This window comes from Janthinobacterium sp. B9-8 (assembly GCF_000969645.2).
Classification (GTDB): Bacteria; Pseudomonadota; Gammaproteobacteria; order Burkholderiales; family Chitinibacteraceae; genus Iodobacter.
The window spans coordinates 634,387-749,729 of sequence record NZ_CP014222.1; the positions used below are offsets into that span (position 1 = coordinate 634,387).

Genomic DNA, 115,343 nt, shown 5'->3' on the forward strand with positions numbered 1-115,343 from the left:
CCACATTCAGCCCTAGCCCGCTGCCGCCGCTACCCCGTTTGGTGGTAAAAAAAGGATCGAAAATCTTTTTAAGATGCTCGGGAGGTATCCCCGCTCCGTTATCTTCAAAGCGCATAGTTACGCTATTGTCGATTCTTGAAGCATGCAGCGAAATTAGTCCTTCTTGCCCTTCGCTAAAGGCGTGCGCCAAAGCGTTCGTTAGAAAATTAGTAATAATCTGGGAGATCGCACCCGGATAGCCGTCCAGATCGATTTTTTCTGTGCAGCTGGTTTCAATGCGAACCGAGGTTCGTTTGAGTGTGGGCTTTAAACTCATAATCACTTCATCAATATATTCTCCCAGCTCAAAAGTTCGTCTGGCTTCTGATGTTTGATCGACGGCCACTTGTTTAAAACTCTGGATCAGTTGGGCGGCACGTTCGGCATTGGCAAGGATCAGGCGGCTGGATTCAACGGCCATTTCGGAATAACGCATGACTTCTGATTTTTTGATGGCACCTGCGTCTAAGCTGGCTTTAAATGCCTGCGTGTCTTCAAATAAGACCGAGGCACTGGTGAGGATGACGCCAACAGGCGTATTGACTTCATGGGCAACGCCTGCCACCAGTCCGCCTAAAGACGCCATTTTTTCTGCTTGAACCAGATTGTTTTTAGTTTCGCTTAATTGCTTAAATGCGTTTTCGGTTAAATCCCGGGTAAGGCGCATTGCGAGCTCTGCCGCCTTGCGGTTTTCCAGATCATTACATAGCCTGCGGGTAATGCTGTGGACGGCATCGGCTACATCGGCAAATTCGTCCTTGCTGGTATGGGCGAGTTTGATATCGTTTAAATTAAAGTCTTTGGCATCTGCCGCATGAATCAGTGCCTCTCTAAGTTGCCCCAAGGGACGGATGACAACCAGCAGCAGGCTGTGAGAAAGCGCCATAAAAAGCAGTAAGTCGAGCAGTACCACTTCAATAATCTTAGCTATGACCATTTGCTTTAAACGGGCGGCTATTTTTTCGCGGGAAAAAACATACACCACCTTGCCCATGGGTTTGGAGACTTCGTTGGCCGGATAATAAATCGGGAAAGATTGGGCATTGGGTGGCACGGTACTTTGGCGTACCTCGCTCATTTCTCCCTGATTATTAATACGGCCATCGACTTGTTCTTCGTTGTTATAGACCAGCAGCAGGGCCAGATCGGCCGATTGCATTTCAGCCTCAACGACCAAGCCTAATTGGGTGCTGTCAAAATTCCAGAGAATGCCAGGCAGTACGGTTTGCAGGCGTTTTTGCAGTGCCATGGCCGACAGCTGCATATTGTTTTCTAGCTCTCGCTGTGTTTGCCAATAGGAAATCACGCCAGATGTCGCTAGAAACAGCGTCACGATGGCCAGAAAAATAATATTTAGTCGGGAGCGTATGCTGTGCATGCGTTTTCAGGGGATAAGTGTTTGCTTAACAATAGCTCGCAATGTAATTAAAGGGCAAGTTAAGTCATACGCCGATTGAGCTTCAGTAAAGAGGAGTGTAAGTGCTTGAGCAAAGGCTTTACAGCAGGCTATGGCTTTTCTCTTTGTGCCATGTGTATGGTGAGGAAATCTGGATGCTGTGGCTGGATTGCTTTGGCTAGGCTGAGCCGCTTGCTAGTTTTTGCGTGTCAGATAAAACGCATCATCAAAAGTGCTCACCCACTGTGGCCGCCAGATCACCAGTAAAGACATATAAATACCGCTGCTAAAGCCCTCGGGCCAGCCCATTAGAAAGTAATAGGGAAGCTGCTCGCCCATTAAAAAATCCAGCGGATAAGCGCCGCTTGCAGCCAGCAGGCCACAAGTAAGCAAGCCTACCGACCACATGGTGAGCGTGCTGGCGGCAAAGCAATTTACAAAAATATAAATAAAGTAATTTGCGGGTAAAGCGCGCTGTGCCCAAGTAAATAAATAATGGGTGAGCGTCACCGGTATAAAAGCCACAATCAGCCACGCCAGCCCAAAGCTGCGCCATTCGGCATGGCCGTAAGCCGTATCGGCGGCGAGTACGGCAGCAAGGCCCAGCAAGGCTTTATCTCGCCCGGCAATCATGGTGAGTGCACTTGCACCAAGTAGGTGAAACGATAGGCCAGGCTGAATACTGGCTTTCATTTGCCAGAAGCCCAAAACAAAGACACTCGCGCCAAACCAGCCGGTGATGCGTTCCTGGCTAAGGGCAAACCAGGGAATGCGCACGGCGGCATGCAAGATGAGCAAGCTACTGAGTAAAGCAGAACTCAGCAGCAGCTCGTTTGCAAACGGCGCGGCAATTAGATTCATCTATGACGCCATTCTTTATTTACCCAATCGCCAAGCTGGGTGAGCTTGCCGTGGAAGTAATGGCCAACGCCGGGGAAGACAACGACCGGCAACGATTGTGGTCTGGCCCAGTTCAGTACGGTGTCGAGGCTAATGACTTCGTCTTCTTCGCCGTGAATCAGTAGCGTTTTGCCGACAGGCACCTCAGGGAAGTTATGGCGGCTGACTGCGGGGCCAATCAGAATCAGGCCTTCTACTTCATCACTGCCAATGCGCTGGCAGAGCTGGCTTTGAACGAACGTGCCGAAGGAAAACCCCGCCAGCGTCAGGCGGCTCAGCGCAGGATGCTCGCTTTTGGCAAAGGCCAGTACGGCGGCCATATCATCGACTTCGCCGACGCCATTTTCAAACGCACCTGCCGAATGACCCACGCCACGTAAATTGGGGCAGTAGGCCACATAGCCCAAGCGGCTGAGTGTTTTAGCGAGGGTATGCACAATTTTATTGCTGAATGTGCCGCCTTCGGTGGGGTTGGGGTGGGCGACCAACACAATGCCCACGGTGGTTTCAAGAGCGGAAGACAGCCTGAGGCATTCTAGTGTGCCGACCGGGCCGTTGATTTCAATCAGTTCAAAAGAAGGGGCTTTGCGGGGAGTACTCATGGGCGGAGGTGGGCCAGATGAATGAGTTTAAAAAGCGTGGGCAGCAGATTGCCCTTGGAGGGTTGAAAGTGCGGCTTAAATTTTTAAACGCTCAACGATGCGGCCATTAACGATATGCTCGTCGATAATCTCGTCGATATCGCTTTTGTCGATATAGGTATACCAAACCGCTTCGGGATAAACGACAAGTACAGGGCCTTCTTCACAGCGCTCTAGACAGCCTGCTTTATTAATCCGTACTTTACCCGGCTGGCTTAGCCCTAGCTTTTTGATGCGGCCTTTGGCGTGTTCCCACATCTCAACTGCGCCGCAGCTGGCGCAGCTCTGGCGCTCACCCGGCTCGCGCTGGTTCAGGCAAAAAAATACGTGGTGCTGATAGTGGCTCATAGTGGCCTCGGTATGGGTGGTCATGATCGTAGGGTGGGTGCACCCGTGTACTTTTAAACATTGCTCGCGGGCTGCTCCCGCCCTACGACAATTAATTAATGCTGCACAACCGGCTTGATATGCGCCGTTACAAAGAACGGTAACTGATCACTATCCATATCAGGCTGTACGTTTTCGATAATGCGAATATCGGTCACCATACATTCACGGAAGAGTTCTACTGCGTATTGGTGGATCTTTTCGACATGATCCCAGGCCGAGAGTGGCCAGACAAAGCCTTCCCAGCGTTCGGCGTCTTCAATGGTTGAAAAGGTAATGCGCACTTCGGCGTTTTCGTGCGCGGCAATACAGATGACCGGCGTGCGGCCTTTGCTGCGGATGCTGCGCAGCGCATTGCTGGTCATGAGTTGCAAACGTGTTTCCAGCTGGGTTTCGCGCCCCGCTTCACCGGCGGTAAGCCATGGCATCGGTGTACGCGGGATCGGGAATAAAGTCACGCCGTTGGCTTTAAGTTGCTCGCCAATTAGATTAGCCAGCTGCATGCCCCAGGCGCCTAGGTTGCCACCCAGCTTAATGGCGGGTGCAGCGTCTTTCTTTTGCATCGCCACGCCTACCAGATAACGCAGGAAAACGGCTTCGTCTTTCAGCGGCATCGGGGAGGTGTTCAAATCAATCGGCAATCCACCTGAGGCGTATTGCAATTGATCGCGCCACTGGCTGAGTTGCGATGGATTTACACTGGCCAGTGTTTCAGCATGGACGAGCTTTGCAGATAGCCAGACATCGGCCTCTGGTGCGATGACTTCGTGTTGCTTTAATAGGGCAAGCACCGCGTCTACATCTTTGAGCTGGCCAGCAAGCTCGGTCGTGCCTTTAAAACCCGCCACCAAAATGACAGGAATCGCAAAAGGAATGGCATATTGTTCTGTATTTTTTGGCGCGGTTTCTACGGCGGCACGAAGCAGGCTCCAAAGCTCCAGATAGGCGTCTAAAGATGGTGCTTGAGTCATGGCCGCGTTTAAGCCAGCGTGGTCATTGATTGCAAGGGTGTCGGCGAGCAGGGCAATCAGTTCTTCGCGTTTTTGACTGACGAGGGCGCTGGACGATTCAGTCAGTAGCGACATCAGTAGCCGGATAATTGGGTTTTGTGCGTTAACTCTAGCGTAGAGGCGAGGATCTGGAAGGTACATGGCTGGCCTGTACTGAGGTGGCAAAAAGGGGATTATACCGAGAGTCTGGCTGTTTGAATTATTTGGCTCATCCACAACTTGAATAGGGGCTTATTTCACTCCAATTGATCCATTATTTGGCTTGATTTGTGAATTAAAGCCTCTTTCAGCCATTGTCCTGCCAGCCCTAAGGGGTGTGCAGGATGCCAGACCAGCTGCACGCCGACTTGTAAACGGCTCTCTGAAAATTGTAGTGGAAGTTGCACAATATCCTGTAGGGCGGCATCGGCAAAATGATTGGGCAGGCAAGCCCAGCCTAAGCCACGACGCACCAGCTCCAGCACGGGCCAATCGCCTTCTACCCACCAGACTGAGGGTGAGTAACGAAAACGCTCTTTTTCTGCACCGCTGTGGCGGCCAGTAACCATTAACTGCCGATGGTTTTGTAGCATTTCCAAGCTTACCGTTTTCTGTAGGGCTAAGGGGTGTTGGCGCGATACCACAAACTGCATTTCGCACTGCCTAAGGGCATGAAAAGCCAGCTCTTTAGGATGCTCGGCGGCCTCATAGCTGATGCCTAAGTCAACCCGGCCAGAGAGCAGTAGTCCGTGCAGATCTTCCATGATGGGGAATAACAGCTCTAATTCTAAGTATGGGAATTTTACCGCGAGCTGTTCAAGTAAATCCCCTAGCCAAGGCATTTGGGCTGAATCATCTACCGCTAAACGCAGCTTGGCTTCTTGCCCCGCAGCCAGCCCATGAGCAATGCCGCTAAGTTGATCGCAGCGCTGCAAAATAGCGATTGCTTCAGGCAAAAGTCGCGCGCCTTCTGCGCTGAGCTGGGGGTAGCGGCCTTCACGATGAAATAAGCTGACGCCTAAATCGATCTCTAAATTGGCAATGGCTGTGCTAATTAGCGATTGCGCCTTGCCTAAGCGGCGGGCTGCCGCAGAGAAAGATCCGCATTCTGCCGCAGCTTTAAAGGCGCTGAGTTGATCTAATGAATATTTCATCTATCTGCTTTTGTGATGGTTTCCAACTAACAACCATCATAGAAGCAGTTTACTATGGTGGCTATCTTTACAATGAGTGAGCAGTATGAAAGTACAGATGAGAAATCGGGGTGATCGTATCCGCCAGACCATTGGTTTTGAGGTGATTGGCTTTTTGCTATTTGTACCATTGGCCCACTGGGCATTTGGCTTTTCGGTACACCAATTGGGCGTATTGGCGGTAACGATGTCGCTGATTGCGGCGGTCTGGAATTATGTTTACAACCTAAGCTTTGATCATTTATTAGCACGCTGGAAGCAGCGGGTGAAGAAAAATACTTTAGAGCGCATCCTGCATGCCTTTGGCTTTGAAGGCGGTCTCTTATTTGTCAGTCTGCCGCTGGTGGCATGGTGGTTGAATATTGGTCTTTGGGAAGCCTTTATTATGGATTTGGGCTTTGCCACTTTTTATCTGGTTTATGCCTTTGTATATAATTGGGCTTACGATAAAGTGTTCCCCCTGCCGGGTTGGAAAACCGCATAGTGCCGGGCTCCAAAGCATTCCAAATTGAGATAAATAATATGATTAGTTTAATTAATAACGAGACCTTGCTTGATTTATCCGCTGAGGCCAAAACCAGCCCAAGGCTGCGTAAAAATCTGAATTTTCATGCTAGCAATGAATCGGCCTGTCATCGCCTTTTGAATGCTCTGGAGCCGGGCACTTATGTGCAGCCGCATCGCCATTCTGATGTGGAAAAAGACGAAACCATGATTGCGCTGAGCGGGCGTTTTGGGGTGCTGATTTTTGATGAAGCAGGCGAGATAACCGAGCAAGTCGTGCTTTCGGCCGATGGCAATCTGGGAATCAATATTCCTGCTGGCGCGTTTCATAGCATGGTGGCGCTGGAAAGTGGCTCGGTCTTTTTTGAAAGCAAGGCCGGCCCTTATGTGCCACTCAAGGACAGCGAAAAAGCCAGTTGGGCACCTAGCGAGGGCGAGCCGGGCTGTGAGGCGTATTTAGCTAGGATGGTGGCTTGTTTTAGCTAGAAAACCCAGATCCTGAACCACGGAGTTCACAGAGAACACGGAGTTTCACGGAGAAACCCTTTTGTGTTTTTCTCCGCGGCCCTCCGTGTTCTCCTTGTCTCCGTGGTTCAAGACTTGGGTTATGCAGTGACTGGCTTTTAGCGTCGTGGCAGCCCAAAGCGGTAGCCGATCGATAAATCAAGCACGGGGCTGTTTAGCTCGCCTTTGAATGATTTCACCACGCCTGCACCGGCTTTTAGTCGCCAGTTATTGCTGATGGGGTAGCTGGCATAGGCCATAGGCTGCATGATGGCGCCGCCGTCTGAATCGACCCCGCCGCCGCCTGCTGCGCCGACTAGCATTTCTGCACTAAGGCGTAATTTGCCAATGATTTCCGGGCTTTCCCAGCCTGCGCCGATTAAGCCAACCGAATAGCCACCTGCGCCGCCATCCAAGGCACTATGCGCTTGGCCGCTGAGATAAAAGCCATTATCCATTTCGCGGTTTAATTTAAAGCCGATATTTTGCATGCTGCGTTTACTGCCATCACGGCGGGCTGCGCTGGTGTAGTGCTGCGCGCTGGCATCCCATTCCCAGCCTTCAATCCGGTTCAGGATATCGGCACTTGCATGCGGGTGATCCAGCGCCATGCCGAGTTGCAAGCTGGCGTAGCGGGCATTAAAGCTGCCGTCAAAGGCTTTGGATAGGCCTGTTTCTAAAGTTAAATCAAGATCATGACTGATTTGATACGTGCCAAAAATCGCCGCTTTTCCTAAAGCGCCGCCACCTGTATCGACTGCTCCGCCACCGCCCATTCCCAGCGCCACGCGCGTGCCTGCTCGTAATGATGAGTTAAATGCGTATTCCCAGCCGAATGTACCCAAGACTTCGGCATAGCCATCGGAAGATCCTTTCACTGCTCCGGCCGCTTCTACGCCCCATAACCAGCCATTATTCAGCGATTGCGTCATTAAAAAGCCCGCGTAGGACGTGCTGTCTGGTGCTGCTGCGCCGGTGGTGGTTTTAACGCTATTACCCTGTGGCTTGGATTGCGCTGCAATTACGGCGATACGATCAAAGCCCACGCCGCCCCTGCGAGTGGCACTCAGGTATTGGCCGATACGATTGGCATCGCTATAGCTAAATGTATCGTCGACAGAAATCATCACGCCCAGCTGGCGACTGCTGAAGTTGCCACTTGGAAAACGCACTTCCGAGGCAGAAATCCCTGCACGAATGCCACCAAAATCCCAAAGTAAATCAATATGCGGGCGCAGCATCAGCCCGCCACCCACACCTGCTGCACCGCCGCCGCCACCGCCCAGATAAAAGCCGGTATCTACGCTGATTTGTTCGGTTACAGGGAGGCGGTAAGTGATTTCACCGCCGCCTGTAAAGAAACCACCGCGCTCGCCCGTGATCGCACCATAGGCCGCTGGACCAAGATAGAGGCCGGGCAGCGTTTCAATTAAATAGCTACCGCCCACCATGCCCATGCTTTCGTCGTTAGGCAGGGTAATGGTTTCAAAACCCAGCTTAAATGCGGCTGGTTTTTTTTGTAAGACATCACTTGTCTCGGCGTATGCTTGGCTGCTGAGCAAGAGGCTGATGGAGAGGAGGCGTTTTAGCATAGGGCTCTTTTTAAAAGGGAAGGTCAGACACAAGTCGTACTGCTTTAGCGTTAATGCCGCTAAGAATTGGGTGGAAATAAATCCTGAAATAAAACAGTTTGTACTTGTAGGGCGGGTGAAGCCCGCGGGTTGCACCCGCTCTACAATTTAAATCAGGTAAGTTAATACGAGCAAAGTCCCAAGGTATCGGCAGCGCTTATGGCCTGATCCTTCACAACAAGTCAGAAAAAAGTCAGCAAAAAAAACCGCCACGAATGGCGGCGTACTCGCGTTTTATTTCACGCGCATACCAGGCTTGGCTCCGGTATCCGGGCTCAGGATATACAAGCCACCGTCACCACCGGCGGCTAGCACCATGCCTTCGGATATGCCGAATTTCATTTTGCGCGGCGCAAGATTAGCCACCATCACGGTCATGCGGCCTTGCAAGTCTTCCGGCTTATACGCGGCCTTGATACCGGCAAATACATGGCGGGTTTCGTTGCCGATATCCAGCGTTAAGGAAACCAATTTATCCGCGCCTTCTACGGCTTTAGCTTCGGTAATCATGGCCACGCGCAGATCGATTTTCATAAAATCATCGATGCTGATGGTTTCTTCAATCGGCGGGATTTCATAATCTGGCTTGGCGACAGGAGCAGTGGCTTCCAGATTTTGCTTATTTTCTTCAACCATGGCGGCAATGTCTTTTGGATCGATTCGGGTCATTAAGTGCTGGTAAGTCTCTATGGTGTGATCTAGCAGCAAGACCTGCGCATCGTCCCATGTAAACGGGGCAACATTCAAAAATTGCTCTACATCGGCAGCCAGCTTAGGCAGCACCGGTTTAAGGTAAATAGTCAGAATACGGAAAGCATTGATCAAGAAGCTGCAAACCACATGCAGATGCAGGCTCTGCTCAGGGTCTTTTGCCATCGCCCAAGGCTTTACGCTATCGACGTACTGATTGACTTCATCGGTCAGCGCCATAATTTCACGAATCGCTCGGCCATATTCGCGTGCTTCAAAAAGCACGGCTAGCTTTTCGCCAGCGCCTTGCAATTGGCCTTGCAGCGCCACAATGCGATCCATCAGTGGGTAATCGGTGGCGGTGAAAATGCCATCGTGCAAGCGGCCTTCAAAGCGCTTGCTGATAAAGCCTGCTGCGCGGCTGGCGATATTGACGTATTTACCGATCAGATCCGAATTAACACGGGCGCTGAAGTCTTCCAGATTTAAATCCAGATCATCCACGCCGCTGCCTAATTTTGCCGCAAAGTAATAACGTAGCCATTCAGGGTTTAGATGCTTAAGGTAGGATTCGGCGGTAATAAAGGTGCCGCGCGATTTGCTCATTTTTGCGCCGTCTACGGTCAAAAAGCCGTGGGCGTGAATGGCAGTCGGCGTGCGGTAGCCTGCGTATTCCAGCATGGCTGGCCAAAATAGTGCGTGGAAATACAGAATATCTTTGCCGATAAAGTGATACAGCTCGGCATCAGAATCTTTACTCCAATAGCTATCAAAATCTAAGCCAAGGCGATCGCACAGATTTTTGTGGCTGGCCATATAGCCAACCGGCGCATCGAGCCAAACATAGAAATACTTGCCTGGCGCATCCGGGATCTCAAAGCCAAAATAAGGCGCATCGCGGCTGATATCCCAGTCTGAAAGACCCGCTTCAAACCATTCCTGCATCTTGTTAGATGCTTCTTTTTGCAGCTTGCCGGGCGTGGTGGTCCATTCTTTCAGGAAGTCTTCGCATTCGCCTAGTTTAAAGAAATAGTGTTCCGATTCGCGCAGCTCTGGTGTTGCACCTGAAACAGCCGAGTACGGGTTTTTGAGTTCGGTTGGGCTATATGTTGCGCCACAGACTTCACAATTATCCCCGTATTGATCTTTAGCCGCGCACTTTGGGCATTCGCCTTTAACAAAGCGGTCTGGCAAAAACATGTTTTTAACAGGATCGTATAACTGATTAATTGTGCGGCTGGCGATCTTGTCGTTTTCTTTTAATTTGCCGTAAATACGATAAGCCAGCTCGCGGTTTTCTGGTGAATTGGTCGAGTAAAAATTATCAAAATCAACATGAAAGCCTGCGAAATCACGGGTGTGTTCGCCGTGTACGCGTGCAATCAGCGCTTCTGGTGTCAGGCCTTCTTTTTCGGCGCGCAGCATAACTGGCGTGCCGTGTGTGTCATCTGCACAGACGTAATGGCATTGATTTCCACGTTGCTTTTGAAAACGCACCCAGATATCCGTTTGGATATATTCAACAAGGTGGCCAAGGTGAATCGCACCATTGGCGTAGGGAAGGGCTGAGGTAACGAGAATCTTGCGCGGCATCGTGGCGAAAACCAAGGAATAAAGAGAATAGGGAATTATCCCCAATATTTGGTTCGACCGCGAGGTGAATACATAGATATTTGTGGCATTACCGAAAAAAGCCTGTGTAAAGGCGACGAAATAGCATCGTTTTTTATATTAATCAGGGTCGTATTTTTTAGGTTACATAGAGCGAAATGTATTTGTCATGAGTTTCAGTCTTTATCTGGCAAGCAGTCACGACGGTCACTATATTGATAGGCAATGTAGATATGTAGGTGACAAGTAAGCAATGGAGCCATTTTTTCGCCGTTTTCCTAAGGAGAATACGCTGTGGCGAGGTCCCTTCCTGCTCGGCTTACTTAGCATGGCTACCAGCGGTATCTTTGCCTCTTTGATTGATCGAATGGAAAACGAGCGGGCGGAAGCGGCCTTTTTGCAAACGAGCAGCCGTTTAGTGAGTGCAGTGCAAAACCGGATGAGCAGCTACGGTGATGGCTTGCGCCGGGCGCATGCTTTTTCGGGCGTCAGTGCCAATCAGCCGGTGGATTTTCAACGCTATATGCAATTTTTAGATTTAGCTTCTTCGCAGCCGGGGGCTTTATCTATTGGTTTAGTCAGGCAGGTACGTGATGCGGATCGAACGGCTTACCAGGCAAAATGGACCAGTGATTTTCCAAATATTTCCTTAAAAATGGCGAGCGTCTCTAGCTTGAATACAGATTCTTATATTATTGAAGCACTAGAGCCGGGCATTTTTAAAGTGGATGTACGTGGCTATGATTTTTCTACAGATCATGCCGTGGTCAGTGATTTAATATGGGCGATTCGTAAAGATAAAGAAGTGATTGTTTACTCCAGCTTGTTTTCTTCTTTGCATCATGCAGATTTTTTTATTTTTTCTCCTTGGTATCGGTTTGAATCAAGAATGAATAAATTGTTTGATCGGCAAGGTACATTACAGGGATTTATTTACGCGCCTGTAAGTGCGGCAAAAATGATGGAAAGTATTAATTTAGAGTATGGTGATTTTTTGGATTATAAAATACTGCCGGCAGAGTTGTCTGATAAGCAGAAATATAAAATATATGAAAGCCGTTTTGTGAATGACAATAAAAATGAACTTGAAAAAATAGACTCATTTTTTAACAGGGAGGTGGTATTTGACTATGGCGGTAAAAAAATAAAAATAATAATGAAGAGTCGGCCTGAATTTGAAGTTATTTATAAAAGTAATAATGGTTTGTGGATTTTTATATTTGGCCTTATTATTAGCATGGCAGGGTGTTATGTTTTTTATATTATAATAAATGCCAGAAATAGTTCTTTGAAGCTGCACGATCAGCTGGAAAAAAACAAAGAAAATGAAATATTTTTAGCACTCAGCGAAGTTGGGTCCTTAGTGATTAAAATTAATCAGCAGGGATGCATTTTAAATATTAATGAAGCAGCACAGAATTTTTTTAAATTAACGGCTGCAGGTGTGTGTGGTAAAAATATTTGTTGTTTATTTCTTGATTTATCATCCGAATTGCTGGAAAAAAACATTCAAAACTGCATGTCTCGTTCAAAAAATAAAGCTGAATACCCTCCCTTAGTGTTAAATGGGGTTGATTATGATGGTGATTCTTTTAGTGCAAGTTTATCTTTTTATTTTCTTGCACAAGATAAAATAATAGTTGGGGTGTTGGCAAAACCTGTTTTTAGTGAAGATAAAGAAAAAATAGCCATTACAGAGCGGCTTAATTTGGCAATCAATGCTGCCCATCTGGGGATATGGGATTGGTGGCTGGAAGAAAATGAAATTCACTGGGATGAAACAATGTATTCATTCTACGGCTTAGATGCTATTTCTTTTAAGGTAAATTATGCAAACTGGTCTGGCCGGATTGTTCGGGAGGATATTGTTAAATTTGATGGCGCAGTCCATGCCATGTTGCATGGTGGCGAGTCTTTGTGTGAAGTAGTCAGAATTACCCGCGCAGACGGTAGTATTCGTTATATATCCATGCATGGAAAATTGATATTAAATGAAAAAGAGCACGCCGAACGTGTGATTGGCGTTAATTTTGATATTACTTCATTGAAAGAAGCTGAACACTCCTTGCGGGAATCAGGAGAGCGTTTTTCTCTGGCAGCACAAGCAGCAAAAGAGGGAATTTGGGATTGGAATATGCAAACCGGCGAAGTTTGGTTTTCATCCCAGTGGAAAGAAAATTTTGGCTATCAGGATGATGAGTTAGAAAACAATTTGGCAACGTGGGATTATTTAATTGATCCGGAAGATAGAAAACGATTTTTACGCTTAACGCATGAATTTAATCAGGGCATGTCAGATCGTTTTGAAGTGACTTTACGCTTTAAGCATAAAGCGGGTCATTGGGTGAGTGTGCGTAGCCGGGCTGTTCATTTAAAAAATGAATCTGGTGATGTAGTTAGAATGGTTGGATCGCATGAAGATATCACTGAGCTTCTAAAGCATGAAGAGGCGTTGAATGAGAGCAAAAAAAGAATGGATTTAACCATTCAGTGCGCAGGTTTAGGGATTTGGGATTGGAATATCGTTACAAATGAAGTGCTGTTTGGTGGGCAATGGGCTGCAATGCTGGGTTATGAATTATCTGAAATAAAACACAACATTGATAGTTGGTCTGGTCTAACGCATCCGGATGATTTAGTGATTGCCGGGCAAGTATTGCAGGCTCACTTTGATGGCAAAACACCGACGTATTCTGCTGAATTCAGAATGCGTGCCAAAGATGGCAGCTGGCGCTGGATTCTGGGAGTGGGCAGGGTGAATGCCTTTGGCTCAAGAGGTGAGCCGTTGCGTATTCTGGGGGTGAATATTGATATTCATGCCAGAAAAATGAATGAAGATGCATTGCAAGCCGCCATTTTACTGGCCGAGGCGGCAAGCCGGGCTAAGAGCGAATTTTTAGCCAATATGAGCCATGAAATTCGTACTCCACTTAATGCGGTGCTTGGTTTTTCTGCTTTGCTGCAGGAAAGCAAGCTTAATCCTCAGCAACGTGACTTGATTGATTCAATTCATACTGCGGGCAATTCATTACTAGCAATCGTGAATGATTTATTAGATTTTTCTAAAATTGAAGCCGGTCGTTTAGAGCTGGAGTGCGTTGAGCTTGATTTACGGCAGCTATGCGAGGAAGCCTTATTTATTGGTATGCCTAAGGCCTATTTAAATAATTTAGAAATGGCTTGTGTGGTTGCCCCATCGGTTCCTGAGCGTGTTTGGGGGGATCCTGTAAGGGTAAAACAGATTTTATTAAATTTAATGAATAATGCGATTAAGTTTACGGTGAGCGGGCATGTTGTGATTCGGGTATCGAGCGAGGCGCTTGATAGCCAGCAGGCCTTGATCCGGGTGCAGGTAAAAGATACGGGGCTGGGGATTTCTGAGCAGCTTAAAAGTGAATTATTTAGCCCTTTTACTCAGGCTGATAATTCGATGACGCGAAAGTTTGGCGGTACTGGTTTAGGTTTATCTATTTGCAAGCGATTAATTGAGGCGATGGAGGGGCGTATCGGAGTGAACAGCGTGCTTGGTGAAGGGGCTGAATTCTGGTTTGAAATCCCTTTTAAAGTGGCTGACGCGGAGCCACCCGCACCCGTGCAGAATGAGCATCCCTCAAACAGAGTGTTGGTGCTTGATCTATTCGCCGCACATGCGGAATCACTGCAAATAGTGCTGGGGCGTTTGGGGTTAGCTGCTGATTGTTATACAGATTTAGAGCAGGGTTTAGCTGCGCTGAATCAGCTTACCGAGGCGTACATTTTAGTGATTATTGATGCACGTTATGAGCAGATAGCCGGGGAAAACCATCGCATTCGTGCCATTGCGCCTCAGGTACCGCTGATTTATCTAGGGCATCCAACGATTGATGATGACCATTGTGCGGCTCACCCGCTGGCGTTTTTCTTAGCTAGGCCAGCTTCAGAAAGACAATTGCGGCATTGTATTGAGGGAGCTTTGCATATTATTGAAAGCGCGCCAATAAAAGTAAAGCAACTGTTGGCACAGGATATCGAGCGCCTGAATTTACATATTTTGGTGGCAGAGGATAATCCGATTAATCAGAAAGTAGTCATGATGATGCTGCAGAAATTAGCCTGTAAAGTGGATGTGGCATGCAATGGTTTAGAGGCATTGAATGCAGTACAAAAAGGTCATTATGATTTGGTTTTTATGGATTGCCAGATGCCAGAAATGGATGGCTATACCTCGGTGGCATTGATTCGTTCATTATCAGGAAAGCAAAGTCAGGTGCCTATTGTGGCTTTAACCGCCAATGCATTTAAAGTGGATGAAGAGCGGTGTTATGCAGTTGGGATGAATGATTTTATTGCCAAACCAATTACTCCCGAACATTTGATTCGTGTGTTGTCTCGGTTTTTCTCAAATCAGTTAAATGAGCAAGTTGTCATTGCTCAGAGTGGAGATCCTATGATTTCGTCAATTAGCCCTGAAGAAATTGATAAAGAAATGGCCAGCATTAATCATACCTTTGAAGATTTGAAAACCATGCTGGGTATGGATATGACTGATGAATTAATTCAGCTGTTTTTGCCTACTCTGGACGAGTGCCTCGCTAATTTAGGCACAGTAATCGAATCAGGTGATGGCGATGCGGTAGTGAGCTGTGCGCATAAACTAAAGGGGGCTGCCGCTCAGCTGGGCGCACAATCATTGGCTGATTTATGTAAAAAAGTAGAGCAAACAGGCCGTGAAAAAGAGCTGAATGATGCTTGGCCTTTTCATGCAAAAATTATCTCTTTAGGGAGTGCCGTGGGCCAGCGATTACGTGAACGGCAGAATTAGCGGGGATCGTGCATGAGCACTGAGTTTTTATAAAAATGGATCGTAAAAATAATAGGTATCGTCGTGATCTTGCCAAGCTCGAATCAAATAACTCCTTGGTTGCAAGTGAAGTTAAATGCAGCAAAAAAAACAGTATCGGGCGATTTGGCCGGAGGGGCTTTAGCAAATAGCCGTGCGGCCGCTGTGCTCATTCCTTTAGTCTTGCACCCTGCTGGTGCGACGGTTTTGTTTACAGAGCGCGCCGCTCATCTTTCTACCCATGCGGGCCAAGTGAGCTTCCCCGGTGGCGCTTATGAAGTACAGGATGTGGATCTGATCGCCACTGCTTTGCGTGAAACGCAAGAAGAAACCGGCATTTCTCCTGATCGGGTAGAGGTGATTGCTTGCCTTGCAGAGTATTTTACCATCAGCCGCTTTAGGGTCACGCCGGTAGTAGGCGTTTTGCAGCCGGGCTTTGAACTGGCACCGGATCCGAATGAAGTGGCCGAGGTGTTTGAGCTACCGTTGTCGGTCTTGCTGGATGTGCGCCGCTTTGAACGCAGAATGGTTGAGCGTAATGGTCAGCGGGGCTTTACTCATTTTCTGGAGCATGATGGGCGAGTGGTTTGGGGGGCAACAGCGGGAATATTGCTGATGTTAGCCAAAAGCTTAGAGTAGGAATAGAGAATGAGTGTGTTGCTTTATTGTTAGTTTTATATGCTTTTTTTATGTGCTTGCTTGACATGCCTTTGTCATTTATCTGATGATCTATTGCTGGAAGTAATTGATTATTAATCATTAATTGCTTTCAAAATAAAACGTGAGCAATAAGAAACCAGCAAACTAAGGAGATGACAATGATAAAGCAAACTCATTTGGCACTTGTGTTGGTCATGGGATTAGCCAGCATATCGCAATCAGTAAATGCGGTTACGGTGAATCAAGCTTACATTAATAAGACTGGCTTAGAGATCAGTCAGGAAAAAGGCCAGTATGCACGGCCAACTATTTATACTAACCAGCGTGCATGCGGCGAATCCACTCCAAGGGCAATGGCTTGCGGCCCTTACACGATCAGCGTTGGCACACAGTTTTTGCAGTCTCAGGAAAATCAGCATGGCAGTTATGCCGCAAAAATGGTGCTGGCTCATGAATGGGGCCATTCAATTCAGTTTACCAAGGGGATTAATTTACAAGCCCCTTATATGGAGCTGCAAGCTGATTGCAATGGCGGATCATTTATTCGTTTTGCAGTAAATAAGCTGGGGTATCAACCGTTTCTGGAGGCCGCTGTCAGTAGCGCACGGGCTGCCGCTGATTATGGCACGCACGGTACACCTGCTCAGCGAGATGCCTTTACCCGCTGGGGCTACGCTCAGGGCGATCTAAGAAAATGCCTGAATAATTTGCCAAGATAATTATTTAAAAATTGCCCCTGATTCTTGCTTTTAAGCAGGGATTGGGGCTCCGTGTGAGGCAGAATATGAAAAAACGAGTTCTGGCTGTTGTGCTTGTATTAACTGTTGCCACAGGTGTTTTAATATCACAAGCATCACCGGTTTTATCTGATTTTATGACGGGTGTTCAGCCACAGGATAAAGCTTTACCGCATTCCTTGGCGGCAGATTCTTCTGGAAAAAATCAAAGTTTCAATCAGTCGGCCATGCTGCAGGCATCTCCTTTTGCTAAAAACAAAAATATTGATTTAAGTAGTGATGAGCTAAAAACAGACCCTCATTTAAATACCGCAATGGATGTACCAGATAAAGAAGTGATTAGCCCTGAAGAAGCGGCCCGCCGTAAAAAAATGGAAGCTTTGGGTTATATGGTGCCAGCGGATTATTTAACACGTGATTTGCAAAGCTTAAAGAAAATGGCTAAGGCAGGGGATGCCTATGCGATGGTACATTTGGGTGAAAAGTATTATTTTGAGTTAAATAAAAACCCGGAAAATCCTGATTATAATCCTCAAACAGATTACGCCAATCAAGCTAAATCTACTTTCAAAGATGCTTTAGTGGCAGGCAATATTCGCTCCGCAGGGATTATTTCTGAACTTTATTTGCAGGAAAACAATCTGGTCGATGCTTATGCCTGGCATTTGATCTCTGATCGTTTAGGGGATAGCATCAGCGCCGATTGGTTTCGTTCAACTAAAGTCTATACCGAGGCTAGCGAGCAGCTAAAGCTAAATTACCCGTCTTGATCGCTGAATTAGATGGCCGCAGCAAAGCGGCGAATCGTACGCCCATATTTAAGTCTTGATTGGGGTTGGTGAAGCTCACGCATTTATTTAACAATACCCGTGGGTTTCACCCTGTTCTCGTCAGCGTAAGCTTAAAACCTGCCCTAAGCGATATCCGTGTTGCTTATCTAGCATAGAGCTTTAGAAATGGATCTGTTTTTGACCTGACTTCTGGATTATTCATATTTTTAAGCGTAATCAAAAGGGCAGGGGTTTCTAAATAAGCTGGAATTGGCTTATTTTCGAGTAGCTCAAATAGTGTCTGCATCGCTTTTTTCCCCATTAAATAGGGGTCTTGAATCACAACGCCATTCAGGCTGCCGTCCTTGATGGCCTCATTAATTTTGTGATTAAAATCAAAACCGTAATGCCTTATTTTTCCGGAAAGATTTTTTGCTTTAAGTGCGCGTACCGCCCCTTCGGTGCTTGATTCATTGGGGGTAAAAATAAGCTCTATATCGGGTATTCGGGCCAGAATAGTATGCAAACTTGATTCAGCGTTCTGCACCGTAATACCAGTGTATTGATTGTCAATAATTTCAGCCTGGGGCAGCAGCTTACGTATGTGTTCTAAAAACCCCTGCTCACGCTGTGATGTTGAGCCATGCTGGGGCGAGTAACGAAGAAGCAGTATTTTTTTTACTTGCGGAAAATCTTTTGCTGCTTGAGCTGCAGCAAGCGCACCTGCTTCCTTATTATTTGTTCCTACATAGGGCAGCTTATTTTGCACTGTGAGTGGGGAATCTACGACTACAACCTTGATTCCTTTTCTGATGGCCTCCTGAATCGTTTTATCGAGCTTCTCCGGAGAATTAGGCGCTAAAATAATTCCGGAATATTTTTGCTGGATATAAAAATCGATAATACGAGCCTGCGCATCAACGCCATCCTCAAGACTTGGCCCTCGCCAAACCATCTCAATATTTAAATTCTTTGCTGTATCCTCAGCCCCACGTGCTATTTCTTTCCAGAAAATATGGGTCGCACCCTTAGGGATAAAAACCACCTTAAAAGGAGCTGCCATCACATTGCATGCAGATTGAAGAAAAACCATGCACAACAGAAAATGTATTAACCGCATTTCTTACTCCGTCAGTCCATTTTAGCCCCAAAACTGCAGCCAACACAGCAGTGAATCAAACGTCAACAGACGCTAGCAATATAGTTAATTAATCTTACAAATAAGATTTAGTTTGCAGTTTGGGCTGGTGTTCTATCCGCTAATCATTCAGACATATACTTGTGTTGCTCTGATCAAACATTGATCCCCATCTTTTTATAGCGACCCAATGTCAGCTATTCTAATGACGTGGATTAATCTTTTATTCCTTGACGACTTTTTTTCCCCTATCTGAATTTGGCGATAAATTCTGGATGCACGTATTTGCGTATTTGTTTTTTAAATAAATGTGGGTTCTTATTCGGGACTTCCCGTACTTCCTACCTCTGTGATTTTATTAGCAAGCATTGACTTGACATGCAGAATAAAAAATTAAACCTTTATATTTCAGTGCTAATGGCGTTTTAAACAAAAATATTTAAATCTATTTTCTTGACAATTATATGCCAATGGGCTACTGTCTTGTTTCTGTCATATTGCTGTCAAAATTCTTTAGTATTAATTATTTTTTTATGTGTGTTTTGTAATTTTTACGAATTTTTCTGTTGGTAATAAAAAATGAAAAATATTAATTTTATTAATGCAACGCATGGTATTTTATTTGACTTTTTTCTTAAAATTTACGATCAAACAAATTAAAAAAATAAAGTTATTTATTTTTTTATTGATAAAATATAAATGTAATTTCTATGTGTAAATAAAATTAGTATTTTTTAAATTGTTGTTTGAATAATAAAGTAATTAAATGTTTGATTTTTTACGATAAATAATAAGGAGCTTGTAATGATCCAACAAGAGAAAGAAAGAAGTACTTATGCTTTTCAAGTTCCAAGAACACCATTTTCATTCGATATTGAACCTTCTTTAGCAAACAAGGGTTTTGTCCTGTTTTGTGCTGATCATTATGAATCTACAGATATAGATTTATATTCAAAAGAATTTCAGGAGCTCAGAGAGTCTTATTCCCGTCTTCCAATTGATCGATTTATGATGGATAAAGGAAACTATCGTCAGCGGCGTTTTGCACGTTGGAAAATAAGTAAAGAAAACATGGCATTAGAATGTTTGCCTAAGGGGGAGTTTTTTCAGTCTAAGGATGTCAATCATCTGAATGGAGGGCTTGCTCGCAGTTTCGAACCAATAGAAGAAAAAATTGCGAATTCAAAGTTAATCAGAGGGCTGATTCGTTTTCATTATGATAAATTGCAAAACGATCATGCCGAGTGTTTGGTATATGCGCATCAAATACGAATTATTGGCAATGTCTCATTAAAGGGAAATCCAACGCCAGAAGGAATTCACCGCGACGGGCATGCATATGTTGCTCAAATTATGATTGGGCGTAAAAATGTACTGCTGGCTCAAAGCCATATTTATGATGATCACCAAGAGTTAATTACAAGTTGTGAGTTAAAAAAACCGCTTGATTCTATTTTGATTGATGACCAGCGCTTACTGCACTCGGTTGATCCAATGATTTGTGAAGGAAATGGAAAATGGGCGACGCGAGATATGCTGTTGCTCGATTTTAACCCAATTTGCTCATCATCTTTTTCGTAATAGCCTATTTAAATGACACACTTAAATAGAAATAATTTAAAAATAAGTAACACTGTTTGGCTTTTATTGTTTGGCACAGCAACAATAAAAGCTGCAAATTTTATGAGCATTCCATTTATCGCTATTTTTCTGATAAAGAATAGTGGGCTAAATGCGGTAGAAATTGGCTTGATTGTTGCACTTTCGCCTTTTGCTTCTTTAATGGGAGGTTTTTTAGGAGGGCAATTATCTGATATTTTTGGAAGAAAGAATTTATTATTCATATCACTTTCTTTTCTGCCCTTCGTGTTTTTAGGCTTTTATTTTTCAGCAGAGCTGAAGGATGCCCATACAAGAATTATTATCTTCGCCGTGCTTAATACGCTTTGCGGGTTTTTCTCCAGCTTATTTCACCCTGTAAGTGCCGCTCTAATGGGGGATCTTAGCCCTGTGGAGCTTAGAGGGAAAATCTATCAGCTACGGTATTTTTTTACCAATATTGGCGCTGCACTTGGCCCTGCGCTTGGCGGCTGGTTAGGGATAAATGCTTCCCGTGATAATTTCCTTTATACGTGTTATTTCTATATTTTTTATTTTTTAATTTTATCATTTGTTTTTTTCTACAACAGAAATAACGCTTTAACCTTAACAACGGTCAAGAGGCAAAAATTTAAAGAGTCATATACGGCCTTATTAGGAGATAAAAAACTACAAAGACTCATTCTGGGGGGGATTATTTTTAATTTATGCTACAGCCAGATAGAAAGTACGGTTGCACAAATTATTGCCAATAATTTCCATGATGGAATTAGATACTTTTCATATTTATTAACCGCAAATGGAATTATTGTAATTTCATTTCAGGCTCCAATTTATTGGTTAAGCAGAAGGCTTGGGTTGAATATTAGTCTGGTCGTAGGGTGTGGTGTTTTTTCTGTGGGCATGTTTTTAATGGCTTTTCAGGATATATCAATCATCTTTTTATTTGTTTCAATATTTTTTATAAGTATTGGCGAAGTGTTTGTTTTTCCAATTTCTACAGAGCTGATTGAACAGCTTGCCCCAGATTCACTCCGCGGGTCTTATTTTGGAGCGGCTACTTTTAGAAATTTAGGCCTCTCGATCGGGCCTATTATGGGTGGGTATATATTAACGTATTACGGTTCTAAATCATTATTCTTTACCGTTTCTATTCTGGCTATTGTATCTGTGCTTGTTTGCCTTTCAGGAAATAAAGCTAATTTAACCGCATTACAAAGAGATTGATTTAAATGGCGAAAGTATATATTACAGATCGAATTGTTAATCCAGATATTGAACGTGATATTTTAGGAGATGATGTCAGTTTGGAATTTGATAATAATGCTGAAGTATTAATGGTGTGGAGGCAGCATGTTGATAAGGATTTTATCGATCAGTTTCCCAAGCTGAAAGCAATTCAGCGCTATGGTGTGGGTTATGACAGGCTGGATTTAAGCTATGCAAAAAGTAAAGATATTTTTGTTTCAAACAATCCAGCTTACTGCACTGAAGAAGTAGCACAAACTGCGATGGCATTTATATTGAATTGCTCTAGGAAAATAAATTATTTAGATCATTTTGCAAAAGAAAATTTTGAAAAATGGCAGCAGGCAGTTACACCACCAACACGAAGAGTATCTAGTTCAACACTGGGAATTATTGGGGCGGGACGCATTGGTGCTACGGTATGCAATTATGCGCGAGCGCTGGGCTATCGCGTTGAGTACTTTGATCCTTATCTGAGTGCGGAGCAAGTGGCTCGCTTAGACCAGATAGGCGCGAAGAGAATTGAGCACCTAGAAGCGTTACTCAATCAGGCAGATATTGTTAGCTTGCATGTTCCGCTTACTGCAGATACGACAGAAATGGTTAATGAAAGCTTTCTTCATTCAATGAAATTCGGGGCTTCTTTAGTTAATACTTCCCGGGGCACGACAATGGTGCATCCCGATGTTTTTTTGTCTTTTCTTGAGGCTGGCCATCTCAACCAATTGATGCTTGATGTATTGCCTGAAGAGCCGCCAACTCATTGCTCATTTATAAATATGTGGCTTGAACCGCCTAGCTATTTAAAAGGAAGAGTTTTGATTAACCCACATAAATCATACTTTTCCAGCGAATCCGCAATCGAGATGCGGCAGACAGCAGCAATCAATGCTAAGCGGGTGATTGATGGTCTTAGTCCATGCTTCGTAGTAAACCACTAATCTTATAAAAAGAGAGATATCTTATGCGCAAGCAAATATTAGTTATTGATTTTGTTACTCCAAAAAGAAAAAATACACTATTGACGGCAAAAAATTTAGGTTTGTCAATTGCTCTTGCTGCAAAAAGTTTACCTGAAGAAATTGCAGAATATGTTGATCGATTTATTGAAGTAGATACAGAAGATACCAATGCCTTATTAGAGGTTTTGGAGGCTGAACATAAAATTAAAAAATTTGATGGTGTCATCTCATTTTGGGACCGGTATGTTGAGCCTTGCGCATTAATTGCTGAAAAATTAGGTTTACCTGGCAATACAGTAGATACAGCGATTAAAACACGCAGTAAATTTATGACTCGTATTTCTTTAGCTGAGCAAGCCGTTCCTCAGCCGCGTTTTCGTATTGTAAAAAGCCTAGACGATTTAATTTCTGCTGCAAAATATATTGGTTTTCCATTTATATTTAAGCCTGTAGGTGCATGCTCCAGCCGTGGTATTTTTAAAATTGAATCTGGCCATAATTTGGTGGAAATCTATCAGCAGATGTTGGAAGTGAGCAATAATCCCGACGATAAAATGTTTAAGTTTTATGAGGGTGAGTTTTTAGCTGAAGAGTATATGCAAGGGCCAGAATTTAGTGTTGAAGGGGTGGCCAGTTTTGGTGTAATACATATTGCAGGAATTACGGAGAAGTGGACTACTGAAAATAATTTTACTGAAAAGCAGCATCTTTTTCCCGCTAGATTAGAAGAATCACAGCAGGCTGCCATTCTTGATGTTGCAACTCGTGCGCTGACTGCGATTGATTACCGACAAGGTGCTTTTCATGTTGAGTTGATGCTGACTTCTGAGGGGCCAAAAATTGTTGAAATTAATGGCCGTTTAGGAGGAGATTTTATTACAACCCATTTGTTGCCCTTGGCTCAGGGAATAGATATCAGTGCATGTTCATTTTTAGCGGCATTAGGTGAAGAGATTGATTTAAGTAAAAAGCTTGATAATCATGCAACAGTTAAATTTTTAATTGCTGAAACTGAAGGTGTGCTGAGCGCATGGTCAGGATGTGAAGAAGCGTTGGCAGTAAAAGGGGTTCAGGAGTTATTTATTGAACGTAAAGAAGGCGCATCGGTGACTCTTCCCCCGAAAAAATACGGTGAATTTCGTTTAGCGGCTGTGATTGTTCAGGCTGAGCGATCGTGTGATGCGCTTGCGCAAGCAGACATGGCGATTAATTATTTAGCGCCATCTATCGTTTAATTTAGCCCCTTTGTTTGTCCGGGTCGGATCAATGGATTGTTCACATTAAGTTCTTACTATGAAAAATGAAATTATTCCAAATAGCTTATGTCTGGTGCTTGGCGGGGCTCGTTACGGTGAGTTTGAAACACTATTCAAACAAGGTATTTCTGTTGGTTTGATTCTGGATTCAAATTCAATCAATAATATTCCTGTTGATCATCAGTTTGTATTAATTGAAAAATTTGATTTTAGAAAATCAAATGAAGCGCTGAATATTTTAATAAATACGATATCAAAAAAATGGCACATTGATGCGGTATTAAATACACGAGAGGCATATGTACCTCATCACAGGGTGATTGCTCAGACGCTGGGATTGCCCTTTATCAGTGAGGAAAGTTTACAGTGTGTGACCAATAAAACAAAAATGCATGAAGCGTTTGTTAGGCATATCGGTGAGCATTCAACTGCGTTATTTGAAAAAACACGATTTCAGAATGAGCTGGAACAAATAGTTGAAAAAATTGGTTTCCCGTTGATTTTAAAGCCAACTAACTTGGCAGCTAGTTTATTTGTTAGTCAGTGTCATCATTTTGAAGAGTTAAACGCTGCTTTTTCAAACATGCAAAGTTGCTTAAGCGCGCATTATCAAAAAATAGGCGTAAGTGATGATGCCGTGCCAGAAATTCAAATCGAGGAATTCTTAGAGGGATCTTTGCATTCACAGGATCTTATTATTTCTGAGGATGGCCGTATTTACGCTACTCCAATTGTTGATGTGATAACGGGCAAAGACTTGGGCCTTAATGACTTTCATCATTTTTATCGTGGTTGCCCCACAAAATTGATAGAAGCGCAGCAAGAAATGGCTAATAGTCTTACAAAGAAAGGAGCGCAGGCCTTAGGCTTACGTGCGTGTGTCGCTCATACAGAGTTTATTTTCACAGCGCATGGCCCCCGATTGTTAGAAATTGCCGCTCGCCCGGGGGCCCATCGTAATCGTGTGCTTGAAATGACTTATGATCTGCCGCTTAATGTACTGTATTACCAAAATCAAAAAGGGTGTATAGCTGATTTTTCTTTAATTGCGCCGCGTCCTTTTGCAATTGTTACTCCTTTTCCTTTAATAAAGAAGGAGTTTTTAGGTTTAAAGGATATTGATGCAATTCAAAACCTGAATAGTTATCATCATCATGAGTTTAGGGTGAAAATAGGTGACATGATTGGGCCTGCCAGAGAAGGGTTTTATTCTTGTTTTGTTCTGGAGCTGCTGGCTACTTCACATGAGGCATTATGGGATGATATTCAAGTCATAAAAAATATGGGTGATATTTATAAATGATTAATAAAAGGCCAAAGATTGTTATTTTGGATGATGAGGCTTTGGCCTTTTTAGGCACCAGTCGTCGTTTTCAATTAGATCAAATTGGAGATGTTGATCATTATCGTTCTGCTGCCCGTGATCAGAATGAGTTAGTCGCTCGGTTAGCAGGGGCAGATGCGCTGATTAATATAAAAAAGAGTTATTTATTTAACTCGGATTTATTTAATGATCTTCCTCAGTTAAAAATAATCTCCTACTTTGGGATTGGTATTGATCATTTTAAAATTTCAAAAGAAATAAGCGATCGTGTTTTAATCAAAAATACACCGGGTGTGAGTGCCGGTGAAGTCGCAGAGCATGCTTTTGCTCTTTTGCTTGGGCTTTCAAAAAAGTTACTTGTTAATGATAGAAATACCCGGCAAGGGATTTGGTTTCAACAAGATAATTTAGGGCTACAGGGTAAAAAACTAGGCTTGGTTGGCGCAGGAGATACCGCTGCTGCGGTGAATCACTTTGCCAAAGCATTTGGCATGGAAACGTGTATGTGGACCAGATGTCCTAGTGTGGATAGAGCTGAAAAACTAAGGACTCCTTTTGTAGAGTTAGACGTGTTATTTAAAACTTCTGATGTTATTTCTTTGCATTTGCCTTTGTTTCCAAATACACGCGGCATGATTACCCGTGCTTTGTTAAAAAGTATGAAGCCTTCTGCTTTTTTACTTAACTTAGGGCGTGGTGGTTTGTATGAGGAAAAAGATCTTTATCATGCTTTGAAAAATAATTGGATCGCAGGAGCAGGGCTGGATGTGTTTGAAAACGAGCCTTTAAATCAGCGCAGCCCATTCTTTGAGTTTGATAATGTATTGCATACGCCGCATATCGCTGATCGCACTCCTGAGTGTTTTGAGCGGGGTATGGATATGCTTACAAATAATATTCTTAATTATTATTTGGTATCAGAATAGATAATAAGTTTTATATCTTGTGAATATTTTATTGCTGCAATGGGGCACCTTGCTTGTTAGCTATTTTTAACAGGCGAATAAGCGTTTTTTTAGATTTGAAAAGGCCATCCCGAGGGATGGCCTTTTTGGGGTCTGGCAGATGGCTATTGATCAAAAAATATGTAATAGATCGGTGTAGCAATGAAGATCATAAGCACACCTTAAGCTTCTTATTTTATTCGTAATCAGACATCGGCAAGCAAGCGCAGAATAGATTGCGATCGCCGTAGACGTTGTCAGCACGCCCAACCGGTGGCCAGTATTTATTACGCTTTACGCTTTCCAGCGGGAATGCAGCTGTGGCGCGCGTGTAGCCGTGTTCCCATGTTTCAGCGGTGAGTACTTCCACTGTGTGCGGTGCGTTCACCAACGGATTATCGGCTAGAGTCCATTCACCGCTGACGACGCGATCGATTTCGCTGCGGATAGCAATCATGGCGTCGATAAAGCGATCGAGCTCTACTTTTGATTCGCTTTCGGTAGGCTCTACCATCAGCGTGCCCGGGACAGGGAAGCTCATGGTGGGGGCGTGAAAGCCATAATCCATTAGGCGTTTTGCTACATCTTCATTGCTGATACCGCTGACGTCTTTCAGTGGGCGCAAGTCCAGAATACATTCGTGCGCAACCAGACCATCGTGGCCGCTGTAGAGCACAGGGTAGAAAGGCGCAAGGCGTTTGGCGATGTAGTTGGCGTTAAGAATCGCCACTTCAGTTGCACTTTTCAGGCCTTCGCTTCCCATCATGGCGATATACATCCATGAGATAGGCAAGATCGCTGCCGAGCCGTAAGGAGCCGCACTCACTGCACCAATACCCTGCTCACCACGCACATAGCCGCTGCTTTGCTGGTTAGGCAAGAACGGTACCAAGTGTGCTGCTACCGCTACTGGGCCAACACCGGGGCCGCCACCGCCGTGAGGAATGCAGAATGTTTTGTGCAGGTTTAAGTGGCTGACATCGCCGCCAAACTGGCCAGGCGCGCAGAGGCCCACCATGGCATTCATATTTGCGCCGTCGATATACACCTGGCCACCGTGGCCGTGCACGATATCGCACACTTCTTTGACCGACTCTTCAAACACACCGTGCGTGCTTGGGTAGGTGATCATAATCGCGGCAATATTCTGGCTGTGTTTGTCGGCCTTGGCACGTAAATCGGCCAGATCAATATTGCCCGCTTCATCACAAGCAACCACGACTACGGTGAGGCCTGCCATCTGCGCTGAAGCAGGGTTGGTGCCGTGTGCGGAAGCTGGGATCAGTACGATATTGCGCGCCGCATCATTACGTGAAGCGTGGTAGGCCTTGATAATCAACAGTCCCGCGTATTCGCCCTGGCTACCCGCGTTGGGTTGCAGACTAACACCCGCGTAACCCGTTGCCGCGCAGAGCATGGCTTCAAGCTGGGCGATCATTTCGCGATAGCCGATCGTTTGCGCAGCAGGTGCGAATGGATGAACGCTGGCAAATTCTGGCCAGGTGACCGGCATCATTTCGCTGGCTGCGTTCAGTTTCATGGTGCAAGAGCCTAGCGGAATCATGGTGCGATCAAGCGCTAAATCTTTATCTGCCAAGCTACGCAGGTAGCGCATCATCTCGGTTTCGGAGTGATAGCGGTTAAAGGTAGGGTGAGTCAGAAAGTCGGACTGGCGTAGCAGCTCGCCCGGTAATGCGCCTGCGATTTCTGCATCGATGGCGTCCACTGTTGGCAGGGTTTTACCTGAGGCAAACACATGCCAGAGTGCCGATACATCTTCACGCGTGGTGGTTTCGTCTAGCGATACCCCCACGGTGGTCGCGCTAATCACGCGCAAGTTAATGCCGTGGTTGTGAGCCAACGCATGCACGACAGCCGCTTCTTTTACCGAAATAGTCAGCGTATCAAACCAATTGCTGTTAAGTACTTTAGCGTCGAGCTGGGTCAAACCTGCAGCCAAGATGCTGGTCAGGCGGTGCACGCGGTGAGCGATGCGTTTTAAGCCTGCCGGGCCGTGGTAAACGGCGTACATGCTGGCCATTACGGCGAGCAATACTTGCGCGGTACAGATATTGGATGTGGCTTTTTCGCGGCGAATATGTTGCTCGCGGGTTTGCAGGGCAAGGCGGTAAGCGCTCTTACCTTGCGCATCGATGGTAATTCCGACCAAGCGGCCTGGCATTGAGCGTTTGAATTCATCGCGTGTGGCTAAGAAGCCAGCGTGCGGGCCACCAAAGCCGAGCGGTACACCAAAGCGCTGGCTATTGCCGACTACCACATCTGCACCCCATTCACCGGGCGCTGCCAGCAAGGTAAGCGCCAGCAAATCAGCGGCTACAACAACTAAAGTGCCCTTGGCGTGTAAATCAGCTACCAGTGCACGGTAATCCGGCACATCGCCATTTACGCCAGGGTATTGCAATAGCACACCAAAGCCGTCCCCGGCTTCGCCAAGACCGGTACGCACTTCAATGCCCAGTGGCGCTGCGCGGGTAGCAATCACTTCGCGGGTTTGTGGCAGTACATCGGCGGCTACGTAGAAAATAGTCGATTTGCTTTTGCTCATTCGCAGCAAGAGTGTCATCGCTTCAGCAGCGGCGGTGCCTTCATCCAGCATCGACGCATTGGCAATCGCCATGCCGGTCATATCGGTAATCATTTGCTGGAAGTTAATAATCGCTTCCAAGCGGCCTTGGCTGATTTCTGGCTGGTATGGGGTGTAAGCCGTGTACCAAGCTGGATTTTCCAGAATATTGCGCAGAATCACGCTAGGGGTATGAGTGCCGTAATAGCCCTGACCAATCATGCTCTTTTTGAGCACATTCTTGCCTGCAATGGCTTTCAGCGTGGCCAAAGCCTCGGCTTCGCTCTTGGCCTGAGTGAATTCACCCAGCGGCAAAGCATCCTGACGGTGAATGGCGGCAGGAACAATATTTTTAATCAGATCAGAGCGCGTTGCATAGCCCAGCGTGGCCAGCATGGCGGCTTCTTCCGCTGCATTAGGGCCGATATGGCGGGCCACAAAAGCGGCGTGATCTTCAAGATGGCTAAGAGATGCAGTGGTCATGGCGGCAACCGTAAGTGTACGTGGGGCAGGTCAAAAAGATCTGTAGACACAGAGAACACAGAGAACACAGAGAAAAACAAAAGCGAGAACAAGGAGGAAGACCTAGCTATAACAGCGCTGCAGGCGATAACTTGCTGTTAATTAGGTTTTACCTTAATGGTTTTCTCCGTGTGCTCTGTGTTCTTCCCGATCTCTGTGTCTACAGAAGTTTTTATGTCTTTATTAGCCGATGGCTTTTTCGTAATCGGCAGCGCTTAGCATGGTGTCGAGGTCGGCTGCGTTGTCTGGGGTGATTTTGAATAACCATGCGCCGTAAGCGTCGGTGTTGACTTGCTCTGGAGCATTGGTCAAATCGTCATTGCTTTCCAGAATCACACCCGCCAGTGGCGCATAGATATCGCTGGCGGCTTTAACGGATTCAACCACACCACAAGCGTCATTTTTAGCGTAACGAGTGCCAGCTGCTGGCAATTCTAGAAACACGATATCGCCCAGCGCTTCTTGCGCGTGGTTGGTAATACCGATGGTGATGCTGCCATCTGCTTCAAGACGAAGCCATTCGTGCGTGTCAGTGAATTTCAAATTAGCTGGGATAGACATAAAAGTGCTCCGGTATAGGGTGTGTTGTTGTGTGCTGTGTAAGGTCAAAAAGTTCTGTAGACACGGAGAAAGAATGAGAACACAGAGTACACAGAGAAAACCGATTAAGTAAACGCTTAAACGAAGTTGTTTTCTCTCTGTTCTCGTTTTGTTTTTCTTCGTGTTCTCTGTGTCTACAGATATTAGGTTTTTATGAAAGCTGTGATTTACCGTTGCGTACAAAAGGCATTTTCACTACGCGGGCGGCTAGTTTTTTGTCGCGGATCGCCACGTGCACGGTGTCGCCAATGGCAACGCCAAGCGGTAAACGTGCCATAGCGATGGATTGTTGCAGGCTAGGGGAGAAGGTGCCGCTGGTGATTTCACCGGTCCCGTGTTCGGTATGCACCACCTGATGGCCGCGCAATACGCCGCCTTTATCTAGCAGCAATAAACCTAGGAATTGCTGGGTCTGGCCTTGGGCGATGAGGGCTTCTTTACCTACGAAATCTCGCTCGGAAACGAGGTCAATCGTCCAGGCTAAACCTGCGTTCAGCGGATTGATCGTTTCGTCCATGTCCTGGCCGTATAAATTCATACCGGCTTCTAAACGCAGCGTGTCGCGTGCGCCTAGGCCACATGGGCGAACGCCTGCGGTGATAAGTTGATTCCAGAAGGCTTCAATTTGGGTGGCAGGCAGTGCTACTTCAAAACCATCTTCACCGGTGTAGCCGGTGCGGGCAATCATTACATCGCCAATTTGTGCGGCATTAAAAGGCTTGAGGTCTGAGCTGGCGGCTTGAGTTCCTGGCAAAACCTCCCAGACTTTAGCGCGGGCATTCGGGCCCTGTACGGCCAGAATGGCTAAATCATTGCGGGAGGTAATGGTGAGGCCGGTATTCCATTCGGTATTAAGCTGCTGCATCCATGCAATGTCTTTATCTGCGGTGCCAGCGTTCACCACAAGGCGGAAATAATCTTCGGTGAAGTAATAAACAATCAAATCGTCGATGACGGTAGCTTGTGGGTTGAGCAAGCAAGAATAGAGCGCTTTGCCAGAAACTTTAAGCTTGGCCACATTATTGGCAAGGGCGCGGGTCAGGAAGGCGCGAACTTGTTCGCCCTTGATATCCACCACACGCATATGGCTGACATCAAACATGCCTGCATCGGTGCGAACGGCGTGGTGTTCTTCGATTTGCGAGCCATAGTTTACAGGCATGTCCCAGCCGCCAAAATCGACCATACGGGCGTTGGCAATACGATGGGCGGCATTGAGTGGGGTAGTGTGGAGTTGGGCGGACATGGCGCTCTCGGGCATAGCGCTGCAAGCCGATTAGGCTTTTCAGATGCAGCGGCCCCTCTGTCCTTGGTACCTGAGAGATTCCAAAACGGCTCATGACGATCCGTTTTGTTAGCCCCTTCGGTGGGCGTTTTGCACGCCACTCTCCAGAGTGTTGATGCCAAAGAGTCCTTTTGCCTGAGCGTTCGCGGGCGTTGCGCCTTCGGCGGCACCAAGGGTTTTCCCTAGGTGCTCTCTCCTCTTTAGTGGTCGAAATTTAACCACTTAGGCGGTGTTTGTCAATTTTTACATGTGCAAATTGGTATGCACCGTAATTATGATTTTGAGGTATTTAACAGCATAAAGCCCCGCTCAAATATGAGCGGGGCTTTATTGGGGTACTCGAATCTCTTAGGTGTGGCCCGGTGCGCTATTAAGCAAGTGGGTATCCTGATTTTGTACCAAGCTTAAATAACGCTCGTATTGCTTGAGCACATCAGCAATCAGCTCTTGCTGAATCATATATTGCACATCGTAGCCCTGACGGCCATCTTCAAAGAAGGTGATGGGCACATAGTGATGTGGCCTGCTCGACATCGGTAGCGATGCATCGCGTAGCGCAAAAGTGGCTACCGGCTGCTTTAAAGGCCGTACGCCGTAAACAAAGTCACGCAGATTGGCCTGCGGCACGACCAAAGAAACCGCGCCGTCTTCGCCATGCAATACGGAAGCACTCAGGCCTTGTTTTTGTAGCTCGCTGGCAACTTCATTGAGTGCAGGGCGAACACTTTTGGCGATGAACTGTTCAACATCACTTAAGCGGGGCTCGTGCAGAATTTGCGCAAGGCGTGTACGCCAGTGCTGGCCTGTCCAGAAGGTGGTGCTGGGGGAAAACTTCTGTGAGAAGTGTTGCCTGTCTGCAGCCAAGCCTTTACACAGGCTAAAACAGAGCAGCAGCATAATCACTGTAAACGGCAGGGCGGCAATCAAGGTGACGGCTTGCAGTGCTTTTAAACCACCGGTAGTCAGTAAAATCGCAGCAGTTACACCGAGTAGGCCAGCCCAAAACAGGCTTTGCCAAGCGGGCGATTTTTCTGCGCCACGGGTGGCGATGGTGTTAAGCACAAAAGAGCCCGAATCGGCCGAGGTGACAAAAAATACGGCAATCAACAGGATGGTGATAGATGAAGTGACTTTCACTAGCGGCAGGTATTCAAAGAATTTGAACAGCAGCGCATCCACATTGCCTGCGGTTTGCGATAGCGCACCGGCAGCGGTATGCATATCCAGCCAGATGGCGGTATTGCCAAAAATCGTCATCCATACCAAGTTAAACAATGCAGGAATCAGCATTACGCCAATGATGAATTCACGTAAGGTACGGCCACGCGAAATACGCGCAATAAACATCCCAACGAAGGGCGACCAAGAAATCCACCACGCCCAATACAGCAGTGTCCAGCCGCTAAACCAGCCTTCTTTTTGCGTAGGCTCATAGGTATAAGAGCGGAAAGTCAGCTCGACGAGGCTAGAGAAATAATGGCCGATATTGTCGCCAAATGCACCGAGTAAAAACAGCGTTGGCCCAGCAAATAATACGAACAGCATCAGAATAATGGCGAGGCTTAAATTAAGCTCGCTGAGGCGGCGCACGCCTTTATCCAAGCCCGATGCAGCAGACCAGCCCGCAAGGCCAATCACTACAGCAATCAGGCCGTACTGAAATTGTAGATTAGAGGTTTCCCAGCCGGTAAGCGAATGCAGCCCGGCGCTGATTTGCAAAATGCCATAGCCCAGCGTGGTGGCAATCCCGAAAATAGTGCCGCAAAGCGCAAATACATCGACGGCATGGCCGATTGGGCCATTGATTTTATCGCGCAAAATAGGATAAAGGCCGGAGCGAATGGTCAGCGGCAGATTGTAGCGAAAGCCAAAGTAGGCCAGCACGAGGCCAACAAGGCAGTAAATCGCCCAAGCATGAAAGCCCCAGTGAAAAAACGTCATGGTCATCGCTTCACGGGCGGCAGCCATCGTACTGCCTTGGGCCAGTGGCGGCGATAAATAATGCTGCATCGGCTCGCCTACGCCGAAATACATCAGGCCTATCCCCATGCCAGCGGCAAACAGCATGGCTACCCAGGAGGTAAAGTTGTATTCGGGTTTGGCATCGTCCGGTCCCAAGCGGATATTGCCGTAAGGGCTGCAAGCGATGGCAACCAAGGTGATGACAAAAATAGCCACAGAAAGAATATAAAACCAGCTGAAGTTTTGCGTGATCCAAACTTGTCCTTGCGAGAAAAGTTGTTCAGCAGCCTGCGGGTTAAGTGTGCAAATGGCGAGCAAAATACCAATTAAAATCATGCTGGGTAAAAACACCGGCATGCTTAAAGTGTGATGGGAGCGGGGTTGGGGACTTGTATTCATGAATCTCCTTGTAGTGGCCAAAAAACGAGGCCATTTGGGGATAAAAAGCGAATTTCAGCTCTATGCCTATGTATTTATAAGACTATTCGCATAGAAAAGCGACAGGCACTCTAGCAATTATTTCTGGGTTTGTAATGTTGAATAGTACAAATTAGTGACTAAATCACACATTGTGACTATGTGCTTCTGCGCTGTCTTCCTGATGATCCGCATGTGTGTTTTTAAGCCAGTGATCAGCGCTCTGCCAGGCACTTGGCAAATCGGGCAATAAAAATTCTGCCCCTAAGTGTTGATAAAACCCGGAGCGGTGGATCAGCGAATTGGGCTGTATACCCGCGCCGCAAATAATCAGGCAGGCGCCCTGATGATGTAACTGATGCTGCAATGTTTCTAAGGCCTCCAGCCCCGTGGTATCCATGTTTAAGAGCGAGGATAAATCCAGAATCAGCAGGTCTGGCTGGATTTTATGTGGGTCAAGTAAGCTTTCTATTTTGGCAATTGATCCAAAAAATAAGGAGCCATGGATACTCCATGCTTCAATTTGATCGGTCTTTGTCTTTAGGTGATCCGGTAGCTCTACTTTTTTTAGGTGAGTCAGGCTGGATACCCGGGTAATAAAAAAAACGCAGGCAAGCAGCAGGCCGACTTCCATCGCCACGGTTAAATCTACAACTACAGTCAGGATAAAAGTTGAAAGCAAAATCGTGCGGTAATTGCCGGTAAAGTGCTGCAAGCGCCGGAACTCGTCCCATTCCCCCATATTCCAAGCTACATAAAGCAAAACGGCAGCAAGCGTGGGGAGCGGAATCAGTTTGGCAAAAGGCGCAGCCACCGCCATGATCAGCAAAATGGATAAGGCGTGTACCATGCCGGAAACTGGGCTGCTGGCCCCGCTGTTGATATTAGTGACGGTGCGGGCAATGGTGCCGGTGGCGCAAAAGCCGCCAAAGAGGGGTGAGGCAAAATTAGCAATGCCCTGCGCCATTAGCTCCTGATTGGGATCATGGCGATCATTAATCATGCTGTCAGCGATGCGGGCGCAAAGTAAGGATTCAATGGCACCTAACACGGCAATAGTTAAAGCGGGCTGAATAATGGCCGCTAATGAATGCCAGGTAAATTGCGGAAAGGTGGGCGTCGGTAATTGCGATGGGATATCGCCAAAGCGGCTGCCTATAGTCGCCACATGGAGCTCTGGCCATTGTGCAAGCAAGGTGCCAAATAAAAGCGCCACCATGCTGCCGGGTATTTTCTGAAAGCCAAAGGGAAGGTGTCTGGCTATTCTGGGCCAGATGATTAGCAGGGTAAGCGAGAATAAGCCAACGGCGAGTGTGGCGAGGTGAATATGCGGTAGTGCCAGCCCGATTGCTTTTGTTTTTGAAAAAAATTCGGCGGGCAGATTCTCGATATTCAGGCCTAAAAAATCATTAAGTTGCGAAAGTGCAATGAGTGCAGCAATGCCATTGGTAAAGCCAATGACAATCGAAACGGGAATATGGCGTACTAATGCCCCAAGCCCAAATAGCCCGAGTAAAAACATAAATACCCCAGCCAGCATGGTGGCTAAAAGCAAATTGCCCAGACCATATTGCTGAACAATAGCGTAAACCACCACAATAAATGCCCCAGCTGGCCCGCCAATTTGTACTTTTGATCCACCCAGAAGTGAAATAAGAAAACCCGCAATAATGGCGGTGGTCAGCCCGGCTGCGGGTGTAAGTCCGCTTGCAATTGCAAAGGCCATAGCAAGGGGCAGCGCCACAATCCCCACGCTGATCCCCGCTGTGATATCCGCAATAAATTTGCTCTTATTGTAATCATGGATAGCATCAAGGGCGCGGGGATGAAAGCGGGTTAGCATGATTTGGCCAAGTGAAAGGCAGGTCTTAATTATGGAGGATTGCGCGGTGCTTGTATCAGTTTCAGGTAAGTCGTTGCGGTTTTGGCCCTGCTGGATAACAGGCCTAACGTGAATAACATGTATGGCTTAATGCGCATTGCACCTGATTTCTACCCGCTGCTTTTGCTGCATACATGGCTTGATCTGCACGATTTAGCAGGCAATCTAGGCTGGGGTCGCTATCTTCCAGCATGGCCACGCCAATGCTGATGGTGATGCGGATTTTCTTTTCCTCAAATTCGACCTGAGCTTGCTCTTCAACGGACTGTCTTAATTTATTGCCTGCCAGCATGGCTTCTGCCTGGGTGGTGCCTGGTAACAGAAGTACAAATTCTTCCCCTCCCCAGCGGGCAAAACTGTCTGTGGCGCGTAATTCTGCGGTGCATATCCGGCACAATTCTTTCAGGATTAAGTCGCCGGCTAAATGACCATGATGGTCATTTACATTTTTGAAGTGATCAATATCAATTAATAAAATAGACAAAGGCTGCTGGTAACGGCGGGCATAGGTAATTGCTTCTTCACAGCGGCGCTGCCACTCCCTTCGGTTGGCAACCCCGGTCAGCTCGTCGGTGGTGACCAGCTCTTCAAGGCGTAAATTGGCAGCGGCTAAGGCTTCGGTACGGTTGGCTACTTCTGTTTCAAGCTGGATTTTGCTCTGGTTGAGTAACTCTTGCAAAAGAGCCAGATAGTGGAGCGTTAGCCCCACAGAAAAAAGAAAAAGCTGTAAATTAATAAAAGAAATCATTGGATTAAAATGGATAAACGGCCCCGATTGATAGGCCGTTCCCATGACTGAGAGCGTGAATAAAAGAAATAAAGCGATAGAAGTACCCGCCAGCCTGAAATGAATGGCGATTAATAATAGAACAGGTAAAACCAGCATCATTAAGTAATTGTGCACCGTAAATCCCAGTACCACGATAAATAAAAGGGCAAGAAAATAGGGCAGAGCGGGGCGAAATTTATTTGTTAACTCGCCTGATTTCCAGCAGGCATAGATTGGGGCAATCACAAAAATGCCTGCTGTGTCGCCAAGAATAAGCAATAGCATTTGCTGCAAATTAGTAAACAAACCGGCATAGGGGATGGTATTGCTGCAGGTGAGAAGCAGGTGCCATATCACCATGCTGATCAATGCGGGCATAAAGCAGATTTTTCGCCAAAAATAGGGCAGATCGCTTGGGTTTTGTAATGGCGGTCGATTGTTTTTATCAATAAAATTTTGCCAGGCTTTTGCGGCCATCACCGCTTGCCAGCTATCAATGGCGGCAGGCACGATACCTAAAATAATGGACAGCGGCAGTGCATAGGGTGTGTTTGAATGACTTAAGAAATGGTAATACGTTGGGGTGTTTAGAATGGCACTTCCAACTAAGGCCAAAAGAATTCCTGATTTTCCTAGCTCTAACATGATGACCAGCCCGCAACCTGCTGCAAACCAGATGACGGCAAAGTTTTCCGAGGGCAGCATGGCAAATTGGATGCTAAGAAAGCCAACCCCCAGATAAAGGACCAGCAGCAAGATGGCCTTGAGGCCATTGGGGTAAGTCAGAAATGTAAGTGCTTGCTTCATTACATTTTTTTGGGGGGGCGATCATTAAGCTTATCGTATTATTTTGATAATTGTTAATTATTTGAATCTGATTTCAAAATGTTCTGGTGAGTCAATTTGATATTGAAAAGCCCGTTTATAGAGCGGTAAAAGGAAAATGAAAATACAGCCTTACACGGGGTGATATGCCTTGAAAGAAAAACGGCATTCCAGGGAATGCCGTTATGTGCTGATGTATTGTTTTTTGATCCGTTGATTAAATTGCCTTTCCCGTGGGTTTTTATCGGGGCGCTATGTAATACAGAAGCCCCGCTTCCGTGGGAAAGATACTGCTCAATCAATCATTAGGATTGCTTAAAGCAAAGTGTTTCATTATCGGCATCAATCGTGAGTAGATGGCCTGCACTGATTTTTCCTTCAAGAATGGCTCGCGATAACGGATTTTCAATTTCGGTTTGCACTGCGCGTTTTAAAGGCCTTGCGCCATAAACCGGATCAAACCCTGCTGCGGCTACAATATCAAGCGCAGCATCGGTTACGCTCATTTCGATTTCCATATGCGCTAAACGACTTTGTAAGCGATTAAGCTGAATGCGCGCAATATTTCTGATGGCCGCTTGATCGAGTGAATGGAACACCACCATTTCATCAATCCGGTTGACAAACTCGGGGCGGAAATGGCCTTGTACTTCGGCGAGCACGGCCATCTTGATGAGCTGATAATCCATGCCTGCCATGGCTTGAATTTGCGAGCTGCCCAAGTTGCTGGTCATCACAATCACGGTGTTTCTAAAATCAACCGTGCGCCCTTGCCCATCAGTGAGGCGGCCATCGTCCAGCACCTGCAGCAAGATATTAAACACATCGGGGTGCGCTTTTTCTACTTCATCCAGCAGGATGACGCTATAGGGTTTGCGGCGAACGGCCTCGGTTAAGTAGCCGCCTTCTTCATAGCCCACATAGCCCGGAGGCGCGCCAACTAAGCGAGATACGCTGTGTTTTTCCATAAATTCGCTCATATCAAGGCGAATTAAATGGTCGGGCGAATCAAATAAAAATTCTGCCAGCGCCTTAGTCAGCTCGGTTTTTCCTACGCCAGTCGGGCCCAGAAATAAGAAGCTGCCGTAAGGGCGGTTAGGGTCTGAAAGACCTGCTCGGGAGCGGCGAATGGCGTCGGATACCAAACGCACTGCCTCGGATTGCCCAACTACTTTTTGATGCAGGGCGTTTTCCATGGCGAGCAGTTTTTCGCGCTCGCCTTGCAACATGCGGCTGACTGGGATGCCCGTTGCGCGGCTGACTACTTCGGCAATTTCTTCTGCGCCCACTTGGGTGCGCAGCAATTTGAGCTTGCCGCCGGTGGCTTCAGACGCTTCGGCGGCTTTTAGCTTGGCTTCAAGCTGCGGCAACTGGCCGTATTGCAATTCGCTGGCTTTGTCCCACTCACCACGGCGCTGGGCGGCGTCCATCGCAGTTTTAACGCGTTCAATTTCTTCCCGAATCGCTTGGCTGCCGAGTACGCTGGCTTTTTCTGCTTTCCAGATTTCTTCTAAGTCTGAGTATTCTTTCTCTAGCCGTGCGCTTTCCTCTTCGATCAGGGAAAGACGCTTTTTAGAGGCCTCATCTTTCTCGCGTTTTACCGCTTCGCGCTCGATTTTGAGTTGAATAATGCGTCGGTCCAGCTTGTCCATTACTTCTGGCTTGGAATCGATTTCCATTTTGATACGGGCGGCGGCTTCGTCGATCAGATCAATCGCTTTATCGGGTAAAAAACGGTCGGTGATATAGCGATGGCTCAGCTCGGCGGCGGCCACAATCGCTGGGTCGGTGATTTCTACCCCGTGATGGATTTCATATTTTTCTTGTAAGCCGCGCAGGATGGCGATAGTGGCCTCCACGCTAGGCTCGTTCACCAGTACTTTTTGGAAGCGGCGTTCTAGCGCAGGGTCTTTTTCTACGTATTTGCGGTATTCATCCAGCGTGGTGGCGCCAATGCAATGCAGCTCGCCCCGCGCCAGCGCTGGTTTGAGCATATTGCCCGCATCCATCGAGCCTTCGGTTTTACCCGCGCCGACCAAGGTATGCAGCTCGTCGATAAAGATAATGGTATTGCCTTCGTCTTTGGCCAGCTCATTGAGCACGGCTTTGAGGCGCTCTTCAAATTCGCCACGGTATTTGGTGCCAGCTAGCAAAGACGCCAGATCAAGCACCAAAACGCGCTTGGATTTGAGCGATTCAGGCACTTCACCATTCACAATCCGCTGGGCGAGGCCTTCTACAATCGCGGTTTTACCCACGCCTGGCTCGCCAATTAATACTGGATTGTTTTTTGTGCGGCGTTGCAAGACTTGCATGGCGCGGCGGATTTCATCGTCTCGGCCAATGACTGGGTCCAGCTTGCCGGCTTTGGCGCGCTCGGTGAGATCCAGGCAGTATTTATCCAACGCTTCACGGTTTTGATCCGCTTCCGAGCTATCTACGCTTTGCCCGCCACGCACGGCATCAATGGCTGCAGCAACCGCTTCTTTTTTAGCGCCGTTTTCTTTGAGTAAACGGCCTGTTTCACCTTTGTCTGCGGTTAAAACCAGCAAAAATAAATCACTGGAAATAAACTGATCGTTGCGTTTAAGCGCGGCTTTGTCCGTTAGATTAAGTAAGTTGCTGAGTTCTTTTGAAACGGTGATTTCGCCATCGCCACCACTGACTTTTGGCATGCGCTCAATGGCGGCGGCAAGTGCGGTTTTGAGCGGATTAACATTCACCCCAGCTCTAGCCAGTAAGGCGGAAGTGCCGGAATCCACGTCGGCCAGCAGCGCGGCTAAGACGTGTTGTGGCTCAATATAGGGATTGTCGTTGGCATTCGCGCTGCTTTGCGCGTCGCCTATGGCTTGCTGAAATTTTGTGGTCAGTTTATCAAAACGCATTCCGCACACCTCCAAGGTTTGTTCTTACGATAGTAGTCTGTTGGGCTTAAGCGATCGTAGCGAGGGAAAGTCCGGTTTGAGTCAGATTTCACGGATTTTTGAGGCGAATAGCTGGCTATTTAACGAAAAAATGCGTGAAATATGGCCAAATCCGGCTTTTTCGCAGTAGATCAGTCTTAAGTCCTACAGGCTACTAGTACATGGGGGCGTGGCGGGGGAGATCAAGAGTCGAGAAAACCCAAATCTTAAACCACGGAGAAAAAGTAGAATACGGAGGACCACGGAGAAAAACATAGGGCTTGGCTCGTGTTCATTTTCCGTTACGAAGTATCGTCATCCCCCTCCCGACACAAGCACTCGGGAGTGACGAAGCGGGAATCCAGCGGCGCTGCTAGATCCCCGATAAAAACACGCGGGGATGACGGTTTTACGTTGATGAGCCATTTTGGGAAGATATTTTGAATCCTATTCATCGTGAATAAGATTTTCTCCGTGACCTCTGTGTTTCAATCGTGGGTTTTATGCTGTGCTTACTCAAGCCCCGCGATTTAACCCAATAAAATGCTGCAATTTGGCGAGGATTTCTGAGCGGGCAACGGGCGGGATGATGTTGTTGTCGTCGTTTAATAAAATTTGCTCTTCGGCCTGGCGTTTGACTAGCACTTCGGAGAACACGCCCGCTAGCTCGGGGCGGGAGAGGAGGATTTGCTGGAAAGATTCTTTATCGATGCGGTAGCATTCCACATTGCTACTCACCACCACGGTGGCGCGGATGGCTTCACCAGTCATCAAGCCCATTTCGCCAAAAAAGCTGCCCGGCCCCAGCTTGGTCAGTAATTTACGTTCGCCCCGGGTGGGTTGCACCCACGCTTCGGCGTCTCCTTTAATGATGATATACAGCCACTCTACTTTTTCGCCCTGGCGAATCATCACGTCCCCAGCCACATAGGGCGTAAAGCGCAGCTTGTCAGCGAGGGTGTGCAGCTCTTCTTCTTTTAAGGAGGTGAGAAGTTCTAGTTTTTGTAAGACGGCAAGGCGCTCTTGCGTGTGTTGCTTGTGGCGGCCTTCAAAGTAGCGCTCGTTTTCCTGAGTGACGAAAACTTTATATTGCGGAGCAGCCAAGCGCAGGCTGTTGCGGCGCAGTACGGCATCAATCAGGGTGCGGATTTGTGAATCGGTAGGGTCGTCGTTCAAGATATCGGTAAGCCAGTAGCGCGCGGCGTAGCGGGCATTGCCTTTTTCTACGTTCATTAATAAACATGAAGGCGGTGGGTCCTGGGCAACATTGGGCGGCGCAGCTTCGCGGATGGCGTTTTCTATTAGCTGCATCACTTGTGTGGGGAGGGTATCCAGCCCTACTTCAAACCACACCCAGCGTCGCCAAGCCAGCGGTTTGTCAACACGCTTGCCGAGTAGCTGAAACTGGCCTTTCATTAGCATGCCGTTGGGAATCATCACCGTTTCGCCGTTGCGCGTTTCAACGCGGGTGGCTCGCCACGATAAATCAACCACCCGGCCAGTCAGCTCGCCTAATTTAATCCAGTCGCCTTGCTCAATTGAGTTATCCAGGTGCAGTGCCAGCCCCGCCAAAATATTGCCTAGCGTATCTTGCATGGCAAAGGCCAGTACGGCGGTGATTACCGCAGAAGTAGTGACCAGCTGCCCCAATTGCAGCCCCGCTAAATGCAGGCGATAAAATACCCAGCCGATCATGGCAATGGCTTCAAGTAAGTCTTCGAGGATACGAGGGGGCTTTAGTCTGACTAAGGGGGCAAGCAGTTGAAAGAGCAGCATGCCCCAGTAACGGATGATGGCAAAACCAAGCACCACCATAAAGGTTTCATGCACGGCTTTGGCGGCATTGAAGAGCTGATAACTTTCTAGTAATACACTGGAGTAAAGGCCAAGGCAGCCAAAGGTCAGTAGTAAGATGCTATTGAATAAGCGATGACGGCTGGTGCGAACACGGTAATAAAGCAGACAGCCCAGAACAAAGCTGCTGGCAAGAAAATAGAGGAGTATTTGTAATTCAGAGGGCTGAAAACGCATCACAATATCCCAGTCTCAGGGATTCGAAAGGAAATCGCTTTCCTTGTTTGTAGCCTTTGATTGCGATGGTTGCTAGGAAACAGGTAATAGGTAACGGGGTGTAGGTTGGGTTAGACGGTTTATTCGTAGGTTTTGGCGAATAAACCGTCTAACCCAACATGCTCAGATAAAAAGAGCGGTGCGGAACAAAGTACCGTTCCGCACCCTACAAAAAACTACAGCCTTACACAATCCATAAAGTAGCGGGTTTCGCCGGTACTCTTGTCTGCTACCAAACCGTGAATATAGGTTTCAAAGCCGGGGAAGCGCTGGTTGAAATCTCGTGCAAACCTGAGGTAATCAACGATAGTCTTGTTGAATACTTCACCCGGGATCAAAAGTGGAATGCCTGGCGGGTATGGAGTCAGCATCACGGCTGTGATACGGCCTTCTAACTCGTCAATCGCCACACGGTCGATTTCGCGGTGCGCCATTTTAGCGAAAGCCTTGGCGGGCTTCATGGCCGGTTCCATATTTGATAAATACATATCGGTAGTCAGGCGCGCTACATCGTGGGAGCGATAAATGCCGTGGATTTGCTGGCAAAGCTCTTTAAGGCCAATGCGCTCGTATTGCGGATATTGGGCAATAAAGTCCGGCAGAATGCGCCAGAGCGGGGCGTTTTTATCGTAGTCGTCTTTAAACTGCTGCAAGGCGGCTACGAGGGTGTTCCAGCGGCCCTTGGTAATACCGATGGTAAACATGATAAAGAAAGAATAAAGACCGCACTTCTCGATCACCACGCCGTGCTCGGCTAGGTATTTGGTCACGATGCTGGCAGGGATGCCGGTTTCAGAGAACTTGCCGTCTAAATCCAAGCCCGGAGTCAGGATGGTGGCTTTGATCGGGTCAAGCATATTAAAGCCGTCGGCGATATCGCCAAAGCCGTGCCAGTTGTCGCCAGATTTAAGCATCCATGCATCGCGGTGATCCAGACCTTCATCGGTCAGATCATCCGGGCCCCAAACCTGGAACCACCACTCATCGCCAAATTCTTCGTCCACTTTGCGCATGGCGCGGCGGAAATCCAAGGCTTCAACCAAGGACTCTTCAACCAAGGCGGTACCACCCGGTGCTTCCATCATCGCCGCCGCCACATCGCAAGAGGCAATGATGGAGTATTGCGGGCTAGTGGAGGTATGCATTAAGTAAGCTTCGTTAAATAAATCACGATCTAGCTTACGGTTTTCCGGATCTTGAATCAGAATTTGCGAGGCTTGGCTTAAGCCTGCCAGCAGCTTATGTGTGGATTGGGTCGAGAACACCATTGATTCTTTGCAGCGCGGGCGATCTTCGCCAATGGCGTGGTAATCACCGTAAAACTCGTGGAAAGCAGCGTGTGGCAGCCAGGCTTCATCGAAGTGCAAGCTGTCGATTTCACCATCGAGCATGCCTTTGATTTCTTCGACGTTATACATAATGCCGTCGTAAGTAGACTGGGTAATGGTCAGAATACGTGGCTTAAAGTTAGGGTCGGCCAGCAGTTTTTCACGTGCAAACGGATTATCCATCATCTTTTTACGGATGTTTGCGGGCTCAAATTCGCTTTTTGGAATCGGGCCGATAATGCCGTAATGATTGCGCGTTGGCATCAGGAACACTGGCACCGCGCCCATCATCATGATGGAGTGCAAAATCGATTTATGGCAGTTACGATCCACCACCACCACGTCACCCGGCGCAACAGTCGAGTGCCAAACGATTTTGTTGGATGTTGATGTGCCGTTAGTTACAAAGAATAAGTGGTCGGCATTGAAAATACGCGCCGCATTGCGCTCGGAAGCGGCAATCGGGCCGGTATGGTCTAGCAACTGGCCTAGTTCTTCTACCGCATTACACACGTCGGCCCGCAGCATGTTTTCGCCAAAGAATTGGTGAAACATTTGGCCAACTGGGGATTTCAGGAAAGCCACGCCACCCGAGTGCCCCGGGCAGTGCCAGCTATAAGAGCCATCCTGGGCGTAATTGGTCAGCGCGCGGAAAAACGGCGGGGCCAAGGTATCCAGGTAGCTTTTTGCTTCGCGGATAATATGGCGGGCGACAAATTCGGGCGTGTCTTCGTGCATATGAATAAAACCGTGTAATTCGCGCAACACATCATTAGGAATGTGGCGCGAAGTGCGGGTCTCACCATAGATATAAATGGGGATGTCTGGATTGCGGCGGCGAATTTCGGCCACAAAGCTGCGTAAGCTCGTCAGCGCTTCGTGGGTTTCTTCGGGTGAGCCGCCACCAAATTCTTCATCGTCGATCGATAAAATAAAGCCGGAGGCACGGCTTTGCTGCTGCGCAAATGAGGTTAAATCGCCGTAGCTGGTATAACCAACTACGTCTCTGCCCTCGGCCTCAATGGCCGCCGCTAATTCACGAATACCGGAACCACTGGTGTTCTCGGTGCGGAAATCTTCATCGATGATGATGATAGGGAAGTAAAAACGCATGGCAAAATCCTTGGGCTCTGTTGACATTTGTTTCACCGTCGCGCCGGGCCGAGTTTTGGGGCAAGACTAGGCATAAGGAGAGCGGTTTAACTAGTTAAATAAGCGACTTATAACGACGAATTGCCCCAAAACTCGACCCGTCCCTTTGGGTTTCGCCTTATTTGGGCCTGCTGCGTTGTTAAAAGCCACTAACTTAGCAGACTAAGTGTCGTGTCCTTTGCCTAGCATCAGGCCCAAATAAGGCGAAACGCGGTCGGCGAAACAAACGTCAACAGAGCCTGAAAAACACCTGCTTGTACATAGGACGGCAAAGCCGGAAAGGCGCGTATATTAATCCCAAAATGTGTAGACATGTGGTGAAAAATGAAAACAATTGCCATCTGTGTAAATCGACGCCTAAGTGGCCAGCCATCTTGCGCCGCCCGAGGTAGCGAAGCACTGGCGCAGGCCCTTGAAATGGCGACAAAAATGCACGCTGATGTAAGGATAATTCGCCTACCTTGCATGGGCGCATGTGAGGTGGGGCCGAACGTAAAAGTGGTCGGTGGCGATCTCTATCACGGGGTTGATTTAGCTATGCTAGCGCTGATTTTGGAGGAGGTTGGGGTGGGGGATTCTAATGTCAGGCGAGGAGAGCCCAAATCTTAAAACACGGAGGCCACAGAGAGCACGGAGTTTCACGGAGGAAATTATTTAGAACTAAGTTATTTATTGGGTTTTGAGTTGTCTCAACCTCAGTAAAATCGATTCATATCGCGATGCCTAGCACGGGGCTTAAATCTCCCCTTGAAACACGCAAGCTCCGAACAAGCGGGGCGGGGGATCGCTTGGGGAGGAGGATCCAGCCAATCCCGCCCGCTGCCGACTGTCCACAGAGTAGGGGCCTTCGTGTTTTGAGTTTGTGGTTTGGCTTCGTTTCTTGGCCACACAAGAAAGGAAGGTTCAGCGGACGCCCGCACCTAAATCAACGTGCCGAAGGTACTAAAACTAACATCCTCCTATCCTTTTCCATTGGCCTGCCGCCATATCCGGTGTGATATCGCTACCGGGGCAGCCGCCCTCTAGCGTGCATTGGTACAGGCTATTGCCAAACTTTGCCCATGCCCCCCAGAGCAAATCTTTTTTTGCCACCCACGCATAGGCGCAAGCGTCGCTGGGTGGGCTGGGCAAATCGCCAAGGGACGACCAGTTAATCTGGCTGCTGAGGGTGATGTATTGCGTTTCACCGTAGCTGTCTTGCCAGTCTAGGACAACTTGTACACTGCGTTCTACTTGGTAGAGTTTTTGTGGATTGGGCAAGGTGGCTGCGGTGGGCGGGTTTTTGGCGATGGGTGGGCAGCCAAAATCGGGCGCGATGGGGGTAGGCAGGCTGATGTCTTTGATGAGGGTAATGCGGCGGTAGCTGGCTGTTTGTCTCTGGATGTTTTCTAGTTCGGCATTTTCTGAGCCCTTGCTGCTATTCACGCTTATTCCACCGGATACAGAACTGCTGCGCGGGCATAAATTATTTTGTCGTAGTTTTTCCAGCTTGTCCTGCGCCAAAAATAGCGCCTCATTGCGGTTTTGAGCGATGCTATTGTTTTTTAATGCATTGCTTTGTAAGGCGTTCAGGGCAAGAGCGGCCACGCCGATAATTAATACGGTGATGAGTACTTCTACCATAGAGAAGCCGTTTTGCTTGGGGCTTAGCATTTGCCATCCTTACAAAAATCATGCCAGCTGCCCAGCTTATTGCCGCTAAGATTGCCGCCTGCGTTGGCTCCGATAAACATCCTTTCATCATAAGCAATATTGATCGAGCCTTCCGAGCCAGAGCCGGGGCGGTGCGCACAAGCGCCATATATGCAGTCGCCCGGTGTTTTATCAAACACAGCACCCGTTACGCCTTCAAGATCGCCATTCACGGCCATTGCACCCAAGACTTGAATAATGCCGTTAAAGTGGTTGGTAAAGAGCATGCCGCTAATGGTGGTGCTGTTAGATACCATATTGCCGCCTGCGCCACCGGCGATAAGCGCTGTGCTACCAAAGCCGCCCACTACCACAATAGCGGGGGAAAGACTGGGGTAGCTGCTGCCGATAATGCAGTCTTTAGGTGGAGTGAAATCGCCATTAATCCAGATTAGGCCAGTGGCGGCGGGGCAGCTGCTTACAGTATTACTGCCATTTGCTGGATTGATTTGTGTGGCCTGTTTTTTAAAATCGCTTGGACTCATGCCAAAGACGGCGGCAAAAAGTTGGGCATTGGATAAATTAGCCAATGGGGTGTTATTGCTGCTATCCGGGGTGAGCGGCGCGCCCCAATAGGTAAAATCACCGCCCGTTGATACATTGCATAGCGGTTTGGGTTGGCCAGAATGAGGGTCGAGCGACATACTGCCGCTCATATCCACATGGCCCTTGATGGTGAGGGCAATTTTTTTAGGATTAAATTCGGCTTTGCGTGGAATATCAAAGCCACGCCTAACCACTGCGGCTGTTTGATCGCTGCCGGTGTTGGCGCAAAAAGGCGCTTGCTCGCGGCTTTCATCGGCGCACCCCTCACTGCTTACCATGCCGGTTTTTAAATCAACACTGCTGCGCCATGCGGTATTGTCTGCATTGATTTCCTGAGTGCCTATTTTTTGAAAGAGGCTGCTGGTTTTTTTTGAAATAATATAATTATTTTTTTTGAATTGCTCAGAGTAATCATAGGAATCACTATTCACCGCTACACTATCCCAGCCACAGTTATTTGTGCCGGGTGCAGGTGGGATTGATGATTTTATTTTCTTTAAAATAATACCGTCGTGATTGGCATTTAAATTAATAGCTTCAATATCCCGGCGCATTTGCAATAAGGTCGCTTGTGCTCCCGCTTCTGCCGCTTCAAAAGCCTGTACTTGCTGGTAATGATTGACTGATGTTTTTTGAAAAACATAGCTGTTTTTATTGGTAGATAAAACAAAAACCGTGGCAATTAAAGTGAGTACCAGGGTCACTGTGAGTGCGGCAACGCCTTTTTGATGAAATAGGGTGTTCATCATTATGCTTATTCTTGTAAGAAAGGGCGGTTACGTAATTGCACATTCTGATTTAAATGCACTTTGAATTTTCCTGCATTATCCGTGGCTTCTAAATAAATATCTAAATTACTGATTACTTCTTTAGTCTCGCTGCCTTGTTTTTCGAATGTGCTGTGAGGTGTAATTTTGAATTGTGTAATCAGTATATTTCGATCACTATTTAATGCCTGCCACTCTCCGTTGTTACAGCTGCTGGCGTCACTGGATGTCAGCATTTTAACCAAGCCTTTGCCATCTTTGGCTTGGCTGAACTGGAAGCCATGGGTGTCTTGCTTAGGGAAATCTGGATTATGGTAATTAAATAAAATACAACTCTGGCTCGCCGTATTATTGAGCCATATTTTACGCATATTGGGTATTTCATTCGAATCAGGGTGATAGCCTGCACGGCGAAGATCACGGCTAATTAAAGACAGCATGGCTTGTGCATCCTGCTGCAAAATAATGTTGCGCTGGGTATCGGTGCTGGTAAATAAATTAGTTAGCGATAAGCTCGATATTCCCACCAGCAGCAGCAGCCCCATTGCGGTAGCAAGCATCATTTCAATTAAAGATAAGCCACGTTGTGAATAAAACTTCAAACGCATTCTGCATACCCTCCGAAGGAGATACTACCCTGGGGCCGGCATAGTGTGGATAAGCCTGTGGCCGTAATTTGTAATTGCAGCTGGTATTGGCCAGATTGAAAGTTAATAAATTGCTGCTGGGTAAAATTAGGCAGGCCATTGAAATTATGGAATTTATTTTCTTTTAAGGCATCGCTCAAAGAGTGCAATTCAATGCCCTTATGCTCTTCTGATGTCTGCTGGCGTAGCAAAGTGCTACCTTCGCTACAGGGCGTGATGGTGCAAATTTGTAATGACCAATTCTGATTGTTTTGGCGCTTTGCCACATAAAAAACAGCGGGGCTGCGTGCACCACCAAATTTAACCGCGGTACTGCGGGCAAATAACCAATCATTTTGCGCTTCTAAAACGGCGCTTTGCAAACGATAGCGCTGCAACATCCCTGTAAAGCCGGGGATGGCAATGCTGAGCACAATACCCAGCACAATCAGGGTGACCATCAGTTCAATTAAATTAAAAGCATATTGTTTACGCATGAATGAGTTTTTTTGTGCGGCTGTTGTAGAGGTATAGCATTGGGTAGTCAGTTAAAGGCGTTTATTGCCATGAGGGGGCTTGTGGCAGGCGGGTGGAATTTAATTAAGGGAGCAGATTTTACTCTTAAAGGAGCAAAAACGTTGTTGGATCAGATCAAAGGTTTTGCTTGGTCATCAATGTAAATTAGCCCCACAAATCAGATTTGTGGGGCAGGGACTTATAAATATCTAACCCAGCGGACCACCGTGAGGGCTGCGTTGCCCGTACCGCCTCCACCCGGAGTGGATAGGGTTTGATCTGCTTTAAAACTGGCAGGCAAATTAGTTAGAATAATATTTGTACTATTTTGAATGGTGTTGCTGGTTTTGGAGCCTAAAGCCAAGGCTGTAATATAGCCGTGAATTTTGGTATCGCCCGTATTGCCGTATAAATTCCCGGCCCAAACACTGCCGTAAATATCAGAGCTATTGGCAAAGCTAATATCGCCGCCCTGGTAGGTATTATTTAATGTGCTGCCAGCCATCGTGGCAAAATTGCCAATGCCACCATCGATATCACTATTCCACTCTGTAGCAGAAGCACAAAACTGTGATGGAATTAATCCATAGCTTGTTTGATTGCAATAGCCCAGTGGTGAATAAATAGTCGAGCCAGATTTTCCTGAATAGCCTGCATAGTTAGGCGCATAAATGGTGGCTGATGCTGTGGTTTTAAGATCTAAAGTGGCGATAAAGCTGTTGTAATAAGTACCATTTTGTACTGCTAAATGGCCTTCAAACCAGGCAACTCCTGGTGCAATTCCTTTGCCATTGATGGTCCACAGTTTTTTTGCGCCATCATATGAAAAACAAGAATTAGAGCTTGAAAAGCCCTCACAAATTGTTTTACTTGAAGCCACGGCTGGGCTTGTGCATTGCGGTGCAGATACCGCGCCTGATACCGCCGTACAAAGATAGTCTTTTTTGTTATTGGCATAAGAGCCAATAAAGTAATCGCCTTCGGCTACGCCCGTTATTCGTTTGACCTTCACTTTCATGCGGCCATCGCTATCGGTATAAAAAGCGTAATTAGCCAGCTCTTTATAGGCATAGGCATCAAAGCTATCGTCGGGGGTGAGCGTAACGACGGGAACATTAACGATCAAATCGGGCACAACGCTGATCATGCGGGTATTAAACCAATCGCCGGGTTTGCTTACACCTAGCTTTACTTTATCAAATTTGGGCTTGCCCGTTGCACCTGTATAGCCTGCGGTCACGTCAAACTGGGGCAAGGTAGTGATTTCAAAGTGATCAACTATAGGGTTAAAGCTATATGCCGTTTGGTAGCCTGTTTCTAGCTTTGCACCCCCATTGGTGATATTCAGCGCGCCACCTGCTAACAGATCAAGTACTTCTGTTGAGTTGTCGATTTCGATATTGCCATTGGCGGCGGCGTGATTAATGATGCCGTTGTTATCCAGTAAGAGATTGCCGCGGGAGAGCAGGGCTTTGGAACTGGTGCTGCCCGTGAGTGTGATATTGCCATTGGCGTGCAGCAAGCCAAAGCTGCTGCCAGAGGTGATTGTAATATTGCCGGTAGAGCGGATAATGCCAACGCCTGTGATTGAATTACCACCAGTTTCTACATTGCCGTTGACGCGGATTTCCATATTATGGATGTCGCCTTCAAATAACTTGATGGCACCACCCAGCTTTAAATCACTATTAAACATCACCACCCCACGAGAGGGGCGCGATGGTAGCGTGGCAGGCGTCACTGCGATATTTGCGCTAAGCCTTGAGCTGGATGCAAGGCTTGTGCCAGTGCCCGCCATGCCCGTTACTACAAGGGTGAACTGAGCAGGATTCGCCCCTGCAGCGGCAGTTGCGCCAGTAAGCTGCAGTGTGATGTCATTAACCCCGTTTAAAGTCATATTTTGCGGTGCGCTTGCAACTACCGTTGCCAGCGTTTGCAACTGAGCCGCCGTCATTCTTTGAAAAACAGACTGGGCAATATCCAGCCCCTGCCAAGCCCGCATCTGTGCCTGTGTGGCGGCCAGCGAGGTGTTTTGCTGCTCTTGCATGCTTTTTACATAGAAATTAGAGCCTAAAACAGTTGCACCAAGGGCCATGCCCACAAAAATGAGGATCAGGACGGTGGCCATGCCTTTTTGCTGGTTTTTCATGGGGAAACCACTAGGTTTGATAAGCAGCTTTGCGAGCGAATGGCCTGCCCAGTTGCATTGTTTGATTGGATCGTAACGGTGGCTTTGCCTAGGCTGGCATAGCCAAACTGGCTGCATGTGCCCGCTGTATTACTCAGTACAAAATTAAAAGTACCAAGGCTTGCGAGTGGTTTGGCGGGGGGCCAGCTGGCAGTAGACCATTCGGTAAGGGCACTGCAGTTGATGGGGCCGAGCAGCATCAGGCCTTTATCAGGTGCAGCAAAAAGAGCCGAGCATTCAAAATTAGTGCCGAGATTGCGCAGCCAGACAAGGGCATTGGCCGTTTCGCCACTGGCTGCAGTCGTGCCGCTTAGCTTATTGGCTACAGAGAAAGCCGCGCCTTTAAGCGCAATGATATGGCTGCTTACGCTGGCATCAGTAATACCAAAGCCGGCGTCTTGCAGCAGAATGGGCGCGATGGTCATGGCGCTGCTTCTTTCGGCATCTTGCTTACTGATTTGAGTGGTATCGGTGGATATTTTTATGGAGTGGCGAAACAGGGTGAGCATAGCCACGGCCGTGATCAGCGAGATGGTGATGCCCACCATCATGCTGATTAAAGAAACACCACTTTGCGATTTAATTGAGCGATATAACACCATCGCCCCCAATCAGTGCTGCATTCGCTGAATCTTGTTTGGTGGTTAAGCTAGAGCCTGTAATGGGCGAATTGGGGGCCGCTGCTACATCAATGGTTTGGCCCGCTACTGTCGCTGTAAAGGCGCTGCGCTGGCACTGGGCGGCTAGTGCCACACTCTGATCTGCAACGGTAAGAGATGGGTTTGTTGCGGCGCATAAAGCGCTCAAGCCCTGAGTTTGCGCGGCTGAGCGCAGGGCAAACAGAGCCATGTTTTGTGCTGAGGTGTATTTTTGTGCCACTGCTGTTTTAGCCACTAAAAATGTCAGCCCAATCATAATAAAGCTGAGCAGCACAATCGAAACCAGCGCCTCAATCATTGCGTCGCCTTGTTGTTTATACAAGCTTGCCATCTACGTGATCGCCTTTTTTTGTAATGGTGTAAGTCAGGGCTCTTACGGCAAGACCTGTTCTATCGAGCTGGATGGTGGTGATGTCGTTGCTTTCGCTGTCGCTAATGCTGATCTCGGTGTTTTTTGCAAAAGAGGCCGACCAGGTGGCGGTGTTGGCAGTGCAGCTGCCACCGCCCACATTGCCAGCGCAGATAAAGACTTTTTGTCCGGTGATTTGTAAGCCTGCTGCCGTGCCGTTGGCGTTTCTGATAGCCAGCGCTTTGGCTTTGGAGTGCGCCATTTTTAAAACGCTTTCCGATTTTTGCAAATCACTGGAAACCAGCCAGGAAGACCCCAGCGAAACAGCGGCAAGGGTCAGCATAATAAAAATCACCATCGTGACCATCAGTTCGATCAGGCTAAAGCCCGCTTGTTTACCAAGTTGTGAATCCACAGCCGGCTCCTCTTGCTGTTCGGTCATTGGCAGAATTAAGCGTGAGTGTGCAGGTAAATTTTGTGCTGATGGCGGTGAGGGTGTAAGTGTTATTTGTCCAAGTCGCTTGGTAGGTAAAATCGGGGCGGGAAGGGGCCCAGCCTGTCACGAGCGCTTTTGTTGTGGCAGTGGTTTCTGTGGGGCTGTCTGTTGCAAAGGTGTAGGTTAACCGGCGCTGCAGTTGTTGCTCAAAAAAAAGAGAAAGTGAAACCAAATCACCCGCTGCAGATTTAGCCGCAGCCTGACGGATATATTGCTGATAACTGGGAATGGCAATTGAGGCCAAAATAGCAATAATCGCCACCACAATCATCATTTCTATCAGGGTAAAACCATTCTTTTTCATCATATTCCAAGGCGTAATAGCAGAGGCAGGGATTACCTGGCTATGCAGAAGTTGTTTGTATTTAATAAACAAACGCACTTTTAATTAAGAGGGTGATTTGAGGGCTTCTTTATTTTTTTTGATTTGATTTAAATTAGCGTTATAAATTTCAGTGGCTTGAGTTTCTGCCTGAATCTGACTTAATAAATTGGCACGGATATTGGGGCTCTTTTCTTCTGCGGCCCGTTTATAAAGCTTGGCTATTTTTTCACGGGATTCCGCGATGTTTTTTAAATTGCGCTGTTCCATATTATTTAATATGGTGAGCGCTTCATTGGGGGCGGGGGTAGGTGCAGATGCTTGAGCATTTGCCGCCGTGGCAGGTTTAACCATATGCAGTTTAGCGTTGGCAGGCATCGATACGGCGTCGCCAAATGTCACTCTGCCATTGGCGTCTTTTTGTATATACACAGCAGATGCAAAGGTTAAGGCGGATAAAAAGGCAGTGCCTAAAGCGAATAGTGCGCGGAGCATGATAAACAAGCCTTCAGCTAATTTAATAAATAAAGCGTTATCAGAGAGTGGCGGTTATTTTTGCCAGCATTGGGTCGGGGTGTTGGTGGTATTGCCATTGCTTACGCTCATCGTTAATGTAGCGCAGTCTTTGTCGTTGCTCTGTGATTTGATTGCGGTGGCTGTAATGACATAAGCAGCACCTGAAGTATTGCTCACTTTAATTTCATAAAAGCCACTGTCGCTGGTGACGACCTTGTTGCTGGCACTGAGCTTAAGCCCTGTGGCGCTCAGATCATCTGTGTAGCCCGTATTATTTGCCCGCCACTTTTCCTCAGCCTGCTGAATTTTAGACATCATTACCACTGCATCACTGCGGCGGCTTTTGCGCACGCTATCTTGATAGCTGGGCAAAGCGATGGCAGCAAGGATGCCGATAATGGCAACCACCACCATCATTTCAATGAGTGTAAATCCTTTGCTCATGAGGTTTTCACTTAGGGTGTTTTATTTACGTAAGGTAATATTAGTGGTATTGCTGGGACGGGGCAATCTATTTATGCTATATAAGCAAACTGTTATTTTGAAGATGGTTGTGGGTAAGTATCGTGGCAGAAGTTTGGTTTGTGTTGAGTGTTTTTTAACGTATGTACATGATTTTATTGATATAAATTTATTTATTCATTTGGTATTTTTTGTTTTTTCGAGATGTTTTAAACAAAAATAAGGCTAACTTTGCTGTTTTTTTGATGCGAAATGATTATGAAAATTTGCAAAGTGGTATTGCACAAAATCAAGTAAGCAAAAAAATCCCCAACACTGGGTGATGGGGATGTTGTAGAAGGACTGACTATTTAAGCGGGCTGAAGGGCGCTTATTCTTGTCCCATTTTTTGATGCGCGGCACGGCCAAGACGGTCATGTACCGCCAGCCATGCAGGTTCGTCAGGTGGCAGCACCAGCAAAATAGCGTCTAAGCCCTGCGTGTCTAAATCGCGCAGCGTGGCATAAATCATTTGTGCGTATTCATCGGCATGAGCAGGCATCAGAATATGAATCGCCGCATCATCTTGGGGTAAAGGCGCTTGAGTATGCAAAATAGCGAGCTTTTGTCCCGCTCTGGCCACGGCTGCGGCGGCCATTTGTTCTTGGTTGCCGGTTAATAAGGTGGTGCGCGGCGCATAGTGGGAATCCAATAAGCCGGATGCACGAATTTTGGCGCTGCTAGCGTTTTGCAGGTGTTCAATGGTATGCCCAAGCACGGTTTCAATCGCTGTCCGTGCTACGCCGCCAGGGCGAAGTAAGACAGGGCGTGGGCCGATCAGGCTGATAATCGTTGATTCAACGCCCACATCGCAAGCACCGCCATCCAAAATAAGCGACACGCTTTCTGTGCTGAATTCATCTCTGACATGCTGTGCGGTAGTGGGGCTGACATGACCGAACTGATTTGCGGAAGGGGCAGCAATGCCGCCGCCAAAGCGCTGTAATAATTCATGCGTGATTGGGTGATTAGGGGCGCGTAAGCCCACGCTTTCTTGCCCGCCAGTTACGGCATAAGAAACATGCGGTTGTTTTTTAAGAATCAGCGTGAGCGGGCCGGGCCAAAAAGCATCTGCCAGCTTCCAAGCGTCTTCGGGAATATCCATCGCCCAGTCGTTCAGTTGTGCTTTGCCTGCAATATGCACAATCACAGGGTGATCGTTGGGGCGGCCTTTGGCGGCAAATATTTTTGCTACAGCCAGAGGCTGGGCGGCATCAGCGGCTAAGCCGTAAACCGTTTCAGTGGGAATACCGACCAGCTCTCCCGCTTTGAGAAGGGCAAGTGCTTGATCCAGATCGCTAGTCATTTGATGCTTTCAGCAAAAAGAGCGAATTATACCTTGATGCCTTGCCAGCGCGAAGGGAGTCCTTGGGGGCGTGGCTCAGTGGCATTTTTAATTAGTGGGTCGAGAGTTTTTTCAACTTTGCTAAGTATTATCCCGAGTCATTTACTGCGTGATACCATCTTACCGACGCACCCTGCATTGATATGTCATGGTGGCCCCCTAGGGAAGTACCGCTAAAAAAACATCAGAGAGAAAGATATGCCTTTATTAGATAGCTTTACCGTTGATCACACCCGTATGCAGGCCCCTGCTGTGCGCGTTGCTAAAACCATGCTAACGCCTAGCAAAGACACCATTACTGTCTTTGATTTACGTTTTAGCGTGCCTAATCAAGAGATCCTTTCTGAGCGTGGCATTCATACGCTAGAGCATTTGTTTGCCGGTTTTATGCGTGACCATTTAAATGGGGATGGGGTAGAGATTATTGATATCTCGCCGATGGGCTGTCGTACTGGTTTTTATATGAGTCTGTGCGGAGCACCTAGCGAGGCAAGAGTGGCCGCAGCCTGGAAGCTGGCGATGGAGGACGTCTTGAAAGTGAAAGAGCAAAGCGAAATTCCTGAGCTGAACGAATATCAGTGCGGCACATTTGTAATGCACTCGCTGGAAGAGGCGCAAGGCATTGCCCAGAATGTAATCACGCGCGGGATTGGCGTGAATCGCAATGATGAGCTGGCTTTGTCAGAAGAGAAGTTACAATCGTTATAATGCGTATTTGAATAAAAAAGGCTGATTTTTGATCAGCCTTTTTTGTGCGCGCAATTAATGCGATAAATCACTGCCTGCGCTCATTTGCTGGTTTTTCATGACAAAAAGAAGCGGCGTTACGCAAAGCATGGCAAGGCCAAATAACATAAATAAATGCGCGAAAGAAAGCATTTGTGCTTGTTTGGCAATTTGCTGGGCAAGCAGGGCCTGTGCTTTTAGTGGGGCCAGTGTTTCTGGTGTGCCCATCATGATTAGTTTGTTTTTTAAGCCAGCAAGGCGCTCTATGGTTTGGGCGCTATTGGCAATCACATGCTCATTAAGTGCCGCACGTTTGGCGTCTCCTAATTGTGCTAATAAAGTCGCTGATACCGCGATACCTACGCTGCCACCTAATTGACGGGTTAAATTATATAAACCCGCTGCATTTGGAATTTGTTGTGGCAAGATATTTGCCATGGTTAATGTATTTAATGGCATAAAAATCATTCCCAAACCCATGCCGCGAATAATCATCGGCCAAAGAAAATCACTCATTCCCGAGTCGGTCGTAAAGTGATAATGCTGCCACATACCATACATAAAGAGCAGCGCCCCTGCGGCAATGAGTGCACGGGCAGAAACACCACGGGCGACTAATTTAGCTGATATTGGCATCATCATGCCCGATGCAACTGCTGAAGGTAAAATCATTAAACCCGTTTGCCATGCGGTATAGCCCATTAAGCTTTGCACATAAACAGGGAAAATAAATACCGTAGAAAACAGCGATGCACCCAGTAAAAAAGTCATCACTAGCCCGGCAGAAAACTGTGGGTCCCGGCAAATTGCTAAATCGACAATCGGGTATTTAATTTCTAATTGGCGAGTAATAAATAAGCTTAGTGAAAAGAAACTAAGCAGGGCATAAGAGACGATTTCATAAGAGTGAAACCATTCTAGCCGCTCGCCACGCTCCAGCATTAATTGCAATGCAGCGATGCCTGTGGCCATTAAAATAAGTCCTAAATAATCAATTTTTTTAATCGCTTGCTGATGCTTTGAATCAGGCATGTAAATTAGCGTTAAAAGCAGCGCAATCCCGCCCAAGGGTAAATTAATATAGAAAATCCATGGCCATGAATATTGGTCGGTGAGCCAGCCACCCAAGGTGGGGCCTAGCATTGGGCCGGTCATAATCCCCATGCCAAAAATAGCCATGGCGGTGCCCATTTCCTTGCTAGGAAATGTTTCAAATAAAGTGGATTGTGCCGTGGCAATCAGCCCGCCACCGCCTAAGCCCTGCACAATACGCCAGAAAACCAAGCCACCCAAGGTGGTCGCATTGCCGCAGGCAAAGGATGAAAAAATAAACAGGGCAAGCGATAAAATAAAGTAATTTCTACGCCCAAATAATTGCGATAAAAAGCCAGAAATAGGCAAAACAATCACATTGGCAACCACATAGCCAATTGATACCCAGGTGATTTCATCGAGCGTTGCGCCAAGTGTGCCCATCATATGCGGCACGGCAACGTTCACAATGCTGGTGTCCAGTAGCTCTAACACGCAGGCTAATGTCACGGTTATGGCAATAATATAGCGATTTGCATAAACGCTTTCTTGCGTATCAGAGCGGGATAAACCCGGTAAAATGGCTTTCATATCGCCTCTTGCTTGTGTATAGGGTCGGGTGAATCCCGCTGTGATCAGCGTGGCCCGTAAATTAAGGCGTATTGATCACGACATTAACCGATAAGCCCGGGCGTAGTTGATTGCCTTTGGGTAATTCATCTAAAACGATTTTTACCGGCACACGTTGCACTACTTTAGTGAAATTGCCAGTTGAATTATCAGCAGGCAGCAGGGTGAAACGTGCACCGGTTGCTGGGCTAAATGAATCCACTTTGCCTTTGAGCTTTAAATCAGGAAAAGCATCGACTTCAATTTCGGCGCTTTGGCCTAATTTAATTTGTTTTAATTCTGTTTCTTTTAAATTGGCAATCACCCATATCTTATCGGTGGGAACCAAATACATTAATGTTTGACCTGCCTGAATCATTTGGCCAGGCTCTACTGCTTTTTTGCTGATTACGCCTGAAGCGGGTGCATAAACTTGTGTATCAATGAGCTGATTACGTGCAAATTGTAAGGTGGCTTCCGCTGCCAGCGCTTTAGCCTGCGCCGATTTAAGCCCTGCTGATGAAACAACCACTTGCTGATCGGCCGCATTAGCACTTTCTTTGGAAGTGCGTAGTGCTGATTCAAGCGCGCTGACACGGGCATCAGCAGCCTTTACTAAGGTATCTGCGCTATCTAATGCCGCTTGGCTGAGCATTTTTTGTGCGGCAAGCTCTTTGCTGCGGGCTAAATCCTTACGTGCTTTGGCTGCATTGGCGCGTGCTTCGGTAATTTGTGCTTCAGCCGTGTGTGATTGTGCTGTGGCTGCTGCTGCGTTGGCGCTTGCTGCACCAATGCGGGCAAGGGCTTCGCCGGGTTGTTTGTCGTGGCCAGCGGCAGATAAGGCCTGACGATAGTCTGCATCTGCTTGCGCTACTTTGACTTGATAATCGCGAGGATCAAGCTCAATCAATAAAGATTTTTGTGCAACCAGCTGATTATCATTGACCGGCACGGCTTTGACATAACCGCTCACACGGGCAGCAATTGGCACAATATGGCCTTCAAATTGCGCATTATCACTGCTGATATGGTGATTGCCCCACCACCAGCGATAGCCTAGAAAGCCAAGTACAATCAGTAACATAATCGCAAGAATGCTGCGTGCAGGTGAGGCAGATTGAGTGCTCATAGCGTGTGCTCCGGGGCGATGGCAATGCCATACAAAACGATATCGAGATGAAATTGAGCCAGTTGGTTTAGATCGTAAGTAATAGGATCTTGGCTTGCATAGGTGTGCCGCCAGATGCTGGTCAGCAAAATAGGAGAGAATAGTATTCTGGCAAGCATATCCGGGTCAGTTTGGCGAAACTCACCGCTATCTACACCTGCTTTAATCAGCAGCATCAGCAGTGAGCGCGAGCGCTTGATAACGGTTTCTATATAAAAATCGGTGAGTTCGGGGAAATTGCCTGCTTCAGAAATCATGAGTTTGGAGATACTACCCTTACATTCATTCAGTGCAGTAGCCCAGCTGTGAATGGCTGTACGTAAGCGAATTGTTGCCGATTCAGTGCTTTTAAGCGCCAGCTCTTCGATCCTATCCAGATTGGGGTGGATTGTTTCGCTGATGGCCGCCTTAAACAGCGCTTCCTTGCTAGGAAAATAGAGATACAGCGTGCCCTTAGTGACGCCTGCTGCACGGGCAACATCATCGAGTTTGGTTGCCGCATAGCCTTTTTGATGGAATAAAATCAGCGCGGCTTCAATGATTTCACCGGGGCGTGCTTCTTTGCGCCTTTGACGTGGGCCAGCGATGTCGGACATGATGCTCTCTATTTAATAACTAACTGGTCAGTCATTAAATAGACAGAGATAGGCCTTGTCAATAATCGGGTGGGCGCTTCGATCTGAATTTTGAAGGGATTTGGGAGGAAATTGACGATTATTTCGGTTTTGTGCCAGAAAATTACGTCGACAAGGAGGGATTTTAATACTTTGAAAGGGGAGTCTGGCAGACGAGTGCCTGCCAGATTTTTCTAGGGCATTACCAAGCGCAGATTAGAAGCGCTCAGGTAGTTTTTGCAACAAGATGATGCGCTTGTTTTCCAGGCGGATATAACCACCGAAAACCAGCTCTTTCAGAATACGCGCAATCATTTCGCGTGAAGAGCCTACGCGATCAGCAATCGCTTGCTGGGTGAGCGGCTCGGAAATCATTTCTTGCCCGTCAGCTTCGGTCAGCATGCCTTCAAACAAGGCGCGCACACGACCATAAACATCCAGTAAAGCGAGGTTTTTCATGGTGAGCGAAAGGCGGCGAACCATGCGCGCTAAGTTCATGATGAGCTGATCTTTGGCATTAGGCAGCGAGCCCAATGCTTCGCGGAAGTCTTGTTTGGAGAACATCAGGAAAGATGAATCGTCCTCGGTTTGGGTAGACCAAGACCGTGGCTCGTCATCAATCAGGGAAACTTCGCCAAATACATCGCCTGGCTCGCCAATCATAAAGACGAATTCTTTGCCTTGATTGTCGCTGGTAAACGAGCGTGTGCGTCCTTCCATTAGGATATACATGGATTCGCCAGGGTCGCCTTCGCGGAATAAGAAGGTACCTTTAGGCAGGTGGCGTTTTACTGCGGCATTTAAGACAATGTCTAAATCTTCATCGGCAAAATCCTGGAAAATGGCAGATTGCGATAAAAAGTTTTTAAGTAAATGATGGTCCATGAGTGTTATATCTCCGTGGCTCAGTGCCTATTTCTGGCAATATTGGGTGTTAAAAATGTTCGGGTAATTTTTGTAATAATTCAATTCGGCGATTTTCAATGCGAATATAGTTGCCAAATACCAGCTCACGCATTAATTTTGCGATCATTTCTCTGGATGAGCCAACACGGTCGGCGATCGCTTGTTGGGACAAAGCATCTTCAATATAGCGACGACCATTCACTTCAACGGCTAAACCTTCAAGCAGCAGGCGCATACGGCCATATACATCCTTTAGTGCTAATGATTTCACCATATTGGCTAAATAACGATTGTAACGAATCATATTACGCAGCAAGTTATTGTTGAGTAATGGTGTTTTTTCAAGCAGCTCCAGGAAAGAAGTTTTGCTAATGCTCAGTAATTGGCAGTCTTCTGCCGCATCAATCGAGAGTGATCTTGGCTCTTCATCAATTAAGGCCATTTCACCAAAACTGGTGCCGGCTGTTGCAACATAGAAAACAAATTCCTTACCAGTATCCGCACTAGAGAAACAGCGTAATCGCCCTTCGATTAGTACATACATCGATTCTGCAATATCGCCTTCAGCAAACAATAAAGAGCCTTTGCTGAGCGTGCGCCGGTTAGATATTTTCTCGATAGCTGCCAGAATGCTATCGTCTAAATCAGTAAATAACGGCACGGAAGCGAGTAATTGGTAAAGGGCGGTATTCTTAGTCATTAGTGTTCTGCTTTATCGGCTTCTGCGGGCTTTTCTTCGGATGCATCATTTTTCTCTACTTTTTTTACAGCAACAGGAGGAGGTGGTTCATCTTCTGGCGGAGAAATCACCTCAATCTTTTTTTGTTGCATATACTCGTTCATTTCTTTCCAGCCTGCGAAAATATCAGCCTTGGGAATTCTGGTGTTACGGCGATAGCAATCTTCAAGTGCTCGTCCACTATGGCGGCAAGCCGCGCCAATTGCTTTGCCATTGGCTTGCTGCTTGTTGACCACTTCCATGACTTTATCGCAGCCAGTTAGTGTGATTAATCCAAATAGCATAATAATAAGACGACGCATTTGCAGAGCCAGTATGTCAATAGTATTGTTATTAGTGTAAGCGAAAAATTAGCTATCTGTTCAGCCATCTTATTTTTAACAAAACAAAGACCGACATGTGTCGGTCTTTGTTTTGTAATGGCCTTTACGCTATTACAACTGCTGGATACCTGCCACCATCCAGCGTGGGTCGCCATTAATTGGGCGTACAAAATGCCAGATTTCTTGGAACTCCACAGGTGCAGAGTGAAGTGATTCACTCACTTTGCCGTAGAAGCGCACGCTGGAAACCATGCGGCCTTCTTCGGTGGCGCAATCAACAAGTTCGGTATTGAGCTCCGGAAACTCGGCGGGCTCTTCATTGCCGGAGATTTCCTGGCTTAGCTCGTTAAAGAGCTCAGGTGTTAAGTACTTGCGCATTTCATTCACTTGCTCGGCCGAATGCAGGGTTTGCATATGCATAAAGCTGCCCCGTGCCTGGCGAAGAAACGCTGCAGTTTCTGTGCCATCAGGCAGGCGAGTGATACCTGAAGCCGATGGAGCTGCTGCCATATTGCTGGCCTGATCGCCCATACGGAATACACGATCTTGCTGAAGAGGCTGGTTTTGCATGTTGGCAGGCATGCCGGCAAATGCAGGGGCATTAGCTGTAGCCGCTGCAGCTTCTTTGCGGCGACGAATCATGCGCATAGCAAAGTAACCACCCGCGCCGAGTAGCAGTAACAATCCCCATGGAAAGCCGCTACCAGATGATTCAGATGTGCCTGATGCATTGTTAGAGTTCAGCAAATTGCCAAGCAGGTAGCCACCTAGCGCACCAGCAGCGACGCCACCCAGAATCGAGCCCATGCCACTTCGCTGTGGCTGTGGGGCGACTTGCCCAGGCTGTTGTGCAGGTGCGACATTACGTTGAGGAGGTGGAGCGGCCGGGCGCGTATTCTGGCTACGCTGCATGCCGCTTGAGCGGCCACCACCGACTCGTTTTGCTTCAGCGATGCCGCTGGCAAAGAGTGAGGCGGTAAGTAGTGTAACCATGAGTGTGCGGCTAAATTGGCTCATGCCAAGTCCTTGCGGTGAATAATTCAATACATGCTTAGTGAGGCTGAAGCGAAAGAAGTTCAAGTCATTGTGTAAAAAAATGCAGGATGACTTGATGATGAGTATTGGCGCAGCGGATATTTTGGCGCAGCTGGGTAGATCGACACGCCTTTTGGTGGCGCTGAAATCTACACAAGCTGCTTTTGGAGTGCACTGCCTTGAGGCAATGTTGTAGACGATTTAAGCGCGGTGGCCACGCTCAATGGTGACGCCAACCCGACCAACTTCGTGCAAGATGCCGAGTTTTGTGACAGATACCTTAGCCCAAGGCGCGCCAAAGTCTTGCATAATCAGTTGTGCAATATGCTCGGCAAGCGCTTCAAGCAGCAAAAAGTGGCGCTCTTCAAGCACTTTGCGAATGTGTTTGACCACCGCATCGTAATCGATGGTATCGACCAAATCATCGCTGGCACAGGCGCGTGCAGAAGGGATGCCAATTTCCAAATCAAGCTCTACAACTTGCGGCGCAACGCGCTCCCAGTCGTACCAGCCAATAAGGGTGCGCGCACGCACTTCGTGTAAATAGATAATGTCCATGATGGGGTGACTTAATGGGTTTTACCCAGCAGCGGTCATTTAGCTTAAAATCGGAAGCTTACGATTGTAGTGGATTTAGGTATGACACCGTTAATTCTAATTTTAGTAAGCTACCTGATCGGCTCCCTTTCTTTTGCCGTGATTGTCTCTAAAGCCAGTGGCTTGGCCGATCCGCGCAGCTATGGCTCGGGCAACCCCGGGGCTACAAATGTTTTGCGCAGCGGCAATAAAAAAGCGGCTTTGCTCACTTTATTGGGCGATGCGCTTAAAGGCTGGCTGGCGATCGTGCTGGCGCAAGTCGCGGCTTCTTATCTGGGCTTGGGGCCGGAAGTCATTGCTATGGCTGCTGTAGCGGTGACAGTTGGCCATATGTGGCCGGTCTTTTTTAGCTTTAAGGGCGGCAAAGGCGTAGCCACGGCGGCGGGTATTTTACTGGCCTTGGATTGGCGTGTAGGTTTATTAACGCTGCTGCTCTGGCTGGTGGTAGCCAAGGGAATGAAAATTTCTTCTTTGGCTGCGCTCTTGGCCGCCCTGCTTGCGCCTGTGCTGGCTTGGATCTGGTTGCCATCTTCTGCACAAATTACGGCGGTTGTGGTGATTTCGCTACTATTAATCTGGCGTCATGAAAGAAATATTCGAGATTTGCTGACTGGTAAGGAAGGCAGTATCGGTGAAAAGGCGAGTGGGGCCAGCAAAGAGTAGGCAGCAAAAAGGGCAGTAAACTGCCCTTTTTGCTGAATAGATCATCGCGACAGGCGAGATTAGCTGTATTTATTATTGGCACGAACAATTTGCGCTTTTTCGCGCACCCATTCGCGATCTTTTTCGGTATTGCGTTTATCGTGCTGCTTTTTACCCTTGGCTAAACCGATATCCAGTTTAATAAAGCCGTTTTTATAATGCATATTGAGCGCAGCCACTGTGTAGCCGGCACGTTCAACTTTGATCGACAATTTTTCGATTTCACGTTGATTAAGTAATAATTTACGCAGGCGGGTAGGCTCTGGCAGTACATGGCTTGATGCGCTGGTGAGTGGCGAGATATGCGCACCCATTAGCCAGAAGTCGCCCCGCAGATACACCACGTAAGATTCTTTGAGCTGCACACGGCCAGCACGGATTGATTTGACTTCCCAGCCTTGTAGCATAAGGCCCGCTTCAAAACGTTCTTCGATAAAGAAGTCGTGAAAGGCCTTTTTATTATCGACGATCGACATCGCAATGGGTCCGGTTTTGTTTCACTAAACCTTGATTCTAACACTTTACGGAGTAAGTCATAGATGCAGAGAATTCGCGTCATTTATACCGGCGGCACTATTGGTATGTTGCAAAGTGCGGACGGCTATGCGCCCGCACCTGATTATTTGCAGCAGCAGTTGCAAAAGCTCTACCCCGGCCTATCTGTGCTGGAGTATTCCCCGCTGCTTGATTCCAGTGAAATGACGCCTGCGTTATGGAATCGCATCGCGGCCGATATTGCTGCGGATTACGATGACTACGATGGCTTTGTCGTGCTGCATGGTACGGACACCATGGCCTATACCGCTGCAGCACTGTCTTATATGTTAGAAAACTTGGCTAAGCCTGTGGTGGTCACTGGCTCGCAAATACCGTGGTGCGAGCCGGGTAATGATGCGGTAGAGCATGTTGCTGCAGCATTGGCATTGGCGAGCATGCCTGATTTTTGCGAAGTGGCGGTGGTATTCGCTGGGCTGTGTCTGCGTGGCAACCGGGTGCGCAAAGTCGATTGTGATGGCATGGCTGCTTTTGCTTCGCCTAATTTACCTACCTTGGGGCAATGGGCAGCAGGGCGCTGGGTGATGTCTACGATTATTCCTGCGATGGTAAAACCGCTTAAGCCGTTCAGTTTTCAGCCCGTGGCAGAGTCGGCCCGTATTGTGGCGGCAAAACTGGCGCCGGGCTTTAGTGCCCAGTGGCTGGCATCGTCATTATCTGATTTAGATGGCGTGGTGCTGGAGACCTTTGGTGCAGGTAATGCTGGAACCCAGCCTGCTTTAATGGCGGCATTGGCGAAGCAAAGCTTGGTGGTGAATTGCACGCCGTGTTTGCAAGGCTCGGTAAAAATGGGGCGCTATGCGGTGAGCGGCAGTCTGGCGGCGTTGGGCGTGCTCGATGGCGCGGATATGACGCCAGAGGCGGCACTGGCTAAGCTTTATTATGCACAGGCTAAGGGCGCGGATAGGGCAGAGCGGGTGAGTATCTTCTTAAATTCGCGTTCTGGTGACCGATTAGGGTGATTTTCCTTGGTGCTTTTATTGGGCTGTGCTATAGTGCGCCCCTGTGTTCGACGGCGGGTCTCCCCGCATAGCTAGAAGGTGAACTTGGTCAGGTCCGGAAGGAAGCAGCCACAGCTTTTGATGCTAGTGCCGGGGGTTAGGCTCGCCACCTCCCCATTTTAAAGTTTTGCTATTCTGAGCAAGGCTGATCCAAATCCCACTTCTTGTATCTAATTAGGTTGAGCGATGAAATGCAATGCATTCATCGCCGAAATTCGTTTGCCATTTGCTGGCTTAAATCACTGTTTGCGTCCCCCCCTGCTTGATCCAAATCAATACGTGGCAAGGGGGATTACACGAGAATGGTTGTCACGCGAGCTTGATGCTTCGTGTATCTCCAGTGGTAAATTTTGCGCCGCGCACTGTCGCGGCGCCTTTTTTTGTCTGCATTTACTTGTTTTCATAAAAATGGGTCAGCATAATGCGGCATCTCTCTGTTGATGATGCCAATGAAAGCCCTTTTCGACCTCCTCTCCGTTATCCTGTTTTTTGTAACTTACTCCATCACGAAGAGTATTTATGCTGCAACCGGCGTGGCAATTGCGACTACAACGGCGCAAGTGGCCTGGTCATGGTTTAAATACCGCAAAGTTGATGGCATGCTCTGGTTAAGTTTTGGCTTGATTTCTGTACTAGGTGGCGCAACCTTATTACTTCACAACAAAGCCTTTATTTTGTGGAAGCCCACCGTGCTGTACTGGGTGTTTGCCGTTATTTTGTGTGGCTCTCGTTACTTGCGGGGCAAAAACCTGATGCAAAGCCTGATGGGCCCACAAATGAACTTGCCTGCTAAATTATGGGATAAGGTTAATTTAGCTTGGGTTACATTCTTTGTTAGCATGGGTGTTCTTAATCTCTATGTTGCCTTTAACTTTACTGAAGACCAGTGGGTTAATTTTAAGATGTTTGGTACATTGGCGCTGACACTGGTATTTGTGCTGCTGCAAGCATTGGTGCTTTCACGGTATCTTACTGATGATTCGGGAAAAGAGGAGTCTTGATGCTTTATGCAATTATTGCTAATAACTATCCCGATTGCGCTGCCGCACGTTTGGCGAGCCGTTCGGCGCATCTGGCTAGGCTAGAGCAACTGAAAGAAGCGGGGCGCTTGGTGCTTGCCGGTCCTTTTCCTGCAATTGATGCAGTGGATCCTGGGCCTGCCGGTTTTTCGGGTAGTTTAATTGTTGCAGAATTTGATTCGCAGCTGGCCGCGCAAGCTTGGGCTGACAGCGATCCTTATGTAAAAGCAGGGGTTTATGAAAATGTCATTGCAAAGCCCTTTCTCCAAGTCCTCCCCTAGCGTTATGATTACTGAAGAAATACACTCACGGCTTGCCGTATTACAGCCAGAGTATGTTGATGTTTACGATGATAGTGCTTCACATGCAGGTCACGCAGGCAGCGTGGCAGGTGGCGGGCATTATGATTTAACCATCGTATCCGCACAGTTTGCAGGCAAAAACACCTTGGCTCGTCATCGTATGGTGATGGCTTTATTTACCGATTTGATCCCGCACCCTATCCACGCGCTCAGTATTAAAAAAACACTGACGCCGGACGAGTTGTAAAATTGACTGAACCTAAGCTCTACTGACTTTAAGATCAAAGGACTAACACATGCGTCAACCAAACCGTATTGCTCTTGCTCTCGCTGCTTGTTTCTTATCTGCTTCTTTTGCGGCTACTGCTGCAAACGTAGCCACCGTTAACGGCGTTGCTATCCCTGATAGCAAGGTTGATTTCTTCTTGAAGCAAGTTGCTGAACGCGGCCAGAAAGATAGCCCAGAATTACGTGCACGCATCAAGGAAGAGCTGATTCGTAACGAAGTATTGTTCCAAGAAGCACAAAAGAAAGGCGTGGAAAAAAACGCTGAAGTACAGCAACGCCTTGATATGGCTAAGCAACAGATTCTGGTTGGTGCTTACGTGAATGACTACGCTAAAGCAAACCCAGTGAGCGATGCTGATCTGAAAAAAGAATTTGATAAAATCAAAGTTAACTTCAGCGGCAAAGAATACAAAGCTCGTCATATTCTGGTTAAAACAGAAGAAGAAGCAAAAGCAGTTTTGGCTGACCTGAAAAAAGGTAAGAAGTTTGAAGATATCGCTAAGGCGAAATCCGCAGACAAAGGCAGTGCTGTAAATGGTGGTGACCTGGGTTGGTCTACTCCTGCTAACTACGTAAAAGAATTTGGTGAAGCGTTGGCCAAACTGCCTAAAGGCAAAATCTCTGATCCAGTGAAGACCCAGTTTGGTTGGCATGTGATTAAGCTGGATGACCAGCGCGAAGCGAAAGGCCCTTCATTTGAAGAAGTAAAACCAGAGTTGACTCGTGAGCTGCAAGGCCAGCGTGTACAAAAAATGGTTGAAGAATTACGTGCTAAAGCAAAAGTTGAGTAATCCGTTTTTTGTATAAGAAAAGCCCCGCTAGAGAAATAGCGGGGCTTTTTTGTGGGCGGTGATTTAGAACAGTCATATGCCGCTAGGCAGCAAGGTTGTTACTATCTTTTCTAAGCAGGCTCAATCGTTTGTTTAAGATGCTGGATATGTTTTATGTTATCTACCTTTATCGCCTGAGCGGCTGAGAAATGGGGCTGATAAGTCATTAGCCTAAGATGTTGCACGCTATTGCTTGAGGCAATAATTCTAAAAAAAGCCCCGACCTCACTGAGTGGGAGCGGGGCTATTATTCATGCGTTTCTTTAAGCAGGCACTTTATCCATAAAGCGTATGGTTTTTAGTGCAGGGGCGGTGATTTGCAGGGCGAGCCCGCCGCAGGATGTTTCGCGGTATTTTGCGTCCATATCCTTGCCAGTAGCGTACATTGCGGCAATCACTTTATCTAAAGACACTTTAGGGCTGCTGCTGCGGTGCATGGCCATACGGGCAGCGTTGATGGCTTTGACTGCGCCAATCGCGTTGCGCTCGATACATGGAATCTGTACTTGCCCGCCAACTGGATCACATGTCAGGCCAAGGTTATGTTCCATGGCAATTTCTGCAGCCATGCAGACTTGGGCAGGGCTGCCGCCCATCAACTCGGCAAGGCCAGCCGCCGCCATAGAGCAGGCGACGCCTACTTCGCCCTGACAGCCTACTTCTGCGCCAGAGATGGATGCGTTTAGCTTGTATAAGCAGCCAATCGCGCCTGAAGATAAGAAAAAGCGCAGGGCGCTGTCTTCATCTAATGGCTTAATAAAATGATTGTAGTAAGACATTACGCCAGGAACGATGCCGCAAGCGCCATTGGTAGGGGCGGTAATGACGCGGCCACCGGCAGCGTTTTCTTCTGACATTGCCATCGCATACATATTCACCCAATCCATCACATTGAGCGGGTCATGGGCGACATCCAATGAGCTGGTCAATAGATGATGCAGGGCAGGCGCGCGGCGGGGAATGCGCATTGGGCCGGGCAGATTGCCTTCGGTTTTCATGCCGCGCTCGATGCTGCTTTGCATCACACTCCAAACACGGGCGAAATGGGCCTTGATATCGGCCATATCATGGAAGGCTTTTTCGTTTTCGAGTACCAGGGCGGAAATCGACAGGCCGCTGTCTTCGCACATATTGAGCAAATCATCAGCACTTAAAAAGTGATGCGGCACTGGAATATCGTTACAGCTACCTTGATTGAAGTGCTCTTCATCAACAATAAAGCCGCCGCCAATCGAGTAGTAAGTCTTGCTTAGGCAGCAGGTGTCACCCACAAAGGCACGGATCATCATGCCGTTTTCGTGCAGGGGCAGGTAGCTATCTTGGAATACAAGGCTAAAACCAACGCGTTGCTGGGTGCGGCCTAGGCAGATCGTGCCGTTTTGCTCTACTTCATGCACGATGCTGGCCATATTGTCTAAATCAATCGTGTCGGGCAGATTGCCTGCTAGGCCCAACATGATGGCGTGATCGGTGCAATGGCCTTTGCCTGTGAGGGAGAGCGAACCGTAGCAATCTACTGCAATTTTGGTAACGGCATTAAATTGCCCGGTTTCTTTAAGCGTGCCTAAAAACTGGTGCCCTGCTTTCATGGGGCCAATGGTGTGCGAGCTTGATGGGCCAATGCCAATTTTGTAAATATCTAAGGTGCTAAACATGGCTACTTCCTTGTGAATACAGCCTGCTCTGTATGAGTGCAGGCTGTATATATCGTGTCTAGGACATGAGGCTGAAGAAGATGGCAGAGATGGCAATGACACCAATCAGCACAACGAATACATTGCTGGCTGCGCCGGAATACTTACGCATGGCAGGTACTTTACGGATGGCGTACATCGGCATGAGGAATAGCAAGATAGCAATAACAGGGCCGCCTAGTGTTTCAATCATTCCCAGGATATTTGGGTTGATGGTGGCGACCAACCAAGTGGTAATCAGCATAAAGATCGAGGTGTAACGCTCAAGCTTAGGTGTTGAAATGGTTTTACCTTTTTCACGCAATTGTTTGATCACCAAGCCATGCAGACCTTCTTTGGCACCAAGATAGTGGCCAAGGTAGGATTTAGTAATGGCGATAAAGGCAATGATCGGGGCCATCCAGGCAATAACCGGGTTGTCAAAGTGGTTTGCAAGGTAGGACAAGATTGAAATATTTTGCGCTTTAGCGGCAATCAAGTCGGCAGGAGCCAAGCTAAATACACAGCTAAATACAAAGAACATCACCGACAACACCATCATGATATGGCTGCGTAACAAGATTTTAGAAGCCACTTGGTCTTCTTTGCCCGGGTGCAGCTTTTTTTGGCTCACAGCAAAAGAAGAAATGATAGGTGAGTGGTTAAACGAGAACACCATCACCGGGATCGCTAGCCACAGCGTTTTGTAGAAAGAGCCGCTGCTTAGTGCATCGCCCAAGCTGCCTGCATGATCGAGCACGGAGCTATTCCAGTTCGGGATTAGGTAAACCGCTAAAACCATCAGCGCAATCACAAAGGGGTAGACCAGTACGCTCATGGCTTTAACAATAAAATCGCCACCTAATCGCACAATCGACATCAGCCCCAAAATCAAACACAGCGCAAAAATACCGCGTGTGACGAGATCAGTGCCTACAGCAATATGCATTTGATGGGTGAGGAAAGACAATACCGTGTTGGTAATGGCCACGCTGTAAACTAATAGAATGGGGTAGATGGCAAAGAAGTAAAGCAGAGTAATGAGTTTGCCTGCGCCCTTACCAAAGTGCTCTTCTACTACCTCGGTGATATCGCCATCTTTAGTTGAGCCAGAAAGCACAAACCGGCTCAGCCCTCTGTGTGCAAAAAAGGTCATTGGCAAGGCTAGCAGTGCCATCATAATTAGCGGCCATAAACCACCAATCCCTGCATTAATGGGTAGGAATAAAGTACCCGCGCCAACCGCCGTGCCATAAAGCCCTAGCATCCAGACCGTATCTTGCTTGGTCCATGTTGCTGCGCTGTGTGGCAGCGCTAGATCATTGAGTGTGGTATCAGACATGATGTTTTCTCGATTAAAAAATAGTGATTTAGTTGTTGTTTTTTAAGTAGCGATAAAGCGTGGGCTCTGAAATAGCCAGTAATGAAGCTGTTTTGGCGATAAATCCTTTCACAAGGAAAACGCCGTTTTGTTCTAGTTTTTGCACAATGTCTTTTTTATCGGCACTGCTTAAGTGCTTGGCGTCGATAGGGTAGCTGGCTAAGGCCTGCTGAATAATGTCGTCGCCTAATTGCTCTACCGAGTGGCTGAGTAACTCCTCGCTTGGGCTATTTTCTTCGTGTTGAAAAAACTGATGGAGCAATTCGCTGGCGTGTTGTAGTTGATGATCGTTGCGATTAATGCAAAGCATGGCAACCGAGGTGCCGGTTTCGTCTTTAAGCAGCATGCTGGAGCTGCGCAGACGATGGCCATCGAGCGTCTTGCCGGGATAGTTGGTGCGAAAAGGTGCTTTGCTACTGTCTTGGCATTCGCGCAGCAGACGCAGGGCAAAGTCTGTAGCGGGGGCGCCTGGCTCACGGCCGGAAATTGGGTTTTTAATGATTCGCAGGGAGTTTTCCAGCTGGGTCATATCGTGCACCGCAATCTCTGCGTGTGTGCCTAGCACTTGAGAGAGAAAGCTTGAAAGCGTGTCGAGGTCTATCGAGATCTTCATGATAAAAAATTCTTGTCTTGATAAGTTGATGTGGATTTTACTCCCGATATCCTGTCCTTTATGTTGGATTTAGTACGTTTTTTGACGCGCATCAATAAATAATTTTTCATGTAAATAATTTATTATTAGCATGATGTTCTAATTTTTATTTTTTTTGTTAAATTTTGTTCTGTTTTTTGAGTGTTTAGCGCATTTTTTGTGAATTGTTGCAATTTTGTTTGTTTGTTGCAAAATTTACTTTTATGTTTGCGTTTATTGATGGCGTAAAAAAACCAACATGCCTTTGCTATTGAAGGCAATGTTGGTTTTTTGATGCGTCAAGCCTTGCTTTATAAGGCTTGGGGAGTTGTAGGGCAGTAGTTTTTATTTATGCGGGAAATATTATATTCAGTAAAAAAAGAAGGCATCAAGGTCGTAGTTTGTACCAGAGCATGCCTAAAAGCTCATGCAGGGCGAAGCTGCTGTTGCTCATGGCCTGTGCTTTTGGCATAAATGACAAGATAGATAATGGCTCCTGATTTGCATAATCTGTTGCCGCTGGAATAACGTTAAATCCTTGTTTGGTAAATGCACTTTGCGCGCGTGGCATATGGACAGCCTGAGTCACAAGGATGATTTTTGCGTTTTTAGGCAAAAGCTGAGCACTTAAGCTGGCATTTTCCTGGGTATCCACTGATTCACTTTCTATCCAGCGTACGGGCGTATTGAATTCTTTTTGCAAAATATCGGCCATCAGAGTGGCTTCGCTGATGCCGCCCAATGGTTTCCCACCGCTGACTAAGATGGGCAATTTACTTTTTTTTGCTAGCTGGGCGGTATAGCGCAGGCGCATTAAGGTGGCATTGTTGATCGTCTCACCTTCAATTTGGTCGTAAGCCGTAAAACGCTTTCCGCCGCCTAAGCTGACAATTGCGATGGCATCGTTTGGAATAAACTTGAGTGCTGGCGGCTCAACCATCAGCAGGAGTGCATTGGCCACAAGCGGCATGGAGAGTGTTGTGAGCAATAGCAGACTGCTTGCAATAAGGCTGCGGGCAAGGCGAGGCTTGCGGCTAATGAGGAACAGGCCAATGGCAATCAAGAGTAAAAAAAGGCCGGGAGGTAAGAGCCAGGCTGCAATGGCATTTTTAGCAAGTACGGCAGAATGCATGAGTTTCCAGAGGAGTAGAGATGAAGCAGGCAGGATTATATAAGGGAAGTTAGAAAGCGATCTTCCCTTGTTGCTCTGTGTGGCTTAAATAATATCCACCCGTATGTCTCTACGATGCTTGAAGGCTAGCACTAGGTACGCTTTGAAGCCAAACCTTGCCAATTTAAGTACAAATACCATAGGAGCGGCTTTGGCCAAGAATGGTTTAAATGGAGAGGGTTGATTTTGAGATGCCTGGCATAAAAAAACGAGCCGCAGTGTGCGGCTCGTTGTGTGCGGCTTGAAAATGCGGGGCTTACTCGCCTAGATACGCTTGCTGAATCTTTGGGTTGGCCAAGAGATTTGCTGCGGTGTCGGCCAGCGTAATTTTGCCTGATTCCATCACATAGCCGCGGTTGGCGGTTTGTAGTGCCAGTTTGGCGTTTTGCTCAACCAGCAGCATGGTGACGCCTTCGGCCGCGATCATTTTGATAATTTCAAAAATCTTTTGCACGATAATCGGTGCCAGGCCCATCGATGGCTCATCCAGTAGCAGTAGCTTAGGCCTGCCTAAAATAGCACGGCCAATCGCAACCATTTGCTGCTCACCACCAGACAGCGTACCTGCCAGCTGTTTCATACGCTCTTTCAGGCGGGGAAAGAGGTAGTAAACACGCTCCATATCATGCTCAATAGCCGCTTTGTCGTTGCGTGTATAAGCCCCCATTAAAAGGTTCTCTTCTACGGTCAGGCGGCTAAAAATACCACGTCCTTCAGGCACCATAATCAGCCCCTGTTTAACATAATCGTAAATTGGCTTTTTAGCCGTCGATTTACCGTCAAACAAGATTTCGCCAGAGCTGGGGTTGCACATGCCGATCAGTGTTTTAAGCGTGGTGGTTTTACCCGCGCCATTGGCTCCAATGAGGGCGACTAGCTCACCTTGATTGATTTCTAAATCAATGCCTTTTACTGCGTGGATACCGCCGTAGGCCACTTTAAGGTCTTTTACTTGTAGTAATGGGCCACTCATGCTCTTGCAACTCCTTGAAACGCCACTTGCAGCTTATTGATTTGGCTTGTATTGATTTGCTGTAATCGCTTGTTCATTCTGGCGCAACCCCTAGATAGGCTTCGATCACGCGTGGATCGTTTTTTACCATGTCGGGTATACCCTCAGCGATTTTCTTGCCGTAATCCAGCACCGCGATGCGATCACACAGGTCCATCATCAGCTTTACATCGTGTTCAATCAGCAAAATGGTGACGCCATCGTTTCTGATCTTTTCCATCAGTTTTTTAAGATCGTCCGTTTCTTTCGGGTTCATCCCTGCAGCAGGCTCGTCCAGCGCCAGCAGCGTAGGGCGGGTGGCCAATGCACGGGCAATCTCTAGGCGGCGCTGATCCCCATAAGACAAATTACGCGCTAGCTCCTTGGCATGTTTGCTGATGCCAACATAAGCCAGTAGTTCGGCGGCTTTGCTGTGGATTTCGGCTTCTTCTTTAACCGCCTTAGGGCTATGGAAGACCGCGCCTAAAATGCCGGAGTTTGTTCTTACATGCTGGCCCACCATCACGTTTTCTAGGGCCGTCATATTGGCAAATAAGCGAATATTCTGAAAGGTACGGGCAATGCCAGATTCAACGACTACGTTTGGCTTTTGGCGGAATAAATCCAGGCCATTAAAACTAAAGCTGCCTTCGTCAGGCTGATAAAGGCCGGTTAGCACATTAAATAGCGTGGTTTTGCCTGCGCCATTGGGGCCGATCAGGCCGTAAATCTCACCCTTGTTGATGGTTAGACCTACGCCGGATAGGGCGTGCAGACCGCCAAAGCGCTTGGTAATACCGTCAATTTTTAGAAGTAATTCGCTCATGCCTTTGCCTCTTCATCTTTTTCATGGAACTCTGCTTTACGGCGCTGGGAGGGCCAGAGGCCCTCAGGGCGCAGCAGCATAACCACAATCATGGCAAGGCCAAAAATCAGCATGCGTAAGTTTTCCGGATCGACCACTTTGCGGCCAACCAGGGCGTGTTGTAGCGGGTTGATTACATCACGCAGAATTTCCGGTGTGATCGATACAATAATCGCACCTAAAATCACGCCAGGAATATGTCCCATGCCGCCCAATACCACCATACATAGCACCATGATGGATTCCATCAGCACAAATGATTCTGGTGAAACAAAGCCCTGGAAGCTGGCAAATAGAGCACCAGATACGCCGCCAAAGCTCGCGCCCATCGCAAAAGCGAGCAACTTGATATTGCGGGTATTGATACCCATCGCGTTGGCAGCAATTTCATCTTCGCGAATCGCAACCCATGCACGGCCAATACGGGAGTTTTGCAAGCGTACTGATACAAAGATAATCAAGAGGCAGAAGGCTAAAATCAAGTAGTAGTAAAGATGCACTTTTTCAAAAGACAGGCCTAAAAACTCAATCGGGCGACCAAAATCGTAACCTGCAATCTGCACGGTCTTGATATTGTTAATTCCTTGCGGGCCATTGGTAATATTGATCGGGCGATCAAGGTTATTCATAAAGATGCGGATAATTTCACCGAATCCCAGCGTTACAATCGCCAGATAATCCCCTCGCAGTTTTAAGGTGGGGGACCCCAGCAAAACCCCGAAGATGCCCGCAACCAGCCCTGCCATAGCAATCATGACCGGGAAAGAGGGGTAAATGAGCCAGGCGGGTAATATGGCTGCCAGATGGGGCGAATTAAGAATGGCGTATAAATATGCGCCCACTGCATAAAAGGCGATATAGCCCAAATCTAATAGCCCGGCATAGCCCACAACAATATTGAGTCCGAGTGCCAGCATAATATAGAGCAGGGCAAAATCTATGGTGCGAATCCACGATTTACCGCTTTCAAAGCTACCCGTTAATACAAAGGGCAGGATAAGCATGATCACCGCCAGCACGGCCATGCCGATCAGCCGGGCGCGGGGATTTTCTAGTTTTAATAACATGGTCGTTCCCTTGGGCTTAAGCGCGGTCTGCTACACGTTCGCCTAGTAATCCGGACGGACGGAACACCAGTACGATAATCAGCACGATAAAGGCGAAGATGTCTTTGTAGTTACTACCAAATGCACCGCCGGTTAAATCGCCCAGATAGCCAGAGCCTAGGCTTTCGATGAGGCCAAGCAATAGTCCGCCTAATACCGCGCCACCTAAATTGCCAATCCCGCCCAGTACTGCCGCTGTAAAGGCTTTCAGGCCAATTAAGAAGCCCATATAGGCGTGTGCCTGATCGTAATTTGCGGCAACCATGACGCCTGCTACAGCGCCCAGCGCTGAGCCAATCATAAACACCATAGAAATAATGGAATTGATATTGACGCCCATAAGGCCGGCGACTTCCGGGTTTTGAGCTGTGGCACGCATAGCACGGCCTAATTTGGTACGTTCAATTAGGAAGAACAAGCCTGCCATCAAAGCCAGCGCCAAGCCAATAATGGAGATCTGCAAGCTGGTAATGGTTGCGCCGCCAATTTCGTGGATTGTGGTTGGCATAATGGCTGGAAAAGGGCGGTAGTTACGGCCCCAGATCAGCATGGCCACTTGTTGCAATACAATCGATACACCAATCGCCGTAATCAAAGGTGCTAGTCTTGGTGCCTTACGCAGCGGTCGGTAAGCGATTTTTTCGATGGCGTAGCCTAAAAGAATTGATACCGGCACTGCCATCATAAAGCCGACGAGCAATAGCATCGGGCCGGGCAGTGAAACATTTTGCCCTAGCAAAAGATTGATACATGTAATGGTTACCATTGCACCGATCATTACGATTTCGCCATGGGCAAAATTGATCAGCTGCATGATGCCGTACACCATGGTATAGCCGAGGGCAATCAGCGCATAAATGCTACCGACAACCAAGCCATTAAAAATTTGCTGGAGAAAAATATCCACGTTGTTTAGCCCAAGTGAGGAGTGCAGATGCGATTGAATAAGACCATTACAGTTTGGTCTGAGTGCGAAAATTAACCTTGAATAATACCTGCGGATACTTGTGAATTTCCCCAACTGGCAATCTTGAACCAGGCTGTTTTAAACAAAAAGATTGCCATTAATTAAGTAATGGATTCCATTTAGATATTAGCCTGAAATAATTTTAATATTCATTATTCTGAAATGTTTATTCTTTTTTAAACAAGCAGATAAGGTGTAGGGGGGGAATTGATTGTGAAACAATGATTTTAAATGTGAGTAGAAATGTAGGGGTTTATACAGGGGCTTGCCGGGAGGGCCATTGTTTTTTAGGATAAAGGGGAGCGCGGGTAAATAGAATGCCTTAATCGCTTGTCATGTGGTGCGGCGTAAATAGGGTAAGCGGCGTGTAAAAACCTTGCGTTGCCATGTGTAGAGAGTACTGAGCTTGAAAGGTATTGCTAAAAGCATAAAAAAAGCCACCGAGTTATTTTCGGTGGCTTTTTTTTATTCAAACGAGATTAAAATTGCTTGGTTTGAACTTGTACAAGTGGTTCGGCGGATGTATCTACCGGAGCTGCGGCCGTTTCGCGTCGAGCGCGTACCGGTGCATCATTGGCTGTTTGTGATGCAACTGCTGCATTGCTGGCGGCTTGTGTTTCTACTTGCTGCAACATAGGTGCTTCACTGCTGGCTACGGTGTTGCTTGCTTGTGCATCACGACGACGGCGGCGTACCGGAGCGGCTGCCACAGGATCACTTTCCGCTGCTAAAGCACGCGTTGCAACCATAACCAATCCCGCCGCTTCCGGCGTACCAATGACAAGTGCTGGTGCAGCAGGGATCGCTACCGGAGCGGGAGCGGGTACAGGGGCGGGCACGGGAGCCACCGGTGCAGCGATAGCTACAGCCGGAACTGGCGCTGGTGCCGCTACCGCTACTGGAGCAGGTGCAGGCTCGACAACAGGAGCGGGTATGGGTGCTGCTACAGGTGCTGCCATAGGAATAACAACTTCTGGAGCCACTACGGGAGCAGGTGCTGCCACAACGGATACAGCAGGCACAGGTACTGGTGCAGGCACTGCCGCAACGGGCACAGCAGGTACATGTACTGGTGCAGGTGCAGGTGCAGGTGCAGGTGCAGCCACAACAGGAGCAGGTGTTACTACAACCGGTGCAGTAGTAACGGGCGCTGCTGAGGCACTTGCTGCTACAGGTGCTGTATGTGTTGGCTCTGTGGCAACAAAACCAGGAGCGGGTGCATCAATTGCAGTGAATGCCGCTTCTGTACCCGGCGCTGATTCAACACGCTCACCACGGCGCTCACCACGACGGCTACGACGACGACGACTACGTTGTTGCTCGCTTGCGTCATCCGTGTTGTTTTCTATAGCGGGCGTAGTCAGCAAGGCTTCGGTCTGGGCAACAGCAGCTTCTTTGCGTGGCTGACGTTCCTGGCGCGGAGGGCGCTCGTTGCGAGGACGCTGTTCTACCGCCGGGGTTTCGTTGCGCTCGCTGCGATCATTGCTTGGAGTACGTTCACGTGGCTCGCGGTTTTCACGCGTTTCACGAGTTTCGCGGCTCTTTTGCAAGTCTTCTTCGATACGTGGCTTGCCACTGCTACGGCGCGGCTGGGCAGGCGCTTCTTCGTTACGGGCCGGGCGCTCTGCACGAGGCGCTTGGCCTTCACGTGGTTCACGAGGAGGGCGCTGGCCACGATCATTGCGATTGCGTGAGTTATTTTGCGGGCGGGCAGCAGCAACCGGTTTAGGTGCTTCTACTGGCGCAGCAGCAGGCTCGCCTTGGAACCAAGTGACTAGCTTTTTCCAGAGCGATGGAATAATGACATCATCGCTTGGTGCGGCAATACGGTCACGAGCGGAGATCGGCGCTGGCTGGTCTGGCGTAATGCCTTTGACCATGGCTTCCTGGCGCTTGGTTTGCTCTTCTTTCACTTTACCTGGCTGATAGCCTGTTTCGCTTGGCAAATCGACCATTTTATAAGAGGGCACTACATCTTCAATATTGCCGATATCTTCGTGGCGCAGACGTGACAGGTTGTAGTTTGGCGTTTCCAAATGGGTATTTGGAATCAAAATCACGCTTACTTTCAGGCGTGCTTCAAGTGCAAAAATCTCGGCGCGTTTTTCATTGAGCAAGAAGGTTGCAACATCAACCGGCACTTGTGCATGGATTGCGCCGGTGTTTTCCTTCATTGATTCTTCTTGAATAATACGCAGGATATTTAGCGCAGAAGATTCAATGCCGCGTGTAAAGCCAGTGCCGTGACAGCGCGGGCAGGCGATGTGGCTGGTTTCTTCTAAGGAAGGCTGCAAGCGTTGACGGGATAATTCCATCAGGCCAAAACGGCTGATTTTGCCAGTCTGAACGCGAGCACGGTCGTGGTGCAGGGCGTCCCGCAGGCGGTTTTCGACTTCACGCTGATTCTTTGGGTTTTCCATGTCGATAAAATCGATCACGATCAAACCACCCACGTCACGCAGACGCATCTGACGGGCGATTTCGTCAGCGGCTTCCATATTGGTACGCAGTGCGGTTTCTTCGATATCGGCACCCTTAGTAGAGCGAGCCGAGTTCACGTCGATGGAGTACAGCGCTTCGGTCTTGTCGATCACAATTGCGCCGCCGGAAGGCAAATTCACTTCGCGGGCAAAAGCGGTTTCGATTTGATGCTCAATCTGGAAGCGCGAAAACAGTGGCACATCATCCTGATAAAACTTCACGCGGTTTACATTGGCCGGCATCACATGGCTCATAAACTGGCGTGCTTGCTCATAAATATCGAGCTTATCAATCAGAAGTTCGCCGATTTCCGGCTGGAAGTAATCACGGATTGCGCGGATCACTAGGCTTGATTCCTGATAAATTAGGAATGCGCCAGTTTGAGTAGAGGCAGCGCCTTCAACCGCACGCCAAAGTTGCAATAGGTAGTTTAAATCCCATTGCAATTCTTCAGCATTACGGCCAATAGCCGCAGTACGTGCGATCAGGCTCATACCGTTTGGTGTTTCGAGTTGGTCGAGTACAGCGCGAAGCTCATTACGCTCTTCGCCCTCGATACGGCGAGAAACGCCGCCGCCACGTGGGTTATTAGGCATCAGCACCAAATAACGACCTGCCAAACTGATGTAGGTCGTGAGGGCTGCGCCTTTATTGCCGCGTTCGTCTTTTTCGACTTGAACGATCAGCTCCTGGCCTTCTTTGAGCGAATCGCCGATGCGAGGGCGGCCATGGCCGTCACCGCTGTCGTTGAGATAGGCACGGGCTACTTCCTTAAATGGCAGGAAACCGTGGCGATCGCAGCCATAATCAATGAAGCAGGCTTCAAGGCTAGGCTCTACGCGGGTAATCACACCCTTGTAGATATTGGATTTCCGTTGTTCTTTGCCAACGGTTTCGATGTCGAGGTCGACTAGCTTCTGACCATCAACAATCGCAACGCGCAGCTCTTCGGCTTGCGTTGCGTTAAATAGCATACGTTTCATAAAAAATGCTCCGGCTCGCACTCACGCGGCAGGAATTAGGTTCTGGCAAGCCCAGCGCAACCGAACATGACTAAAATGCAGACATTGTTAGTTAAGTGCTCGCATCCTAAGTCAAGACAACAAAGGTATTGGAGGCGCGGGTGGGGCTATTTCCATGCAATTATTTACAGTGGCCTGCAAAACGGCGGTGAAGTTCATACCTAGCCTTGAAAATGGGCCTAAAATTCTTGTTTTAATCCATCTTTTTACAAGAGTTTTGGCCAGTTTAGCTTGCTGGTTTTTATTCTTCTCTCACCTTTTTTTAGAAGGCCATTACAAGGTGCTTAGCTGCCGAACGTACCATACCGGCGTTTTTACTTGTTTTTCTGTAAAAGTAGGCCAGTACGCTAATAAGAATCCGATGAGTGCTTTATATATACAAATCAATTACCATCGCTGCTTTTTGCGGTGAGCGAGATAACCGCTTCCCGGAACTTGTTGCATAAGCCTGACGGCAGATAGGCGAGCCCCGCGCTTGCGCTCCCTGTTTTACTAAGACTGGCTTTTTGTGCCAGTTGGGAGGCGTAGAGTGTTTTTACTCTACGGCGGGAAGGTAATCGCCGACTGTATCGCCCTGCAGTATTGCTTTAAGAGCGGGATCTAAAAGTGGCCTTAGCCACCTTACGCAGTGCTTGTTTGAAGCGGGTAATTAAAAGTCCCTTGTCAAAACAAGCCCTTGCGGTAATCGTTGCCGTTGCGTTTTTATCGCTTCGGCCAACCTGCTACAACCTTCTGGGTTGTGGCGTGCGGAGAGTATAAGTCAAGATGAAGGGCAGTAGCAAAGCATCCGTCACGTTCCTGACCGTGGACGAAGAAGATGCCGGCCAAAGGCTGGATAATTTTTTGTTAAAACACCTCAAGGGCGTACCAAAAAGTCATGTTTATCGCATTGTGCGTAGTGGTGAAGTACGCGTAAATAAAGGCCGCAGTGATGTGACTTATCGCATCGTTGCCGGCGATATTTTGCGCTTACCTCCGGTGCGCGTGGCAGAAAAGCCAGACGCAGCGCCTGCGGTGGCGGCCTCACACCGTATCGATATTCCAATTATCTTTGAAGATGATGCGATTCTTATTCTGAATAAGCCTGCAGGTTTGGCTGTGCATGGAGGCTCTGGTGTGAGCTTTGGCTTGATCGAGCTGATTCGTGCCCAGCGCCCGCAAGCCAAATTTTTAGAATTAGTACATCGTCTGGATAGAGAAACCTCAGGTATTTTAATGGTGGCCAAAAAGCGTTCTGCGCTGACCGTGCTGCAAGATGCCTTGCGTGATAATCACCGCATCGATAAGCGATACTTGGCTTTGGTGAAAGGTGTGTGGGAGAATCCGCGCAGTCATGTTAAGTTTTCTTTGCTGAAATACAACACAGCCGAAGGTGAGCGCCGCGTGCGTGTTTCACCTGAGGGGAAAATTTCACATACCGTGGTGAATCGTCGTAAGGTATGGAAGGATTGCTCTTTGCTTGAGTGTGAGCTTAAAACTGGCCGAACTCATCAAATCCGCGTGCATCTGGCGGCCAGTGAGCATCCTATTTTGGGCGATGAAAAGTATGGTGACTTTGCTTTGAATAAAATCTTGCCAAGACAGGGGCTGCGGCGCATGTTTTTGCATGCTTGGCGATTAATCGTTGATCATCCGATCACGGGTAAGCCTTTGGAGCTGGAAGCGCCTTTGCCGCCTGAATTACAATCTTATATTGACCTACTTGAGAAAACGCATGCCTAAACAGTTTGATTTGCTGGTGTTTGACTGGGATGGCACTTTGATGGATTCCACTGGCACCATCGCCCGTGCGATTCAATCGGCGTTTGCCGATGTGGGCCTCGCGGTACCGACAGATAAAGAGGCTCGCTATGTGATTGGCTATGGTATGCAAGAGGCAATGCAATATCTTGCCCCGGATGCAAAGCCTGAACAAATCACTGAAGTGGTGAATATCTATCGTCGTCATTATCTGGCCAAGGATCAGGAAGTGACTTTGTATGATGGGGTGATGGAATCTTTGCCGCTCTTTATTGAGGCAGGATTTCAGCTGGCGGTGGCAACGGGTAAATCCAGAGCGGGTTTGGATCGGGTTTTGGCATCCACCGGTTTGGGGGCGTTTTTTAAAGTGACGCGCACGGCAGATGAGGCATTTTCTAAGCCTCATCCGGCGATGCTGCATTACATCTTAGATAAGTGTCATATGGAGGCGGGCCGTGCCTTGATGATTGGCGACACCACGCATGACTTGCAACTGGCACAGAATGCGGGAACGCAAAGTGTGGCATTGACTTATGGTGCGCATAAATTGCCTGAGTTGCTGACGTGTAAGCCACTGGCGCATTTTGATGATTTCTACGCTCTAAAAGATTGGATTTTGCTCAATGCCTGAGCGGGTATTGTGCCAGAGTCAGGATTTGCTTGAACGAGGCTTGGCTCAGCGTTTTACCTTGCAATGGGGAGGGCGTGAGCGCAGTGCCTTTGTGTTTCGATATGATGCTGCTGTTTACGCTTATATTAATGAGTGTGCGCATATTCCGATTGAGCTGGATTTTAACCCGGGGGATTTTTTTGATTATTCTCACTCCTGGCTGGTTTGTTCTACACACGGCGCATATTACGCGCCAAATACAGGTCTTTGCTTGGGCGGGCCTTGCCCCGGCCGCAAGCTTATTTCTTTGCCGGTTCGTGAATACGCGAATCAAGTTTATTTGATCGAGGAACAGCATGAATGAATCTTGGGAACGCGAACAATTACAAAGTTTGCTGCATGCCGGTATTAAAGAGCGCCGTAGCACGCGTCGCTGGAATATCTTTTTTAGATTACTGACCTTTAGTATTGTGATTATGATCTTTGCCGTGAGCATGGGTTGGGTTGGTGGTAAGGCGGGAGATGAGCTGACTGGCCCGCATACGGCCGTGGTTCGTTTGGAAGGTGCGATCTCTGCGGGCGGTGAGGCCGATGCTGCTACCTTGATCGAAGGCTTAACTGCGGCATTTGAAGATAAAAACACCAAGGCTGTGATCTTGCAGGCCAATAGCCCCGGTGGTAGCCCTGTGCAGGCAGGGATGATGGCCGATGAAATTGCACGTTTGAAAAAGCTGCATCCAAAGATTCCATTTTATGTAGTGATCGAAGAAATCTGCGCCTCAGGCTGCTATTACGCTGCAGCTGGAGCAGACAAGATTTATGCGGATAAAGCCTCGATGGTGGGCTCGATCGGTGTCTTGATGGATGGTTTTGGCTTTAGTGGCGTGATGGAAAAGCTGGGTGTTGAGCGTCGTCTGCTGACTGCCGGTGCAAATAAAGGATTTTTAGATCCTTATTCACCGATGAGCCAGGGCCAGCGTGATAAAGCGCAAGTGATGCTTGATGAAATTCATCAGCAGTTTATTGGTGTGGTTAAAGCCGGTCGTGGCAATAAGTTGGCTGATAATCCTGATCTCTTTTCCGGTCTTGTGTGGAGTGGTGCTGCCAGTATCAAGATGGGTTTGGTCGATGCTTTAGGCTCAGTAGATAGCGTGGCGCGCGATGTGGTTAAAGCCAAAGAGATCGTCGATTTTACGCCTCGCCCTAGCTATGCAGATCGTTTGGCGCGCCAGATTGGCGTATCAGCAGCGAATAAATTGGTGTCTGAGTTTAATTTGCAGTTGAAGTAATCTGCAGGGCGGGTAGGTTTCTCACTCACGCGTTTTAGAATGTTTGTCAGTGCGCGTGGGCACAGAAACGTGCCCACCCTAATCTTGAAAAGGAATTCAGCATGGCACGTAAGCACAGGCACGAGGAACATGAAAACCACGAGCGCTGGTTGGTGTCTTATGCGGATTTTATTACCCTGTTATTTGCTTTCTTTGTGGTGATGTACGCTATTTCTTCGGTGAATGAAGGTAAATACAAAGTACTGTCGAATTCGATGGTCGATGCTTTTAAGCAAACGCCAACCAGCAAGGAAGTGATTAAGCAGAATCAGCCTGTGGCGGGTGTGCCGGATAAGCTGGTGGTGCTGAATGTGGTTTCGACGCCAACACCTAGCCCTAAGCTCGCTGAGCAGACACAAAAAATGCAAGGTATGGCGGGGGATTTAAAAAAATCACTTGGGGCGCTCATTGATCAGGGCAAGGTGCGGGTCACTCAGTCCAAACGGGGCATTGCCGTTGAAATCAGCGATTCTGTTTTATTTGATACGGCTAAAGCAGATTTACATACCGAATCGGCCACCGCCTTGATTGCGGTGGCTGAGATGGTTAAAAACACCGATAACTTAATTCAAATCGAAGGCAATACCGATAATCAGGCGATGCGTTCTGGGCAGTTTCCTTCCAATTGGGAGTTGTCAGCTGCCCGTGCTGCTAGTGTGGTGCGATTATTTGTTGATGTGGGTGTTGCACCGCAGCGCTTGGTGGCGATTGGTTATGGCGAGTTCCGGCCTCAAGTCAGTAATGACACACCTGAAGGGCGCGCGAGTAATCGCCGAGTTACGCTCAATATCTTGGCCGATAATAAAGACGAAGTCGCGGTGTTGTCCTTGGGGAGCGAGACCAAACCTGCGCCCGCTCTCCCTGCGCCTAAATAAACTAGGGTTCACCCACTTAAAAGCAAAAAGATATGTAGCCACAGAGAAAATCCTAGGATATTTAGGTTTGCTCTGTTTGCTCTGTTTGCTCTGTGTTCTCACTTATATTTGTGTCTACAGGTTTAGGGTTGGGGGCTTCTATTTAAATCGAAAAATCCTCGGTCTCTCCACTTAAAGCCTGCATGGCTAAGTGGGCGCTTAGAAAGATCTCCCCATCCAGCGTGCTCAGCATCTCACTGCGTAATAAGTGATCCATAACCGGCCCTTTGACGTCGCTCAGGTGAATTTTAATTTGCCTTGCGCGTAAGTTTTCTTGCAGCAGGCCAATCGCCTGCATGGCGCTGTAGTCGATGCTATTTACGGCAGACAGAATCAAGACGAGGTGCTGGGTTTTAGGGGCTTTTTCTAAAATGTGCATCAGTTCGGTCTGTATTTTGGCGCTGTTGCCAAAGTAAAGACTCTCATCAATTCGCACGGCAACAATATGATCGCTTGTTTGCGTGTTAAAGCGATTGATATTGCGGTAATGCTCTGTGCCTGCAATTCTGCCAACTACCGCAATATGCGGCTGGCTGCTGCGATATAGAAAGAGCAAAAGAGATAATCCAACCCCTGCTAGAATACCCTGCATCACACCTAAGGCTAAAACAGCAAGCACGGTACAGGCAAAGGCCGCGCCATCACGCCGGTCGTAGCGCCAGCTGCGAATTAAAAAATCAAAATCAATAAGGCGAATGGCGACCAGAATAATTGTGGCCGCAAGTAGAGATTGCGGGATAAGAGTTAAGTAATCGTTGAGCGAGTATGCGGCAAGGGCAATCCATATTGCCGTCATGACGCCCGCTAATGGTGTGTTGGCACCCGATGCGGCATTGACGGCAGTGCGTGAAAATCCGCCACTTACCGGAAAACCCCCGCTGGCCGCTGCGGCAATATTGGCGGCGCCTAGGCCGATTAATTCTTGATTACTATCGACGCTACGTTTAGCTTTTAAGGCAAGGCTTTGGGCGATGGTAATGCTTTGTAAAAAGCCAGCCAGACCGATGGTGATGGCGGGGAGCCAAAGCTGGTTAAATGCGCTTTGATTGAGTACTGGCCAAAATAAGCGGGGCATGCTGCTGCTAAAAGAGCCTGTGAGGGGGGTGTTGATTTTTAAAAAAAATACAGCAGCGCTTATGATCAGCATCAGTAAGAGTGGGCTTAATTTGGCGAGGGCTGCGCCATAGCTTATTTTGTTGAGTAATTGAGTCAGAGGTCGGCCGGCCAGCCAAAGTAATACTAGGCAAATTAATCCAAAAGCTTGGATTTGGGGTAGGGCGTGGCTAAGTTGCCAGAGTAATTGTCCCAGATGCTCGCCCTCAACCCGTATGCCGAGTAAGGGGCCGATTTGCCCGACAATAATCAGAATGGCTGCACCACTGCTGAATCCATTGATGACGGGATGCGATAAAAGTTGCGTGATAAAACCAAGCCGCAGCAAGCCTAATAGCGCTAAAAAAAGACCAGAAAGTAAGGCAAGGCTGGCTGCCAGTGCACTGTATTCCGGCGAGCCAATGGCCGCTAAGGGGGCGAGTGCGCTGGCGGTCATGGCTGCGCTAATTGCCATCGGGCCAACAGACTGCACCATGCTGCTGGCAAAAAAGGCATAGACCACCAGTGGCAAAATACTGGCGTAAATACCCGCTTGCGGTGGCAATCCTGCCAATAGGGCGTAGGCCAGACTTTGGGGGATAAGTAAAACGGCCACAATTAAACTGGCTCCCAAATCCCCGATAAAGGTTTTTCTTTGATAAAGCGGTAGCCAATGCAAAATAGGCAGCAGCTTGCTTAGCAACTTGAGTTTACTCATGGCTTCTTAGGCAGCAGGGTAAAAATAAACATGCCCACAAGCATGGCAATGACAAAAATAAACGCTTTGGCTTCGCCCATGGCCAGTGCAACAATGCCAGGTCCCGGGCAAATGCCAGCTAAGCCCCAGCCAATGCCAAACAGAATGCTGCCGCCAATTAGGGGGCGGTCGATGATTTTACTATCGGGCAGGGACATTTTTTCATGGGTCAGTAATGTCTGCTTGCGGCTTTTTGCCCAGATAAAAAAGGGTGTGGCTGTAGCAATGGCACCGGTCATAACAAGGGCAAGGCTGGGGTCCCACTGGCCTGCCAGATCAAGAAATCCAATCACCTTGGCGGGATTCACCATGCCGGAAATAATCAGCCCTAAGCTAAATAATAGCCCTGAGAGTAAAGCAATTAATTTAAGCATCTTGGCCTCAGAATAAGTGGCGTGTAATCAGCACGGTGATAAATCCTGCACCCATAAAGCTGGCTACGGCGGCCAGTGACCGAATCGAAAACCGGGATAAGCCGCAAACGCCATGGCCACTGGTGCAGCCATTACCGTAGCGGGTGCCGATGCCAACCAAAAGCCCGGCAATAATGAGCATGGGTATATTGGCGCTGATCTGGATGTCTGCAGGGGAGTTAAACACCAGCCAAAGCAGGGGTGTTAAGAGTAGGCCGATTAAAAAAGAGCTGCGCCATGCCATCTCTTTGCTGGAGTGCGAGCTAAGTAAACCACCTAAAATACCGCTGATTCCTGCAACTCTCCCTGCTAACAGCACAAGTAATCCACTCGCTAGCCCAAGTAATGCTCCGCCCAGTAAGGCGTTCCACGGCGAAAAATGAATCCAGTCAATTTGCATCGGAGGTTTCCTTGAGATCGATCGGGCAGTAAAGGGCGTAGAGCACTTCAAGCAGTTGTTGTACTTCGGCACTGGCTAAGCTGTAATAAATGCGTTTGCCGTCCCGGCGCGTGTTGACCAGCCCTTCTTTGCGCAATACGGTGAGTTGCTGGGATAGTGTGGGTTGGCGGATGTCGAGCAAGGCTTCAAAGTCTGAAACGCATTTTTCGCTGTCTACCATCTGGCAGAGCAGCAAGAGCCGATCTTCATTTGCCATGACTTTTAAAATACGAGTTGCACCATGCGCCGCTTCACGCATGGCGAGGATTTGTTGGGGGGTCATTGTGTGTACCGTTGGAAGCATCTTTGATATATTATAGTTTTATATATAATATTTTCAAATATATTTAATCTGGAGTAGAAAAAATGCTGCTGCCTCAAGTTGAAGCCTTTTTTGATTCGAATACTTCTACAGTTAGTTACGTCGTGTTTGATCGGCAGGGTGGTCATGCTGCTTTAATTGATACGGTGCTGGATTACGATGCCAAATCCGGACGCACCTCCACGGCAAGCGCCGATCGCCTGATCGAGTTTGTGGCAGCTCATACCTTAAAGGTGGAGTGGATATTGGAAACCCATGCTCATGCCGATCATCTTTCTGCTGCTGCATATTTAAAAGCAAAGTTGGGAGGGAAAGTAGCGATTGGCCAGCAGATTCACCAAGTGCAGCGTATTTTTAAACCGGTATTTGGTTTGGAGGCTGATTTTGCCGTAGATGGTAGCCAGTTTGATGTTCTGTTTGTGGCGGGTGAGGTGTTTCAAATTGGCCAACTAAGCGCCACCGTGCTGTCTGTGCCGGGGCATACTCCGGCTGATATTGCCTATTTAATTGCCGATGCCCTATTTGTGGGCGACACCCTGTTTATGCCGGATGTGGGCTCGGCCCGCTGCGATTTCCCAGGAGGTGATGCTGCATTGCTTTACGATTCAATTCAGCAGCTTCTGGCTTTGCCGGATACAACGCGCGTATTTGTCTGTCATGATTATTTGCCCGCAGGGCGCTCACAGGTGCAATGGCAAACCAGCATTGCAGAGCAGCGCAAGGCCAATATCCATTTGCATCAGGGGATAAGTAAAGCGGCCTTTATTGCGATGCGTGAAGCGCGGGACAAAACATTGGATATGCCGCAGTTGATTTTACCGGCGATTCAAATCAATATCCGTGCCGGGGGCTTTCCAGAGGCTGAAGCGGATGGACAGCGCTACTTAAAAATCCCCCTAGATGTGCTGTAAAAAAACAAATTAATTAACGAGAGCAAACATGGCCGGAACCAGTCTTTTAGTATTACTTGATGATATCGCCGCAGTTTTAGACGATGTTGCGCTGATGACCAAAATAGCAGCAAAAAAAACCGCGGGCGTTTTGGGGGACGATCTGGCTTTAAATGCCGAGCAAGTTTCAGGCGTGCGTGCCGAGCGTGAGTTGCCTGTGGTGTGGGCTGTGGCAAAAGGCTCGTTTATCAATAAGCTGATTCTGGTGCCTGCTGCCTTGGCAATCAGTGCCATTGCTCCTTTGCTGATTACGCCGCTGCTGATGTTGGGGGGCGCTTATCTTTGTTTTGAAGGCTTTGAAAAACTGGCGCATAAATTTTTACACCACAGCGGCGAAGATCAGGCTGAAAAAGAAGCACTGGCCCATGCTCTGGATAATCCGGCGATTGATTTGGTGGCATTTGAAAAAGATAAAATCAAAGGCGCGATTCGGACGGATTTTGTGCTTTCTGCCGAAATTATCGTGATCTCGCTTGGCACTGTTGCGGCAGCGCCGTTTGTGTCGCAACTGACGGTGCTTTCTATTATTGCCATTGTGATGACAGTGGGCGTTTATGGCTTGGTGGCGGGGATTGTTAAGCTTGATGACGCGGGGCTTTACCTCTGCAAAAAGCAGGGCAGCGATATGCTGACAAAAATCCAGCATAAAATTGGCACGGCCTGCTTGCTGGGTGCACCTTACCTTATGAAAACGCTTGCCGTAGTGGGAACGGTCGCTATGTTTATGGTGGGTGGCGGCATCCTGACGCATGGCTTTGCCCCTGCGCATGAATTGATTGAGCACTTAAGCGAAGCGGCAAGTCGCTTAAGTGGCATAGGTGCGGTTTTGCACGTGGTCTTGCCTAGCCTGCTGGATGCGGTGGTGGGTGTGCTGGCCGGGGCTGCTTTACTTGCGGCTTGGATGGGCTTATCAACTGCTTTGAAAGCCGTGAAGTCTTAAGCTTGGTTTTAGGGAGTGTTTGACACTGCTTTAAATATCAAGGGCAATTGATTTGCCCTTGATTGTTTTTTTATGGTGATATTTGTATTAGTGTTTTCTAAAGTAGTTTATTTTTTATTTGATTTATTGCGAGTAAGTATTTGAAGGCGTTGAGTTTTATCATCAGGCAAAAGAGTTTGGTGTGCCGCGTAGTTTTTGCCTTCCTCTTAATGAGTGCATATTAATGTGATTAATAGCATGAATGATATGGGTAGAAACGGTGTCTTGTGATGTTAAGCCACGCTGGCTCTAGGTAAAAAGTACAGTAAAATTGAGCTAATATAAGGCTTAGTAAGGGTACTGAGTCGCTTAAGTCTGGTATCCTTTTACATGAATGCAGTTAGTGCCGCGTAAATGTCTAAATGGGCGATGTGGCTTGGCTGGCAAATAAACTCAATAAAGCAAGAAAATGGCCGAATAGGGTCACGATTTTTTCATCAAGGCCATTTGTAATGGGTATTTTTGCATGTGCCGATGAAAAACTGTTGTGGCTGAATAGATGGTTAGGCCGCTTATCTAATTAACACTGAATATAGACTGGTCCGATATCGGCTCGGATATTTCACCCTTGTTGCATCAGCTTTTGCTTGGGGTGCTATTCGCAATGATAGATCGACTTGCCAAGAGACCTAAAGAATGACCGATTTGCAACTAGGATCGCTGATTGTGGGTGGCGTGATTGTCGCCACCGTTTACGCCTTCAATTGGTGGCAGGAATATCGCTATCGTAAGCAAGCTTCCAAAGCGTTTGCGCGTAATGAAAGTGATGCCTTACTTGATGTGCCCAAAAACATGGTGCGCACAGGCGAAGCCAGCCGCATGGAGCCTTCTTTAGAGCGCGCTGAACAGGTGGCTGATCGTTTTGAGCCTCAGTTTGCCGAGCCGGAATTCGAAGCTGAAGTTGCGGCTCCACCTATGCGTGAGCCTTATGTAGAGCCTGTTGTTGCGCCTTCTCCGCTTGCGGCCCCCGTCCTCAGCGCGCCAGTGGCTGCAGTGGAAGTGTCGGCTCAGCCTGCAGCGATTGTGGGTGATGATCATGAGGCGTTGGCTAGCAGCTTACTCGATCCTGCTCTTGATTTTATTGCTGAAATCCATGCCACTGAGCTGATTGCCGCTACAGAGCTGCCCGTGTTTCGTGGCTCTAAACGTGTGCAGGTGATGGGGTGCACACAGGATCGCCGCTGGGAGGCCTGTGTACCCAGCGCGCGCTCACGTTATAAAGAATTGAAAATTGGGTTGCAATTAGCTGATCGTCAAGGGGCATTAAGCTCGGAACAACTCAATGCTTTTTGTATGTCTGTGCAGCAGTTTGCCGATGAGCATGAAGCGGTGGTGACTTTTCCTCAGCGCTCGGCCAAACTGGTGGCGGCCACTAATCTGGACGAATTTTGCGCTGGTGTAGATGTGCTGATTGGCTTGAATGTGATGGCGGCCAGCCGCCCGTTTCCAATGGAGCGGGTGCGCTTACTGGCAGAAAATGCTGGTCTGATCCGCAGCCCTGAAGGCGCGTTCCATTATCGTAGTGATTCGGGTAAGACTCTTTTTACTTTATCCAATCATGACCATAGTCATTTTGGTAATACATCGACAGGCTTGACGCTACTGTTTGACGTGCCCCGGGTAGCAGGTGGTGTTTCGGTGTTTGATTACTTTGCCGAGTTTGCTCAGCACTTATCCGTGGCTTTATCGGGTGAGCTGGTAGACGATAATAGCAAGCCACTGACTGAGGCTAGCCTTGATAATATTCGTAAGCAGCTAGGTGTTTTGTACGCAAAAATGGACGATAGAGGTATTGCGCCAGGGTCGGTAGCGGCTTTACGTTTATTTGCCTGAGTTGTGCAGAGGCGCAGGGTGATAAGTTTTACAACAATGCCGCTGCTCGTCAGCGGCATTGCTACTTTGGGGTGAATGCAGGCAGATTGTGCTGCATTTTTCGGCTAAAGTGACGATACGAGTATATCGCTGTTACGCTGCAGGAGGGTGTATGAAACGCGCCCAAGTAAGCTGTGCGATTGCCAGTGTAGTCCTGACTTCCTGTGCTGCCCTTCTGCCCGATTCGGAGCAAATTAGCCGTACGCCTTGGCCCGATTATCAAACGGCAGAGCACGCATTTAAAAGCATTTCTTTGGAAACGACCAGCTTGCAGCAATTGCACGCAATGGGGCTGGATCCGCTTAAAACACCTAATATTGTGGTATTGAGCTACGCAGATTTAATGCGCCGCTTAGCTTTGAGCGGGGCAGGCGAGCCGCGTTTATTAGCGCCGCAAATTCAGGCATGCATCGCTGCACAAACATCTTGCTTTGCTTATGAAATTGAGCAAAAAAGTTCGGTCAGAAAGCGCTATGGTAATTTCTGGGCGGATTTTTTAAACTTTGAGCGAAAAACGATTATTTCGGGCTGGCATTTTGACGTGATCTTTATTATTCAGGATGGCGTGCTGGTTTATAAGCTCTGGAGCGGTACGCCCAGTATTGAGCAGTTTGAACAAGAAAATACCCCGCTTGGGCCATTTCAAGGCATGGGGATTTCTATTTTTGCTCGCTAGGCGGCTCGCTTAATGCAGAATTCAAGCAGCGGCACAGCTTGGCCGTGTTGCTGCCATTACCTATATGCTGTTGATTATTGATGCCCAAATACAGTAGGAGGGGCTAAAGTCACTCTTACAAGAAAACGAGGCTTCTTTGCTTAAATTGATAGAATTAGGTATCTGCCTAGTTAGGATGTTGCTATCTTTCCTCTGAAATTTATCCCGTTTTAATCCCCAATTCAGCCTACGACCCCGAAAATGATGACTCTGCCAGAACAGGCGCAATCTCTGCGCAAACAACTTCACCAATATGCCCATGAATACTATGTACTCGATGCACCCACGGTGCCTGATGCTGAGTACGATCGCCTGTTTTGTGAGCTGCAAGCGCTGGAAATAAGCAATCCTGAGCTGGCGACGCCCGATTCGCCCACGTTGCGAGTGGGCGGCAAGCCGCTGCCGCAGTTTGAGCCGGTTACCCACACCATTGCCATGCTGTCGATTCGTACTGAAACTGATGTGACCCCGGCAGGCGCATTGGCTTTTGATGTCAGCGTGCGTAAAGAGCTGGATTTGCCTTTAAGTGCCGCTGCGATTGAATACGCGGCCGAGCTGAAATTTGATGGCTTGGCCATTAGCCTGCGCTATGAAAACGGTGTGCTAGTGCAAGCCGCCACGCGGGGGGACGGCGCAACCGGTGAGGATGTCACACAAAATATCCGTACCATTTTGCAGATTCCACTGCGTTTACGGGGTGAGGATTTACCCGCGGTACTCGAGGTGCGTGGCGAGGTGTATATGCGTCGCGACGATTTTGATCGCCTGAATGCACGCCAATTGATTGCGAGTGAAAAACTTTTTGTTAATCCAAGAAACACCGCCGCCGGTGCGGTGCGTCAGCTCAATCCCGCCATTGCAGCCGCGAGGCCGCTGTCTTTCTTTGCCTATGGATTAGGCGTGGCCGAAGGCTGGCCGCAGCCAGCTACGCATTCTGCCGTGCTGGATGCGTTGGCAGGATTGGGTTTTCCGGTTTGTGCCGAGCGGGCTGTGCTGCAAGGTGGGGCGGGCTTGGCTGAATTTCATGCTCATGTGAGCGACATCCGAGGCAGCCTGCCTTTTGATATTGACGGTGTGGTTTACAAAGTAAATAGCATGGCGCTGCAAAAAGAGTTGGGCTTCAGAACCCGTGAACCACGCTGGGCCGTAGCGCATAAATTCCCTGCCCAAGAAGTCTTAACCATTGTGGAGGCGATTGATGTGCAGGTTGGGCGCACTGGTGCTATTACCCCTGTGGCGCGCTTGCAGCCGGTGTTTGTTGGGGGGGTGACCGTGACCAATGCCACGCTCCACAACGAAGACGAAGCAAGGCGCAAAGATGTGCGGGTGGGCGATACCGTGGCCGTGCGCCGCGCCGGAGATGTGATTCCGGAAGTGGTTAATGTGGTGCTGGAGTGCCGCCCTATGAAATATGTGCCGGGCGTAGATTTATTCTCGCCCGCGCAAGAGCCGCTTTACCCCGTGTTTTCACTGCCCAAAGCCTGCCCGGTTTGTGGCTCGCACGTGGTGCGTGAAGAGGGCGAAGCGATTGCGCGCTGCTCGGGGGGCTTGAGCTGCTCCGCGCAGCGCAAAGAAGCAATTCGTCACTTTGCTGGCCGACGCATGATGGATATTGATGGCTTGGGCGAGCGTTATGTAGAGAGCTTGGTTGATTTGGGCTATGTGAAATCGCTGGCGGATTTGTACGCCCTGACGCTGGACGATTTTCAGAATATGAAAGCCGCCGCAGATGAAGCTGCAGGGGTGAGTGCGGAGAGTATTGCGCAAGGCCGCCTTGCGACCAAATGGGCAGAAAACTTGCTGGAAGGCATTGCTGCAAGTAAAACACCGCTCTTGGCCCGTTTCTTATTTGCACTGGGGATTCGCCATGTGGGTGAGTCAACCGCCAAAACACTAGCGGATTGGCTGGGCAGGCTGGAATTAATTCGCCATGCCCCGGTGCCGCTATTGCGATCCCTGCCCGATATTGGTGACACCGTGGCGGTGGCGATTAGCGAATTTTTTGCTGAGCCTAAAAATCAACTCGCGCTCGATGCTTTACTCGCAGCGGGCATCGCCCCAAAAGATGAGCATGCTCCAAGTGGCTTGCTGCGTGAAAAACTACAGCCCGCCGTGCTTTACGCCCATCTGGCGGTGCCTAAATTATCAACTGTGCGTAGTAGCCAATTGGCTGAGCGAGTCACCCGCTTAAGTGAGCTGGCAGAGGCCGATTGGCTCTCGCTCACCTTTTTGCCTAGCGATGTGGCCAAGGCTTTGCTGGCTTGGCTGGATGAAGAGGGGCGGCGTGCATCGCTACAGAGCTTGGCTAAATGGTGTGCAGATTTAGAAAGCCAGTTGCCTGAGGAGCTTGAATCGATCGCTGGCGTATTTAAAGATAAAACGCTGGTGCTGACTGGTACGCTACCCACTTTATCACGCGATGCGGCTAAGGATTTGATTGAAGCTGCGGGGGGCAAAGTATCTGGCAGCGTTTCGAAAAAAACCCATTATGTGGTGGCAGGGAGTGATGCGGGTAGCAAGCTGACTAAGGCACAGGATTTGGGGGTGTCAATTTTAGATGAGGCGGCATTGCTGCGGATGTTGGAGGGCTAAGGGCTTTTTTACCTTTTTTAAGGGGCGCTACCGCAGGTGTGTTTTAGCCAAGATTACCTGCCTAGCGCTTTGCAGAAAGCCACTCCTGCAAAAACGCTTTGCCCTAAGTACTTTGCTTTAGCTAAGAATTGCTGCGGCAATGTTTATTTTATTAAACATTCGTGAATCCAACTTTATACCTTGACGGTGGTGTTTATTTGGATAAACATTACGTCATGCAAAAGTCTGAAGCAATCAAACTGTTTGGCACCCAAACCCGCTTAGCCGATGCGTTAGGGCTTGGGCGCTCTGCTGTTTCCCAGTGGCCGGGCACGCTCCTTCAGCGCCAGGCGGATCAGGTATTGGGTGCCGCCCTTAGATTAGGTTTACTCTCTACTTCATATCAGGATTCTCACATGCAAAAAGTACGCAAGGCTGTATTCCCTGTCGCAGGCATGGGCACACGTTTTCTGCCCGCTACCAAGGCTAGCCCAAAAGAAATGATGCCCGTTGTGGATAAGCCGCTGATTCAGTATGCGGTGGAAGAAGCGCTGGCGGCTGGCATTACCGAAATGATCTTTATTACCGGCCGTAATAAACGCAGCATCGAAGATCACTTTGATAAAGCGTATGAATTAGAAGTTGAGCTGGAAGCCAAGAATAAACAAGCGTTGCTGGAAATTCTGCGTGGCATTATTCCAAAGTCAGTCAGCTGCATTTATATTCGCCAACCAGAGGCACTGGGCCTAGGTCACGCCGTGCTCTGCGCTAAACCTGTAGTTGGGGATGAGCCGTTTGCAGTGATTCTGGCGGATGATTTGATTGATGGCGGCGCAACCAGCGAAATGAAACGTATGGTTGATGTATTCAGCGATACGCACTGCTCCATCCTCGGTGTTGAGCAAGTGCCGCAACAAGACACCGGCTCTTACGGCATTGTAGAAATTCAAGATGGCAACGGTCGTTTGAAAATCACCAATATCGTCGAAAAACCAAAGCCAGAAGAAGCACCATCCAATCTGGCTGTTGTTGGTCGCTATATCTTAACGCCGCGTATTTTCCATCATTTGCAGCATGTGCAGCCCGGTAAGGGCGGTGAAATCCAGCTTACCGACGGCATCTTTGCTCTGATGCAAGAACAACACATCCTCGCGCATAAAATCATCGGCACCCGCTACGATTGTGGCTCTAAGCTAGGCTATTTAAAAGCGACAATGGCTTATGGCATGAAGCATGGCGAAGTAGGAGAAGAATTCTCGGCTTACGTGAAGGGTCTAAAAGCTTAAGTGCTATTTCAATAGGCTTGCAAAAAAGGCGGCACCACTGGTGCCGCCTTTTTTTTTGCGCTATGATGAATTAGCATTAATTAATTTTGATTTTTTTTGAATTTATTGAAAGAGTCTACTGATATTGCTGATTGGATTATAGAAATTTTTTAAATTTATATAATCAAGGTGATTGTCTTTCTAGTGTGACTTTATATTCAATTTTTATTCATTCTGTTTTTGTTTTGTCGTGATCATTTTGGGTGGAGACGGGTGTGTTTAATCATAAAGCAATTCTAATTACTGGTGGAACAGGCTCATTTGGCAAGCAGTTTATTCGTACGCTGCTAGCTAAGTATCAACCTAGTCGAGTGGTGGTTTTTTCAAGAGATGAGTTGAAGCAGTTTGAAATGCAGCAGGAATTTAATGCTCCGTGCATGCGCTATTTTTTAGGGGATGTGCGCGATGCTACTCGTTTAAAGCAGGCGATGCGAGGGATTCATTTTGTTGTACATGCTGCAGCATTAAAGCAAGTGCCCGCTGCAGAATATAATCCTACCGAATGTATCAGAACAAATGTAAATGGCGCAGAAAATGTGATTAATGCCGCTATTGAAAATGGTATTGAAAAGGTTATTGCACTTTCAACGGATAAAGCATCTAGTCCTATTAATTTATATGGTGCAACAAAACTCCTTTCAGATAAATTATTTGTGGCCGCAAATAATATGGTGGGCGATCATCCAACTCGTTTTGCTGTGGTTCGTTATGGAAATGTGGTGGGTTCAAGAGGGTCTGTGGTCCCGTTTTTCAAACAGCTCATTCATAACAATGCAGATCATTTGCCTATTACTGATCCACGTATGACGCGTTTTTGGATTACCTTGCAACATGGGGTGGATTTTGTGATGCAGGGCTTTGCCAGAATGTATGGGGGTGAATTATTTGTGCCTAAAATTCCGTCGGTGCGTATTACCGATTTGGCGCTGGCGATGGCGCCTGATTTATCTCAGAAAATAATTGGTATTCGCCCTGGTGAAAAACTGCATGAAATGATGATTTCCAGGGATGATAGTCTGCATACCCTAGAGTTTCATGATCATTATGTGATTACACCAAGTATTCAATTTGTTGCTGCTCGTGATTTTTCAATAAATGGTTTGTCAGAGCCGGGTGTATTGGTTGAGCAGGGGTTTAAATATGTCTCAGATCAGAATGAGCATTTTTTAAGCGTGCTTGAGTTGCAATCAATGGATCAGGCAACGCTATGATTCCTTATGGGCATCAATTGATCAGTGCCGCAGACATTGCTGCCGTTACTGAGGTGCTGCAATCAGATTGGTTAACGCAAGGGCCAGCAGGGCCTCTTTTTGAGCGAGCTCTTGCTGATCTTTGCCAGAGTAAGCATGCATTAGGCGTAAGTAGTGCAACAGCTGCTTTGCATTTGGCTTGCTTGGCCCTAGGAGTGGGGCAAGGAGACCGAGTTTGGACTAGCCCCAATACTTTTGTTGCCAGTGCAAATTGCGCCAGATATTGCGGGGCAGAGGTCGATTTTGTAGATATTGACCCGCGAACACGCAATATGTGTGCACAGGCACTGGCAGAGAAACTGCGGCTTGCTGCACTGAAGAATGCGCTGCCTAAGGTGCTGATTCCCGTGCATTTTGCGGGCGAGCCTTGTGATATGGCCGCAATATCGGCACTTGCCAAGCAGTATGGGATCAAAGTAATTGAGGATGCTTCTCATGCGATAGGTGCTCAGTATAAAGATGGGAGCACTGTGGGGGCCGGGCAATACGCCGAGCTGACTGTGTTTAGTTTCCATCCCGTCAAAATTATTACGACCGCTGAAGGTGGCGCTTTGCTTTGTCAGGATGATGCTTTGTTTGCAAGGCTTAATCGCTTACGTAGCCATGGCATTACGCGAGATTCAGGGGCGATGGATCAATGTGATGGTCCTTGGTATTACCAACAACTGGAACTCGGATTTAATTATCGTTTGAGTGATTTGCAGGCGGCACTGGGTAGAAGTCAACTCAATGAGCTAGCGGCGTTTATTCAGCGTCGCCGTGATTTGGCGCGTCGTTATCATCAGCTTTTAGCGGGTTTACCCATACAGCTGCCAGTAAAAAGTGAGCACTCAGCTTGGCATTTATATGTCATTGAGGTAGATGCCGCACAAAGAGCCGCTATTTTCTCTGCCTTACGTGCGGCAGATATTGGCGCTAATGTGCATTATATTCCGGTACATTTGCAGCCTTATTACCGTGAATTAGGCTTTAAATTGGGTGATTTTCCAAATTCAGAAGCTTATTATTCCGGTGCAATTACTTTGCCCTTATACGCAGATTTAAGTGAGGAGCAGCAGGATTTTGTGGTGAGTATTTTGACAAAGGCTTGTCAATGAAGCTTGCGATTATCCCTGCGCGTGGCGGTAGTAAGCGTATCCCACGTAAAAATATTAAATTATTTCATGGGCAGCCTTTGTTGGCTTATTCCATTGCAGCAGCAAAAGCATCGGGTGAATTTGATCGGATTATTGTAAGTACCGACGATACTGAAATTGCATTATTGGCTGAAAAATTGGGTGCAGAGGTCCCTTTTATTCGTCCGGCTCATTTGAGTGGCGATCATACGAGCACGATTGATGTCATCCAGCACGCTATCCAAACCTTGCAAGATCAAGGGCATTTTTTTGATTTTGTATGCTGCATTTATGCGACGGCCCCTTTCTTGCGAGCCAGCTTTTTGAGTCAGGGCGTGCAGTTTTTAATAAATTGCCCTAGTGCTTCTTATGCGTTTTCTGTGACGACCTTTGCTTTTCCGGTACAAAGGGCGATTTGCTTGGATGCATCTGGCCGAGTGGGGGCGCTCTACCCAGAGTTTCGCAATACACGTTCGCAAGACTTACCCGAAGCATTGCATGATGCAGGGCAATTTTATTGGGGGCGTTGTGATGCCTGGCTACGGGGAGATGTTATTTTTTCAGCATGCTCGCTTCCCGTGCGACTTCCTCGACATTTGGTTCAAGATATTGATACACCAGAAGACTGGCTAATGGCAGAGCATATGTTTGCAGCGGTTCTCGCTAATGAGGCTGCGCAATCATGAAAGTATTAATACGAGCAGACGCCTCGTCTGTCATTGGAATCGGGCATGTCATGCGCTGCCTTACCTTGGCCAATGAATTACGTGCTCGTGGCGCTGAAATCGTTTTTGCATGCAGTGAGTTTTCCGGGCATTTAATTGCATATATTGGTGCTCAAGCTTTTGAGGTCATTCCCCTTGCTGCGCCTTCCTTGCCTCTAAATTGGCAGGCTGATGCGCATTCTTTGCAAGTAAAAATCACCCCGGATTTTGATTGGATCATTGTCGATCACTATGGATTAGATAAAGACTGGGAATGCGCAATGCGCCCCTTTACTAAATACATTGCCGTGATCGATGATCTTTGCAATCGGCCGCACGATGCAAATTTATTACTCGACCAGAATCTGAGTGCGGAAAGGGACGCATACGAGCAATGGGTACCTACACATTGCCAGTTATTATTAGGGCCAAAATATGCTTTGTTGCGGTCTGAGTTTATTGGTGGGCCCATTACAATAAAGCCACAAATTGAACGCATCTTGGTCAATTTTGGTGGAGCAGATCCAAGTCGAGAAATGTTTAAAGTAATGGAAGCCTTGCAAGAAACGCAGGGTATTCATGTGGATTTTGTGGCGGGTAGAAGTAATCTGGCTTGGCATGAATTACAGCAACATATTTTAAGTCAGCCTAATTGGCATTTTTATCATTATGTGGATGATTTTTCGCAGCTTATGCGCCAAGCCGATTTATTTATTGGCGCAGGAGGAAGCTCCACTTGGGAGCGGGCCGCATTAGGTTTGCCTTCTATTTGTATTGCGGTTGCGGAAAATCAGGTGTCAATTGCGCAAGTGATGCACGCTAATGGCATGCATTGTTATCTTGGTGATTCGGCGTCTGTAACTGCTGCTGATATCCGGCAGCAGGTGGCCGCGCTAAGTGATTTATCGCAGCGCTTAAGCTGGGCTAATCAATCATTTACCCTTGTCGATGCTAAAGGTGCTGGTCGAGTCGCCACTGCCCTGCTTCAATCTACTTTGCAAATGCGCAATGTTGTCTTTGACGATGCCTCCTTATTATTTACGGCCCGTAATGCGCCTGAAGTCAGAATTTGGTCTTTGGAATCAGACGTGCTGAGCTGGGAGGCGCATTGTGCTTGGTTGAAGAATAAGTTGAGCAGCTTCGATACCCTATTGTTGATCGGTGAAGCGATTGATGGTCCGGTGGGTATTGTGCGTTTCGATCGATTTATGGACAAACAAGTTGAAATTTCTATTTATTTATTGCAAGGGCGTTATCAAATGGGTTGGGGCCGTGTTTTATTACGCGCCGCTGAAACTTATTTGATTAAAAATTGGCCAGATACCAAATGCATTAGAGCGTTTATTAAAGAAGAGAATAGTGTATCAATCAGAATGTTTGTGGCGGCAGGGTATCAGCTGGAGCAAGGCTATTACCTTCATTATATCCAGTAGTTTGAAAATGATTTCAAATAAGAAGCGAAAAGGAATGCTATCGTGAGTGGTTTTTTTATTGGTAATTGTCAAATTGGCCCCGCTGCTCCCCCTTTTATCATTGCCGAAATGAGTGGCAATCATAATCAATCACTGGATCGTGCTTTGGCAATTGTAGAAGCTGCCGCCAAGGCGGGCGCACATGCGCTTAAATTGCAGACCTATACCGCAGACACGATGACTTTAGATCTTGATGAGGGTGAATTTCATATTTCAGACCCGGCTAGTTTATGGGCAGGTACATCACTCTATAAACTTTACCAAGAAGCTTATACGCCATGGGAATGGCATAAACCTATTTTTGATCGTGCGCATGAATTAGGAATGCTGGCATTCTCTACGCCCTTTGATGAAACAGCGGTTGATTTCTTAGAAAGTCTCAATGTGCCTGCGTACAAAATTGCCAGCTTTGAAAATACCGATTTGCCTTTGATTCGTAAAGTGGCCGCGACCGGCAAGCCGATGATTATCTCAACAGGCATGGCCAGTGTGGCCGAGCTGGATGAGGCAGTAAAAGCGGCGCGGGATGCGGGCTGCAAAGATTTAATTTTACTTAAATGCACCAGTACCTATCCGGCTAGCCCAGAAAACAGTCATGTCCGCACCATTCCCCATATGCGGGAGCTATTTGCCTGCGAGGTGGGCTTGTCTGATCACACGATGGGCGTGGGGGCTGCTGTCGCTGCGGTTGCGCTTGGGGCAACGGTGATCGAAAAACACTTTACTTTAAATCGGGCGGAAGGAGGCGTGGATGCGGCATTTTCACTGGAGCCCGATGAAATGGCCTTGCTGGTAAGGGAAACAAAGACGGCTTGGCAGGCATTAGGCACCATACGTTATGGTGTGAGCCATTCCGAAAAAAATAGTTTAACTTTTAGGCGTTCACTATATGTTGTTGCGGATATTGAAGAAGGTGAAGTTGTGTCCGCGTCAAATGTAAGAGCTATCCGGCCAGGGTTAGGGCTTGCTCCATGTTTTATGGATAAGGTGCTGGGTTTGCGTGTAACACGCCCTCTTAAAAAAGGAACTGCCTTATCTTGGGATCATTTTAAAAAAATGGAGGGTGCATTGTGAGCGATGTTAATAATGCTGAATTGATTCAGTGGAAAACAAATGCATGGCAAAACCCAGATATGGTTGCTTGGTATTCAGGCCGTATGGTGGAAAATTCAAGTACAAATCATCTGAAAAATACCGTAGAAATAGGAATTATTCGCTCATATGTCACTGGGCATGATGTTATTGATATTGGGACAGGAACTGGGCGAGCGGCATTGCCTCTGGTGCGTGATGGTTATGCTGTAACAGGCGTTGATAGCTCACAAGCTATGTTGGATGAAACAAGGAGATTGGCAGATGGGATGCCAATTACACTAAAAAAAGCAGATATTCAGAAGCTTTCATTCAAAGATGCGGCTTTTGATTGTGCGGTTTCTTTAAATGTTTTAGTGCATTTTCCAAATTGGCGGGAGGCATTATTGGAGTGGGGTAGAGTGATTCGGCCCAATGGTAGAATTATTTTTGATATCCACTCTAAAGATCATGTTATGTCAGCGTATGGAGATTGTACTGAGCAATGGCCTGATGCGTTAAATAAGAGTAATGATCCCAATGATTTTGGGAGCTATATGGCGAGATTGAGTGCCGATGAAATTATTGATTTCGCAAATGAGCAGGGCTTTGTTGTGAAGGCTTTGGTGCCCTATGGTGCATTCTTAGGCGGAGGCAATATCAACTGGTTGCTGTATCCATATTTAGATCGAAAGAATAGCTGGCGAAGAGTGTTGTCTTGGTTTGCTGTGGATTCTGATTTAAATGCTTTAGGTGAATTTATAGAGAATGACATCATTGCGCATCTCACGCCCAAAGCAACTGGGCGTTTATTTGTAGTGCTGGAAAAACGAAAAGGGATTAGTGAGAATGAAGAGCTAAGAGCTAAGCTATTTAAGCTTGATATGCTAATTGAGCACAGACTTGTGTCAGAGTTAATGTTATTTCTGCCTTATGAGAAAGAGTATTATCAAAATAAATTTTTAGACTTGTTAAAACCTTTGCGAAGTAAACGTTTCTTTTTATTGTTTATGGACTCAATATTTTCTCGCTTTGGAGAGTGTGATTTTTTAGCGTTGCTTGGCCCTTCAGTATCAAAAGAGCTATTGAGTTGGAGGCAATGCCGCGCTTTGGATGAGCAGTGTGTGAGTATTGTTGAAAAAGTATGTACTGAAAAAGATTTGCCCATTGTTTGTGGTGTGGAGATGACTGCATCCCTGCCATATTCCTTAATGGGGGAATTATTGACGAAGTTTTATAAAAAATTTACAGGAATGCGTGCATGACTCAGCCTGCGATTATCAGTCTAATATGGGGTAAAAATATAAGTGTATTAGAGTGTTTTTTGAAGAAAAAAGGGCCATGCACAATATTGACCCTAAGTGGCTTTATTGATCAAAAAATGGCTGATGTGATTGAACGAGCGGGTGGCACAATTGTCTTGCTCGATCAACAGATATTGTATGAGAAAGATATAAAGCCTTTTTTATCTGATTTGATGTCTGGGTTTGAAGATAAATTAAAAAATATAAATTTTGTAATAAATAGTGATGATGTTAAATATAGTCGTATTGAGCTCATTGATGTTGTTGAAGAATGTATGGCGAGTGAATTACCACTTGTTGCTAATTTACTTAACTCCTTAGAATGGGCTAGAGTTAACTTTAACGTTAGTCTTTTGCTGGTTAATGAAGATTTAACTAATGTAGGCCGTCCTGCCACTTTGTGGGCCAAAGCGCATGCAATACCTTCATTACATCTTGCTCATTCGATCTCATTGGCTGATCCATATACTGTTCATTCTAAGCTTCTTGCAGATAAGTTGGCGGTGTTTTGTTCGCGGGGAATGGAGGGTTATTTAGACCTTGGTATTCCTTCTGAGCGGATGTGTATTACAGGAAATCCTGCTTGGGATGTTTATCAAGCACTGCGCAAAAATAAAAAAGAACTGCTTAGCGCTCTTGTGGATAAGTATCATTTGAAAGGTGATATTCCAATTGTTGTTTTTGCGACAACATGGTCAGCAAATTTGAGTGCATTTTGTAATGAAAACATATTTTCTGAAACACTAACTTCTTTTATTTATGCTTGCCATGATCTGCATAAAGAGGGCTTTATTTTTAATGCAATAATTAAAGATAGAGTTTCAAACTTGGCCTATGGAAATAAAAAACTAAACGAACTTTGTTTGTCGATGAATATTGACCCTTCTTTGTTTGCGTATACCTTAGAAGATAGCGAGGGTTGGGCTGTAGTTGCTGATGTATTGATTGCTGTAGATTCTAACTACACAGTGGAGGCCATGATCTGTGGAACGCCGTGCATTAATCTTCTTTGCTCAGCAAATGGATTGTACGGTGGTGCTTTTGAGGTTGAATCTGGTGTTGTTGAAGTTGAAGCGGGTGAATTGGCGTCAGCTATTCAAGAATTGCTGAGTAATAAGTCATTTAGAGATGTACATTTAAATCAAACTAAACTACGGCTACCACACTATCATTTTTCTGGGGTAGGAACTGCTGCTGAACGTGTGGCCGGACTCATGCTTGAAATGGTGCAGAAAAACGGGCCGGTTAATGCTACGCAATATGTTTGGCAACAATACCTTGATGTTGAAGAATTGGATGTTAATTCTTATTACCATGATAGTGCGCGTAAAGAGTTAATTGGCATGTTTAGTAATAATCCTAGGATTGTTCTAGATATTGGCTGCGCTGCGGGTGCAAATGGTGAGTTGTTAAAAAAACAGTACCCAGAGTGCCAAGTTTGGGGAGTGGAAACGAGTCGCTCAGCGGCTAAAATTGCATCAGAAAGATTGGATCGAGTGCTTGTTGGAAAGTTTGAGGAGTTTGATTTTGAGAAAGAGGGCTTGCTTAAAGGCTCGCTGGATGGCGTGATATTGGCAGATGTACTTGAGCATATGTACAACCCTTGGTCTGTAATGACTGCGCTGCAGCCTTATTTGTCGCCTACTGCTCAGGTTATTATTAGTATTCCCAATGTGAGAAATCTGAAATTAATGGAGGATCTTGCAGATGGATTTTGGCGATATGATTCAGCGGGCTTGCTTGATATTACGCATATTCGCTTCTTTACATTAAAAGAATTTAATCGCTTTTTAGATGAAACAGGTTACAACGTTCGTGTATTGAATTACACCATTGATCAGCGTTTGATGTCGGTATACGAAGCCAATAAAAACAAACAAATCATGGATCTTGAATTAGGTCGCATGAAGCTCTCTGCTGTAAATAATGAAGAGCTGCTTGAGCTGTGCTCTTTACAGTTTTACATTGTTGCTACGGCAAAGGAAAGTGCGGCTCCGTTATTGCCCGTGGTACAACTGGATCCTTATGAGCAGTTTTTAGATCATCGTTATTTGAGTACAAGTGAAGCACGGCATTTTGATATGGCTATGGGCTATCTTGGTGAAGCCGGTATTAGCCAATTTAATTATCCAACATTAAAAATATTGATTCTAGATCGATATGGTGATCTTGATGCAATTGTGCGAACGATAAAAAGCATTACAGGTCAGTTATATAAAAATATAAGTTTTAGTGTTGTATCTATTGCTAAAAACCCAATGCCTGCATCGGAAATTGATTGGATTAAATGCCAGAATAATGTGTATGTAGAGGCACTGGCATATTCGGCGAGCTTAGATGATGATTATATTGGTTTTCTTGAGGGGGGGGATTTATTCACGGTTACTGGTTTATTGCTTGCTGTTCAGAAAATTGTTGAAAATCCCCATTGGGATTTGATTTATACGGATGATGATATCTTAGATGAAAAGATGTTACCGTCTAATCCTAGATTTAAACCAGATTTTAATCTCGATTTACTGAGAAGTATGCCCTACGCCGATGGGTTTATTGTGATTCGTCGGCTTGCGATGAGTGCGATAAATTGGCTGGATTTAGAGGTTGATGGGGCTGAGCAGCTTGATTTAATTCTGCGAGTATTAGATAAATCAGGCCCGCAATGTATCGGCCATGTGCCAGAGATTGTCTGCCATCTTCAGCTAAATGATGCACGCGCACTTGGTAGTGAGTTGCGCCAATTGGCGTTTGCAAAGGCCGTGCATGCTCATTTGCAGCGTTGGCAGGTTGACGCTGAGTTGCTGCTTGGTGCTCGGATTGAAGGTAGTTTGCGTATTGTTTATCAACATGAGGCTCAGCCTTTAGTGAGTATTTTGATTCCTAGCAAGGATCAATTAGGTATGTTGCAGAGGTGCGTTGAAAGTCTTTTAGAAAAAACAACATACTTGTCGTATGAAATTATTATTATTGATAATCAAAGTGAAACCTTACAGGCTAAAGCCTATTTAAATAGCCTTGCTTTGATTTGTGAGGAAAAGATTCGTGTTATTTCTTATCCTCATGCCTTTAATTTTTCTGCAATGAATAATATGGCAGTGAATGAGGCAAAGGGTGAATATCTTGTCTTGCTAAATAATGATACTGCGATTGTTGAAGGGGATTGGTTGCAGTCGATGTTGCATCATGCTCAACGCCCAGAAGTAGGGGTTGTTGGGGCAAAGCTACTCTACCCTACAGGTCTTGTGCAGCATGCAGGTGTAGTACTCGGTTTGCGTGGGCCGGCAGATCATCCTTGCCTGGGTACAACATTAGAAGACTCTGGCTATATGCACCGCTTGCAGTTGGATCAAAACTACTCGGCAGTGACGGCTGCTTGCTTAATGATTCGTAAATCGGTTTATGAGCAAGCAGGGGGCATGGATGAAGTTGACTTTAAAGTGTCGTATAACGACGTTGATTTATGCCTGAAAGTTGGAAAGCTGGGGTACCTCACGGTATGGACGCCTTATGCGGTTGTGATGCACGAAGGAAGTGTGAGTCAGAATGCAGTTGATCCAGATCTTGTCGTTGCCAAGCAAAAGCGTTTTGAGGGTGAGCAAACGGCGATGTATAACAAGTGGTTGTTTGAGATAGGGAATGATCCTGCTTATAACAAAAACTTAACCTTAAGTGGTGCTGGTTTTGAGCTGGAGCAGCGCTCTTTACTGACATGGCGGCCTTTAAGTTGGCGACCAGTGCCCTCTGTGCTTTGTCATCCGGCAGATCAGATGGGCTGCGGTCGCTACCGTATTTTTCAGCCATTTGCTGCTCTAGAAGATGAGTTGAAAATATCGGGTGTCATTGCTCTAGAGCTTTACCCTGTGTTTGAGCTGGCCAAGCTAGCACCTGATGTGATTGTTTATCAGCGACAAATTACCGAGGGGCAGATTGATTTTCTGCGGCGCTCGAAGCTGTGTTCGCCTGCATTCAAGATTTACGAGTTAGATGACTATTTGCCAAATTTACCGCTCAAAAGCGCGCATCGCGAGCATATGCCTAAGGATATTGTTAAGTCCCTGCGTAAGGCGCTTACTTTTGTCGACCGATTTGTGGTGTCGACGAGTGAGCTAGCTAATGCTTATCAAAGCATGCATGCACAGATCCATGTGGTTAATAACTATCTTCCTGTTTCTATTTGGGGGGCTTTGTCAGCGGCCCGAAGGGTCGGTAAGAAGCCGCGCGTGGGTTGGGCTGGGGGAATTAGCCATACCGGCGATTTAGAGTTAATAGCAAGTGTTGTTCAGGCTTTGGCTGCAGAGGTGGAGTGGGTATTTTTTGGAATGTGTCCAGATAAGCTACGGCCTTTTGTGCATGAGTTTCATTCTGGCGTTCCAATCGAGCATTACCCTAGCAAGCTTGCTAGCTTAAATCTCGATTTGGCTCTGGCGCCGCTTGAGCACAATACGTTTAATTTATGTAAGAGTAATTTGCGCTTATTAGAGTATGGCGCTTGCGGGTTTCCTGTGATTTGCACCGATATTGCCCCGTATTTTGGTGATCTGCCTGTTGTGCGAGTGAAAAATAAGCATAAAGACTGGGTAGATGCGATTCGAGATCATTTGGCTGATTTGGATGCCGCCGCTGAGCGCGGAGATGCTTTAAAAACTGCAGTATTAAAAGATTGGATGCTTGAGGGAGATAATTTGGAGACGTGGCGTGAAGCGTGGTTGCCTAGTTAGCTTTCAGCTGGTTAAAAAAGATTACATCTAGCCCTAAAGTTTGGTGGATTACTACCGATACAGCATACAAGGGCTTACTTATATGCCTGAAACACTAAAGCACCGATTCTAGGACAAGCAAGGGGTAAGCATCATGTCTCAAGTCATTAACACCAACGTACCATCACTCAATGCACAGCGTAACTTAGGTACGTCGTCCATGAGTTTAACTAACTCTCTGCAACGCTTGTCCTCGGGTCTGCGTATTAATAGCGCGAAGGATGATGCAGCGGGTTTGGCAATTTCAGAGCGCTTTACATCACAGATTCGCGGTATGGATCAAGCCAAGCGCAATGCCAATGATGGCGTGTCACTGGCTCAAACGGGTGAAGGCGCCTTAGGGCAAATGGGCGATATCTTACAGCGTGTACGTGAATTGGCTGTGCAGTCTGCCAATGCCACTAACACCACGAACGATCGCTTGGCGATTAACTCTGAAGTAACACAGCTGGTGTCAGAGCTTGATCGTTTTGCCACATCAACTGAGTTCAACGGCCAGAAATTATTTGATGGTAGCTTTACAGCGGCTACTTACCAGGTAGGTGCCAATACTAACCAAACGATTTCTGCCAATACAGCTAATTTGCGTACCAATCAATATGGTACTTATCAAATGGGTGTAGGTAATGGTACAGGGAATTTAGCCATTACAAATTCAACGTCCGGAGCGACAGCAAACGGCGTAACGGCCGGTGCATCGGGTGTTGTCAATGCAGATGGCGCGGCTGTGTCAGCAAGTGGTGATTTTAGTATTAATGGGACAACAATTTCTGTCTCAGGTACTGATATGGCTAAGGACATTGCCAATAAAATTAATGCTGCAGGGACAGGTGTTACTGCAACTGCGCGTACAGAAGTTAATTTAGGTTTGGCCTCGGGCTCATACAGCATAACGGCAGCATCAAAAAGCAGTACTTTCGAATCTGTTTCATTCAATGTGACCGATTTGAACAATAACAGCACGATTGATGCAGATGAGTATTCACAGGCCATTCAGGCCTTTAACTCAAAATCTTCGAAAACGGGGATTACCGCGGAATTAGCCACATTCCAAACGGTTGATCGCCAAACACACTATGCCTTGAAGCTGGTTGCTGCGGATGGATCAAACATCGCTATTGGCGATCCAAGTAACGCAAGTGGTTTTGGTGGTGCAGTGACTAAGTGGGATATGGATGTCGGGGCATCTAGTGGCTCCATTCAGTTCATGTCTAGTGGTAGCGCGGCAGGTATATCAAGTACTGCTGCGGGCTCTGGTCTGGCGATTTTTGGTGGTCAGGTGGTGTTGAACTCTTCCAGTTCTTACTCGGTTACTACAAGTGGAGCTTCGTTTGCTTCTGGGGTGTTGGCGATTGGGGGCACAGGGTCTGTTGCATCTAGCGGTTCTGTATTAAGTTCGGGAACTGCATATGCTTCAACACTTAAAACAGTTGAAAAGCTAGATATTTCAACGGTTGAAGGGGCAAATCAAGCTTTACGTGTTGTAGATGACGCTTTGTCGACTGTAAATGATCAACGTGCCAAGTTTGGTGCGCTGCAAAGCCGCTTCACTGCTACCATTAATAATCTGGCAACAACGTCAGAGAATATGAGTGCGGCACGAAGTCGAATCAGAGATGCAGACTTCGCAAGTGAAACTGCCGCACTGACACGGGCTCAGGTATTGCAACAAGCAGGTACGGCAATGTTAGGTCAAGCGAATGCCTTGCCTAACCAAGTGTTAAGTTTGCTACGCGGTTAAGTTTAAGTTTGACTTAAATAAGTAAGGCCCCGGCGAACCTGTGTTGTCGGGGCATTTCTACAGGAAGGTGTATCATGGATATTCAATCTACATCATCGCTCGTGTCGCCCTCTCCCGTTGCTGCTAAAAGTGTGAGCGAGCGGTTTCATGATGCGCCCAGTGACTTAGCAAAAGTGGTGAGTGCTGAGCCAGTTAAAGTTAGCCCTGATGCGGTGCAAGCTTTAAAGCCCGCAGTAGATCCGAAAGATGTTCAGCAGGCGATAGAGAAGTTGAATCAGGCTGTACAAGGATTCTCTAATACCTTACAGTTTTCGGTTGAAGAAGAAACTAAATTGCCTATCGTGAAACTGATTGATATAAAAACCAAAGAAGTGATTCGTCAGTTTCCAAGCGAAGAAGCAATCTCTATTGCCAAGGCAATTGATCGATTTCAAGGTTTATTAATTAAAGATCGGGCATAATTTGCCGATTAATAGCATATATGTAAACGGGAGAGCGTCATGGCTGGAATTTCTTCTTTAGGCTCAGGTTCAGGAATGGATTTAAATGGGCTGATCGATAAGCTTATGACCGCGGAAAAAGCACCGTTAAAAGATTTATTGCTTAAGGAAGCGTCGTACCAATCAAAAATCTCTGCTTTTGGTTCAGTGAAAAGTGCGTTGTCTGCTTTTCAAACATCAGTCAAAAGTCTTTCTAGTGTGCAGGGGTTTAAAAGCACATCAGCTTCGCTAGCGGACGCTTCAATTGCAACGGTTAGCTCAAGTAGCTTGGCTCAGCCTGGCTCGTATAGCCTAGAAGTTTCCCAACTGGCACAAAATCAAAAACTGACTTCTACTGCATTCAGCAGCCCAAATGCAGGTATTGGTACAGGTACGCTGACTATTCAGTTTGGTACGGTTAATACACAAAATACAGATTCAACTGCGGATGATACGTTTACTGCGAATGCTAATGTTAAAAAAGCGGCTTTTTCTATTGTGATTGATGGAAAAAATAACACATTAAGTGGTGTTCGCGATGCGATTAATAATAGTAAAAATAATACGGGTGTTAGTGCAAGCATTTTAAATGATGGCACAGGTAATAGATTAGTATTGACAAGTAAAGAAACGGGTGCTGAAAACTCATTGAAAATTTCGGTGAGTGATGCTGATGGTAACTCAACAGATACAGGTGGATTATCTGCTCTGGCTTATGATCCGGCAGGGGTTCGTAATTTAGCTGAAACACAATCGGCTAAAGATGCAAAATTTAAAATTGATGGTATTAGTGTATCTAAACCTACAAATTTAGTGGGTGATGCAATTCAAGGTTTAACTATTAATTTAACGAAAGTCTCTTCACCTACGAGTACGGGGGCGACTACGCTGGCACCTACAACGATTACTGTGGGTTCTGATTTAAATGGGATTAAAGACTCTATTAAGGGTTTTGTTAAAGCATATAACGAACTTAATAAAATACTGAAAGAAGTCTCGAGCTATACGCCGGGTAATGGAGCTTCGGCGGCAAAAGCAGCGCCTCTCAATGGCGAATCATCTATTCGTGCAATTCAAAATCAGATGCGTTCAGTTGTTAATCAGATGCAAGGCGAGGGTAGTTACTTTAAATCTCTCAGTGATGTTGGTGTGTCTTTTAGTGGCTATACAACCGACGCAAAAGGCGTAATTGTTGGTGGCGCATCACCTAAAGGTGATTTGGTTTTAAATGAAGTAAAATTGCAAGCAGCAATAACTAGTCATCCAAATGATGTCGCTAATTTGTTTACTGTGAATGGTGTGGCCAGTAATAACCAAGTTACTTTTTTATCTGGATCATTAGCAACACAAGCGGGTAATTATGCTGTAGAGGTAACTACGCCTGCTGCTCAGGCTAAATACGCTTCTGCATCAGCTCTATCTTTTTTTAAAGTCGATGTCAGTAACCATAGTAAGGCCGTTACTTTGGATGGAGTGACAGCTAATTTAACGCTGGATGATAATAATTATACAACGGACACTTTGGCTGCTCAGATTAAGTCGAAAATTGAAGCAGATAGCACACTTTATACTGCAGGTGACACGGTCAGCGTGGTTTTTAATAGCCTCAGTAAAAACTTTGATATTAGCCGCTTGCGGTCTGGAACAACGACTTCAATGGTTTTGCCGATGACAACAGCAGCTAATCCTGTTGAAATTACTGATGATAATAAAACTTTAATGCTGTCGGTAAATGGTACTTCAAGTCAGACAATTGCTTTAACTAAAGGCAATTATGCCACGATGGCTGATTTGGCTGCTGAAATGCAATCTAAAATTAATGGGGATGAGACTTTATCTAAAGCAGGTAAAACTGTTGGTGTAGTGTTTAATGAGTTGACGAGTAAGTTTGATATTTTTTCTTCAGAATATGGCAGTAAATCTGAAATACAGATTACGGGTACAGGTGATGTGGGTACGAGCACAACCGCTGCTACGCTTGGACTAACTGTTGGCGGATATAACAGGGGCACTGACGTAGAGGGGAAAATTGGTGGAGAAACTGCGAAGGGGGTTGGGCAAGCTTTAACAGGTACAGGCTTGAGCGAAGGTATGAATTTAATCGTAACGGCCAGTACGGCAGGAGATTATGGCTATGTGTCGTTTAACCGTGGTGTTGCCTATTCCCTAGATAAAACACTTGAGGGTATGCTGAAAGAAAATTCTGGTTTTCTGGCGAAGCAAACACAAGGGGTAACTAGTAGTATTACGCAGCTGGAGCAGAAGCGAGTGCGCATGAATCGCCAGTATGATGCCACTGAAGCGCTGTATCGTAAGCAATTTACTGCCATGGACATTGCGATTGCAACCTTGAAAAGCACCAGTAATAACTTAACTGCACAGCTTGCTGGCTTGTCAAAATAAGCACGGCCCGCATAGGGCCTTAAGTGTTGTGGCTATTTAACTAAAGTTCATGATGAGCCTGTATTTCCTGAATTATTCAAGAGAGTTATTTCTATGAGTGCTGTCAAAAAAGCGCTTTCTGCTTATGGGCAAACCAGCCTAGATACGGTGGTTGAATCTGCCAGCCCGCACCAATTAATTGTGCTGTTGTATGAAGGGGCTATTAAAGCGATTCAGCTGGGTAAAATTTATATGCAGCAGGGTCTTATTGCGCAAAAAGGTGCGGCGATTTCTAAGGCGATTGCGATTATTGAAGATGGTTTACGTTTGGCTTTGGATAAGGAAAACGGCGGCGAGCTGGCTGAGAATTTAGATGCTTTGTATGACTACATAAGCTTCGAGCTGCTGCAGGCCAATATCAATAACGTGCCCGAGCGTCTAGATGAAATGCTGGCCCTGCTTGAGCAATTAAAAGATGCTTGGCTGTCAATTGGCTTTAGTAAGGTAGAGCTTGCAGCACCTGCCGCTGAACGTGATGAGCAAGACCGGAGCGCATTAAGCTATGGCCGCATCTGATTTTGAGGCCTATTCGGCATTAAGTGTGTGTGTCACCAAAATGCTGTCTGCAGCTCAGGCCCAAGATTGGGATAATATGTTGTTGCAAGCGCAATTATTTGCAGAATTAAGCGCGAATTTGCCTATGATTCAATGGGGCGCGTTAACTGGCTTGGAGCAACAGCAGCTTGCTGAGCTTTTGCAAAAGTGCAATCAAGACGTGGAAGAGCTAGAGCAAAAGGCAGTAACTCAGCGTGGGGAGCTGGCTACACTTTTGCAAAATATGCATAACACCGGAAAACTACAACGCGCGTATGACGTCTAATAATGACCTGCCAGCCCCGGCGGGGGAGATCGTCTTATGAATGGCATCGTCATTACCTGGGTGCAGTTACTTTATATCAGCCTTATATTAATTTTATTTTATGTGGCTGAATTACTCCTGTTTATGCGTAAAGCATCTGCACAGCGAAGTGTGGGCACCGATCCGCTTGAGGCTGAATTGCTTCGGAAGGAAATTGCTCAGCTGCGCTTTGAGATGGATGCGCTTAAATTGCGTTTGCTTGCAACGCAAGCAGAGTGGAGCCAGCCTGCTGAATTGGTTTTAGACTCCAAAGAGAGTCCATACAGCCATGCTATTCGCTTGGCTAAACTGGGGGCAGATTCAAACAGCGTTGCTCATCAATGTGGCATATCGCGTGGTGAGGCTGATTTAATTGTGGCCCTTTATCGATCGAGCACGCAAAGATAATCATGTTACCCGGTACTAGCCCAATCAGCTTGGTTCAGCATTACCTCAATGCACAAGAGGGAGTGGCTGAGGTTACGCGTATCTCTGCCGATGATGTGCGTTATACGGTGGGCGAGCGCGTGCATGCCACGGTGGCTGGCTTATTGCCTAATGGCCGCTTTGCGGTGCTGATTAAAGACCAGCTGCTTGATCTCAATTTACCTAGAAACACTGAGCCGGGTGAAAAGTTGGATCTCACCGTGGTGAGCAACGGCCCAAAACTCTCTTTCTCTATTAGTACTGGGGTGTCCCCCCAGCCTACTTTGCCACAAGAAATGGCTTTGAGTCAGGGTGCTCGTTTTTTATCCGCTTTATTAGGCAAGGGCGAGCCAGCAAAAGACGGGGTGGCTGTTTTAGCTCATGCACCCCTGTTTGATGGTGCGCCGGATACAGCGAGTTTGGCGGGTAAGCTTTCGCAAAAATTAGCAGATAGCGGCTTATTTTATGAGTCTCATCAGGCCGAGTGGGTGAATGGTGAGCGGCCTTTGCAATCTCTGTTGAAAGAGCCTCAGGCAGGGCTTGGTAAATTGCCGTTACAAGGTCTTGAGGCAAAGCAGGAGCAGGCTGTTGCGCAGAGTACGCCTGCAAGTGAAAAAGCCGCGCTGGCCCCTGAGGCCAATGCCACGTTGCGTCATTTGGTTCAGCAGCAATTGGATGTCCTAGAGCAGAGGCCCATTGTTTGGATGGGAGAGGCATGGCCTGGTCAGCCTTTACGCTGGGAAGTGGAAGCAGACAAGGAGCGTCAGGCCAGCGGTGGGCAAGATGAAGCCCCGCGCAGCTGGCAATCACGGCTTGATTTACAGCTGCCGCATCTGGGCGATATCGGCATTGTTGCTGTTTTGCGCAATGGTGAGTTTTCATTACGTTTTGAAGCGTCTTCAGAAACAGCTGAAAAAATCCGGGCAGAAACCACCGCTTTACAAAATCGCTTTGAAGCCGCAGGTTTAACACTGGCATCTAGTCAGGTGGTGGTGAATGCAGAGCCTATGAATGTCACGTAAACGTTTAAGTAGTACTCGTCAGCAAGCGGTTGCGCTTGCTTATCAGCAAGGTAGTAGCTCTCCTCGTGTTGTCGCCAAAGGTCAGGGCTTGCTGGCCGAGCGGATTATTGAGCGTGCACAAGAGGCTGGCGTATTTGTGCATGAATCGCCAGAGTTGGTGGCGATGCTGATGCAAGTGGATTTAGATCAACATATTCCTCCGCAGCTGTACCGCGCCATCGCCGAATTGCTGGCCTTCGTTTATCATTTGGAACGCGGAGAAGCAGCGATTGTGCCTGTTTTTGATTTACCGCCCCTCGTCGACGATCAGCCAGAGTAAATCCATGCTTCGCCATCATTTAAAAACAGCAACTTACGCTGTTGCCGCACTTTTTTTTGCCCTCGGTTTTAACTACGGTAGCTGGGCTTCTCGTTTACCTGCCATTAAATCACAACTTAACTTAGATCCAGCCCAAGTTGGTTTTTTGCTCTTGGCGGCAGGCTTGGGCGCTGTTTTTTCTTTTCCTGTGACAACGGCTGTATTACAGCGTTTTGGATCAAAAAAAGTGTGCTTGGGCGCTGGGCTGGCTTTGCCTCTGGTTTTACCTGCTTTGGCTTTTGCTCCAAATTATGGTTTTGCTTTGGCGATTATGGCATTTGAGGGTGTGGCACATAGCTGCTTAAATGTGGCGATGAATGCGCAAGGCGTAGCGGTGGAGTTAGAAAATGGCAAGCCGATTATGTCAAGGCTGCATGCTGTATTTAGCTTGGGTGGCTTGGCTGCGGCATTGTTTGCATCTCTGATGACGGGGATTTCGCCAGATTTATCTTTGCATTTATGTATTGTGGCGGCATTGATCTGGGGTACGGTACTTTGGGCTTCACCACGTTTATTGGCCGATCGTTCTGAATCCACAGTATCGGGAGGAAAGCGCTTTTCCTTGCCTACAGGAATGGCGGTTTTGCTGGGCTTAACGGCCTTATTCGGCACCATTGTTGAAGGCTCAATGGTCGATTGGACTGCACTGTATTTACGCAATGATTTAAATGCGGAGCAATGGGTTGCCCCGCTGGGCTTGGCAAGTTTTTCTGGCGCAATGCTCCTGGCACGCTGGTTTGGTGACGGCTGGCGTGTGCGCTGGGGAAGTCGCAAACTGTTGCTGGTGGGGAGTAGCTTTGCAGGTGTGGGCTTGTTACTTGGTTTGGCTGTCGGAGGGATTA

Annotated in this window: 99 protein-coding genes, 1 other RNA gene and 2 riboswitches (2 of these 102 only partly in view); of the genes, 48 read left to right on the top strand and 52 right to left on the bottom strand. The window is 47.4% G+C overall.

The genetic code is table 11. The features are described 5' to 3' along the window. The 6 genes from VN23_RS02805 to VN23_RS02830 form a co-directional block, all read right to left on the bottom strand. Positions 1-1,417, bottom strand: the 5' portion of a protein-coding gene (locus VN23_RS02805; protein WP_046353313.1) for a sensor histidine kinase. Its footprint begins 128 nt before the window's first position; 1,417 of the gene's 1,545 nt are visible here — the first part of the coding sequence; its start codon is at positions 1,415-1,417; its stop codon lies beyond the left edge, outside the window. Between the two features lie 213 nt (positions 1,418-1,630). Beyond that, positions 1,631-2,296, bottom strand: coding sequence for an energy-coupling factor ABC transporter permease (locus VN23_RS02810; RefSeq protein WP_046353312.1), 666 nt, complete (start codon positions 2,294-2,296; stop codon positions 1,631-1,633). Next, on the bottom strand, positions 2,293-2,937 hold the full coding sequence (locus VN23_RS02815; RefSeq protein ID WP_046353311.1) for an alpha/beta hydrolase: 645 nt from the start codon (positions 2,935-2,937) through the stop codon (positions 2,293-2,295). The genes VN23_RS02810 and VN23_RS02815 overlap by 4 nt, the downstream gene beginning before the upstream one ends. A gap of 75 nt (positions 2,938-3,012) precedes the next feature. Further along, the gene (locus VN23_RS02820) at positions 3,013-3,324 is read right to left on the bottom strand and encodes a (2Fe-2S) ferredoxin domain-containing protein (protein ID WP_046353515.1); all 312 of its coding nucleotides are present in this window, start codon (positions 3,322-3,324) and stop codon (positions 3,013-3,015) included. 95 nt (positions 3,325-3,419) lie between these two features. Beyond that, the gene (locus VN23_RS02825; protein WP_046353310.1) at positions 3,420-4,514 is read right to left on the bottom strand and encodes a hypothetical protein; all 1,095 of its coding nucleotides are present in this window, start codon (positions 4,512-4,514) and stop codon (positions 3,420-3,422) included. 95 nt (positions 4,515-4,609) lie between these two features. Continuing rightward, positions 4,610-5,506: a LysR family transcriptional regulator gene (locus VN23_RS02830; RefSeq protein WP_046353309.1), complete on the bottom strand. Its 897-nt coding sequence runs from the start codon at positions 5,504-5,506 to the stop codon at positions 4,610-4,612. An 85-nt stretch (positions 5,507-5,591) separates the two neighbouring features. On the opposite strand from VN23_RS02830, the gene VN23_RS02835 reads away from it, so the two are divergent. After that, the gene (locus tag VN23_RS02835) at positions 5,592-6,029 is read left to right on the top strand and encodes a PACE efflux transporter (RefSeq protein WP_335339388.1); all 438 of its coding nucleotides are present in this window, start codon (positions 5,592-5,594) and stop codon (positions 6,027-6,029) included. A gap of 38 nt (positions 6,030-6,067) precedes the next feature. After that, positions 6,068-6,535 (top strand): WbuC family cupin fold metalloprotein, encoded by a 468-nt coding sequence (locus VN23_RS02840; protein WP_046353513.1) that lies wholly within the window; start codon positions 6,068-6,070, stop codon positions 6,533-6,535. Positions 6,536-6,672: 137 nt separating this feature from the next. Here VN23_RS02840 and VN23_RS02845 read toward each other — a convergent pair whose 3' ends face one another. After that, positions 6,673-8,145: a hypothetical protein gene (locus VN23_RS02845; protein ID WP_046353308.1), complete on the bottom strand. Its 1,473-nt coding sequence runs from the start codon at positions 8,143-8,145 to the stop codon at positions 6,673-6,675. A 273-nt stretch (positions 8,146-8,418) separates the two neighbouring features. Next, entirely contained in the window at positions 8,419-10,467 is a 2,049-nt protein-coding gene (gene metG / locus VN23_RS02850; RefSeq protein ID WP_046353307.1) for a methionine--tRNA ligase, read from the bottom strand. Positions 10,468-10,813: 346 nt separating this feature from the next. Here metG and VN23_RS02855 point away from each other — a divergent pair, with 346 nt between their 5' ends. From VN23_RS02855 to VN23_RS02870, 4 genes are all read left to right on the top strand, one after another. Further along, a complete protein-coding gene (locus tag VN23_RS02855) occupies positions 10,814-15,286 on the top strand; it encodes a PAS domain-containing protein (protein ID WP_197433009.1) in 4,473 nt (1,490 codons plus the stop codon). Positions 15,287-15,349: 63 nt separating this feature from the next. Further along, entirely contained in the window at positions 15,350-15,943 is a 594-nt protein-coding gene (locus VN23_RS02860) for a CoA pyrophosphatase (RefSeq protein WP_046353305.1), read from the top strand. A gap of 179 nt (positions 15,944-16,122) precedes the next feature. Then, positions 16,123-16,683 carry a hypothetical protein gene (locus VN23_RS02865; protein ID WP_046353304.1) on the top strand — a complete coding sequence of 187 codons (561 nt, stop codon included), beginning with the start codon at positions 16,123-16,125 and terminating at the stop codon, positions 16,681-16,683. Positions 16,684-16,748: 65 nt separating this feature from the next. After that, the gene (locus VN23_RS02870) at positions 16,749-17,471 is read left to right on the top strand and encodes a hypothetical protein (protein ID WP_046353303.1); all 723 of its coding nucleotides are present in this window, start codon (positions 16,749-16,751) and stop codon (positions 17,469-17,471) included. Positions 17,472-17,634: 163 nt separating this feature from the next. Here VN23_RS02870 and VN23_RS02875 read toward each other — a convergent pair whose 3' ends face one another. Then, complete coding sequence (locus VN23_RS02875; RefSeq protein ID WP_082752565.1) at positions 17,635-18,591, bottom strand: ABC transporter substrate-binding protein; 957 nt, start codon at positions 18,589-18,591, stop codon at positions 17,635-17,637. A gap of 822 nt (positions 18,592-19,413) precedes the next feature. Between VN23_RS02875 and VN23_RS02880 the strand changes: the two genes are divergently transcribed. Genes VN23_RS02880 through VN23_RS02905 form a run of 6 tightly spaced genes read left to right on the top strand, consistent with a single transcriptional unit; the run spans position 19,414 to position 25,924 of the window. Continuing rightward, positions 19,414-20,190: a 2OG-Fe dioxygenase family protein gene (locus VN23_RS02880; RefSeq protein WP_046353301.1), complete on the top strand. Its 777-nt coding sequence runs from the start codon at positions 19,414-19,416 to the stop codon at positions 20,188-20,190. Between the two features lie 12 nt (positions 20,191-20,202). Then, positions 20,203-21,435, top strand: coding sequence for an MFS transporter (locus tag VN23_RS02885; RefSeq protein ID WP_062654802.1), 1,233 nt, complete (start codon positions 20,203-20,205; stop codon positions 21,433-21,435). Between the two features lie 5 nt (positions 21,436-21,440). Continuing rightward, positions 21,441-22,397, top strand: coding sequence for an NAD(P)-dependent oxidoreductase (locus VN23_RS02890; RefSeq protein ID WP_046353299.1), 957 nt, complete (start codon positions 21,441-21,443; stop codon positions 22,395-22,397). Positions 22,398-22,420: 23 nt separating this feature from the next. Beyond that, positions 22,421-23,653 carry an ATP-grasp domain-containing protein gene (locus VN23_RS02895; RefSeq protein WP_046353298.1) on the top strand — a complete coding sequence of 411 codons (1,233 nt, stop codon included), beginning with the start codon at positions 22,421-22,423 and terminating at the stop codon, positions 23,651-23,653. A gap of 58 nt (positions 23,654-23,711) precedes the next feature. Continuing rightward, on the top strand, positions 23,712-24,977 hold the full coding sequence (locus VN23_RS02900) for an ATP-grasp domain-containing protein (RefSeq protein WP_046353297.1): 1,266 nt from the start codon (positions 23,712-23,714) through the stop codon (positions 24,975-24,977). Further along, positions 24,974-25,924 carry an NAD(P)-dependent oxidoreductase gene (locus VN23_RS02905; protein ID WP_052746759.1) on the top strand — a complete coding sequence of 317 codons (951 nt, stop codon included), beginning with the start codon at positions 24,974-24,976 and terminating at the stop codon, positions 25,922-25,924. The genes VN23_RS02900 and VN23_RS02905 overlap by 4 nt, the downstream gene beginning before the upstream one ends. 214 nt (positions 25,925-26,138) lie before the next feature. On the opposite strand, the gene gcvP is transcribed toward VN23_RS02905, so the two are convergent. The 9 genes from gcvP to VN23_RS02950 form a co-directional block, all read right to left on the bottom strand. After that, positions 26,139-29,009, bottom strand: coding sequence for an aminomethyl-transferring glycine dehydrogenase (gene gcvP, locus VN23_RS02910; RefSeq protein WP_046353296.1), 2,871 nt, complete (start codon positions 29,007-29,009; stop codon positions 26,139-26,141). A 222-nt stretch (positions 29,010-29,231) separates the two neighbouring features. Continuing rightward, a complete protein-coding gene (gene gcvH, locus VN23_RS02915; protein ID WP_046353295.1) occupies positions 29,232-29,609 on the bottom strand; it encodes a glycine cleavage system protein GcvH in 378 nt (125 codons plus the stop codon). A gap of 190 nt (positions 29,610-29,799) precedes the next feature. Further along, positions 29,800-30,894 carry a glycine cleavage system aminomethyltransferase GcvT gene (gcvT, locus tag VN23_RS02920; RefSeq protein WP_046353511.1) on the bottom strand — a complete coding sequence of 365 codons (1,095 nt, stop codon included), beginning with the start codon at positions 30,892-30,894 and terminating at the stop codon, positions 29,800-29,802. Between the two features lie 53 nt (positions 30,895-30,947). Next, a riboswitch (glycine riboswitch) is annotated at positions 30,948-31,045 on the bottom strand. 1 nt (position 31,046) lies between these two features. After that, positions 31,047-31,142, bottom strand: a riboswitch (glycine riboswitch). A gap of 139 nt (positions 31,143-31,281) precedes the next feature. Further along, complete coding sequence (locus tag VN23_RS02925; RefSeq protein WP_046353294.1) at positions 31,282-33,294, bottom strand: BCCT family transporter; 2,013 nt, start codon at positions 33,292-33,294, stop codon at positions 31,282-31,284. 163 nt (positions 33,295-33,457) lie between these two features. Continuing rightward, positions 33,458-35,155, bottom strand: a complete 1,698-nt coding sequence (locus tag VN23_RS02930; protein ID WP_046353293.1) for a SulP family inorganic anion transporter — start codon at positions 35,153-35,155, stop codon at positions 33,458-33,460. A 103-nt stretch (positions 35,156-35,258) separates the two neighbouring features. After that, entirely contained in the window at positions 35,259-36,770 is a 1,512-nt protein-coding gene (locus VN23_RS02935; RefSeq protein WP_052746758.1) for a GGDEF domain-containing protein, read from the bottom strand. Between the two features lie 323 nt (positions 36,771-37,093). Continuing rightward, complete coding sequence (clpB, locus tag VN23_RS02940) at positions 37,094-39,673, bottom strand: ATP-dependent chaperone ClpB (protein WP_046353292.1); 2,580 nt, start codon at positions 39,671-39,673, stop codon at positions 37,094-37,096. A 534-nt stretch (positions 39,674-40,207) separates the two neighbouring features. Further along, positions 40,208-41,722 carry a mechanosensitive ion channel family protein gene (locus VN23_RS02945; RefSeq protein WP_052746757.1) on the bottom strand — a complete coding sequence of 505 codons (1,515 nt, stop codon included), beginning with the start codon at positions 41,720-41,722 and terminating at the stop codon, positions 40,208-40,210. A 215-nt stretch (positions 41,723-41,937) separates the two neighbouring features. Then, the gene (locus VN23_RS02950) at positions 41,938-44,202 is read right to left on the bottom strand and encodes an arginine/lysine/ornithine decarboxylase (RefSeq protein ID WP_046353291.1); all 2,265 of its coding nucleotides are present in this window, start codon (positions 44,200-44,202) and stop codon (positions 41,938-41,940) included. A gap of 363 nt (positions 44,203-44,565) precedes the next feature. Between VN23_RS02950 and VN23_RS21680 the strand changes: the two genes are divergently transcribed. Beyond that, positions 44,566-44,850 carry a (2Fe-2S) ferredoxin domain-containing protein gene (locus VN23_RS21680; RefSeq protein WP_156455105.1) on the top strand — a complete coding sequence of 95 codons (285 nt, stop codon included), beginning with the start codon at positions 44,566-44,568 and terminating at the stop codon, positions 44,848-44,850. Positions 44,851-45,189: 339 nt separating this feature from the next. Here the strand turns inward: VN23_RS21680 and VN23_RS02960 are convergent, their stop codons facing one another. The 12 genes from VN23_RS02960 to VN23_RS03015 all read right to left on the bottom strand — a co-directional run bounded on the left by VN23_RS02960 (position 45,190) and on the right by VN23_RS03015 (position 54,725). Further along, the gene (locus tag VN23_RS02960; RefSeq protein WP_052746756.1) at positions 45,190-45,894 is read right to left on the bottom strand and encodes a type IV pilus modification PilV family protein; all 705 of its coding nucleotides are present in this window, start codon (positions 45,892-45,894) and stop codon (positions 45,190-45,192) included. Beyond that, complete coding sequence (locus tag VN23_RS02965) at positions 45,888-47,228, bottom strand: PilX N-terminal domain-containing pilus assembly protein (protein WP_046353289.1); 1,341 nt, start codon at positions 47,226-47,228, stop codon at positions 45,888-45,890. Before VN23_RS02965 ends, VN23_RS02960 begins: the two co-directional genes overlap by 7 nt. Positions 47,229-47,233: 5 nt before the next feature. Continuing rightward, the gene (locus tag VN23_RS02970) at positions 47,234-47,854 is read right to left on the bottom strand and encodes a hypothetical protein (RefSeq protein ID WP_046353288.1); all 621 of its coding nucleotides are present in this window, start codon (positions 47,852-47,854) and stop codon (positions 47,234-47,236) included. Continuing rightward, positions 47,845-48,369 (bottom strand): pilus assembly FimT family protein, encoded by a 525-nt coding sequence (locus VN23_RS02975; RefSeq protein WP_046353287.1) that lies wholly within the window; start codon positions 48,367-48,369, stop codon positions 47,845-47,847. The genes VN23_RS02970 and VN23_RS02975 overlap by 10 nt, the downstream gene beginning before the upstream one ends. Positions 48,370-48,587: 218 nt before the next feature. After that, positions 48,588-50,537, bottom strand: coding sequence for a hypothetical protein (locus tag VN23_RS02980; protein WP_046353286.1), 1,950 nt, complete (start codon positions 50,535-50,537; stop codon positions 48,588-48,590). Next, positions 50,534-51,178, bottom strand: a complete 645-nt coding sequence (locus tag VN23_RS02985) for a PilW family protein (RefSeq protein WP_046353285.1) — start codon at positions 51,176-51,178, stop codon at positions 50,534-50,536. The genes VN23_RS02980 and VN23_RS02985 overlap by 4 nt, the downstream gene beginning before the upstream one ends. Next, the gene (locus tag VN23_RS02990) at positions 51,156-51,566 is read right to left on the bottom strand and encodes a type IV pilus modification PilV family protein (RefSeq protein WP_046353284.1); all 411 of its coding nucleotides are present in this window, start codon (positions 51,564-51,566) and stop codon (positions 51,156-51,158) included. The genes VN23_RS02985 and VN23_RS02990 overlap by 23 nt, the downstream gene beginning before the upstream one ends. Beyond that, positions 51,550-51,999 (bottom strand): pilus assembly FimT family protein, encoded by a 450-nt coding sequence (locus VN23_RS02995; RefSeq protein WP_046353283.1) that lies wholly within the window; start codon positions 51,997-51,999, stop codon positions 51,550-51,552. Before VN23_RS02995 ends, VN23_RS02990 begins: the two co-directional genes overlap by 17 nt. Continuing rightward, on the bottom strand, positions 51,980-52,387 hold the full coding sequence (locus VN23_RS03000) for a type IV pilin protein (RefSeq protein WP_082752889.1): 408 nt from the start codon (positions 52,385-52,387) through the stop codon (positions 51,980-51,982). The genes VN23_RS02995 and VN23_RS03000 overlap by 20 nt, the downstream gene beginning before the upstream one ends. Before the next feature lie 81 nt (positions 52,388-52,468). Beyond that, positions 52,469-52,897: a DUF4124 domain-containing protein gene (locus tag VN23_RS03005; RefSeq protein WP_046353281.1), complete on the bottom strand. Its 429-nt coding sequence runs from the start codon at positions 52,895-52,897 to the stop codon at positions 52,469-52,471. 54 nt (positions 52,898-52,951) lie between these two features. Continuing rightward, positions 52,952-53,362, bottom strand: a complete 411-nt coding sequence (locus VN23_RS03010; protein WP_046353280.1) for a type IV pilin protein — start codon at positions 53,360-53,362, stop codon at positions 52,952-52,954. 388 nt (positions 53,363-53,750) lie between these two features. Then, positions 53,751-54,725, bottom strand: coding sequence for an L-threonylcarbamoyladenylate synthase (locus VN23_RS03015; RefSeq protein WP_046353279.1), 975 nt, complete (start codon positions 54,723-54,725; stop codon positions 53,751-53,753). Between the two features lie 237 nt (positions 54,726-54,962). Here VN23_RS03015 and luxS point away from each other — a divergent pair, with 237 nt between their 5' ends. Then, entirely contained in the window at positions 54,963-55,472 is a 510-nt protein-coding gene (gene luxS, locus VN23_RS03020; RefSeq protein ID WP_046353278.1) for an S-ribosylhomocysteine lyase, read from the top strand. A 54-nt stretch (positions 55,473-55,526) separates the two neighbouring features. Here the strand turns inward: luxS and VN23_RS03025 are convergent, their stop codons facing one another. From VN23_RS03025 to VN23_RS03060, 8 genes are all read right to left on the bottom strand, one after another. Then, positions 55,527-57,113 carry a DHA2 family efflux MFS transporter permease subunit gene (locus VN23_RS03025; protein ID WP_046353277.1) on the bottom strand — a complete coding sequence of 529 codons (1,587 nt, stop codon included), beginning with the start codon at positions 57,111-57,113 and terminating at the stop codon, positions 55,527-55,529. A 61-nt stretch (positions 57,114-57,174) separates the two neighbouring features. Beyond that, on the bottom strand, positions 57,175-58,260 hold the full coding sequence (locus VN23_RS03030) for an HlyD family secretion protein (protein ID WP_046353276.1): 1,086 nt from the start codon (positions 58,258-58,260) through the stop codon (positions 57,175-57,177). Continuing rightward, complete coding sequence (locus tag VN23_RS03035) at positions 58,257-58,895, bottom strand: TetR/AcrR family transcriptional regulator (RefSeq protein WP_046353275.1); 639 nt, start codon at positions 58,893-58,895, stop codon at positions 58,257-58,259. The genes VN23_RS03030 and VN23_RS03035 overlap by 4 nt, the downstream gene beginning before the upstream one ends. A 234-nt stretch (positions 58,896-59,129) precedes the next feature. Continuing rightward, positions 59,130-59,798 carry a Crp/Fnr family transcriptional regulator gene (locus VN23_RS03040; RefSeq protein ID WP_046353274.1) on the bottom strand — a complete coding sequence of 223 codons (669 nt, stop codon included), beginning with the start codon at positions 59,796-59,798 and terminating at the stop codon, positions 59,130-59,132. Positions 59,799-59,847: 49 nt separating this feature from the next. Beyond that, a complete protein-coding gene (locus tag VN23_RS03045; RefSeq protein ID WP_046353273.1) occupies positions 59,848-60,519 on the bottom strand; it encodes a Crp/Fnr family transcriptional regulator in 672 nt (223 codons plus the stop codon). Beyond that, the gene (locus tag VN23_RS03050; RefSeq protein ID WP_046353272.1) at positions 60,519-60,860 is read right to left on the bottom strand and encodes a hypothetical protein; all 342 of its coding nucleotides are present in this window, start codon (positions 60,858-60,860) and stop codon (positions 60,519-60,521) included. The genes VN23_RS03045 and VN23_RS03050 overlap by 1 nt, the downstream gene beginning before the upstream one ends. Positions 60,861-60,992: 132 nt before the next feature. Further along, complete coding sequence (locus VN23_RS03055) at positions 60,993-61,898, bottom strand: Tim44 domain-containing protein (protein WP_046353271.1); 906 nt, start codon at positions 61,896-61,898, stop codon at positions 60,993-60,995. Between the two features lie 219 nt (positions 61,899-62,117). After that, on the bottom strand, positions 62,118-62,474 hold the full coding sequence (locus VN23_RS03060; RefSeq protein WP_046353270.1) for a dihydroneopterin aldolase: 357 nt from the start codon (positions 62,472-62,474) through the stop codon (positions 62,118-62,120). A gap of 81 nt (positions 62,475-62,555) precedes the next feature. On the opposite strand from VN23_RS03060, the gene plsY reads away from it, so the two are divergent. Further along, the gene (gene plsY, locus VN23_RS03065) at positions 62,556-63,176 is read left to right on the top strand and encodes a glycerol-3-phosphate 1-O-acyltransferase PlsY (RefSeq protein ID WP_046353269.1); all 621 of its coding nucleotides are present in this window, start codon (positions 62,556-62,558) and stop codon (positions 63,174-63,176) included. Between the two features lie 59 nt (positions 63,177-63,235). Here the strand turns inward: plsY and smpB are convergent, their stop codons facing one another. After that, complete coding sequence (gene smpB / locus VN23_RS03070) at positions 63,236-63,691, bottom strand: SsrA-binding protein SmpB (protein ID WP_046353268.1); 456 nt, start codon at positions 63,689-63,691, stop codon at positions 63,236-63,238. Positions 63,692-63,754: 63 nt separating this feature from the next. Between smpB and VN23_RS03075 the strand changes: the two genes are divergently transcribed. The 6 genes from VN23_RS03075 to VN23_RS03100 all read left to right on the top strand — a co-directional run bounded on the left by VN23_RS03075 (position 63,755) and on the right by VN23_RS03100 (position 67,171). Then, positions 63,755-64,732: an asparaginase domain-containing protein gene (locus VN23_RS03075; RefSeq protein WP_046353267.1), complete on the top strand. Its 978-nt coding sequence runs from the start codon at positions 63,755-63,757 to the stop codon at positions 64,730-64,732. A gap of 52 nt (positions 64,733-64,784) precedes the next feature. Then, an RNA gene (ffs, locus tag VN23_RS03080) (signal recognition particle sRNA small type) lies at positions 64,785-64,882 on the top strand. Between the two features lie 338 nt (positions 64,883-65,220). Continuing rightward, positions 65,221-65,772 (top strand): septation protein A, encoded by a 552-nt coding sequence (locus tag VN23_RS03085; RefSeq protein WP_046353266.1) that lies wholly within the window; start codon positions 65,221-65,223, stop codon positions 65,770-65,772. Beyond that, entirely contained in the window at positions 65,772-66,071 is a 300-nt protein-coding gene (locus VN23_RS03090) for a YciI family protein (protein WP_046353265.1), read from the top strand. The genes VN23_RS03085 and VN23_RS03090 overlap by 1 nt, the downstream gene beginning before the upstream one ends. After that, positions 66,034-66,339, top strand: coding sequence for a BolA family protein (locus VN23_RS03095; RefSeq protein WP_046353507.1), 306 nt, complete (start codon positions 66,034-66,036; stop codon positions 66,337-66,339). Before VN23_RS03090 ends, VN23_RS03095 begins: the two co-directional genes overlap by 38 nt. A 49-nt stretch (positions 66,340-66,388) precedes the next feature. After that, entirely contained in the window at positions 66,389-67,171 is a 783-nt protein-coding gene (locus tag VN23_RS03100) for a peptidylprolyl isomerase (protein ID WP_046353264.1), read from the top strand. 302 nt (positions 67,172-67,473) lie between these two features. Here VN23_RS03100 and VN23_RS03105 read toward each other — a convergent pair whose 3' ends face one another. The 9 genes from VN23_RS03105 to VN23_RS03145 form a co-directional block, all read right to left on the bottom strand. After that, positions 67,474-68,865, bottom strand: coding sequence for an L-serine ammonia-lyase (locus tag VN23_RS03105; protein ID WP_046353263.1), 1,392 nt, complete (start codon positions 68,863-68,865; stop codon positions 67,474-67,476). A gap of 58 nt (positions 68,866-68,923) precedes the next feature. Continuing rightward, the gene (locus VN23_RS03110) at positions 68,924-70,225 is read right to left on the bottom strand and encodes an HAAAP family serine/threonine permease (protein ID WP_046353262.1); all 1,302 of its coding nucleotides are present in this window, start codon (positions 70,223-70,225) and stop codon (positions 68,924-68,926) included. A gap of 28 nt (positions 70,226-70,253) precedes the next feature. Then, positions 70,254-70,877 carry a helix-turn-helix transcriptional regulator gene (locus VN23_RS03115; protein WP_046353261.1) on the bottom strand — a complete coding sequence of 208 codons (624 nt, stop codon included), beginning with the start codon at positions 70,875-70,877 and terminating at the stop codon, positions 70,254-70,256. A 406-nt stretch (positions 70,878-71,283) separates the two neighbouring features. Beyond that, positions 71,284-72,027 (bottom strand): YdcF family protein, encoded by a 744-nt coding sequence (locus tag VN23_RS03120; RefSeq protein WP_046353260.1) that lies wholly within the window; start codon positions 72,025-72,027, stop codon positions 71,284-71,286. A 295-nt stretch (positions 72,028-72,322) separates the two neighbouring features. Then, the gene (locus VN23_RS03125; protein WP_046353259.1) at positions 72,323-73,039 is read right to left on the bottom strand and encodes an ABC transporter ATP-binding protein; all 717 of its coding nucleotides are present in this window, start codon (positions 73,037-73,039) and stop codon (positions 72,323-72,325) included. A gap of 73 nt (positions 73,040-73,112) precedes the next feature. Then, entirely contained in the window at positions 73,113-73,883 is a 771-nt protein-coding gene (locus tag VN23_RS03130; protein ID WP_046353258.1) for an ABC transporter ATP-binding protein, read from the bottom strand. Further along, positions 73,880-74,989, bottom strand: coding sequence for an ABC transporter permease subunit (locus tag VN23_RS03135; protein ID WP_046353257.1), 1,110 nt, complete (start codon positions 74,987-74,989; stop codon positions 73,880-73,882). The genes VN23_RS03130 and VN23_RS03135 overlap by 4 nt, the downstream gene beginning before the upstream one ends. 16 nt (positions 74,990-75,005) lie before the next feature. Further along, on the bottom strand, positions 75,006-75,935 hold the full coding sequence (locus VN23_RS03140; RefSeq protein ID WP_046353256.1) for a branched-chain amino acid ABC transporter permease: 930 nt from the start codon (positions 75,933-75,935) through the stop codon (positions 75,006-75,008). 539 nt (positions 75,936-76,474) lie between these two features. Next, positions 76,475-79,459, bottom strand: a complete 2,985-nt coding sequence (locus tag VN23_RS03145; protein ID WP_082752568.1) for an Rne/Rng family ribonuclease — start codon at positions 79,457-79,459, stop codon at positions 76,475-76,477. An 804-nt stretch (positions 79,460-80,263) separates the two neighbouring features. Between VN23_RS03145 and VN23_RS03150 the strand changes: the two genes are divergently transcribed. The 5 genes from VN23_RS03150 to motD all read left to right on the top strand — a co-directional run bounded on the left by VN23_RS03150 (position 80,264) and on the right by motD (position 84,051). Continuing rightward, entirely contained in the window at positions 80,264-81,220 is a 957-nt protein-coding gene (locus tag VN23_RS03150; RefSeq protein ID WP_046353254.1) for an RluA family pseudouridine synthase, read from the top strand. After that, positions 81,213-81,869, top strand: a complete 657-nt coding sequence (locus tag VN23_RS03155) for an HAD-IA family hydrolase (RefSeq protein WP_046353253.1) — start codon at positions 81,213-81,215, stop codon at positions 81,867-81,869. The genes VN23_RS03150 and VN23_RS03155 overlap by 8 nt, the downstream gene beginning before the upstream one ends. Further along, positions 81,862-82,212, top strand: coding sequence for a Rieske (2Fe-2S) protein (locus VN23_RS03160; RefSeq protein WP_046353252.1), 351 nt, complete (start codon positions 81,862-81,864; stop codon positions 82,210-82,212). Before VN23_RS03155 ends, VN23_RS03160 begins: the two co-directional genes overlap by 8 nt. After that, on the top strand, positions 82,205-83,137 hold the full coding sequence (locus VN23_RS03165) for a S49 family peptidase (RefSeq protein WP_046353251.1): 933 nt from the start codon (positions 82,205-82,207) through the stop codon (positions 83,135-83,137). The genes VN23_RS03160 and VN23_RS03165 overlap by 8 nt, the downstream gene beginning before the upstream one ends. 101 nt (positions 83,138-83,238) lie before the next feature. Next, on the top strand, positions 83,239-84,051 hold the full coding sequence (gene motD / locus VN23_RS03170) for a flagellar motor protein MotD (protein WP_046353250.1): 813 nt from the start codon (positions 83,239-83,241) through the stop codon (positions 84,049-84,051). Between the two features lie 142 nt (positions 84,052-84,193). On the opposite strand, the gene VN23_RS03175 is transcribed toward motD, so the two are convergent. Genes VN23_RS03175 through VN23_RS03190 form a run of 4 tightly spaced genes read right to left on the bottom strand, consistent with a single transcriptional unit; the run spans position 84,194 to position 87,074 of the window. Continuing rightward, positions 84,194-85,900 carry a SulP family inorganic anion transporter gene (locus VN23_RS03175; RefSeq protein ID WP_046353249.1) on the bottom strand — a complete coding sequence of 569 codons (1,707 nt, stop codon included), beginning with the start codon at positions 85,898-85,900 and terminating at the stop codon, positions 84,194-84,196. Next, entirely contained in the window at positions 85,897-86,313 is a 417-nt protein-coding gene (locus VN23_RS03180; RefSeq protein WP_046353248.1) for a DUF6691 family protein, read from the bottom strand. The genes VN23_RS03175 and VN23_RS03180 overlap by 4 nt, the downstream gene beginning before the upstream one ends. 7 nt (positions 86,314-86,320) lie before the next feature. Further along, positions 86,321-86,752: a YeeE/YedE family protein gene (locus VN23_RS03185; protein WP_046353247.1), complete on the bottom strand. Its 432-nt coding sequence runs from the start codon at positions 86,750-86,752 to the stop codon at positions 86,321-86,323. Beyond that, positions 86,742-87,074: an ArsR/SmtB family transcription factor gene (locus tag VN23_RS03190; RefSeq protein ID WP_231743331.1), complete on the bottom strand. Its 333-nt coding sequence runs from the start codon at positions 87,072-87,074 to the stop codon at positions 86,742-86,744. Before VN23_RS03190 ends, VN23_RS03185 begins: the two co-directional genes overlap by 11 nt. Positions 87,075-87,160: 86 nt before the next feature. On the opposite strand from VN23_RS03190, the gene VN23_RS03195 reads away from it, so the two are divergent. From VN23_RS03195 to VN23_RS03300, 22 genes are all read left to right on the top strand, one after another. Continuing rightward, on the top strand, positions 87,161-88,024 hold the full coding sequence (locus tag VN23_RS03195) for an MBL fold metallo-hydrolase (RefSeq protein WP_046353505.1): 864 nt from the start codon (positions 87,161-87,163) through the stop codon (positions 88,022-88,024). 28 nt (positions 88,025-88,052) lie between these two features. Continuing rightward, positions 88,053-89,003 carry a DUF808 domain-containing protein gene (locus VN23_RS03200; protein WP_046353245.1) on the top strand — a complete coding sequence of 317 codons (951 nt, stop codon included), beginning with the start codon at positions 88,053-88,055 and terminating at the stop codon, positions 89,001-89,003. Between the two features lie 675 nt (positions 89,004-89,678). After that, positions 89,679-90,875, top strand: a complete 1,197-nt coding sequence (locus tag VN23_RS03205) for a cell division protein ZipA C-terminal FtsZ-binding domain-containing protein (RefSeq protein WP_046353244.1) — start codon at positions 89,679-89,681, stop codon at positions 90,873-90,875. Between the two features lie 151 nt (positions 90,876-91,026). After that, positions 91,027-91,590 carry a hypothetical protein gene (locus VN23_RS03210; RefSeq protein WP_046353243.1) on the top strand — a complete coding sequence of 188 codons (564 nt, stop codon included), beginning with the start codon at positions 91,027-91,029 and terminating at the stop codon, positions 91,588-91,590. 240 nt (positions 91,591-91,830) lie between these two features. Beyond that, on the top strand, positions 91,831-94,221 hold the full coding sequence (gene ligA, locus VN23_RS03215) for an NAD-dependent DNA ligase LigA (protein WP_046353242.1): 2,391 nt from the start codon (positions 91,831-91,833) through the stop codon (positions 94,219-94,221). A 395-nt stretch (positions 94,222-94,616) separates the two neighbouring features. Continuing rightward, the gene (galU, locus tag VN23_RS03220; protein ID WP_046353504.1) at positions 94,617-95,486 is read left to right on the top strand and encodes a UTP--glucose-1-phosphate uridylyltransferase GalU; all 870 of its coding nucleotides are present in this window, start codon (positions 94,617-94,619) and stop codon (positions 95,484-95,486) included. A 254-nt stretch (positions 95,487-95,740) separates the two neighbouring features. After that, a complete protein-coding gene (gene pseB, locus VN23_RS03225) occupies positions 95,741-96,736 on the top strand; it encodes a UDP-N-acetylglucosamine 4,6-dehydratase (inverting) (protein WP_046353241.1) in 996 nt (331 codons plus the stop codon). After that, the gene (pseC, locus tag VN23_RS03230; RefSeq protein ID WP_062654804.1) at positions 96,733-97,872 is read left to right on the top strand and encodes a UDP-4-amino-4,6-dideoxy-N-acetyl-beta-L-altrosamine transaminase; all 1,140 of its coding nucleotides are present in this window, start codon (positions 96,733-96,735) and stop codon (positions 97,870-97,872) included. Before pseB ends, pseC begins: the two co-directional genes overlap by 4 nt. Next, positions 97,869-98,576 carry a pseudaminic acid cytidylyltransferase gene (gene pseF / locus VN23_RS03235; protein WP_046353239.1) on the top strand — a complete coding sequence of 236 codons (708 nt, stop codon included), beginning with the start codon at positions 97,869-97,871 and terminating at the stop codon, positions 98,574-98,576. Before pseC ends, pseF begins: the two co-directional genes overlap by 4 nt. Continuing rightward, positions 98,573-100,027 (top strand): UDP-2,4-diacetamido-2,4,6-trideoxy-beta-L-altropyranose hydrolase, encoded by a 1,455-nt coding sequence (gene pseG, locus VN23_RS03240; protein ID WP_046353238.1) that lies wholly within the window; start codon positions 98,573-98,575, stop codon positions 100,025-100,027. The genes pseF and pseG overlap by 4 nt, the downstream gene beginning before the upstream one ends. Positions 100,028-100,135: 108 nt before the next feature. Beyond that, positions 100,136-101,140 carry a pseudaminic acid synthase gene (gene pseI, locus VN23_RS03245; RefSeq protein ID WP_231743412.1) on the top strand — a complete coding sequence of 335 codons (1,005 nt, stop codon included), beginning with the start codon at positions 100,136-100,138 and terminating at the stop codon, positions 101,138-101,140. Continuing rightward, positions 101,137-102,402 carry a class I SAM-dependent methyltransferase gene (locus VN23_RS03250; protein ID WP_231743333.1) on the top strand — a complete coding sequence of 422 codons (1,266 nt, stop codon included), beginning with the start codon at positions 101,137-101,139 and terminating at the stop codon, positions 102,400-102,402. The genes pseI and VN23_RS03250 overlap by 4 nt, the downstream gene beginning before the upstream one ends. After that, positions 102,399-107,156: a glycosyltransferase gene (locus VN23_RS03255; RefSeq protein WP_052746754.1), complete on the top strand. Its 4,758-nt coding sequence runs from the start codon at positions 102,399-102,401 to the stop codon at positions 107,154-107,156. The genes VN23_RS03250 and VN23_RS03255 overlap by 4 nt, the downstream gene beginning before the upstream one ends. Positions 107,157-107,289: 133 nt before the next feature. After that, positions 107,290-108,936 carry a flagellin N-terminal helical domain-containing protein gene (locus VN23_RS03260; RefSeq protein ID WP_046353235.1) on the top strand — a complete coding sequence of 549 codons (1,647 nt, stop codon included), beginning with the start codon at positions 107,290-107,292 and terminating at the stop codon, positions 108,934-108,936. 74 nt (positions 108,937-109,010) lie between these two features. Continuing rightward, the gene (locus VN23_RS03265; protein ID WP_046353234.1) at positions 109,011-109,397 is read left to right on the top strand and encodes a flagellar protein FlaG; all 387 of its coding nucleotides are present in this window, start codon (positions 109,011-109,013) and stop codon (positions 109,395-109,397) included. Between the two features lie 39 nt (positions 109,398-109,436). Continuing rightward, positions 109,437-111,818 (top strand): flagellar filament capping protein FliD, encoded by a 2,382-nt coding sequence (gene fliD, locus VN23_RS03270; RefSeq protein WP_062654806.1) that lies wholly within the window; start codon positions 109,437-109,439, stop codon positions 111,816-111,818. Positions 111,819-111,911: 93 nt separating this feature from the next. Further along, on the top strand, positions 111,912-112,373 hold the full coding sequence (gene fliS / locus VN23_RS03275) for a flagellar export chaperone FliS (RefSeq protein ID WP_046353233.1): 462 nt from the start codon (positions 111,912-111,914) through the stop codon (positions 112,371-112,373). Next, on the top strand, positions 112,360-112,677 hold the full coding sequence (locus VN23_RS03280) for a flagellar protein FliT (protein ID WP_046353232.1): 318 nt from the start codon (positions 112,360-112,362) through the stop codon (positions 112,675-112,677). Before fliS ends, VN23_RS03280 begins: the two co-directional genes overlap by 14 nt. Before the next feature lie 36 nt (positions 112,678-112,713). Continuing rightward, on the top strand, positions 112,714-113,103 hold the full coding sequence (locus tag VN23_RS03285; RefSeq protein ID WP_046353231.1) for a DUF2802 domain-containing protein: 390 nt from the start codon (positions 112,714-112,716) through the stop codon (positions 113,101-113,103). Between the two features lie 2 nt (positions 113,104-113,105). After that, a complete protein-coding gene (gene fliK / locus VN23_RS03290) occupies positions 113,106-114,143 on the top strand; it encodes a flagellar hook-length control protein FliK (RefSeq protein WP_052746752.1) in 1,038 nt (345 codons plus the stop codon). Next, entirely contained in the window at positions 114,133-114,462 is a 330-nt protein-coding gene (locus tag VN23_RS03295; protein ID WP_046353230.1) for an EscU/YscU/HrcU family type III secretion system export apparatus switch protein, read from the top strand. The genes fliK and VN23_RS03295 overlap by 11 nt, the downstream gene beginning before the upstream one ends. Positions 114,463-114,466: 4 nt before the next feature. After that, positions 114,467-115,343: the 5' portion of an MFS transporter gene (locus VN23_RS03300; RefSeq protein ID WP_046353229.1), read on the top strand. 257 nt of this gene lie beyond the right edge of the window; 877 of the gene's 1,134 nt are visible here — the first part of the coding sequence; it begins with the start codon at positions 114,467-114,469; the stop codon falls past the right edge of the window.

What these genes read in the sequence shown, in the direction of transcription:
- ligA (WP_046353242.1), top strand. Translation starts at nt 91,831, where the DNA reads ATGATGACTCTGCCAGAACAGGCGCAATCTCTGCGCAAACAACTTCAC.
- pseG (WP_046353238.1), top strand. Translation starts at nt 98,573, where the DNA reads ATGAAAGTATTAATACGAGCAGACGCCTCGTCTGTCATTGGAATCGGG.
- galU (WP_046353504.1), top strand. Translation starts at nt 94,617, where the DNA reads ATGCAAAAAGTACGCAAGGCTGTATTCCCTGTCGCAGGCATGGGCACA.
- VN23_RS03255 (WP_052746754.1), top strand. Translation starts at nt 102,399, where the DNA reads ATGACTCAGCCTGCGATTATCAGTCTAATATGGGGTAAAAATATAAGT.
- VN23_RS03200 (WP_046353245.1), top strand. Translation starts at nt 88,053, where the DNA reads ATGGCCGGAACCAGTCTTTTAGTATTACTTGATGATATCGCCGCAGTT.
- luxS (WP_046353278.1), top strand. Translation starts at nt 54,963, where the DNA reads ATGCCTTTATTAGATAGCTTTACCGTTGATCACACCCGTATGCAGGCC.
- VN23_RS03130 (WP_046353258.1), bottom strand. Translation starts at nt 73,883, where the DNA reads ATGAGCGAATTACTTCTAAAAATTGACGGTATTACCAAGCGCTTTGGC.
- VN23_RS03280 (WP_046353232.1), top strand. Translation starts at nt 112,360, where the DNA reads ATGGCCGCATCTGATTTTGAGGCCTATTCGGCATTAAGTGTGTGTGTC.
- VN23_RS02865 (WP_046353304.1), top strand. Translation starts at nt 16,123, where the DNA reads ATGATAAAGCAAACTCATTTGGCACTTGTGTTGGTCATGGGATTAGCC.
- VN23_RS03260 (WP_046353235.1), top strand. Translation starts at nt 107,290, where the DNA reads ATGTCTCAAGTCATTAACACCAACGTACCATCACTCAATGCACAGCGT.
- VN23_RS02945 (WP_052746757.1), bottom strand. Translation starts at nt 41,722, where the DNA reads ATGCGTTTTCAGCCCTCTGAATTACAAATACTCCTCTATTTTCTTGCC.
- VN23_RS03150 (WP_046353254.1), top strand. Translation starts at nt 80,264, where the DNA reads ATGAAGGGCAGTAGCAAAGCATCCGTCACGTTCCTGACCGTGGACGAA.
- VN23_RS03285 (WP_046353231.1), top strand. Translation starts at nt 112,714, where the DNA reads ATGAATGGCATCGTCATTACCTGGGTGCAGTTACTTTATATCAGCCTT.
- gcvP (WP_046353296.1), bottom strand. Translation starts at nt 29,009, where the DNA reads ATGACCACTGCATCTCTTAGCCATCTTGAAGATCACGCCGCTTTTGTG.
- VN23_RS02830 (WP_046353309.1), bottom strand. Translation starts at nt 5,506, where the DNA reads ATGAAATATTCATTAGATCAACTCAGCGCCTTTAAAGCTGCGGCAGAA.
- VN23_RS02905 (WP_052746759.1), top strand. Translation starts at nt 24,974, where the DNA reads ATGATTAATAAAAGGCCAAAGATTGTTATTTTGGATGATGAGGCTTTG.
- VN23_RS21680 (WP_156455105.1), top strand. Translation starts at nt 44,566, where the DNA reads ATGAAAACAATTGCCATCTGTGTAAATCGACGCCTAAGTGGCCAGCCA.
- VN23_RS02895 (WP_046353298.1), top strand. Translation starts at nt 22,421, where the DNA reads ATGCGCAAGCAAATATTAGTTATTGATTTTGTTACTCCAAAAAGAAAA.
- VN23_RS02845 (WP_046353308.1), bottom strand. Translation starts at nt 8,145, where the DNA reads ATGCTAAAACGCCTCCTCTCCATCAGCCTCTTGCTCAGCAGCCAAGCA.
- fliK (WP_052746752.1), top strand. Translation starts at nt 113,106, where the DNA reads ATGTTACCCGGTACTAGCCCAATCAGCTTGGTTCAGCATTACCTCAAT.
- VN23_RS02890 (WP_046353299.1), top strand. Translation starts at nt 21,441, where the DNA reads ATGGCGAAAGTATATATTACAGATCGAATTGTTAATCCAGATATTGAA.
- VN23_RS03090 (WP_046353265.1), top strand. Translation starts at nt 65,772, where the DNA reads ATGCTTTATGCAATTATTGCTAATAACTATCCCGATTGCGCTGCCGCA.
- VN23_RS02925 (WP_046353294.1), bottom strand. Translation starts at nt 33,294, where the DNA reads ATGAATACAAGTCCCCAACCCCGCTCCCATCACACTTTAAGCATGCCG.
- VN23_RS03155 (WP_046353253.1), top strand. Translation starts at nt 81,213, where the DNA reads ATGCCTAAACAGTTTGATTTGCTGGTGTTTGACTGGGATGGCACTTTG.
- VN23_RS03005 (WP_046353281.1), bottom strand. Translation starts at nt 52,897, where the DNA reads ATGCTCCGCGCACTATTCGCTTTAGGCACTGCCTTTTTATCCGCCTTA.
- VN23_RS03135 (WP_046353257.1), bottom strand. Translation starts at nt 74,989, where the DNA reads ATGTTATTAAAACTAGAAAATCCCCGCGCCCGGCTGATCGGCATGGCC.
- VN23_RS03160 (WP_046353252.1), top strand. Translation starts at nt 81,862, where the DNA reads ATGCCTGAGCGGGTATTGTGCCAGAGTCAGGATTTGCTTGAACGAGGC.
- VN23_RS03120 (WP_046353260.1), bottom strand. Translation starts at nt 72,027, where the DNA reads ATGCATTCTGCCGTACTTGCTAAAAATGCCATTGCAGCCTGGCTCTTA.
- VN23_RS03025 (WP_046353277.1), bottom strand. Translation starts at nt 57,113, where the DNA reads ATGAAAGCCATTTTACCGGGTTTATCCCGCTCTGATACGCAAGAAAGC.
- VN23_RS03175 (WP_046353249.1), bottom strand. Translation starts at nt 85,900, where the DNA reads ATGAGTAAACTCAAGTTGCTAAGCAAGCTGCTGCCTATTTTGCATTGG.
- VN23_RS02965 (WP_046353289.1), bottom strand. Translation starts at nt 47,228, where the DNA reads ATGATGAACACCCTATTTCATCAAAAAGGCGTTGCCGCACTCACAGTG.
- gcvH (WP_046353295.1), bottom strand. Translation starts at nt 29,609, where the DNA reads ATGTCTATCCCAGCTAATTTGAAATTCACTGACACGCACGAATGGCTT.
- gcvT (WP_046353511.1), bottom strand. Translation starts at nt 30,894, where the DNA reads ATGTCCGCCCAACTCCACACTACCCCACTCAATGCCGCCCATCGTATT.
- VN23_RS02880 (WP_046353301.1), top strand. Translation starts at nt 19,414, where the DNA reads ATGATCCAACAAGAGAAAGAAAGAAGTACTTATGCTTTTCAAGTTCCA.
- VN23_RS03035 (WP_046353275.1), bottom strand. Translation starts at nt 58,895, where the DNA reads ATGTCCGACATCGCTGGCCCACGTCAAAGGCGCAAAGAAGCACGCCCC.
- VN23_RS03040 (WP_046353274.1), bottom strand. Translation starts at nt 59,798, where the DNA reads ATGGACCATCATTTACTTAAAAACTTTTTATCGCAATCTGCCATTTTC.
- VN23_RS03105 (WP_046353263.1), bottom strand. Translation starts at nt 68,865, where the DNA reads ATGTTTAGCACCTTAGATATTTACAAAATTGGCATTGGCCCATCAAGC.
- VN23_RS03050 (WP_046353272.1), bottom strand. Translation starts at nt 60,860, where the DNA reads ATGCGTCGTCTTATTATTATGCTATTTGGATTAATCACACTAACTGGC.
- fliS (WP_046353233.1), top strand. Translation starts at nt 111,912, where the DNA reads ATGAGTGCTGTCAAAAAAGCGCTTTCTGCTTATGGGCAAACCAGCCTA.
- VN23_RS03100 (WP_046353264.1), top strand. Translation starts at nt 66,389, where the DNA reads ATGCGTCAACCAAACCGTATTGCTCTTGCTCTCGCTGCTTGTTTCTTA.
- VN23_RS03055 (WP_046353271.1), bottom strand. Translation starts at nt 61,898, where the DNA reads ATGAGCCAATTTAGCCGCACACTCATGGTTACACTACTTACCGCCTCA.
- motD (WP_046353250.1), top strand. Translation starts at nt 83,239, where the DNA reads ATGGCACGTAAGCACAGGCACGAGGAACATGAAAACCACGAGCGCTGG.
- VN23_RS02970 (WP_046353288.1), bottom strand. Translation starts at nt 47,854, where the DNA reads ATGCGTTTGAAGTTTTATTCACAACGTGGCTTATCTTTAATTGAAATG.
- VN23_RS03145 (WP_082752568.1), bottom strand. Translation starts at nt 79,459, where the DNA reads ATGAAACGTATGCTATTTAACGCAACGCAAGCCGAAGAGCTGCGCGTT.
- VN23_RS02870 (WP_046353303.1), top strand. Translation starts at nt 16,749, where the DNA reads ATGAAAAAACGAGTTCTGGCTGTTGTGCTTGTATTAACTGTTGCCACA.
- VN23_RS03075 (WP_046353267.1), top strand. Translation starts at nt 63,755, where the DNA reads ATGCAGAGAATTCGCGTCATTTATACCGGCGGCACTATTGGTATGTTG.
- VN23_RS03110 (WP_046353262.1), bottom strand. Translation starts at nt 70,225, where the DNA reads ATGTCTGATACCACACTCAATGATCTAGCGCTGCCACACAGCGCAGCA.
- VN23_RS03010 (WP_046353280.1), bottom strand. Translation starts at nt 53,362, where the DNA reads ATGAGCAAAGGATTTACACTCATTGAAATGATGGTGGTGGTTGCCATT.
- VN23_RS02950 (WP_046353291.1), bottom strand. Translation starts at nt 44,202, where the DNA reads ATGCGTTTTTACTTCCCTATCATCATCATCGATGAAGATTTCCGCACC.
- VN23_RS02975 (WP_046353287.1), bottom strand. Translation starts at nt 48,369, where the DNA reads ATGCGTAAACAATATGCTTTTAATTTAATTGAACTGATGGTCACCCTG.
- VN23_RS02820 (WP_046353515.1), bottom strand. Translation starts at nt 3,324, where the DNA reads ATGAGCCACTATCAGCACCACGTATTTTTTTGCCTGAACCAGCGCGAG.
- VN23_RS03265 (WP_046353234.1), top strand. Translation starts at nt 109,011, where the DNA reads ATGGATATTCAATCTACATCATCGCTCGTGTCGCCCTCTCCCGTTGCT.
- VN23_RS02935 (WP_052746758.1), bottom strand. Translation starts at nt 36,770, where the DNA reads ATGAAGCAAGCACTTACATTTCTGACTTACCCCAATGGCCTCAAGGCC.
- VN23_RS03045 (WP_046353273.1), bottom strand. Translation starts at nt 60,519, where the DNA reads ATGACTAAGAATACCGCCCTTTACCAATTACTCGCTTCCGTGCCGTTA.
- pseF (WP_046353239.1), top strand. Translation starts at nt 97,869, where the DNA reads ATGAAGCTTGCGATTATCCCTGCGCGTGGCGGTAGTAAGCGTATCCCA.
- VN23_RS02930 (WP_046353293.1), bottom strand. Translation starts at nt 35,155, where the DNA reads ATGCTAACCCGCTTTCATCCCCGCGCCCTTGATGCTATCCATGATTAC.
- pseC (WP_062654804.1), top strand. Translation starts at nt 96,733, where the DNA reads ATGATTCCTTATGGGCATCAATTGATCAGTGCCGCAGACATTGCTGCC.
- VN23_RS02815 (WP_046353311.1), bottom strand. Translation starts at nt 2,937, where the DNA reads ATGAGTACTCCCCGCAAAGCCCCTTCTTTTGAACTGATTGAAATCAAC.
- clpB (WP_046353292.1), bottom strand. Translation starts at nt 39,673, where the DNA reads ATGCGTTTTGATAAACTGACCACAAAATTTCAGCAAGCCATAGGCGAC.
- VN23_RS02985 (WP_046353285.1), bottom strand. Translation starts at nt 51,178, where the DNA reads ATGGTGTTATATCGCTCAATTAAATCGCAAAGTGGTGTTTCTTTAATC.
- VN23_RS02835 (WP_335339388.1), top strand. Translation starts at nt 5,592, where the DNA reads ATGAAAGTACAGATGAGAAATCGGGGTGATCGTATCCGCCAGACCATT.
- VN23_RS02840 (WP_046353513.1), top strand. Translation starts at nt 6,068, where the DNA reads ATGATTAGTTTAATTAATAACGAGACCTTGCTTGATTTATCCGCTGAG.
- VN23_RS02960 (WP_052746756.1), bottom strand. Translation starts at nt 45,894, where the DNA reads ATGCTAAGCCCCAAGCAAAACGGCTTCTCTATGGTAGAAGTACTCATC.
- fliD (WP_062654806.1), top strand. Translation starts at nt 109,437, where the DNA reads ATGGCTGGAATTTCTTCTTTAGGCTCAGGTTCAGGAATGGATTTAAAT.
- VN23_RS03095 (WP_046353507.1), top strand. Translation starts at nt 66,034, where the DNA reads ATGTCATTGCAAAGCCCTTTCTCCAAGTCCTCCCCTAGCGTTATGATT.
- VN23_RS03205 (WP_046353244.1), top strand. Translation starts at nt 89,679, where the DNA reads ATGACCGATTTGCAACTAGGATCGCTGATTGTGGGTGGCGTGATTGTC.
- VN23_RS02875 (WP_082752565.1), bottom strand. Translation starts at nt 18,591, where the DNA reads ATGCGGTTAATACATTTTCTGTTGTGCATGGTTTTTCTTCAATCTGCA.
- VN23_RS02825 (WP_046353310.1), bottom strand. Translation starts at nt 4,514, where the DNA reads ATGTACCTTCCAGATCCTCGCCTCTACGCTAGAGTTAACGCACAAAAC.
- pseI (WP_231743412.1), top strand. Translation starts at nt 100,136, where the DNA reads ATGAGTGGCAATCATAATCAATCACTGGATCGTGCTTTGGCAATTGTA.
- plsY (WP_046353269.1), top strand. Translation starts at nt 62,556, where the DNA reads ATGACACCGTTAATTCTAATTTTAGTAAGCTACCTGATCGGCTCCCTT.
- VN23_RS03180 (WP_046353248.1), bottom strand. Translation starts at nt 86,313, where the DNA reads ATGCTTAAATTAATTGCTTTACTCTCAGGGCTATTATTTAGCTTAGGG.
- VN23_RS03190 (WP_231743331.1), bottom strand. Translation starts at nt 87,074, where the DNA reads ATGACCCCCCAACAAATCCTCGCCATGCGTGAAGCGGCGCATGGTGCA.
- VN23_RS03295 (WP_046353230.1), top strand. Translation starts at nt 114,133, where the DNA reads ATGTCACGTAAACGTTTAAGTAGTACTCGTCAGCAAGCGGTTGCGCTT.
- VN23_RS03185 (WP_046353247.1), bottom strand. Translation starts at nt 86,752, where the DNA reads ATGCAAATTGACTGGATTCATTTTTCGCCGTGGAACGCCTTACTGGGC.
- metG (WP_046353307.1), bottom strand. Translation starts at nt 10,467, where the DNA reads ATGCCGCGCAAGATTCTCGTTACCTCAGCCCTTCCCTACGCCAATGGT.
- VN23_RS03015 (WP_046353279.1), bottom strand. Translation starts at nt 54,725, where the DNA reads ATGACTAGCGATCTGGATCAAGCACTTGCCCTTCTCAAAGCGGGAGAG.
- VN23_RS03060 (WP_046353270.1), bottom strand. Translation starts at nt 62,474, where the DNA reads ATGGACATTATCTATTTACACGAAGTGCGTGCGCGCACCCTTATTGGC.
- VN23_RS03210 (WP_046353243.1), top strand. Translation starts at nt 91,027, where the DNA reads ATGAAACGCGCCCAAGTAAGCTGTGCGATTGCCAGTGTAGTCCTGACT.
- VN23_RS02855 (WP_197433009.1), top strand. Translation starts at nt 10,814, where the DNA reads ATGGCTACCAGCGGTATCTTTGCCTCTTTGATTGATCGAATGGAAAAC.
- VN23_RS02990 (WP_046353284.1), bottom strand. Translation starts at nt 51,566, where the DNA reads ATGGCAAGCTTGTATAAACAACAAGGCGACGCAATGATTGAGGCGCTG.
- VN23_RS03115 (WP_046353261.1), bottom strand. Translation starts at nt 70,877, where the DNA reads ATGAAGATCTCGATAGACCTCGACACGCTTTCAAGCTTTCTCTCTCAA.
- VN23_RS03125 (WP_046353259.1), bottom strand. Translation starts at nt 73,039, where the DNA reads ATGAGTGGCCCATTACTACAAGTAAAAGACCTTAAAGTGGCCTACGGC.
- smpB (WP_046353268.1), bottom strand. Translation starts at nt 63,691, where the DNA reads ATGTCGATCGTCGATAATAAAAAGGCCTTTCACGACTTCTTTATCGAA.
- VN23_RS02810 (WP_046353312.1), bottom strand. Translation starts at nt 2,296, where the DNA reads ATGAATCTAATTGCCGCGCCGTTTGCAAACGAGCTGCTGCTGAGTTCT.
- VN23_RS03165 (WP_046353251.1), top strand. Translation starts at nt 82,205, where the DNA reads ATGAATGAATCTTGGGAACGCGAACAATTACAAAGTTTGCTGCATGCC.
- VN23_RS02980 (WP_046353286.1), bottom strand. Translation starts at nt 50,537, where the DNA reads ATGAAAAACCAGCAAAAAGGCATGGCCACCGTCCTGATCCTCATTTTT.
- VN23_RS03000 (WP_082752889.1), bottom strand. Translation starts at nt 52,387, where the DNA reads ATGATGAAAAAGAATGGTTTTACCCTGATAGAAATGATGATTGTGGTG.
- VN23_RS02900 (WP_046353297.1), top strand. Translation starts at nt 23,712, where the DNA reads ATGAAAAATGAAATTATTCCAAATAGCTTATGTCTGGTGCTTGGCGGG.
- VN23_RS03030 (WP_046353276.1), bottom strand. Translation starts at nt 58,260, where the DNA reads ATGAGCACTCAATCTGCCTCACCTGCACGCAGCATTCTTGCGATTATG.
- VN23_RS02885 (WP_062654802.1), top strand. Translation starts at nt 20,203, where the DNA reads ATGACACACTTAAATAGAAATAATTTAAAAATAAGTAACACTGTTTGG.
- VN23_RS03085 (WP_046353266.1), top strand. Translation starts at nt 65,221, where the DNA reads ATGAAAGCCCTTTTCGACCTCCTCTCCGTTATCCTGTTTTTTGTAACT.